Annotated in this window: 105 protein-coding genes and 3 tRNA genes (2 of these 108 running past the window's edge); 47 read left to right on the top strand and 61 right to left on the bottom strand. The window is 70.7% G+C overall.

Annotated features, from left to right (window positions below):
• The 4 genes from nucS to ACIPKM_RS07730 all read left to right on the top strand — a co-directional run.
• Positions 1-405 carry the 3' portion of an endonuclease NucS gene (gene nucS / locus ACIPKM_RS07745; protein WP_070417381.1) on the top strand. 291 nt of this gene lie to the left of the window's left edge, so the window shows 405 of its 696 coding nt (coding positions 292-696); its start codon lies off the left edge, out of view; it ends in the stop codon at positions 403-405.
• A gap of 91 nt (positions 406-496) precedes the next feature.
• Positions 497-1,159 carry an HAD hydrolase-like protein gene (locus tag ACIPKM_RS07740; protein ID WP_070417382.1) on the top strand — a complete coding sequence of 221 codons (663 nt, stop codon included), beginning with the start codon at positions 497-499 and terminating at the stop codon, positions 1,157-1,159.
• Entirely contained in the window at positions 1,156-2,421 is a 1,266-nt protein-coding gene (locus ACIPKM_RS07735; RefSeq protein ID WP_402736505.1) for a CynX/NimT family MFS transporter, read from the top strand. Before ACIPKM_RS07740 ends, ACIPKM_RS07735 begins: the two co-directional genes overlap by 4 nt.
• 195 nt (positions 2,422-2,616) lie before the next feature.
• Positions 2,617-4,851 (top strand): ArnT family glycosyltransferase, encoded by a 2,235-nt coding sequence (locus ACIPKM_RS07730; protein ID WP_402736504.1) that lies wholly within the window; start codon positions 2,617-2,619, stop codon positions 4,849-4,851.
• On the opposite strand, the gene ACIPKM_RS07725 is transcribed toward ACIPKM_RS07730, so the two are convergent.
• Together ACIPKM_RS07725 and ACIPKM_RS07720 are read right to left on the bottom strand one after the other, a co-directional pair.
• Positions 4,802-5,635 (bottom strand): SDR family oxidoreductase, encoded by an 834-nt coding sequence (locus ACIPKM_RS07725; protein ID WP_402736503.1) that lies wholly within the window; start codon positions 5,633-5,635, stop codon positions 4,802-4,804. The genes ACIPKM_RS07730 and ACIPKM_RS07725 overlap by 50 nt on opposite strands.
• A 37-nt stretch (positions 5,636-5,672) precedes the next feature.
• Positions 5,673-6,299 (bottom strand): nucleoside/nucleotide kinase family protein, encoded by a 627-nt coding sequence (locus tag ACIPKM_RS07720; protein ID WP_309780397.1) that lies wholly within the window; start codon positions 6,297-6,299, stop codon positions 5,673-5,675.
• 69 nt (positions 6,300-6,368) lie between these two features.
• Here ACIPKM_RS07720 and ACIPKM_RS07715 point away from each other — a divergent pair, with 69 nt between their 5' ends.
• Together ACIPKM_RS07715 and ACIPKM_RS07710 are read left to right on the top strand one after the other, a co-directional pair.
• Positions 6,369-6,737, top strand: a complete 369-nt coding sequence (locus ACIPKM_RS07715; RefSeq protein WP_071294305.1) for a VOC family protein — start codon at positions 6,369-6,371, stop codon at positions 6,735-6,737.
• Between the two features lie 90 nt (positions 6,738-6,827).
• Positions 6,828-7,025, top strand: coding sequence for a hypothetical protein (locus tag ACIPKM_RS07710; protein ID WP_402736502.1), 198 nt, complete (start codon positions 6,828-6,830; stop codon positions 7,023-7,025).
• A gap of 42 nt (positions 7,026-7,067) precedes the next feature.
• Here ACIPKM_RS07710 and ACIPKM_RS07705 read toward each other — a convergent pair whose 3' ends face one another.
• On the bottom strand, positions 7,068-7,508 hold the full coding sequence (locus ACIPKM_RS07705) for an NUDIX hydrolase (protein ID WP_070417388.1): 441 nt from the start codon (positions 7,506-7,508) through the stop codon (positions 7,068-7,070).
• 116 nt (positions 7,509-7,624) lie between these two features.
• On the opposite strand from ACIPKM_RS07705, the gene ACIPKM_RS07700 reads away from it, so the two are divergent.
• Positions 7,625-8,245, top strand: coding sequence for a GNAT family N-acetyltransferase (locus tag ACIPKM_RS07700; RefSeq protein WP_402736501.1), 621 nt, complete (start codon positions 7,625-7,627; stop codon positions 8,243-8,245).
• A 19-nt stretch (positions 8,246-8,264) separates the two neighbouring features.
• Here ACIPKM_RS07700 and ACIPKM_RS07695 read toward each other — a convergent pair whose 3' ends face one another.
• Entirely contained in the window at positions 8,265-8,855 is a 591-nt protein-coding gene (locus ACIPKM_RS07695) for a TetR/AcrR family transcriptional regulator (protein ID WP_070417389.1), read from the bottom strand.
• A gap of 281 nt (positions 8,856-9,136) precedes the next feature.
• Here ACIPKM_RS07695 and ACIPKM_RS07690 point away from each other — a divergent pair, with 281 nt between their 5' ends.
• Together ACIPKM_RS07690 and ACIPKM_RS07685 are read left to right on the top strand one after the other, a co-directional pair.
• Positions 9,137-10,057 carry a hypothetical protein gene (locus ACIPKM_RS07690; protein ID WP_402736500.1) on the top strand — a complete coding sequence of 307 codons (921 nt, stop codon included), beginning with the start codon at positions 9,137-9,139 and terminating at the stop codon, positions 10,055-10,057.
• Between the two features lie 821 nt (positions 10,058-10,878).
• Positions 10,879-11,649 carry a hypothetical protein gene (locus tag ACIPKM_RS07685; protein WP_402736499.1) on the top strand — a complete coding sequence of 257 codons (771 nt, stop codon included), beginning with the start codon at positions 10,879-10,881 and terminating at the stop codon, positions 11,647-11,649.
• Positions 11,650-12,158: 509 nt separating this feature from the next.
• Here ACIPKM_RS07685 and ACIPKM_RS07680 read toward each other — a convergent pair.
• Together ACIPKM_RS07680 and ACIPKM_RS07675 are read right to left on the bottom strand one after the other, a co-directional pair.
• Positions 12,159-13,412: a helix-turn-helix domain-containing protein gene (locus tag ACIPKM_RS07680; protein ID WP_402736498.1), complete on the bottom strand. Its 1,254-nt coding sequence runs from the start codon at positions 13,410-13,412 to the stop codon at positions 12,159-12,161.
• A 231-nt stretch (positions 13,413-13,643) separates the two neighbouring features.
• Positions 13,644-14,348: a hypothetical protein gene (locus ACIPKM_RS07675; protein ID WP_402736497.1), complete on the bottom strand. Its 705-nt coding sequence runs from the start codon at positions 14,346-14,348 to the stop codon at positions 13,644-13,646.
• 110 nt (positions 14,349-14,458) lie between these two features.
• Here ACIPKM_RS07675 and ACIPKM_RS07670 point away from each other — a divergent pair, with 110 nt between their 5' ends.
• The gene (locus tag ACIPKM_RS07670; protein ID WP_402736496.1) at positions 14,459-15,034 is read left to right on the top strand and encodes a hypothetical protein; all 576 of its coding nucleotides are present in this window, start codon (positions 14,459-14,461) and stop codon (positions 15,032-15,034) included.
• 965 nt (positions 15,035-15,999) lie between these two features.
• Here the strand turns inward: ACIPKM_RS07670 and ACIPKM_RS07665 are convergent.
• Complete coding sequence (locus tag ACIPKM_RS07665) at positions 16,000-16,752, bottom strand: YfbU family protein (RefSeq protein WP_402736495.1); 753 nt, start codon at positions 16,750-16,752, stop codon at positions 16,000-16,002.
• 69 nt (positions 16,753-16,821) lie between these two features.
• Between ACIPKM_RS07665 and ACIPKM_RS07660 the strand changes: the two genes are divergently transcribed.
• Positions 16,822-17,889: a hypothetical protein gene (locus ACIPKM_RS07660; protein ID WP_402736494.1), complete on the top strand. Its 1,068-nt coding sequence runs from the start codon at positions 16,822-16,824 to the stop codon at positions 17,887-17,889.
• A gap of 606 nt (positions 17,890-18,495) precedes the next feature.
• Here the strand turns inward: ACIPKM_RS07660 and ACIPKM_RS07655 are convergent.
• From ACIPKM_RS07655 to ACIPKM_RS07645, 3 genes are all read right to left on the bottom strand, one after another.
• Positions 18,496-19,818, bottom strand: a complete 1,323-nt coding sequence (locus ACIPKM_RS07655) for a carboxylesterase family protein (RefSeq protein WP_402736493.1) — start codon at positions 19,816-19,818, stop codon at positions 18,496-18,498.
• 86 nt (positions 19,819-19,904) lie between these two features.
• Entirely contained in the window at positions 19,905-21,113 is a 1,209-nt protein-coding gene (locus ACIPKM_RS07650; protein WP_092385701.1) for an MFS transporter, read from the bottom strand.
• 4 nt (positions 21,114-21,117) lie between these two features.
• A complete protein-coding gene (locus ACIPKM_RS07645; RefSeq protein ID WP_071294300.1) occupies positions 21,118-22,413 on the bottom strand; it encodes an MFS transporter in 1,296 nt (431 codons plus the stop codon).
• 257 nt (positions 22,414-22,670) lie between these two features.
• Between ACIPKM_RS07645 and ACIPKM_RS07640 the strand changes: the two genes are divergently transcribed.
• Both ACIPKM_RS07640 and ACIPKM_RS07635 read left to right on the top strand, forming a co-directional pair.
• The gene (locus ACIPKM_RS07640) at positions 22,671-23,471 is read left to right on the top strand and encodes a sugar phosphate isomerase/epimerase family protein (protein ID WP_402736492.1); all 801 of its coding nucleotides are present in this window, start codon (positions 22,671-22,673) and stop codon (positions 23,469-23,471) included.
• A complete protein-coding gene (locus ACIPKM_RS07635) occupies positions 23,468-24,571 on the top strand; it encodes a Gfo/Idh/MocA family protein (RefSeq protein ID WP_402736491.1) in 1,104 nt (367 codons plus the stop codon). The genes ACIPKM_RS07640 and ACIPKM_RS07635 overlap by 4 nt, the downstream gene beginning before the upstream one ends.
• A 125-nt stretch (positions 24,572-24,696) precedes the next feature.
• Here the strand turns inward: ACIPKM_RS07635 and ACIPKM_RS07630 are convergent, their stop codons facing one another.
• From ACIPKM_RS07630 to ACIPKM_RS07600, 7 genes are all read right to left on the bottom strand, one after another.
• Complete coding sequence (locus tag ACIPKM_RS07630; protein WP_336696804.1) at positions 24,697-24,897, bottom strand: hypothetical protein; 201 nt, start codon at positions 24,895-24,897, stop codon at positions 24,697-24,699.
• Positions 24,898-25,381: 484 nt separating this feature from the next.
• Complete coding sequence (locus tag ACIPKM_RS07625) at positions 25,382-26,227, bottom strand: RHS repeat-associated core domain-containing protein (RefSeq protein ID WP_402736490.1); 846 nt, start codon at positions 26,225-26,227, stop codon at positions 25,382-25,384.
• A 63-nt stretch (positions 26,228-26,290) separates the two neighbouring features.
• Positions 26,291-26,518: a hypothetical protein gene (locus tag ACIPKM_RS07620; RefSeq protein WP_402736537.1), complete on the bottom strand. Its 228-nt coding sequence runs from the start codon at positions 26,516-26,518 to the stop codon at positions 26,291-26,293.
• Between the two features lie 389 nt (positions 26,519-26,907).
• A complete protein-coding gene (locus ACIPKM_RS07615; protein WP_261645816.1) occupies positions 26,908-27,240 on the bottom strand; it encodes a hypothetical protein in 333 nt (110 codons plus the stop codon).
• 200 nt (positions 27,241-27,440) lie between these two features.
• Positions 27,441-31,940: an RHS repeat-associated core domain-containing protein gene (locus ACIPKM_RS07610; RefSeq protein ID WP_261645817.1), complete on the bottom strand. Its 4,500-nt coding sequence runs from the start codon at positions 31,938-31,940 to the stop codon at positions 27,441-27,443.
• Between the two features lie 192 nt (positions 31,941-32,132).
• Positions 32,133-33,416: an SGNH/GDSL hydrolase family protein gene (locus ACIPKM_RS07605; RefSeq protein ID WP_261645818.1), complete on the bottom strand. Its 1,284-nt coding sequence runs from the start codon at positions 33,414-33,416 to the stop codon at positions 32,133-32,135.
• 182 nt (positions 33,417-33,598) lie between these two features.
• Positions 33,599-34,342 (bottom strand): hypothetical protein, encoded by a 744-nt coding sequence (locus ACIPKM_RS07600; RefSeq protein WP_402736489.1) that lies wholly within the window; start codon positions 34,340-34,342, stop codon positions 33,599-33,601.
• A gap of 64 nt (positions 34,343-34,406) precedes the next feature.
• On the opposite strand from ACIPKM_RS07600, the gene ACIPKM_RS07595 reads away from it, so the two are divergent.
• Positions 34,407-34,961 carry a TetR/AcrR family transcriptional regulator gene (locus ACIPKM_RS07595; protein ID WP_402736488.1) on the top strand — a complete coding sequence of 185 codons (555 nt, stop codon included), beginning with the start codon at positions 34,407-34,409 and terminating at the stop codon, positions 34,959-34,961.
• Between the two features lie 68 nt (positions 34,962-35,029).
• Complete coding sequence (locus ACIPKM_RS07590) at positions 35,030-35,503, top strand: hypothetical protein (RefSeq protein ID WP_402736487.1); 474 nt, start codon at positions 35,030-35,032, stop codon at positions 35,501-35,503.
• Between the two features lie 29 nt (positions 35,504-35,532).
• Here ACIPKM_RS07590 and ACIPKM_RS07585 read toward each other — a convergent pair whose 3' ends face one another.
• The 4 genes from ACIPKM_RS07585 to ACIPKM_RS07570 form a co-directional block, all read right to left on the bottom strand.
• Complete coding sequence (locus ACIPKM_RS07585) at positions 35,533-35,844, bottom strand: YciI-like protein (RefSeq protein ID WP_071302241.1); 312 nt, start codon at positions 35,842-35,844, stop codon at positions 35,533-35,535.
• A gap of 75 nt (positions 35,845-35,919) precedes the next feature.
• Entirely contained in the window at positions 35,920-36,528 is a 609-nt protein-coding gene (locus tag ACIPKM_RS07580; protein ID WP_071294276.1) for a TetR/AcrR family transcriptional regulator, read from the bottom strand.
• Between the two features lie 68 nt (positions 36,529-36,596).
• Positions 36,597-37,154 (bottom strand): MarR family winged helix-turn-helix transcriptional regulator, encoded by a 558-nt coding sequence (locus ACIPKM_RS07575; RefSeq protein ID WP_071302243.1) that lies wholly within the window; start codon positions 37,152-37,154, stop codon positions 36,597-36,599.
• A 45-nt stretch (positions 37,155-37,199) separates the two neighbouring features.
• Positions 37,200-37,382 (bottom strand): hypothetical protein, encoded by a 183-nt coding sequence (locus tag ACIPKM_RS07570; RefSeq protein ID WP_070417401.1) that lies wholly within the window; start codon positions 37,380-37,382, stop codon positions 37,200-37,202.
• A gap of 277 nt (positions 37,383-37,659) precedes the next feature.
• On the opposite strand from ACIPKM_RS07570, the gene ACIPKM_RS07565 reads away from it, so the two are divergent.
• The 5 genes from ACIPKM_RS07565 to ACIPKM_RS07545 all read left to right on the top strand — a co-directional run bounded on the left by ACIPKM_RS07565 (position 37,660) and on the right by ACIPKM_RS07545 (position 41,453).
• Positions 37,660-38,091: an Hsp20/alpha crystallin family protein gene (locus ACIPKM_RS07565; RefSeq protein WP_402736486.1), complete on the top strand. Its 432-nt coding sequence runs from the start codon at positions 37,660-37,662 to the stop codon at positions 38,089-38,091.
• Between the two features lie 11 nt (positions 38,092-38,102).
• Entirely contained in the window at positions 38,103-38,423 is a 321-nt protein-coding gene (locus ACIPKM_RS07560; protein WP_402736485.1) for a hypothetical protein, read from the top strand.
• A gap of 74 nt (positions 38,424-38,497) precedes the next feature.
• Positions 38,498-39,184 carry an SDR family NAD(P)-dependent oxidoreductase gene (locus ACIPKM_RS07555; protein ID WP_071302247.1) on the top strand — a complete coding sequence of 229 codons (687 nt, stop codon included), beginning with the start codon at positions 38,498-38,500 and terminating at the stop codon, positions 39,182-39,184.
• A 320-nt stretch (positions 39,185-39,504) separates the two neighbouring features.
• Entirely contained in the window at positions 39,505-40,785 is a 1,281-nt protein-coding gene (locus ACIPKM_RS07550) for a sensor histidine kinase (protein ID WP_402736484.1), read from the top strand.
• Entirely contained in the window at positions 40,782-41,453 is a 672-nt protein-coding gene (locus ACIPKM_RS07545; protein ID WP_071302248.1) for a response regulator transcription factor, read from the top strand. Before ACIPKM_RS07550 ends, ACIPKM_RS07545 begins: the two co-directional genes overlap by 4 nt.
• Positions 41,454-41,466: 13 nt before the next feature.
• Here ACIPKM_RS07545 and ACIPKM_RS07540 read toward each other — a convergent pair whose 3' ends face one another.
• The 12 genes from ACIPKM_RS07540 to ACIPKM_RS07485 form a co-directional block, all read right to left on the bottom strand.
• Complete coding sequence (locus tag ACIPKM_RS07540) at positions 41,467-42,237, bottom strand: triose-phosphate isomerase family protein (protein ID WP_402736483.1); 771 nt, start codon at positions 42,235-42,237, stop codon at positions 41,467-41,469.
• A complete protein-coding gene (locus ACIPKM_RS07535; protein ID WP_402736482.1) occupies positions 42,234-43,940 on the bottom strand; it encodes a dihydroxyacetone kinase family protein in 1,707 nt (568 codons plus the stop codon). Before ACIPKM_RS07535 ends, ACIPKM_RS07540 begins: the two co-directional genes overlap by 4 nt.
• Entirely contained in the window at positions 43,937-45,319 is a 1,383-nt protein-coding gene (locus ACIPKM_RS07530; RefSeq protein ID WP_071294269.1) for an MFS transporter, read from the bottom strand. Before ACIPKM_RS07530 ends, ACIPKM_RS07535 begins: the two co-directional genes overlap by 4 nt.
• 78 nt (positions 45,320-45,397) lie before the next feature.
• Complete coding sequence (locus tag ACIPKM_RS07525; protein ID WP_402736481.1) at positions 45,398-46,165, bottom strand: SDR family NAD(P)-dependent oxidoreductase; 768 nt, start codon at positions 46,163-46,165, stop codon at positions 45,398-45,400.
• 11 nt (positions 46,166-46,176) lie between these two features.
• Positions 46,177-47,130: a 3-hydroxyacyl-CoA dehydrogenase family protein gene (locus tag ACIPKM_RS07520; protein WP_071294267.1), complete on the bottom strand. Its 954-nt coding sequence runs from the start codon at positions 47,128-47,130 to the stop codon at positions 46,177-46,179.
• The gene (locus ACIPKM_RS07515) at positions 47,127-48,125 is read right to left on the bottom strand and encodes a sugar phosphate isomerase/epimerase (RefSeq protein WP_071294266.1); all 999 of its coding nucleotides are present in this window, start codon (positions 48,123-48,125) and stop codon (positions 47,127-47,129) included. Before ACIPKM_RS07515 ends, ACIPKM_RS07520 begins: the two co-directional genes overlap by 4 nt.
• Positions 48,126-48,317: 192 nt before the next feature.
• Entirely contained in the window at positions 48,318-49,034 is a 717-nt protein-coding gene (locus tag ACIPKM_RS07510; RefSeq protein WP_402736480.1) for a GntR family transcriptional regulator, read from the bottom strand.
• Positions 49,035-49,084: 50 nt separating this feature from the next.
• Positions 49,085-50,086 (bottom strand): matrixin family metalloprotease, encoded by a 1,002-nt coding sequence (locus ACIPKM_RS07505; protein ID WP_402736479.1) that lies wholly within the window; start codon positions 50,084-50,086, stop codon positions 49,085-49,087.
• A gap of 127 nt (positions 50,087-50,213) precedes the next feature.
• Positions 50,214-51,128 carry a GNAT family N-acetyltransferase gene (locus ACIPKM_RS07500; RefSeq protein ID WP_402736478.1) on the bottom strand — a complete coding sequence of 305 codons (915 nt, stop codon included), beginning with the start codon at positions 51,126-51,128 and terminating at the stop codon, positions 50,214-50,216.
• 103 nt (positions 51,129-51,231) lie between these two features.
• Positions 51,232-53,163 (bottom strand): prolyl oligopeptidase family serine peptidase, encoded by a 1,932-nt coding sequence (locus ACIPKM_RS07495; protein WP_309777718.1) that lies wholly within the window; start codon positions 53,161-53,163, stop codon positions 51,232-51,234.
• Positions 53,160-54,944, bottom strand: coding sequence for an N-acetylglutaminylglutamine amidotransferase (locus ACIPKM_RS07490; protein WP_402736477.1), 1,785 nt, complete (start codon positions 54,942-54,944; stop codon positions 53,160-53,162). Before ACIPKM_RS07490 ends, ACIPKM_RS07495 begins: the two co-directional genes overlap by 4 nt.
• Entirely contained in the window at positions 54,944-57,493 is a 2,550-nt protein-coding gene (locus ACIPKM_RS07485) for a carboxylate--amine ligase/circularly permuted type 2 ATP-grasp protein (RefSeq protein WP_071294263.1), read from the bottom strand. The genes ACIPKM_RS07490 and ACIPKM_RS07485 overlap by 1 nt, the downstream gene beginning before the upstream one ends.
• 127 nt (positions 57,494-57,620) lie before the next feature.
• Here ACIPKM_RS07485 and ACIPKM_RS07480 point away from each other — a divergent pair, with 127 nt between their 5' ends.
• Together ACIPKM_RS07480 and ACIPKM_RS07475 are read left to right on the top strand one after the other, a co-directional pair.
• Positions 57,621-58,970, top strand: coding sequence for an alpha/beta fold hydrolase (locus tag ACIPKM_RS07480; protein ID WP_402736476.1), 1,350 nt, complete (start codon positions 57,621-57,623; stop codon positions 58,968-58,970).
• Positions 58,967-60,556: a GMC family oxidoreductase gene (locus ACIPKM_RS07475; RefSeq protein WP_309887268.1), complete on the top strand. Its 1,590-nt coding sequence runs from the start codon at positions 58,967-58,969 to the stop codon at positions 60,554-60,556. Before ACIPKM_RS07480 ends, ACIPKM_RS07475 begins: the two co-directional genes overlap by 4 nt.
• A 69-nt stretch (positions 60,557-60,625) precedes the next feature.
• On the opposite strand, the gene ACIPKM_RS07470 is transcribed toward ACIPKM_RS07475, so the two are convergent.
• The 6 genes from ACIPKM_RS07470 to ACIPKM_RS07445 all read right to left on the bottom strand — a co-directional run bounded on the left by ACIPKM_RS07470 (position 60,626) and on the right by ACIPKM_RS07445 (position 67,105).
• Positions 60,626-60,994, bottom strand: coding sequence for a hypothetical protein (locus ACIPKM_RS07470; protein WP_402736475.1), 369 nt, complete (start codon positions 60,992-60,994; stop codon positions 60,626-60,628).
• Between the two features lie 429 nt (positions 60,995-61,423).
• Positions 61,424-62,299: an ABC transporter permease gene (locus ACIPKM_RS07465; protein ID WP_071302258.1), complete on the bottom strand. Its 876-nt coding sequence runs from the start codon at positions 62,297-62,299 to the stop codon at positions 61,424-61,426.
• Entirely contained in the window at positions 62,296-63,228 is a 933-nt protein-coding gene (locus tag ACIPKM_RS07460) for an ABC transporter permease (RefSeq protein ID WP_217637333.1), read from the bottom strand. The genes ACIPKM_RS07465 and ACIPKM_RS07460 overlap by 4 nt, the downstream gene beginning before the upstream one ends.
• Positions 63,225-64,436: a PotD/PotF family extracellular solute-binding protein gene (locus ACIPKM_RS07455; RefSeq protein WP_071302259.1), complete on the bottom strand. Its 1,212-nt coding sequence runs from the start codon at positions 64,434-64,436 to the stop codon at positions 63,225-63,227. Before ACIPKM_RS07455 ends, ACIPKM_RS07460 begins: the two co-directional genes overlap by 4 nt.
• A complete protein-coding gene (locus tag ACIPKM_RS07450) occupies positions 64,433-65,620 on the bottom strand; it encodes an ABC transporter ATP-binding protein (RefSeq protein WP_139199240.1) in 1,188 nt (395 codons plus the stop codon). Before ACIPKM_RS07450 ends, ACIPKM_RS07455 begins: the two co-directional genes overlap by 4 nt.
• Before the next feature lie 42 nt (positions 65,621-65,662).
• The gene (locus ACIPKM_RS07445) at positions 65,663-67,105 is read right to left on the bottom strand and encodes an aminobutyraldehyde dehydrogenase (RefSeq protein WP_402736474.1); all 1,443 of its coding nucleotides are present in this window, start codon (positions 67,103-67,105) and stop codon (positions 65,663-65,665) included.
• A 113-nt stretch (positions 67,106-67,218) separates the two neighbouring features.
• Between ACIPKM_RS07445 and ACIPKM_RS07440 the strand changes: the two genes are divergently transcribed.
• The 4 genes from ACIPKM_RS07440 to ACIPKM_RS07425 are packed head-to-tail and all read left to right on the top strand — an operon-like array spanning position 67,219 to position 71,835.
• Positions 67,219-67,701, top strand: coding sequence for an Lrp/AsnC family transcriptional regulator (locus ACIPKM_RS07440; protein ID WP_070417426.1), 483 nt, complete (start codon positions 67,219-67,221; stop codon positions 67,699-67,701).
• Entirely contained in the window at positions 67,698-69,131 is a 1,434-nt protein-coding gene (locus ACIPKM_RS07435) for an aspartate aminotransferase family protein (RefSeq protein ID WP_071302262.1), read from the top strand. The genes ACIPKM_RS07440 and ACIPKM_RS07435 overlap by 4 nt, the downstream gene beginning before the upstream one ends.
• A gap of 2 nt (positions 69,132-69,133) precedes the next feature.
• A complete protein-coding gene (locus ACIPKM_RS07430) occupies positions 69,134-70,498 on the top strand; it encodes an FAD-binding oxidoreductase (protein WP_071302263.1) in 1,365 nt (454 codons plus the stop codon).
• Complete coding sequence (locus ACIPKM_RS07425) at positions 70,498-71,835, top strand: flavin monoamine oxidase family protein (protein ID WP_402736473.1); 1,338 nt, start codon at positions 70,498-70,500, stop codon at positions 71,833-71,835. The genes ACIPKM_RS07430 and ACIPKM_RS07425 overlap by 1 nt, the downstream gene beginning before the upstream one ends.
• A 16-nt stretch (positions 71,836-71,851) precedes the next feature.
• On the opposite strand, the gene ACIPKM_RS07420 is transcribed toward ACIPKM_RS07425, so the two are convergent.
• A complete protein-coding gene (locus tag ACIPKM_RS07420) occupies positions 71,852-72,298 on the bottom strand; it encodes a hypothetical protein (protein ID WP_402736472.1) in 447 nt (148 codons plus the stop codon).
• A 136-nt stretch (positions 72,299-72,434) separates the two neighbouring features.
• Here ACIPKM_RS07420 and ACIPKM_RS07415 point away from each other — a divergent pair, with 136 nt between their 5' ends.
• Together ACIPKM_RS07415 and ACIPKM_RS07410 are read left to right on the top strand one after the other, a co-directional pair.
• On the top strand, positions 72,435-73,517 hold the full coding sequence (locus ACIPKM_RS07415) for a VanZ family protein (protein WP_402736471.1): 1,083 nt from the start codon (positions 72,435-72,437) through the stop codon (positions 73,515-73,517).
• Between the two features lie 498 nt (positions 73,518-74,015).
• Entirely contained in the window at positions 74,016-74,663 is a 648-nt protein-coding gene (locus tag ACIPKM_RS07410) for a hypothetical protein (protein ID WP_402736536.1), read from the top strand.
• Here the strand turns inward: ACIPKM_RS07410 and ACIPKM_RS07405 are convergent.
• Positions 74,656-75,588, bottom strand: coding sequence for an SDR family oxidoreductase (locus ACIPKM_RS07405; protein ID WP_402736470.1), 933 nt, complete (start codon positions 75,586-75,588; stop codon positions 74,656-74,658). The genes ACIPKM_RS07410 and ACIPKM_RS07405 overlap by 8 nt on opposite strands.
• Positions 75,589-75,715: 127 nt before the next feature.
• Here ACIPKM_RS07405 and ACIPKM_RS07400 point away from each other — a divergent pair, with 127 nt between their 5' ends.
• Positions 75,716-76,558 (top strand): helix-turn-helix transcriptional regulator, encoded by an 843-nt coding sequence (locus tag ACIPKM_RS07400; protein WP_071302268.1) that lies wholly within the window; start codon positions 75,716-75,718, stop codon positions 76,556-76,558.
• A gap of 12 nt (positions 76,559-76,570) precedes the next feature.
• Here ACIPKM_RS07400 and ACIPKM_RS07395 read toward each other — a convergent pair whose 3' ends face one another.
• Positions 76,571-77,389: an SDR family oxidoreductase gene (locus ACIPKM_RS07395; protein WP_402736469.1), complete on the bottom strand. Its 819-nt coding sequence runs from the start codon at positions 77,387-77,389 to the stop codon at positions 76,571-76,573.
• Positions 77,390-77,497: 108 nt separating this feature from the next.
• Positions 77,498-77,938, bottom strand: coding sequence for a VOC family protein (locus tag ACIPKM_RS07390; protein WP_092385634.1), 441 nt, complete (start codon positions 77,936-77,938; stop codon positions 77,498-77,500).
• Between the two features lie 60 nt (positions 77,939-77,998).
• Between ACIPKM_RS07390 and ACIPKM_RS07385 the strand changes: the two genes are divergently transcribed.
• Positions 77,999-79,033, top strand: coding sequence for a nitrilase-related carbon-nitrogen hydrolase (locus ACIPKM_RS07385; protein ID WP_402736468.1), 1,035 nt, complete (start codon positions 77,999-78,001; stop codon positions 79,031-79,033).
• Positions 79,030-80,049, top strand: a complete 1,020-nt coding sequence (locus tag ACIPKM_RS07380; protein WP_402736467.1) for an agmatine/peptidylarginine deiminase — start codon at positions 79,030-79,032, stop codon at positions 80,047-80,049. The genes ACIPKM_RS07385 and ACIPKM_RS07380 overlap by 4 nt, the downstream gene beginning before the upstream one ends.
• A 3-nt stretch (positions 80,050-80,052) precedes the next feature.
• Here the strand turns inward: ACIPKM_RS07380 and ACIPKM_RS07375 are convergent, their stop codons facing one another.
• A complete protein-coding gene (locus ACIPKM_RS07375; RefSeq protein WP_402736466.1) occupies positions 80,053-81,177 on the bottom strand; it encodes an alpha/beta hydrolase in 1,125 nt (374 codons plus the stop codon).
• 303 nt (positions 81,178-81,480) lie between these two features.
• On the opposite strand from ACIPKM_RS07375, the gene ACIPKM_RS07370 reads away from it, so the two are divergent.
• A complete protein-coding gene (locus ACIPKM_RS07370) occupies positions 81,481-82,893 on the top strand; it encodes an APC family permease (RefSeq protein WP_402736465.1) in 1,413 nt (470 codons plus the stop codon).
• A gap of 17 nt (positions 82,894-82,910) precedes the next feature.
• On the top strand, positions 82,911-84,296 hold the full coding sequence (locus tag ACIPKM_RS07365) for an NAD-dependent succinate-semialdehyde dehydrogenase (protein WP_071294249.1): 1,386 nt from the start codon (positions 82,911-82,913) through the stop codon (positions 84,294-84,296).
• A gap of 75 nt (positions 84,297-84,371) precedes the next feature.
• On the opposite strand, the gene glgX is transcribed toward ACIPKM_RS07365, so the two are convergent.
• The gene (glgX, locus tag ACIPKM_RS07360; RefSeq protein WP_071294248.1) at positions 84,372-86,390 is read right to left on the bottom strand and encodes a glycogen debranching protein GlgX; all 2,019 of its coding nucleotides are present in this window, start codon (positions 86,388-86,390) and stop codon (positions 84,372-84,374) included.
• Positions 86,391-86,488: 98 nt separating this feature from the next.
• Here glgX and ACIPKM_RS07355 point away from each other — a divergent pair, with 98 nt between their 5' ends.
• A complete protein-coding gene (locus ACIPKM_RS07355; protein ID WP_071294247.1) occupies positions 86,489-86,941 on the top strand; it encodes a hypothetical protein in 453 nt (150 codons plus the stop codon).
• A 119-nt stretch (positions 86,942-87,060) separates the two neighbouring features.
• Here ACIPKM_RS07355 and ACIPKM_RS07350 read toward each other — a convergent pair whose 3' ends face one another.
• On the bottom strand, positions 87,061-87,795 hold the full coding sequence (locus ACIPKM_RS07350; protein ID WP_071294246.1) for an SDR family NAD(P)-dependent oxidoreductase: 735 nt from the start codon (positions 87,793-87,795) through the stop codon (positions 87,061-87,063).
• Positions 87,796-87,872: 77 nt separating this feature from the next.
• Here ACIPKM_RS07350 and ACIPKM_RS07345 point away from each other — a divergent pair, with 77 nt between their 5' ends.
• Entirely contained in the window at positions 87,873-88,451 is a 579-nt protein-coding gene (locus ACIPKM_RS07345; protein ID WP_071294245.1) for a TetR/AcrR family transcriptional regulator, read from the top strand.
• 31 nt (positions 88,452-88,482) lie between these two features.
• Here ACIPKM_RS07345 and ACIPKM_RS07340 read toward each other — a convergent pair whose 3' ends face one another.
• The 6 genes from ACIPKM_RS07340 to gabT form a co-directional block, all read right to left on the bottom strand.
• Complete coding sequence (locus ACIPKM_RS07340) at positions 88,483-89,337, bottom strand: hypothetical protein (RefSeq protein WP_071294244.1); 855 nt, start codon at positions 89,335-89,337, stop codon at positions 88,483-88,485.
• Between the two features lie 51 nt (positions 89,338-89,388).
• The gene (locus ACIPKM_RS07335; protein ID WP_175475652.1) at positions 89,389-89,541 is read right to left on the bottom strand and encodes a hypothetical protein; all 153 of its coding nucleotides are present in this window, start codon (positions 89,539-89,541) and stop codon (positions 89,389-89,391) included.
• A 52-nt stretch (positions 89,542-89,593) separates the two neighbouring features.
• Positions 89,594-90,088: a GNAT family N-acetyltransferase gene (locus ACIPKM_RS07330; RefSeq protein ID WP_071294243.1), complete on the bottom strand. Its 495-nt coding sequence runs from the start codon at positions 90,086-90,088 to the stop codon at positions 89,594-89,596.
• A gap of 91 nt (positions 90,089-90,179) precedes the next feature.
• Positions 90,180-91,550, bottom strand: coding sequence for an NAD(P)/FAD-dependent oxidoreductase (locus ACIPKM_RS07325; RefSeq protein ID WP_261645859.1), 1,371 nt, complete (start codon positions 91,548-91,550; stop codon positions 90,180-90,182).
• Positions 91,547-93,076 (bottom strand): NAD-dependent succinate-semialdehyde dehydrogenase, encoded by a 1,530-nt coding sequence (locus ACIPKM_RS07320; protein ID WP_261645860.1) that lies wholly within the window; start codon positions 93,074-93,076, stop codon positions 91,547-91,549. The genes ACIPKM_RS07325 and ACIPKM_RS07320 overlap by 4 nt, the downstream gene beginning before the upstream one ends.
• Complete coding sequence (gene gabT / locus ACIPKM_RS07315; protein WP_261645861.1) at positions 93,073-94,437, bottom strand: 4-aminobutyrate--2-oxoglutarate transaminase; 1,365 nt, start codon at positions 94,435-94,437, stop codon at positions 93,073-93,075. The genes ACIPKM_RS07320 and gabT overlap by 4 nt, the downstream gene beginning before the upstream one ends.
• A gap of 92 nt (positions 94,438-94,529) precedes the next feature.
• Here gabT and ACIPKM_RS07310 point away from each other — a divergent pair, with 92 nt between their 5' ends.
• Together ACIPKM_RS07310 and ACIPKM_RS07305 are read left to right on the top strand one after the other, a co-directional pair.
• On the top strand, positions 94,530-96,062 hold the full coding sequence (locus tag ACIPKM_RS07310; RefSeq protein WP_261645862.1) for a PucR family transcriptional regulator: 1,533 nt from the start codon (positions 94,530-94,532) through the stop codon (positions 96,060-96,062).
• 20 nt (positions 96,063-96,082) lie between these two features.
• The gene (locus tag ACIPKM_RS07305) at positions 96,083-96,724 is read left to right on the top strand and encodes a TetR family transcriptional regulator C-terminal domain-containing protein (protein ID WP_261645863.1); all 642 of its coding nucleotides are present in this window, start codon (positions 96,083-96,085) and stop codon (positions 96,722-96,724) included.
• On the opposite strand, the gene ACIPKM_RS07300 is transcribed toward ACIPKM_RS07305, so the two are convergent.
• Positions 96,690-97,358, bottom strand: a complete 669-nt coding sequence (locus ACIPKM_RS07300; protein ID WP_402736464.1) for an NUDIX domain-containing protein — start codon at positions 97,356-97,358, stop codon at positions 96,690-96,692. The two genes, ACIPKM_RS07305 and ACIPKM_RS07300, sit on opposite strands and share 35 nt — an antisense overlap.
• A gap of 86 nt (positions 97,359-97,444) precedes the next feature.
• Between ACIPKM_RS07300 and ACIPKM_RS07295 the strand changes: the two genes are divergently transcribed.
• Positions 97,445-97,885: a hypothetical protein gene (locus tag ACIPKM_RS07295; RefSeq protein ID WP_071294237.1), complete on the top strand. Its 441-nt coding sequence runs from the start codon at positions 97,445-97,447 to the stop codon at positions 97,883-97,885.
• 57 nt (positions 97,886-97,942) lie between these two features.
• Here the strand turns inward: ACIPKM_RS07295 and ACIPKM_RS07290 are convergent.
• A tRNA-Leu gene (locus tag ACIPKM_RS07290) sits at positions 97,943-98,029 on the bottom strand.
• An 86-nt stretch (positions 98,030-98,115) separates the two neighbouring features.
• Here ACIPKM_RS07290 and ACIPKM_RS07285 point away from each other — a divergent pair.
• The 7 genes from ACIPKM_RS07285 to pknB all read left to right on the top strand — a co-directional run bounded on the left by ACIPKM_RS07285 (position 98,116) and on the right by pknB (position 107,256).
• Positions 98,116-98,796: a DUF3662 and FHA domain-containing protein gene (locus tag ACIPKM_RS07285; RefSeq protein WP_070417451.1), complete on the top strand. Its 681-nt coding sequence runs from the start codon at positions 98,116-98,118 to the stop codon at positions 98,794-98,796.
• A complete protein-coding gene (locus ACIPKM_RS07280) occupies positions 98,793-99,344 on the top strand; it encodes an FHA domain-containing protein (protein WP_070417452.1) in 552 nt (183 codons plus the stop codon). The genes ACIPKM_RS07285 and ACIPKM_RS07280 overlap by 4 nt, the downstream gene beginning before the upstream one ends.
• A 6-nt stretch (positions 99,345-99,350) precedes the next feature.
• Positions 99,351-100,703, top strand: coding sequence for a Stp1/IreP family PP2C-type Ser/Thr phosphatase (locus tag ACIPKM_RS07275; protein ID WP_071294236.1), 1,353 nt, complete (start codon positions 99,351-99,353; stop codon positions 100,701-100,703).
• Positions 100,700-102,136: an FtsW/RodA/SpoVE family cell cycle protein gene (locus ACIPKM_RS07270; RefSeq protein ID WP_070417454.1), complete on the top strand. Its 1,437-nt coding sequence runs from the start codon at positions 100,700-100,702 to the stop codon at positions 102,134-102,136. The genes ACIPKM_RS07275 and ACIPKM_RS07270 overlap by 4 nt, the downstream gene beginning before the upstream one ends.
• Entirely contained in the window at positions 102,133-103,590 is a 1,458-nt protein-coding gene (locus ACIPKM_RS07265) for a penicillin-binding protein 2 (protein ID WP_071294235.1), read from the top strand. Before ACIPKM_RS07270 ends, ACIPKM_RS07265 begins: the two co-directional genes overlap by 4 nt.
• Positions 103,587-105,338 carry a protein kinase domain-containing protein gene (locus tag ACIPKM_RS07260; protein WP_071294234.1) on the top strand — a complete coding sequence of 584 codons (1,752 nt, stop codon included), beginning with the start codon at positions 103,587-103,589 and terminating at the stop codon, positions 105,336-105,338. The genes ACIPKM_RS07265 and ACIPKM_RS07260 overlap by 4 nt, the downstream gene beginning before the upstream one ends.
• A 121-nt stretch (positions 105,339-105,459) precedes the next feature.
• On the top strand, positions 105,460-107,256 hold the full coding sequence (gene pknB, locus ACIPKM_RS07255; RefSeq protein ID WP_402736463.1) for a Stk1 family PASTA domain-containing Ser/Thr kinase: 1,797 nt from the start codon (positions 105,460-105,462) through the stop codon (positions 107,254-107,256).
• Positions 107,257-107,404: 148 nt separating this feature from the next.
• Here the strand turns inward: pknB and ACIPKM_RS07250 are convergent, their stop codons facing one another.
• Positions 107,405-108,049 carry an aminodeoxychorismate/anthranilate synthase component II gene (locus ACIPKM_RS07250; protein WP_070417458.1) on the bottom strand — a complete coding sequence of 215 codons (645 nt, stop codon included), beginning with the start codon at positions 108,047-108,049 and terminating at the stop codon, positions 107,405-107,407.
• Between the two features lie 82 nt (positions 108,050-108,131).
• Between ACIPKM_RS07250 and ACIPKM_RS07245 the strand changes: the two genes are divergently transcribed.
• The gene (locus ACIPKM_RS07245; RefSeq protein ID WP_070417459.1) at positions 108,132-108,386 is read left to right on the top strand and encodes a cell division protein CrgA; all 255 of its coding nucleotides are present in this window, start codon (positions 108,132-108,134) and stop codon (positions 108,384-108,386) included.
• Between the two features lie 348 nt (positions 108,387-108,734).
• On the opposite strand, the gene ACIPKM_RS07240 is transcribed toward ACIPKM_RS07245, so the two are convergent.
• The gene (locus tag ACIPKM_RS07240) at positions 108,735-109,589 is read right to left on the bottom strand and encodes a rhomboid family intramembrane serine protease (protein ID WP_071294232.1); all 855 of its coding nucleotides are present in this window, start codon (positions 109,587-109,589) and stop codon (positions 108,735-108,737) included.
• An 8-nt stretch (positions 109,590-109,597) separates the two neighbouring features.
• Positions 109,598-110,137, bottom strand: a complete 540-nt coding sequence (locus ACIPKM_RS07235; protein WP_070417461.1) for a peptidylprolyl isomerase — start codon at positions 110,135-110,137, stop codon at positions 109,598-109,600.
• Between the two features lie 116 nt (positions 110,138-110,253).
• Between ACIPKM_RS07235 and ACIPKM_RS07230 the strand changes: the two genes are divergently transcribed.
• On the top strand, positions 110,254-110,826 hold the full coding sequence (locus tag ACIPKM_RS07230) for a hypothetical protein (protein ID WP_083403102.1): 573 nt from the start codon (positions 110,254-110,256) through the stop codon (positions 110,824-110,826).
• Positions 110,827-111,382: 556 nt separating this feature from the next.
• Here the strand turns inward: ACIPKM_RS07230 and ACIPKM_RS07225 are convergent.
• From ACIPKM_RS07225 to gyrA, 4 genes are all read right to left on the bottom strand, one after another.
• Positions 111,383-111,455: transfer RNA gene (locus ACIPKM_RS07225), tRNA-Ala, on the bottom strand.
• 32 nt (positions 111,456-111,487) lie between these two features.
• Positions 111,488-111,564: transfer RNA gene (locus ACIPKM_RS07220), tRNA-Ile, on the bottom strand.
• Positions 111,565-111,640: 76 nt separating this feature from the next.
• The gene (locus ACIPKM_RS07215) at positions 111,641-112,048 is read right to left on the bottom strand and encodes a DUF3566 domain-containing protein (protein ID WP_070417462.1); all 408 of its coding nucleotides are present in this window, start codon (positions 112,046-112,048) and stop codon (positions 111,641-111,643) included.
• Positions 112,041-112,367 carry the 3' portion of a DNA gyrase subunit A gene (gene gyrA / locus ACIPKM_RS07210; protein ID WP_070417463.1) on the bottom strand. The gene runs 2,322 nt beyond the window's last position, so the window shows 327 of its 2,649 coding nt (coding positions 2,323-2,649); the start codon falls outside the window, past its right edge — the gene reads right to left on this strand; its stop codon occupies positions 112,041-112,043. The genes ACIPKM_RS07215 and gyrA overlap by 8 nt, the downstream gene beginning before the upstream one ends.

The raw sequence follows: 112,367 nt of genomic DNA, 5'->3' as shown, positions 1-112,367 counted from the left end.
CACGACCTCGGCGTCGACCCGGGCCTCGTGAAGGACGGTGTCGAGGCGCACCTGCAGCAGCTCCTCGCGGAGCAGATCGAGCTGCTCGGCGACGGCCACACGCTGGTCCGCCGCGAGTACATGACCGCCATCGGCCCGGTGGACATCCTCGCCCGCGACGAGGCGGGGGCGAGCGTCGCCGTCGAGATGAAGCGGAACGCCAACATCGACGCGGTCGAGCAGCTCACCCGGTACCTCGAGCTCATGAACCGCGATCCGCTGCTCCGTCCGGTGCAGGGTGTGCTCGCCGCGCAGACGGTGGCGCCGCAGGCACGCACCCTCGCCGAGGACCGCGGGATCCGCGTCCTCGTGCTCGACTACGACGCGATGCGGGGCATCGAGGGCGGCCACACCCGCCTCTTCTGAGCGGTCGGACTGGAGGCGCGGCTCGCGTCCGCCGGTGCCGTCGCGCCCGCCGGGCGGTCGTGACCAGGGCCCCGGCTAGGCTGAGTGGGACATGACCAGCCCGTTCTCCGCCATCCTCTTCGACCTCGACGGCACCATCAGCGATTCCGCGCCGGGCATCCTCGAGAGCCTCACCCACACGTTCCGGAAGGTCGGGGTCCCCGTGCCGGACCACGCGACGCTGCTGTCGTTCGTGGGCCCGCCGATCATGGACACCTTCACGACGGCGATGGGCATGGACGCCGAACAGGCCGAGCACACGCTGTCCGTGTACCGCGAGCACTACTTCTCGCACGGTGCCCTCGACTCGGCGATGTTCCCCGGGATCGACGTCGTCCTGCGCACCCTGCACGACGCCGGGCTGCCGATCTCGACCGCGACGAGCAAGCCCGAGACGCCGGCGACCTACATCCTCGAGCACTACGGCCTCACCGGCGACATCGACATCATCACGGGTGCCAGCGACGACGAGGTCCGCTCGTCGAAGGCCGACGTGGTCGAGGAAGCCCTGCGCCGCCTCGACGCCCGCGGGTTCGACACGAGCCGCCCGGTGCTGATCGGGGACCGCCTGCACGACGTCCAGGGGGCGGCCGTGCACGGTGTCCCGACGATCTTCGCCGAGTGGGGCTACGGCTCCCCCGCCGAGGCCGAGGGCACCATCGCGCAGGCTGCGACCCCGCTCGACCTGCTCCCGATCCTGCTGCCGTCCTCGTGACGACCGGGGCGGGCGGCCGGACCGCGGCGGGACTGCGCGGTGCCGCCTGGCTGCTGCCGGCCGCCATCGTCCTCATCGCGCTGAACTTCCGCGGGCCGATCGTCGCGACTGCCCCGGTCATCGGCGACGTCCGTGTGGACCTCGGCCTGACCGCGACGGTCGCCGGGCTGCTGACGACGATCCCGGTCCTCTGCTTCGCGCTCGCGACGCCGTTCGCCAGCTGGGTCATCGCGAAGGCCGACCCCGAGCGCGCGGTGTCGCTCTCCCTCGTCATCGTGCTCGTCGGCACCGTCGTCCGCTCGATGCCCTCGTCCGCGGCGCTGCTCGTCGGCACCGCCGTGATCGGCATCGGCATCACGATCGGCAACGTCGTGATCCCCGTCGTGATCCGGCGGGACACCTCGCCCGAGCGGGTCGGCCTGGTCACCGGCGTGTACACGTCCGCGCTCAACGTCGGGTCGATGATCACCTCGCTCGGCACCGCGCCGATCGCCGCGAGCTGGGGCTGGCCGGTCGCGATCGCGGTCTGGGCGGTGTTCGCCGTGGTGGCCGGTCTCGCCTGGACCTACGCGGTCGGTGCCCGGGCCGCGTGGCGCCGTCCGACGGCGTCCGAGCCCGTCGTCGAGACGGGGCCGATCGACCAGGTGCTCGGCACGGGTGCGGTCCGGACGGTCGACGGCGGTGCGGGGTCCGCGCAGGTGCGCCCCGCTCGTCGGCTCATCACCTGGGGGCTGACCCTCGCGTTCGGCGGCCAGGCGTTCTCGTACTACGCCCTCACGGCGTGGATCCCGACGCTGCTGCACGACGAGATCGGCTTCTCGAAGGCGTCCTCCGGGGCGAGCTCGTCGGTGTTCCAGATCCTCGCGGTCGTCGGGGCGCTCGGTGTCCCGGTGCTCGCGGCGAAGTGGCGTCCGCGCGCGATCATCGCCCTCGTCGCGTTCCTCTGGCTCGCGATGCCGCTCGGGCTGCTGTTCGCGCCGCAGCTCTGGCTGCTCTGGTCCGTCCTCGGCGGCGCGGCACAGGGCGGCGGCATCACGGTGATCTTCATCGTGATCGTCCGGATCGTGTCGAGCGACGCCGACGCGCGGCGGATGTCCGCGTTCGTGCAGGGTGGCGGGTACCTGCTCGGTTCCGCGGGGCCGCTCGTCGCCGGTTCGTTGCACGGGATCACCGGCGACTGGACGGCACCGTTGCTCGTCGTGCTCGTCGCCGTGCTGACGCTCGGGATCGTGGGGACGTTCGCGGCCCGACGGGTGGCCTGAGTCCACCGGGCCGCTGCCGTCCGGCACGCTGCCGTCGGGTCCGCTGCTGCCTGAGACCCCGTTCCGGCTCGACCGGGGATCCGCTGGTGCCGCCCGGTCGCACCCGCACGTCGTCTCAGCGCCGCGCGTGACTTCGGGGCGAGCTGGCGGCACCGTCCCGGTCCACCGTCATCCCGGGCGGCCAGGGTCCGGAGGGTGGACACTCGACGACCCGCACGGTGGCGGGACCAGCCGCTCGCGGCACGCTGCGCCCTGCTCCTGATCGCGGCCGGCATGACCGTGCTGCTCGGGTGGAACCTGGCCCGCGGCGGTGACTCCGGGTTCTACGAGGCGTCCGCCCGGTCGATGTCCGAGTCGTGGCCGGCGCTCTTCTCCGGCGCGTTCGACCCCTCGGCGACGGTGACCCTCGACAAGCTCAGCGGGTTCGCCGTTCCCCAGGCGCTGAGCATCCGGCTGTTCGGCGACTCCACCGCCGCACTCGCGCTCCCCCAGGTCGTCGAGGGTCTGGTCACGCTGTGGGCCTGCTCGCTCGTCGGACTCCGGTGGGCCGGGGTCGGGACGGGGCTCGTCGCCGCGGGTGCAGCGGCGACGACGCCGATCTTCGTGTCGATGTTCGCCCACCCGATGGAGGACGGCATGGTCACGGCGGCCCTGGCGGTCGCCCTGCTCTGCTGGCAGCGGGCGGCGATCACGGGCCGGTGGTGGCCGCTCGTCGCCGCCGGGCTCGCGGTCGGCGTCGGCTTCCAGGCGAAGATGCTGCAGTCGTGGTTCGTGCTGCCCGCGCTGGTGCTCGGGACGCTCGTCGCCACGGCCGGCCGAGACGGCACCCGACTCGGCACCGGCGCCCGCATCGGTCGCGCGGTGGTCCTCGGTGCGGTGTCGGTCGCGGCGTCGCTCGCGTGGGTGGTCGGGCTGGCCCTCACCCCGGCGGGCGCCCGACCGTGGATCGACGGCTCGACCGACGACAGCCCGTTCGCCATGGTGTTCGGCTACAACGGCATCGACCGGTTCCTGCCGGGAGCGGTGCCCGGCTCCGTCAGCACGACCGAGGGTCCCGCCGCCCGGCCGGCACGCCTCGGCGGCCCCGGCGGTGTGACGAAGCTCATCGAGCCGCACCTGGCGTCGCAGGTGGCCTGGCTCCTCCCCGCAGCCGTGTTCGCGGTCACGCTCGCCGTCGTCCTGCTCCTCGTCCGCCGGACCGGCACCCGGGTCGGCAGCGTCTTCGGTCGGGCGTTCGACACCCGTGCCGGTTCGGCCACGCTGCTCGTGGTCACCGTCTGGCTCGTGACCGCGGCCGTCGTGCTCTCGGTGGCGAAGGTGCCGCACACCGCGTACGTCGCTGCGGTCGGTGTGCAGCTCGCCGTCCTCGCAGCCCTGGGGTGGCGCGGCGCCGTCGGCCTGGTGCGGGCGCAGTCGGCGTGGCTCCGGGTGGTGCCGGTGCTCCTGGCGGCCGCGCAGCTCGCGTGGTGGGCGTTCCTGGCCCGAGGTGCCGCGACGCCGGCGGTGCTCGCGACGCCGGCCCTCGTCGTCGGGGTCGCGGCCGTGCTCGCGACGGTGGTCGCGTTCCTGTGGCGACCACGCTGGGAGGGGACGCGCGGGCCGGGCCGGCACCGCGCCTCCCGGGCCGCGATCGCCCTCGCAGCCGGACTCGCACTCGTCGCCGGCCCCGCGGCCTTCTCGCTGCAGGCGCTCGACGCCGCACGCGACGGGAGCGGGAGCGACGCCTCGGTCGGATCGTGGGTCCCGCGCTGGCGGGTTCCGGACGGTCGGGCCGAGGCCTTCCGGGTCTCCCGGCCGGACTGGTGGGGCGGGTCCTCGGCGCCGTACCCGGTCGTGTTCCGGCACCTCGTCCGGACGGCGCGGCGCCTCGACGGGTACCGCGACAGCGTGCCGCTCTTCCTGACCGACACGTGGCGCATCTCGTCGCCCGTGATCGACGCGACCGGGCTGCCGGTGCTGACCGACGGCGGGTTCTCGGGGACGGTGCCGGTGTTCACGGCACGGCAGGTGCGGCAGCGGATCGCCGGCGGGCTCCGGGTCCTCGTGGTGCAGGCCGGGGCGCCACGGACCGATCCGGTGCTGCGGGCGGCGCTGGCGGGAGGATGTCGGGCGGTCGCCGACGTCGACCCGGGGGCGCGGGTGCCGGCTCACCCGTGGGCGGTGACGGGTATCGGGTGGACGGTGTGGCGGTGCGGGCTGCCGGGCCGGTCGGTGGACCGGCTGGGCGGGCCGGCGGCGCCGCGGTCGCGGCCGGGGACGCGCTCGGCGAGGTCGCGGGCGGGGTCGAACCACGAATCCGACATCGAACCGCGCCGATCACGTGGTTCGGTGTCGGGATCGTGGTTCGACACCCGACCCGCCGCCGCCGGCGCGGGCCGCGTCAGCCGGCGAGCAGCACCTCGCGCAACGACATCGGCCGGCGCCCGGTGACCCGCTCGACGTCGCCCGACACCCGCGCGAGCGCCCCCTCGGCGATCGCCGTGTAGGTGCTCACCCACGCGTCCGCCTGCCATGGCTCCGGGTTCCACTGCGCGCGCGAGGCGTACGCCTCCTCGAGCGTCTCCGGGTGGTAGGTGACCTCGCGCCCACGGACCTCGGACACGGTGGCAGCCGCCTCGTGCAGGGTGATCGCCGCGGGCCCCGTCAGTTCGTACGTCCGATCGAGGTGCGCCGCCGGGTTCCGCAGGACCTCGGTCGCGACCCGGGCGACGTCGGCTCGCGCGACCGCTGCCATGGCCCCGTCGCCCGCCGGTCCCCGGATCACGCCGTCCTCGCCGACGAGGTCCTCGACGAAGTCCAGGTAGAAGGAGTCCCGGAGGAACGTGTACGCCATCGAGGTCGCCCGGATCGCCTCCTCGGTCGCCCAGTGGTCGCGACCGAGCGTGAAGGTCGCGTCCGCCGCCGCGCCCACGAACGACGTGTAGACCACGTGCCGGACGCCGGCCGTCGCGGCAGCGGAGACGAACGAGCGGTGCTGGGCGAGACGGTCCACCGCCTCCGCGCCGGAGACCATGAGCAGCAGGTCGACTCCCTCGAGCGCCGCGCGGCTCGCCTCGGCATCGCCGAACGACGCGACCGCGACCTCGGCTCCGGGGAGTTCCGGCGCCCGGGAGGCGTCCCGCACGATCATCCGGAACGGCACACCGCCGTCCGCCAGGGCGCGCGCCACGGCGCCGCCGATCTTGCCGGTCGCGCCGGTGAGTGCGATGGTCATGGTCGCTCCTGTCGTGGTCGTCGCTGGGGTCTCGTGGTCACGTCCGCACGGTCCTGGAGGCGCGGATCACCGTGGGTGCGACCCGCACCGCGTTCACGCCGTCGACCTCGACCGCCCAGGTGCGGGCCGCCTCGTGGTCGCGGCCGTGCCGCATGTGCCGGCCCACCAGACGATCGACGCGCACGGTGTCGTCCACAGCGCAGAACCACGTCTCGGTGAAGAGGTCGGCGAGCGCTGCCCAGGGACCGCTGTCGTCGAGCAGGTAATTCCCCTCGGACACCACGAGCCGGGTGCGCTGCGGGACGGCGATGCTGCCCGCGACGGGTTCGTCGACGCGCCGGTCGAAGTCGGGTGCCCACACCACGGCCTCGTCGCCTGCGACCAGCCGACGGACGAGCGCGACGTAGCCGTCACCGTCGAAGGTGTCGATCGCGCCCTTGCGGTCGTGGCGGCCGAGGGCGTCCAGCGCCGTGTTCGCCAGGTGGAACCCGTCCATCGGGACCTGCACGGCGGTGCCGGCACCGAGCGCTGCGTCCACCCCCGCGACGATCCGGCGTGCCAGCGTCGACTTGCCGGCACCGGGAGCGCCGGCGATGCCGAGCACGGTGCGCTGCCCGTCCGTGGCGAGCCGGATCGCGCGGTCGACCGCGTCGTCGACGGACATCTCGGGCGGGAGCACGGCTTCATCCTGGCAGAGCGCGCCGACACCGGTCCCGGGTGGTTCACTTGCCGCATGGTCGATGCGACGAAGGCGTTCAGCGGGTTCTCGGTGCGTGACGTGCCCGAGGCGAAGGCGTTCTACGAGGACGTCCTGGGGGTCGAGGTCACCGAGGACCACGGCATGCTCTTCCTGCAGCTCGGCGACGGGCACGGTGTACTCGTCTACCCCAAGGGTCCCGCGCACGAGCCGGCGTCCTTCACGGTGCTGAACTTCCCGGTGCCGTCGGTCGACGATGCGGTGGACGAGCTCGCGGCGAAGGGTGTGCCCTTCCTGCACTACGAGGGGATGACCGACGAGAAGGGCGTGAACCGCAAGGGCGGCCCGCTCATCGCGTGGTTCACCGACCCCTCGGGCAACGTGCTGAGCGTCCTCGAGCAGTAGCGGGAGTCGCGCGACATTCTGTATGCAGAAAGCTGGCGCGCTCGTGCGCGGCCGTCCTACGCTCGCTCTCCCGACGAAGGAGAGACCGCAATGCTGATACGGATCGCCGATCACGACGAGCTGCGTGCTGAGCGCGCCGAGTTGTACCGCAAGTGGAACCTGGACGAACGTGAGTTCGCCCCCATCGAGGCGTGGCGAGACCTCGACCACGACGAGTACTGCGCCCGCGAGACGCTGGACAACATCTCGTTCCTGCTGGGCGACCGCAGTCGGCCACGGCCCTGCTGAAACGCACCGGCCCGCATCCGGGCGGGTCAGCGGGGCAGCGGGTCAGCGGGGCAGGACGCCGGCCCAGCCGAGGGCGATCGGCACGACGAGCCCGTGCCGACGGTGCGGCAGATCCGCGATCGGGATCCACGCGGCCTCGTCGGTCGAGCCGTCCTCCTCGGAACGCAGCGCCCCGCCAGTGATCGACGCCCGGAAGACCACCTGCACGGCCTTCATCGCCCGGCCGTTCGCGTGGATGCGACGCTCGGCCGGCACGATGTGGTGCCGCACACCGAGCAGTTCCCCGACGGACGCCTCGTACCCGGTCTCCTCCCGGATCTCGCGGACGACGGCCTGCTCGACGCTCTCGTCGAACTCGACCCCGCCGCCGGGGAGCGTCCACGTCCCCGCCTCGGGGATCCGGAGCTTGGCGAGGAGCACCCGGTCACCGTCGGTGATCACGCCGTAGGCGGCGAGCCGCGTGTCGTAGTCCGTGTACTCCATCAGCCGACCATGCCAGGTGCGTGCGCCGACGTCGGCGAGCCGCGCCGCGCCTCCAGGACCGACGCGTCGGGACCGGACTACCGTGCCCCGTACCGACGCTCTCCCGGACGGTGACGATGACGACCTCGACCCCGACGCCCCTCGGCGCGATCACCTGCCTGCCCGCGAACGAGGCGGCGTGGACGGACCTCGAACTGGTCTTCGGCGAGCGCGGCGATCCGGCGCACTGCTGGTGTCGGTGGTTCAAGGCCTCGGCAGCGGAGTTCCGGGCGATGCCGAACGACGAACGCCGCGAGCGCTTCCACCGGGAGACCGGCTGTGACGACCCCGCGGCACGCACGTCGACCGGTGTGGTCGCCTACCGTGACGGCGAGCCGGTGGGGTGGGTGGCGGTCGAACCCCGGCCCGGGCTGGTGCGGCTGCGCGGCGCGAAGGTGCCGTGGAGCGGGCGTGACGAGGACCCCGACGACCCGGCGGTCTGGGTGGTCTCGTGCTTCGTCGTCCGGCGGGGCTTCCGTCGGCAGGGCGTCAGCCACGCACTGCTCGGCGGGGCGGTGGACCACGCGCGTCGATCGGGTGCGGCGGCGGTCGAGGGGTACCCGACGGAACCGGCTCCGGGCGCGACGGACGGCGGCGGCGCGATGTTCGTCGGGCCGCGGTCGGTGTTCGAGTCGGCGGGCTTCACCGAGGTGTCGCATCCGACGCCGCGTCGCTGGGTCTACCGGAAGGACTGCTGACGACCAGGCCCGTGTCCGCTCAGACGGTCGCGGCGGCAGACGCCCAGCCGACCCGCATCCGTGCGACCGCGCGGTCGAACCCGGCGAGGGGATCGGCGTCGTCGCGCAGGAGCGACTGCAGCTGCAGCCCCTCGTAGAGGGCGACGAGCTGCTCGGCGGCGTGCCGGGGCGAGGTGCCGCGCGGCTCCCGTCCGGCGACGACGTCCCGCACGAGGGCGAGCGTCACGTCCTCGAACGAGCGGGTGTACTGCCCGCGGAACCAGCCGGCCGCGGGGTGGTCGGGGCTCGAGGCGGCGCTGAGCAACGCGACCCGGAGCCGGACCAGTGCGGGGTCGTCCCGGCCGACCTCGAGTCGCGCGCGGAGGTACGCGACCGCGCCCGAGCGCTCGGCGACGACCCACAGCGCACGACGGCTGCCGTTGTTCCAGCGGTCCATGACGGCGACGACGAGGAGCTCCCACAGCGGGTAGACGCGTCGGACCTCGGCTTCGGGGACCTCGGCGTGGGCGGCGACCTCGGCGGGACCGACGGTGTGGAAGTCCGACGCGCGGTACGCCTCGATGGCGCCCGTGACGATGCGGGCGCGCAGGTCGGCGTCGGACTCGGGCATGCCGTCGATTCTCCGGGGGACCCGGCGGCCCCGCGAGTCGCCAGTTCAGGGGTGGTGTACCGCGCCGAGCAGCAGATGCTCATGTCCTGGACCGACCCACCCGCCTGGGGCCCGGAGACAGGCATGGGGGCCGACCCGCCTTGCCGCGGCAAGTTCCTGATCAAGGTCGGTGGCCGCCCAGGCATCCCGGTCACCGTGGAGCTCACCCCGGCGGAGAAGGCTCCGAGCAACACGAACCGGCTGTGGGAGACCGTTTCACGCATCGAGGAACGGAGCATGGCATGCGCCGCGAAGCGAATGTCGCGCAGCAGCCCGGCGGCGGGATGCAGGGCGCGGGCATGTTCTTCCTGGCGCTCGGGATCTTCGCCGTCGTCGGCACGTTCTGGGTCGCCATGACGCTCGGCTCGAAGCTCGCGGGCGTGAACACGAACCTGCCCCTCGACCCGTTCGCGGTCGTCGGCGGCACCATCAAGGGTCGCTACACCTGGACCATGGCGTCGACGTGGGTCGCGATCGGCATCGGAGCCGTCGTGCTCGCCCTCGTCTTCCTGTACCTGGTGCAGGGCGCCCGGGCCCGCGCGAAGCGGACCCCGGTCGACTGGGCGGCCCGGTACATGGGCCGTGGCCACACCCTCGACGCGCTCTCGGAGAAGGGGGCGTCCGCGACCGCGCAGCGGCTCGGCGTCACCGGCTGGATCGACTCACCGATCGGCACGACCGTGCTGGGTCTCCGGAAGCTCTACGCCCTCCGTGGAGGACATGCTGGTGATGATCGCCGGCCCCCGCGTCGGCAAGTCGACCAGCATCGTCATCCCCGCGATCGTCGGAGCGCGCGGGGCGGTCATGACGACCTCGAACAAGCGCGACGTGCTCGACGCGACCCGCGACGACCACCACATGCCCACTCTGATGAGCCAGGACGGGCCGTTCGCCACGGCGACGTCCTCGGCGGCCGCCGGCGAGATGCTGCGCTGCGATCCGCCGCCGCCATGGATGTTCCCGGACCAGCGACTCCGTTAGTGGCCCGCGCTTCAACAACATCCGGCAGAGGTCGACCAGATTCATCGCCGTGGTGCTTCGTGGATCTTGCACGCGAGGTCGATTGTGGCGTCGCGATGGCGCGGTGCGACCCCTCCTCGACTCTGTACGAAGCCGAGGAGGGGTGGCCGCTAGCCGCGGACGCTTTGGACCAAGAGGATTAACTCGCCCCCGTGACCAGTCGCGACCAGCACAGTGAGGGCGACGACGACGGCCAGGATGACGACAAGCGCGAGCCCGACCACCTTCAACACCCGTCGAAGGGCGTCCGACGTCAGCTTCGCTAGGTAGGCGAAGAGCTTCGCGGGAGCGGAGAGCCCTTCCTTCCAGCGCATATGGGCATACGGCTCACGCTGCCCGGGACGCCCGTTAACGATGACGATGGGCGCCCCTCCCTCGTTCGGGCGAGCTTGCGAGGCAGGACTCGGGACGTCGTCCGGGTCATCCGATTGCGGGATTTCGGGTGGTCGGCTATCATTAGACACGTTCGTTCTTTCTTCTTGGGAGGAAGCCAGGCGATACGAGGTTGGGGAACCTTGGTCGTATCGTTGGCACGGACAATCTGACGGGCCCCGGCTGCTACCGGGGTCTTCGTCATTTTCGGGTATAACCCGAACTGATATATTCTACACTGGATGCTTCTCCATGTCAAGACTTCGGTTGCTTCTGCGTTGTCCTAGGTCAGCCACCGACGGTCGGCGGTCCGGTTGAGGAACGATGCATCCTCTCCACTCAGGATCCACGGCAGCGTGAGGACAGGCAAGGACACGGCCCCCCGCCCAGGTACCGGAGGAAGCCCCCCTTGTCTATCGGAGGTAGACCGCGATCGGGTCGGGTGAAGGGGTACGTTTCCGCCTGGTGAACCCCACTGTTGGCAGCGTGTATCTTAGAGAAGAAGCTCTGAGCATCGCGTAGCACCCCAGTGCACCCCCGAGCACTCCTAGTTCCCCCGCCGATGACGTCAGCGACTTCAGAGGGGAACAGCGTGGTTGTCATCCCACCGCCAGGCGGCGTGGTGTCGGAACTCGAAGAGGCTGTCCGCATCTCGCAGCGAAAGACCACGGTGCGGCTGCCGCAAGCGTTCGCGCGTGACATGGTCGGCACGCCTCCTGCGCCACCCCTTTCAGCGGTCATGCAGGGCCGTGGCGAGATGCGGCTGAAGGTCCTGCTCACCACACTCATGATGGCGACGGCGCCGCCGCACAACATCAAGGTGCGGCCCGCGGAGCTCGCCAGCATGCTCGGACTCCGTGAACCCGGTACAGCGGGTGTGCGCCGGGTGAACGAGGCATTCAAGTCCCTCGAGGCACTGGGCCTCGTCCGCCGAGATCGCCAGCCGGGCTACGTTCCCAACACTGCGATCCTCAACCCCGATGGGTCGCGAGGGGAGTGGGACGACACCAAGCTCGAGGCCGGCTACATCACGCTGCCGATCGGACTCTGGAAGCGTGGCTGGATCGTTCCGCTGTCTGGTCGCGCGATCGCGCTCCTCGTCCTCCTCCGCGAAGCAACCGGCGGACGGAAGGACAACACGGGGTGGATTCCTGGTCCCCGAAAGCGTCAGTACGGCCTCTCCGAAGACTTCTGGGCTGATGCCACCACCGATCTCATCGCGGCCGGACTGCTCGATGTTGAAGCGAAGACCTATAAGGCGCAGGGGGAGCCGCGCCGCCGCAACCTGTATCGCCTTCACCACCATCGGCTCGACCAGTTCGACCCCGGCAGTGCACCAACGGGCGTCTACAATGGCATCTGAGCTGCGGGGCATCAGGCGTTACTAGTGCCGCATCGGACGACGTAGATGACGCACATGATCGGTCATGCAGCATCACGGCAGGACCATCACACGGCGAGCGGGCGCGCATCGTGTCCCGGTGCACGGCCATAGGTATGGATACTCCACACCCATCCGGTCCTACGCGTCGCCCACGCCGCGCTTCCAGTCAAGCAGCGGCCATTCCCCGCTCAGCGCTCACCTCCGCTGCTCGACCGCAATCCGTTGCCGCACGGCACAGCCCCCGACCCTCGACAGGCTGGCCCACCGACGCGAACCATCTCCGCAGGCATACGGTCCCGCGGACCAGGGAGTGGGCCCGGAACTCAGCAGCTAAATCGCAGAGGTTGCGGCGGCTGGGGCTGATGGCCACCCCGGACATGAGGCGGCCGGCGCACTCAGCCGCACCTCCGCCGCACATTGCGTTGCTTCGTACTGTCTTGACGAGAAGGAACGGTTCACCATCAAGCCGGACCTACGCGGTGAATCGCCTACGTGCCCTCCCGAGGTGGCATCGCGCCGAGCTCGGGGACGTGTTCCTCGAAGACCTTCCAGCTTCCAACGGCGCGCAGGAGCGGCCGTGTGAGACGCCGCACGGCTGGAGCCGGGCGCTCGAGTTCGCGCCAATCGACTCGCGTGAACTGCTCATGCTCGGGCTGATCGAATGCGGGGTTCGGGCCACGGTGCCGCCTCGGGGCGTCGAGCACAGATGATTGTCTTCCCTGCAGGTGAGTCGCTCGAAGCGCGATGTCCCAACTTCCCGTGTATCCAACATGCTGCGCGACGCTTCGCGCCACGCCGAGAAGCTTCCACGCTCCGCCGACCAGTGTTCCGTCCTGGATGACGCCTGGCTGTTCGCCGTCCGCGGCGTCGCTGAAGCCGGTGTAGATCAGCCCGATCGTTCCGTCCGCTTCGATTCGCAGCTCCATCCCGTACTGCTCCATGAACCGGTCGTTGCCGAGGTCCTCACGGAAGTTGGTGAGAGAGATCGCGGTGGAACGTTGCACAAGCTGACTGTTCGTCGCCAGGTGCGATGCCCAGTTCCTGAGCAGATCATTGAGGGCGGCGTCGGAAGCCTGGTCGAAGGCGCGGAGCTTCTCCTGCGACTCCCATAAGAGGTCATCTGCGAGGCCGGGGATGCGTCGGTGAGGTGTGGCAACGAGGTACAGGTGTCCATGCTCGGCGACAGGCTCAGCATGCGGGTCAGCACCCGGTCGTGCTGAGAGATAGCGGTCCTGGTTGTGCAAGGCGTCGAGGGCGGCGCGGCTGAGCTCGAGTTCGGACCCTCGAGCGCGGTGGAGACGGATGACTTCGGCGTCGCCTAGTTTCCGGTTGGTGCGCTCACCGCGCCCGTAGTACCGCTTGTCGACCATGTGCGGCGCATCAGGGCTCTCGGGAATGTCGACCCAGACGTATCCGAATCCGTCCTTCTCCGAGGGGATCTCGCGCGGGTGTACCGGCAGCGACGGCTCGACCAGGGTCGCGGCGATCAGCTCGATCCGCTCGACGACGTCGTTCAGATCGATCGGTTCCGCGGTGAACTTCCGGTTCGCCTTGTCTTCACGAACACCGATCAAGAGTGCACCGCCATCGATTGCGAAGCTCGCCAGGTCTTTCGCTGTCCCCCGGCGCTCACCATCGCTGCTGCCAACCAGGAGCTTGACATCGAGCTGGCTGGACTCAACGACGTCACCGCGCTCGAGTGCCGCCAGCACATCTGCCTCGGTCTGCGGCGGCCAGTTCATGCGGCAATCCCAACATGGTGCTCGAACAGTGGACTACCGCCGGCATAGCTCGCAGCGACGCGTGATGTGTTCAACCTTTCGCCCTCCGATGTGGAGGCTAGCGGACGGCAACGACGGTCACCGGCGTCGCCAATGCACCGGTGTCCGAATCCTACAAACCAACGCCGGGTCGCGGCGCTCAGCAAGGCCTGAGTGGCTGCCCGGCGAGATCCACATAAAAGCCTGGAGTGCTCAGGGCGCGTCAGCCGATCGTCGTTCGATGGGGTTGGCCACGAACCTCACGAACTCGCTACCGAGGGGAGTTATGCGGTGCCGTGTCGGCTGACTTGTACTCGGACGACCACCACGGCGCTGCTGCCGAATCGACTGGGCGAGCTGGCTAAGCTCACCCGGGGTGTAATTTTCCACCAGCCCAAGAACAATCAGTTTCTGGAGCCGCTCAGGCGTTCGCTGTTTGCTGATTGCCAACTCATCATTTAAGGCGTCTTGATCGACGTGCATGACGCGGGCTTCGAATCGATTGGCAAGGTAGCCAAGGAGAGGCATGTCGGCTGGCTGCACGCGCTCCAGCGCGTCGTCGAACCGAGCTGGCTCCTCGGTCCCAATGACGCGGTTGAGCAGCGCGTTACGCAACAGAGCGCGCTTCTCATTAGATTCAGCTTCGAGGAGCTGACGGATCGTGCGGTGGGTTGCCGCCTGTAGAGTTTCGCGCTCGTCAGCAGAAGGGTCACGCTTGACAAGCGCGGACGCTTCCAAACGAGCAAGGTCGTCGCGCAGCTCGCTCAGGATTCTCACCGTGCGCCGCTCAAACGCAGACCCCATCGACCGACTTGCCAGCACCGCCAGCGGGCCGCCAATTCCCGGGATGAGGGAGATGAGCGCTTCTACGCTCGCTGCTGCCGCGTCCTCAATCCGGTCACGTGATTCCTCGCGCACGCGCCGATCCTACGGCGCACCGCCGTGCAGCCTCACCTCGAGCGACGATGCTGTCGAGATACCCCATCTGTCCGCGCTCGACCGGAGACGCGGGCACTAGCGTGAGAGTCGTGTACACCTTGTCCGACACCGTGACCGACGACGACCGCACGGAATACGGCGGTCTCGCCATCAAGATTCTCGACCTGCTTACGCTTTGGGATCGTCTGCTCGACAACCTCTACTGGGTAGCCGCGGAATGGGTGACCGAGGACAGATCACGTGAGAAGTATCTGCACGAGGGGAAGCTGCGCCTTCGTCGTGATGACGATGCCGCCCGTGACTTTCTTTCTCTCTCACGCGAATCGGAGGCGTCCGGCGACAGGTCTCTGTTCTTGAACGTGTTTCGCCGTGTGCAACAGACCCGCCATCACATCGCCCACGCGAGTGCCATGAACGCCATGAGACAGGACGGCGTCGCTGCAATCGGCATTCCTTACTATGCCGACAACAAGCGGGTCCGTAGCCTCGATGGTGGAAGGAGTACGGTCACGATGGCGCTCGTCCGAAAGCGTTTGCGCGACCTGGAGTGGCTCCTCCACCATGTGGACTGGGTACGGGGCGAGCTCCACCAGCTGGGCGGCCCACTCGCCACCGATCGTGCTCCAGATGATCTTCCGCCGCGCCAACCCGCCAATCTTCGGTAGCCGATCGCCGGCATCGCCGAGCAGCCGACCCAGAGCACTGTAGGAGCCAGGTCCCGGAACTCGCCGTTGCACGGCCGACCCGATCGGACGGCGACAACCAACGCAGCCGCCGACGCCGGTTGGGCGGCGTGGTCGCTGGGTGATGTCAGACTGCTCGCGTGAGGATGTTGGGGCGGATCCTGCTGCGGACCGGGCGTGCAGTTCGGAGCTGGTGGCGCAGAGCGTTCCCGAAGAAGCCCGAGCACGTCCACTCGGACCTGCGGAACTTCGAGCAACGGCTCACGGCCTATCGGAATGCGAGCGATGCGGCCCGCGCCGTCCTGCGGAACCGGTCCGCTGCAGCCGGCAGCGCCCTTCCCGGGACCGTCCTCGGCGCGGGGCCTACCGCAATCGTGGCGCTCACCGACCTCATCGGCACCTACACGATCTTCCTCATGCAGTCCGGCTTGGGCTGCCGCAAGAGATGCACAGGTGCGTTCGGACGCTCTTCACGACGCCGGCAAGCTCGAGGAAGCGAAAACATCCCTCAGCGGGGCCCTCGAAGGCATGGACAGTCTGTTGCGCAGCGGCGGTGAACTACTCATCACCATTGGAGCGGTTGTTCTGGGCTCGATCTTCCTCGCCTGGGTGATCGCCCGAGACCGCGCAGCGCTACACGCCATCGCAACCGCGTGGCTTGAGGCGTACTCGGAAGTTGAGGACACAGCCGCGAAGGACGACACCTTGGTACCCCGAGTCCGCTGGCGGTAACGGCGATAATACACATTAGGTCAGGTAACAAAATCAGTGGCAGCGCCTGAGTTCTCAGACGTCGAACAGGCCGGTCGGCGGGACTCGGGCGACGACGGCGGAGCCATGCAGGGAACATCCGGCAGACCCTGCCGATCGGGGCCCGCTGCGAGCGGGGCACCCATTCTTCTTCCCGCATCTTCGGATACGACGCCGCTCTACGCGACAGCGCTGCGTCAGCGTCGACGATCGACGGACGCGATACGTTGGATCTCGTCCGCGGTGAGGTCGAACGAGCGTGACCGGACGCGCTCGCGCCAGATCGGGGTGTAGACCTCGAGCATGCGGCGGTAGTGCGGGACCATCTGCCCGTGGGAGTTCCCGCCGTCGTGCGGGAACTCGTCCGCGAGGTGATAAGCGAGATCGGACCACTTCCCGATGCTGATGAGGTACTCCGCGTACGTCAGCAGCGCGCCCTCGTAGTCGTCGTTGGCATCGAACCCAGCGAACCGGACGCGACCCGCCATGCCTTCGCTCATGGCGTCACGCTGCTCCGGGCTGAGGCGGTCGAAGGAGGACTCCAAGACGCGGAACATGTCGAGGATGTCCATGACCAGGCCGCTGTCGCGGCGCGGGAGCTCGCTGATCATGCCGGCGAAGACGTTCGGGTACTCTCCCACCCACCCCTCTTCGAGGATGCGAGCACGGCGCAGCTGGTAGTCCCGATCGCCATCCTCGAGCTTGCCGTCGACGAGCCGGGCGAGGATACGGTGCAGCGTCGCGAGGGTGTGTCGCTCGACCGTCGTAAGCCGCTCGGGGACCGTTGCCTGCGACGACGGCGACGGCTCTTCCAACGCCCGGGACCGATCAAGGCTCGCGAGGAGCACCTCGCGGGTGTGCTCGCCGATCTTCAGGCCGTGTTCGATGGCGATGGATTCCAGGCGGTCGTAGGCATCGTCGGGGACACGTGTGGTGATGACCTTGCTCATGCGCTACATCGTAGCGCATACGCGTATACGTAGACAGTCCGGGTTCGGCGCTCAACTAGCTTGTTGAACATGAACGACGCCGAAGACGAGAACCCGAACGAGGTCGGCGTGCCCGACGATGAGGCAACGGAACGACCGGAGCCCGAAGATCCGCTCCCGCAAGAGGAGCGGGGTCGCGTCCACATCGATCCCGTACTGCGCGCAAACACGAACTGGGCGGCCGTAGCCCGTACGGTCGAGCGAGCAGCAAGATTTGACACTTTGAACTTTGCCCGAGGTCTTGGGGCACAGCAGTTCGTGTGGAAGAGCAGCACATCCCATGCTGTGCAGCAGTTGCTCGACAGCGTCTCACGTCAGGCACGATTCGCTGCTCAGACCTCAACGCTGATAGCCACGCAGCTCCGGATCCAGCGCATGCTGGCTTCTCAGAACTGGAGCCTCGTCAGCAACCTGAGCAACAGCCTTGCGGAGTACTCCCGGCAGTTCACTCGGTTCCTTCCGACGCAGGAGCAGCTACGGCGGCTAACGCTTCCGCCGAACCTTCGCCCAGAAGATGTTTTCTACGACCCGGACGTCTACGAGACGTGGATTCTGGAAGGGCTCCCCTTGGCCTACGTATTCGACGGGCCAATCGTGAACGCGCTGGCCGCCGCTGAAACGGCACAAGAGCGCCGCAGGGTCCTCAGCCGTCGGCGCGAGCAGATCGTGGACGACTGCGAGGCGTTGCTTGCTGATCTGACCGCCGCAGAGATCCTGCCGTTCGCCGAGAACGCCCGGATGGCCGTATCTGGGTACCGCGACGGTCATCACCAGATGGCGCAGACCTGGGCCGCGGTGAACCTCGAGTCCTTGGTGAAGAAGTTCCACAAGACGATGTGGTCCGCCATCGTGGATACGCACCAGCCAAGTCCGAAGCTCTTCCGGTCCTTCTTCTTTGTCGGACAGCTGCGGACCGTCATGCAGTCGATCGGCGACGGGCCCGTGCCCACAAGCTTCAATCGGCACGGCAGTGTGCACTTCCCCACCACGCGCCGTCACTTCTCGAAGCTCAATGCGATGCTTGCGATCGCGCACCTAGTGAGCGCGATCTGCAACTACGACGCCGCGGCAAAGCAGGCCAGCGCGCGGAGAAGTTGAAGCCGAACAGCGCCCTGCGAAAGCGGGCCGTAGACGCGGCGCTGCTCGGGCTCGATTCGCGGCCGTTCGTCTCGGTCCGACGAACCGGCTTGTGCTGGTCGCTCCGCAGGCGGTGGTCGAGGACGCCGGCGTCGATGCGGGCCCTGACGGTCCGGCACGACTTCGAAAGCTGTACCTGCTGCCCAGATGGACAACCCCGCGGCGATCGCCCACAGCCACCAGGCGCTGTGGAGCCACCAGGTCATGCCGAGCCCTTGACGACGAACGGACACGTGCGTCGGCCACGTCGTCCACAAGAAGTAGTCGTTCGCGGCGGTGTCGAACCCGACGAGCCCGGCGACGACTTAGGCGACGCTCTCGGCTTCGGTTTGCACGAGGCCGCGGTGCTCGGCGTACTCGGTCAGGTCGTCGGTGTGTCCGAGGATCACGAGCGCGAGTTCGTGGATCAAGGTCTTGGCGGCGTGCTCCGGGACAGGTGCGCGGCGATCACGACGCGGCGGGCCTCGGGGTCAGTGAAGCCGTTGCGGCCCTGGCCGGTGTCGGCGGGGCCGGCGCACAACCGCACCGCCCGGCGACACCGGTCCGACACCCGGCTCCAGGTGCCTGTCAGCCCCGGTCGAACGTCAGCGTCTCGTCGTCCGCCGCGGTGACCCGACCGGTCCGCGCGAACTCCGCCCAGATCGCCCGGAAGGCCCGCCCGCGCCGCTCGACCTCGGGCCAGTCCCGCTGCGGCACGAAGCGCGAGCCGGCCCAGGCCTCGCGACCGCCGAGCAGCAGCGGCAGGTCGCTCATGTGCACGGCCCCGGTCGGCTGCACGGTCGCGCCGCGGTGCAGCCGGTACGAGGTCGCCCGACCACCGGCGGCCCGGTGCCGCGCCGCGAACCGACGGACGTCCCGCCCGTAGATGACCTCGGACAGCGGGCGCACGAGCAGCCAGCGCAGCAGCGGTCGCACGGCTCGCACCCGGGCGAGTGATCGCAGCCCGGGGATCAGCGGCACGTACATCGCGGTCTCGTCCGCACCGGAGCCGATCAGGACGTCGACGTCCGGAGCCGCGTCGCGCCAGGCCTGCCCGGTGTCACGCTCGGCGGGGAGCGGCGCGAACCCGTACTGGGTGCCGTAGGGCATGCCTCCGGGCAACCCGAAGGGCGCGGCGGCGCGGCTGCCGAGGGCCTGGCGATCGAGCACCTCGTCGAGCGGGGTGTCCGGGAGCACGGCCCCGACGGCCCGGACCATCGCCCGGTTCATCCGCGCCCGACCCCGCGACAGCCCGAGCGGTGCACTCTGGACGATCACCCGCCGGAAGAGGCCGGCTGCTCCGTCGCTGATCATGAGGTGGGCCGCGGCGTCGCCGCCGGCGGACTGCCCAGCCACGGTGACGAGGTCCGGGTCGCCGCCGAAGGCCGCGATGTTCGCCTGCACCCAGCGCAGCGCCTCGACGAGGTCGAGCAGCCCGAGGTTCGCCGGGACGGTCTCCCCGTCGCCGAGGAACCCGAGCACACCGAGCCGGAACGTCACCGAGACGAACACGACCCGCTGCTCCGTGACGAGGTCGCGCGCGTCGTAGATCGGCAGGTCACCGCCGCCGATGACGTAGGAGCCGCCGTGGATCCAGACGATGACGGGCAGCCGCTCGTCCGGCCGGGCGTCGGCGGGCACCGTGATCGACAGCCGCTGGCAGTGCTCGTCGACGACGAGTCCCTCCACCGGGTGGAGCAGCTGGTCGACGAAGGTCGCCTGCGACTGCGCCGCCACGGGCGACGGGGTGGTCGCCGGGAACGGCTCGGCGAACGCGGGGACCGGCTCCGGGACGGCGAAGCGCTCGGCACGGGCGTAGGGGATGCCGAGGGCCCGGACGACACTCCCGTCCGCGACGCCGGTGATGCGTCCGGCAGGTGGGTCCCAGGTCAGCGAGGCGGCGTCGAGCATCCGTCCACGCTAGCCAGCGTGACCAGTGGACGGCCTGGAGGGACGGTGCGGGCCCGCACCGCGCCTCCCGTCCCGCAGTCCCTCCGTCAGTCGCGGCGCACGACGGGCCGCAACGAGCCGGACGCGGCGAACGCCGCGACGAACAGCACCGCCACCAGCCAGAGCGCGCTCAGCGCGCCGACGTGCTCCGCGATCGCACCGATCACGGGCGGCCCCGCGAAGTTCGCGAAGTACCCGATCGAGGCGACGACGCTGACACGGGCCGCCGGGTTCGGGCCGCTCTGCGCCGCCGCCGACATCCCGAGCGGGAAGCCCATCGAGACGCCGACAGCCCAGAGCACGACGCCCACGAGGGTGAGCCACCAGCTCCCGCCGACGATGAAGAGCACGGCGCCGACGATGCCGAGCGCGGTCGTCCACCGCACGGTCCGCACTCGACCGAGCCGGTCCACGACGGGTCCGGCGAAGACACGGGTGGCCGCCTCGGAGACGGCGAACACCGTGAAGAACAGCGCACCGACGGCCGCGGTCTGCCCGTGCCCGTCGGTGGTGGCGAGGGCGAGCCAGTTGTTCGCCGAGCCCTCACCGAGTTCGACGCCGAGCATGACCACCCCGATGAGGAGCAGTCGGACGTCCGCCCACCCTCGTGCCCACTGCCGGAGTCGCTGCCGGGGTGTGAGCGTCGTGTCGTGTTCCTCGGCACGGGTGCCGTCCGGGATGCCCCGCATCGCGAGCACACCGACCACGAGGATGACGACGGCCTCACCGAGGAGCTGCGCCGACGGGGTGATGCCGAGCCACGCGCAGAGGGCGGCGATCCCGGCGCCGAGGGCCGCGCCTCCCGACCAGGCCGCGTGCATCAGCGGGAGCAGCGTGCGCCCCGCGAGCGCCTCGATCGCCGTGCCCTCGACGTTCGCCATCACGTCCAGCGAGCCGATGCCCGCGCCGGCGACCACGAACCCGACCGCTGCCAGCGGGACGGAGTGGAGCGCGGCTGCCGTCCCGATGACGGCGATCGCGACCGGGACCAGCACGACCACCGCGGTGAGCGCCCGGCGCCCGCCGAGTCGGCGCAGCAGCGGGGCCGCGCTGAGCAGGCCGCCGATGGACCCGATCGTGACGCCGCCGAGCATGAGTCCGATGGTCCCGACGTCCACACCGAGCTCGAGCCGGAGCTCGGGCAGCCGCGGACCCCACGCAGCGAGGCTCACCCCACCGATCGCGAATGCGATGACGATGGCGTTCCGCCACCCGGCGAGCTGTCTGCGGTCCTCGTCGACCCCGAGCTGGTGCATCCGGCTATCGAACCCGCTTGATGGGGATCACCACAAGGGCGCCGAGGAGTGCGACGACACCCGCGGCCCAGCACATGAGGACGTAGTTGTCGGCGTGCGAGCTGCCGATCGACAGGAAGAAGAGCGAGATCGCCGGCGCGAGTGACTGGGGCAGCGCGTTCGCGATGTTGATGACGCCGAGGTCCTTGCCCGGACGGTCGGCGTTCGGGAGCACGTCGACGACGAGTGCGGTGTCGATCGCGGAGTAGATCCCGTAGGCGAAGCCCATGATGACCTCGGCGACGTAGAAGCCGTTCACGGTCTCGGCGTGCGCGAGGACGACGAGGCCCACCGCGAAGAGGGCCGTCGAGCCGCCGACGAACACCTTGCGGCGACCCAGCTTGTCGGACGCCCACCCCGAGAGCGCCGCGCTGACCAGGAGCGCGATCGTGTAGAGCAGCACGCCGAACGCGACGGCCTCGGTGGCCTGCTTCGCGTCCTCGATGCCGATGTGCTCCTGCATGTAGAGCAGCCGGTAGGTCGTGAACATGAACGTCGCGAGGATGATCAGGAAGCGCGACCACCACGCGAACGCGAAGTCCGGGTTCTTGATCGGGTTCGTCCAGAACGACGAGATGAGGTTGAGGAACGTGAACTTCTTGAGCGTGTACGTCGGCAGCTCGTCCCGCGCGACGACCGCGTAGACGGCGACGAGGATGATCGCCAGGATGCCGGGCGCGATGAACAGCACGGGCAGGTTCGCGACGAAGAACACCGACAGGTAGGTGCCGGCGAGCACGGCGAGGTTCTGCGCGAGCGCGATGATGCTCGACGACCGGCCGCGCTGGAGCTGCGGGACGTTGTCGGCGAAGCTCGCCAACAGGGTGGCGAGGGTCGCGTTGGCGGCGAGCTGGGCGAGCAGCCACGCGAGCGTCAGGTTGAGCACGTCGGGTGCGTAGGCGATCCAGGCGAGTGCGATCGCGAAGACGACGACACCGCTCATGAGCCACGGACGACGCCGGCCCCAGCGGGTGCGGGTGCGGTCGGACAGCGCGCCGGCCAGGGGGTTCATGATGAGCGCGCCGAACGCACCGATCGGCAGGACGGAGCCGATGACGTTCGCGGCGTCGTCCCCGACGAGGGCCTGCGCCTTGAGCTGCATGCTCACGTAGACCGGTGCCATGAGCGCGACGAAGAGGCCGAACTGTCCGAGGAACAGCGCGATCTGGTAGCCGATGCCCACCCGCATCGTGCTGACCGGCTGCGTGATGCCCTCTTCGGGGTTCAGCAGTGCCGGGCTGCCGGGTTCGGGTGTGCTCATGACGCCTCCTTGAGTCGATGCTTCGCCGTCCAAAACCGTCTTGCACACGGTTTTGACTGGCTGAGCTTACATCGACAGGTGTCGTTCATGCAGCGGCGTGCGTCGCGGAGCGCAGCAAAAACTACACACCGGGTGGTTTTTGGGGTAGCGTCGTCATCGATCTCGCCGTGGAGCATCGCTCCTCGACGGACTGCGACACCCGGTGCTGCGACACCCGGTGCCGCGACACCCAGTCAGGACCGAAGGAGCCTCACGCAATGCCCACCACCTCTGTGCAGCTGTACTCGCTGCGCGACGCCATCGCGGAAGACCTCGACAAGGCGATCGCCCGTGTCGCCGAGATCGGGTACGAGAACGTCGAGCCCTACGCGTTCGTCGAGCGTGCCGCGGACCTCGAGCGCGCCTTCGCCGCCACCGGCCTCACGGCCCCGTCCGGCCACGTCGCCGTGATCGACGCCGAGGACACCGCCCCGATCTGGGACGCGGCCGAGCGCCTCGGCATCCAGACCGTCATCGACCCGTTCATCCCGACCGACCGCTGGCAGACCGCCGACGACGTCGCGAAGATCGCCGAGCGCGTCAACGTCCTCACCGCCGAGGCAGCCTCGCGCGGCCTCAAGTTCGGCTACCACAACCACCAGTGGGAGTTCACGAACAAGGTCGACGGCCGCACGGTCTACGACCACTTCGTCTCGCAGATCAGCCCGGAGACGGTGCTCGAGCTCGACACCTTCTGGGCGACCGTCGGTGGCGCCGACGCCCCCGCCGTCCTGAAGTCGCTCGGCGGCCGCGTCGTCGCGATCCACGTCAAGGACGGCAAGGTCGACGGCGACATCCTCACCGCGCTGCCGTCGTCCGAGAGCGCACTCGTCGTTCCGGAGGCGCTGCAGCGTGCCTTCGAGAACCAGACCCCCGCCGGTCAGGGCGACGTCGACGTCCCGGCCATCCTCGCCGCGGCGCCGCAGGCCATCCGCGTCGTCGAGTTCGACGCGTACTCCGGCGACGTCTTCGAGGGCATCACCGAGTCCCTCGCCTGGCTGAAGGACAACGACAAGTGACCCGTGTCGGGATCGGCATCATCGGTGCCGGCAACATCTCCACGCAGTACCTGGAGAACCTGACCAAGTTCGCCGACGTCGAGGTCCGGTTCGTCGCCGACGTGCTGCTCGACCGCGCAGCGGCCCAGGCAGCCGAGTACGGGGTCGGCGCGTCCGGCTCGGTCGAGGAGCTCCTCGCCCGCGACGACATCAGCATCGTGATCAACCTGACGATCCCGGCGGCCCACGCCGAGGTCGACCAGCAGATCATCGACGCCGGCAAGCACGTGTGGAGCGAGAAGCCGATCGCGACCGACCACGATTCGGCCGCCGCGGTGCTCGCCTCCGCTGCGTCGAAGGGACTCCGGGTCGCGACCGCGCCGGACACCGTGCTCGGCGCGGGCATCCAGACAGCGCTCCGTGCCATCGCCCGCGGTGACATCGGCGAGCCGCTGACCGCGACGACGCTGTTCCACGTGCCCGGACCCGAGGCGTGGCACCCGAACCCGGACTTCCTGTTCGCCGAGGGCGCCGGTCCCCTGTTCGACATGGGCCCGTACTACGTGACGACCCTCGTGCACGCGTTCGGCACCGCCAGCCGCGTGCAGGCCGTGTCCTCGAAGTCGCTCGACCGTCGCACGATCGCGTCCGGCCCCCGCGCCGGTGAGACGTTCCCGGTCGAGGTCCCCACGCACCACGCCGCGCTGATCGAGTTCGCCGGCGGGCAGTCCGCCCAGTCGACGTTCTCGTTCCAGCACGCGCTGCCGCGCATGGGCTTCGTCGAGATCAACGGCACGCTCGGCACGATCTCGCTGCCGGACCCGAACACGTTCGAGGGCTCGTCGCAGCTCTGGCGCTACGGCCAGGAGGAGCCCGAGACCCTCGAGGCGATCGGCTCCACCTGGGGCCGTGGCACCGGGGTCGTCGAGCTCGCGCGCGCCATCGCCGAGGACCGTCCCGAGCGTGCCTCGGGTGCGGTCGCGCTGCACGTCCTCGACGTGCTGCTCGGCATCCGCGACGCGGCTGCGTCGGGTTCCGCGGTCGACATCACGTCGACGGTGGACCGTGTCCCGCCGCTGCCGGAGGACTTCGATCCGTCGGCTGCGGTGCTCACCGCGTAGGTTCCCGCTCCGCAGGACGGCCGGCTCCGACAGGGGCCGGCCGTTCTGCGTGTTGGGGGCCAGGAGGCGCGGCGCGGCTCCGGTGCGTCGGCTACGACCTGCGGTCGCGAGCCGCTCGCGGAACGCTACGCAAGGCCAGGTCCGCTCGTCGCCATCCCCGTGAGTACAGCGGCGGCGGCGAGCAAGAACCCGATGACCATCACAACCATCGGCCACTTCCGCGGCGGGAACTCGCGCCCAGGACGGAAGTTGATACCGCAGTAGACGACGCCTGCTGCGAACGGCACTGCGCCCACGACGAACATCGCGATCAGCAGGATCTTCATGCCACAGCCCGATCTGTGTCGCAACAGATGTTCATCTGCGGCGGCCTCGGAAGATCGCGAGAGCCCCACCGACCGCAACCAGCGCTACCACGATGACGATCCAGACTTCGAAGGGCATCCCTCCACCCGGGTTCATCCGTCGACCCTACCGGATCACGAGGTCGTCGAGCCGAGCGCGAGTGTCGGTGATCCGGACACCGCTCCTCGTGGCGGACCCGGCTGGTGTCGCCGGTACCCGTGATCTCCGCTGCAGCGTTCCCGATGCCGTCAATGACCCGCATGCTTTATAGCCGCCGTCTGTCCGCATCCTGACTTGATCGTCGCCACACCGTTACCGAAGCGACCCCAAAGGAAACTGCCGCCAGGGCCATCACGAGAAAGATTGGGACGTCAGAACTCCCAATTGAAATCAGGAGCCCAATCAGAATTGCAATTGCTATGGCGGCCAGTACAGCGCTGAAGGCACGCAGGGCGATTTTCTTGGTCATGCGTACTTCACTCCACCGTAAAGCGCGCCTCCGATACCGGGTACCAATGCACTCACCAACCCGGTCTTGATCCCTGTAAAGAAGGCGGATTGCGTGTCTTCGCCGTTTACGTAGGCAGTCTGCGCAGAGCCAATTCCAGACCCGAGGACGCCCCCGACATAAGCTCCCGCGGCACAACCAATTGGGCCCGGAGTGCAGCCAACTGCCCCAACAAAGAGTGTCGTAAGCCCTCCCAAGATTGCTCCCTGCGTGTCAGCGCTGAATCGGCCAACCGGATCGGCCCCGTTGATGGGGTCATCGCCGGCGTATGCGTATCGGTTGGCGTTGGTGGGACTGAGGGGTGCGTCGAGGGTGTCGCGTTGGAGCCAGCCGCCGGTGAGGTTGGACTGCCACCGGTACCCGAACTTCGTCAGCCCGTTATCGGAGCTGGACGAGCGGAGCCCGACCTTGAACCCGTACGGGTTCTGCAGCCACTGCGCGCTGGTGCCGCCCCGAACCGTTTCCGCGCCGTAGGGGTCGTAGCTGACGGTGTAGGCGGTGTTTCCGGTGTCCGCGATCGCTGCTGCGGGGTTCCCGATCCCGTCGATGACCCACATGCTCGTGACAGTGTCGGTGGTTTGCATGTCCATCGGCTGTCCGGTGGTCGGGTCGCTGATCACGGACGCCGTCCCGGTGCCGGCGATGGTGCGGCTGGTGATCACGGGGACGCCGTGCTGGTCGGTGGTGCCATACGTGTAGTCGTACTCCGCGCCCCCGTCCGTGGACTGCTTGAGGAGCTTGTTCATGTCGGCGCCGGCGTACTCGTACCGGGTCGTGACGCCGGTCTTCGTCGACGCCGTCAACTGCTGCGCGTCGTTGTACGTGAACGTCGCACCCGGTGCCGCGGTGAGGTTCCCGACCCCGTCTTACGCGTACCCGGCCGAGGTGATCTGCCCGACCGCGTTGTACGTCAACGTCTGCGAGCTCGTGCTGTCACCGGTCTGCTTCGCGGTGAGCCGGTTCCCCGCCGCGTCGTACGTGTACGCCCACGTCGTGTTCGTCGCGCCTCCGGCCTGCGCAGCCTTGGTGAGGCGGCTGTTCGAGTCGTACGTGTACGACGTCGTCTTCTGCCCGGCGCCGGGCGCCTCAAGCAGCTTGCTCCGGCTGTGCTCGCCCGCCGTCCAGAGCGACCTCCCTCCTCTGTCCGCCTCGACAGAGTCGCAACGCGGGCAGCCAACCCCATCGAAACGGAAGCAGGGACACGATGTCCCTCAAGCATCAGTCCACGACGGGCACGAAGAAAGTAACGGGGGTCGATGCTAACCCTGCCGAGGTGGTTGATGGTGAAGAATAACAGCAGTCACGATTAGCCCGATCACGATCATCTCGAACAGGAAAAACCAGTTCTTGAATTCGGGGCTAGAAATAACGCCACTATCGCACCAATGCCCACAATGGTAGCGCTCGCGAGCAAGAAAGTCGAGGCCCTCACGGGACAAAGCTGCCTACGACACTGTCGAAAACGGAGGACGCGGGGCCGAACCTATGCGGGGCGACTTGACGCGCCACGCTTCCAGTCGTCAAACGTTGAGATTATCTCTCGCTTCATCCGACCGTCCGGGGTTCTGTCGTCTGGGGTGGAGTAGCCTAGCGCGAGCGCTATTATCGCCTTTTTCCGACGACCCGCCTGAAGGTAGATTAGTTTTGCGCCATCCTCAATGCCGACGGCATTGCGATAGTTTACCCGCTTCTGAGAAAAGAAGCCTGTGATGATCATCTCTGTCGGGAAGAAGGTCACTTTGAGTGACAATATTCGCCACCAAAGAGCAGCAGATACGCCTACGAGCAACATCGCTCGGATGTCGAAGAAGCTCACGACGGCAGCGAACAGTAATAAGGAACCGAAAATTATCGAAATGGCAATTCGCACTTTCAGCGAGAAGCCAATTTTTACCGGATTCACTTGTTTTTTCGACTAGATGCCGCTGCGTACACGATCGCTGCAACGATAATAGGGACCATGACCCATGGTAGCCATGGCAACACTGATGCGCCCATCGATTACTCTTCCCTTTGTTAGCTAACTGCGGCGCTTTGCGCCATCTCAATCCCGCCGTAAATACCTGAGGCTACGGTGCTCGCTGTCCTCCCGACGTTGAGCACAGCCGGGCTTGCGACAACACCGAACCCCAGCGATGCCGTACCGAGGACGGCTGCCCCAGCTACCTCGCTTGCCGACCCACCGTTCTCCGCAATTGACCAGGTATTCGCGACCGAACTCAAGCCGCCGAGGATGAGACCAGCCGGACCCCCGACCCCGGTGGCGGTTGCCGCAAGACCGCCAATCGCGAGTGCCGTACTTGCGATGCCCAGCGCGTTCCCGAACGTGCTTCGACCGGTTGGGTCGCTGCTGTTGATAGGGTCGTCGCCGGCATACGCGTATCGGTTGGCGTTGGTGGGGCTGAGGGGTGCGTCGAGGGTGTCGCGCTGGATCCATCCGCCGGTCGCGGTGGTCTGCCACCGGTACCCGAACTTCGTAAGCCCGTTGTCGGTGCTGGACGAGCGGAGCCCGGCCTTGAACCCGTACGGGTTCTGCTGCCACTGAGCGCTCGAGCCGCCGTTGACGGTCTCCGCCCCGTAAGGGTCGTAGGAAACCGTGTAAGCAGTGTTGCCGGTGTCGGCGATCGCTGCCGCCGGGTTCCCGATGCCGTCGATGACCCACATGCTCGTGACACCGTCGGTGGTTTGCAGGTCCATCGGCTGCCCTGTCGTCGGGTCGCTGATCACCGACGCCGTGCCTGTGCCGGCGACGGTGCGGGATGTGATGCCCTTGCCATATGTGTAGTCGTACTCCGCTCCCCCGTCCGTGGACTGCTTGAGGAGCTTGGTCATGTCGGCACCGGCGTACTCGTACCGGGTCGTGACACCGTTCTTCGTCGATGCGGTCAGCTGCTGCGCATCGTTGTACGTGAAGGTCTCACCCGGTGCTGCGGTGAGGTTCCCGACCCCGTCGTACGCGTACCCGGCCGAGGTGATCTGCCCGACCGCGTTGTACGTCAACGTCTGCGAGCTCGTGCTGTCACCGGTCTGCTTCGCGGTGAGCCGGTTCCCCGCCGCGTCGTACGTGTACGCCCACGTCGTGTTCGTCGCGCCTCCGGCCTGCGCAGCCTTGGTGAGGCGGCTGTTCGAGTCGTACGTGTACGACGTCGTCTTCTGCCCGCTGCCGGGCAGGTCGTTGCGGGACCACTGCAGCTTGTCGCGGTCGTTGGCCTTGTCCGCTGCGCAGTCGCTGCTGGTGGCGGCGCCAGCGATGTAGCAGTAGAGGGTGTTCACGACCGGGGTGGCGTCGTTGTCGCCGGCCCAGGCGCGGACACGGGTGACCGTGCCGGAGGAGTCGTAGTCGATGTGCTGATGGCCCTGCCACGACGCCGGCTTCACACCAGGCGTTGCGGCGCTCGATGCGCCGAGCCAGGTGTCGGTGCGGCGGCCGTGGTCATCGGTGAGGTAGATCTGCTTCGCCGTTCCGGCATCGGTCGGGTACGTGGTCGCGGTGAGCACGTTCGACGGGTCGTAGCTGTGCGTGACGTCACCGTGCTGGTCGGTGACGCGGACCGTGTTTCCCGCGAGGTCGTACCCGTAGGACACGGTTCCGCCGCCGGCGGTGTTGACCGTGGAGATGAGCCGGTTGCGTTGGTCGAACGTGTTCGTGATGGTCCCGGTCGCGGACTGCTGGGTGAGCTGGTTGCCGTTGCCGTCGTACGTGTTCGTCACCGTCAGAGCACTGTCGGCGAACGTGGTCGTCAGGAGCCGGTCGTCGTTGTCGTACGTGTACGACGTGGCACCGCCGCCACCGTCGGTGTGGGACGAGACGCGGCCGAACGCGTCGTAGGCGTACTTCTGCTGCCCGACCGTGTTCGCCGGCGCGTCGATTGTGAACAGCTGGTTGTACTGGTCGTAGCCGTACGTCGTCTTGACCGTGTTGCCCGGAGCGGTAGCGGACTTCACCGCACCCCAGGCGTACTTGTCGACGTCCTTCTTGTTGTACTCGAGCTTCGCCTCGGCAGCTTCCGGACCCGTGCCGGTGCCGGTCGAGGTCTGGTTCCCCGGACCGTCGTAGGTGAACGAGGTGGTGTTGCTCGAGGAGTCCGTGGTGGAGGACGGGAGGTACTTCGCCGACGCGCCGGATGCGTCGTACGCGGCATTCGACTTCGAGCCGGAGCTGCTCGAGGTCTGTGTGAGCGACTGGCTCTGGTTCTTGCCGTACTCGTTCGACGACGTCGATGCCGGCAGCTCGCCCGACCCATCAGCCTTCCCGACGGTCGAGGTGGCTGTGCCGTTGTTCGCCGAGTTGTACGTCTTGGACCGTTCACGCCCCGCCGCGTCGACAGCCTTCGTAACGAGGTCCCCGGCGTTCAGCGTGTACGTGGTGTGGTCCGCGGTCGCGACGGGCTGCGACTGGTTCGAGCGGGGGTCGGCGACCTGGGTAGTGTCACCGTCCGTGTACGCGAAGCGGGTCACCGCGGTCCCCGGGGACCCGGCGGTGGTGTTCGCCTGCGACACCTTCGTGACCCGCTTGGTGGAGTCGTACGTGAACGAGGTCACCCCGCCGGTCGGTGCGGTGATCGAGGTGAGGTCCCCGCTCGTGTACCCGAACGTGGTCGTCGCACCGGTCGCGTCCGTGTACGTCGTGATGTCACCCGCGGCGTTCTTCGTCCACGAAACGCTCCGCGACGACGAGCCGGACGTCTGCGTGAACGTCGTCTTCCCGTTCGCGTACGACACGTTCGCCGTCTTCGCGCCATCGGTGCCGGCAGTGGAGACCAGGGTGCCGAGCGAGAACTTGTCCGCCGCCACGTTGAAGCTGACCTGGTTGCCGTTGCGGTCGTTGACCGACTTGGGCTGGCCGCCGAGGGTGAAGTGGATGACCTGGTTCGTCGTCCACGACGTCAGCGTGTACTCCCGCGTGTCCGCGTTCGCGACCCGCGCCAACGTCATCTGCAGGCCTGGCGGGGACGTGAACGCACCAGCGGTCCCGGTGGGCTTGAACTGCCACGCCGTCCCGACCGCGTCCGTGTAGACCACACCCGCAGCGTTCGCCGACAGGTCCCCGGCACCAGCGAGGGCGTACTGCCACCGGTTCGCTTCCATCGTGTTGCTGTTCGCCGTCGTCGTCGACCGCGAGTTGTACGCAGCACCGATCGTCGTGCTCTGCGTCACACCCGGCAGGGTCAGCGCACTCGTGGTGACGAGCAGGTTGCCCGTGCCGACGTCGACGCTCGCGTTGGTCTGGTCCGAGATCGGGAACGGCAACGTCGTCGCGGACGTCCGCTGCCCGGTGACGTTCGTCGACACGGGTCCGCCCGGCAGCCAGTTGTAGGTGCCCTGCAGGTCGAGCACGAAGTCCGTGGTCCCCGAGGAAACGTTCTGGATCCGCACCTTCCCGTTCGACCCCACGGGCAGGATCGCCGTCGTCGTCCGGATCGACGACGTCGGCGCGTACCCGATGACCGCCCCGGTGGGCTCGGAGGAACCGTCCGCCCATGCCTTCGCGTACCCGCCGGTCGTGCCCGAGTGGATCGCCGTGACCGTCACCGCGACCGCCGACAGGCCACCCTCGACCGTCCCGATGCCAGCAACTCCCGCGACCTGCACCGCGACCGACGCATTCGCCCCGACGCTCGAGGACGTGCGGGTGTCGACGATTCGGCCCGTTCCCGGAGTGAACCCGCCACCCGGATTGCTGGGGACGAAGTACCCCTGCACGTCGACCTGGATCTGCACCGTGCCACCGTCGGGAGCGTTGTCGATCGTGATCTTCCCATCGGAGCCGACAGCGACCTGCGCGCTCATCGCCGTGGTCAGCTTCGTCGACGGGTAGTTCAACGACCCCGTGCTCTTCGGCCCATCGGACGGCGACGGACGCACCCACCCGGCCCCACCGCCGGTGTTCTGCACCACGACACTGACCGCGACCGCGGCCGCGTTCGTCGGAACGCCACCCTTGCCGGTGACCTGGAACGTGATGCCGTCCCCACCCGACAGGGCACCCTGCCGCACGTTCGTGCCGTCCGCCGTGTTCGCGATCCGGGTCCCGGACAGCGGAACGAACCCGCCAGCGCCGACACCGTTCGCCGTGGACGTGTAGTAGCCGGTCACGTCCAGGATCACCCGCGACTGCGCAGTCGTCGTGTCGATCCGGATGGATCCGTCGTCCCCGACCGCGAGCAACGACGTGTTCGACGTGTTCCCCGCCACTCCGCTGCCGTAGATCATCAGCAGCGTCGGCCCGTCGCTCGACTCCGCTCGACCCTTCAGCTGCCCGGTGCCGTTCGCGTCCGCGACCGTCGCCAGCACACTGATCGCGCCGACACCGTCAGCGGGGATCCCCTTCACCCCGGCGACCGGCACCGTCGTCGACGACCCGGCAGGCGTGGCGCCGTCGAAGATCCTGGCGTTGGTCGGCAACGGCACGAACTGCCCACCCGTACCCGTCGCGACCGCCTGCGCCGGAGCAGGTGGCGAGACCACCGCCAACAACGACCCCAGCAGCGCCACCAACGTGACGACGGCCAGCACGACCCAACGAGAACGAACAGACAACGGCGACGTCGCGAACACGCGCAGAACCCCTCAACAGGTCACCACCAGCGAATCCGCCCCCATGACGGCACTGTGCAACCACACAGCACGCTACGGAGCATCCCTCACCACTGCTCCCCCGCTACAGGGGGTAGAAAGTTCCGCGCCCGAACCGATACGGCTCCGGTCCTACCGGATCACGAGGTCGTCAAGCCGAGCGCGAGTGTCGGTGATCCGGACACCGCTCCTCGTGGCGGACCCGTTGAAGCTGTCCGCGCTGGAGTACACGGCGGGACCGTCGACGTAGACCTTGATCTTCGCGCCGTCGGCCCTGACCCGCACGGTCGACCCCGGCTTGACCTCGCGGCTCAGTGCCTTACCGATCTGGATGAACCGCCCGTTGACCCGCTTGTAGACCTTCGCGTTGCCCTTGCCCGACCCGTGGACGTCGAGCACGAAGTAGTCCTTGGCGCTGCTCAGTCGCCACACCGGCCCCGCACCCTTCGAGGAGATCGCCGTCATGGTGAGGCTGATGTCGACCGCAGCCTTCTTCGTGTCGACGGTGGCCGCGGATTCACGAACGGCCCCGCTGCTGGCTCGGTAGGCACGGCCAGCAGAGATGCCGTACTTCACTCCGCCGACCGTGGAGTAGGACCGGCCGTGCAGGTCCTTGCCGAGTCCGGTGATCATGTCGGGCCGGTTGAACGAGTCGTAGCGAACCGCCGGTGCCGGCGTCAGGACGTTCTGCCCCTCACGGAGCCGCACCCCGCTCAGTGCTGAGGTGATCGTCTCCGTGATGTGCGCCTGCCCGACGTCGTTCGGGTGCTGCCCGTCGGGCCCGATCATCGTCGCCTTGTTCCATCCGGTGAAGGCATCGGCGATGATGACCGATCCGTCCTTCGGGTACGCCGCGACGACGCTGCGGAGGTAGCGGTTGTACCGGACGACGTCAGCGTCGGTCGGGGGTGACGGGTACCACGCGTAGCCCTTCGTCGTCGACGGGGTGTCGAGCACGATGACGATCGTGGGTGGGAACGGCCCGGTTCCCCGCACCCAGTCGATGAAGCCCCGGACGTTCGCCTTGAACGTGGCCTCGGGCACGTGGCGGCCGACGTCGTTCTGGTTCCCGAGGTACGAGACGACCCCGTAGTCGCCGCGGTTCCACGTCGAGCGCGCGCGGTCGAGGATCTGCGCCGTCGAGGCCCCGCTGATGGTCTCGTTCGACCAGAGCGTCGGATCCGCGCCGAGGCTCGTGCGGACCATGGACGGGTACATCCGGCTCGGCACCGAATCGGAACCGAGTTGCACCTGTCCGAACGAGTGACCGTACGCGGCGTACCGCACACCACGCAGCGCGTCGTTGCCGGGCGACGGAGCGGCCTGCACACCGCCCGGTAGGAGCGCACCGATGACCGCGAGGACGGCAGTGGCCGCCGTGATCACGGCAGAGCGGTGGCCACGGGTCGTGCGCATGTTCGTCCCCCTCCGGACGCCCCATGCGCCGCGACAGATACGGGCGCATCGATCGCACCCCCGCCTACGCTAGGGCAGAAACAAGCTCACCTTCTGCTCCCCGTTCGCGTGACAGGCAGAGGAACGGGGCAACGCATCGCCTAGAGATGACGACCGGACCGGACCGTTCGGTCGGGCGAGCGCTACCGGTCGCGAGCTGCGAGCCACTCATCGAACGTCGGGCCGACCACCTCGACGTCTCCCGCGGGCAGGAGCGCCCCGTCCCGGAACGCCCGGCCCGTCCGGCCCGGGATCGGCATCGGGACGGGCACCACGCCCGGATGCGGCAGCGCCGTCGTCATCGCCCACAGGGACGTCGTCTCGGGCCCGGCGACCTCCACGACCGGCGCGGACCGCCGGCCCGTCGCGACCTCGGCCACCACCGTCGCCACCGCTTCGAGCGACACCGGAGCGATGGTCATCCGCGGCACGAGCGCGATCGGCCCGACGCGCAACCGCTCGAGGTTCTGCGCGGCGAACTCGAACCACTGGGCCGAACGGACGATCGTGGCGCCCCGGCCCGCCGCCCCCGCTGCCCGCTCCTGTGCGGTCTTGCCGGCGAAGTACCCGTAGCCCTGCACCTCGGACCTGGTGCAGTTGAGGATGGACAGCAGCACGTGTCGCGCCCCGGACCGTTCGGCCGCCGCACCGACCACCGCCGTCGAGCGCGTGAAGAAGTCCGTCGCACGCCGCCGACTCGTCGTGAACCGTCCGGTCGCCTCGACGATGACCTGCGGCCGGACCGACGCCAGCCGATCGACCGCGTCGTCCGCGAGTACGTCGAACCCCGAGGACCGGGACAACCTCGTGACCGAGCAGCCGTGTGCCCCCAGCGCTGCCTCGATCGCGACTCCGGAGATCCCGCCTCCGACCACTGCAACCCGCATCCTGCCCCCTTCGGCTCTACATCCGTAGAGAACACTACGATGGTAGAGGCGAGAGGGGAAGAGCATGGGGCGACGCGAGGACCTGGCGGACGCGGGAGTACGGCTCACTGCTCGCGGTGGGGTCCGAGCCCTGACGCACCGGGCAGTCGACACCGAGGCCGGCGTGCCTGCCGGATCGACCTCGTACTACGCGTCGACGCGGCGCGAACTGACCGCGCTCGTCGTCGCGCGCATCACGGAGCAGCTGTCGACGGAGCTGGGCGCGTTGCGTCTCCCCGAGCCACTCGACGACGCGACGGTCGTCGAGGTCGCCGCCACGTTCCTCCAGGGCCTCGCAGGGCGGGCGGAGGCGCAAGCCGCTCGCCTGGCCCTCCTCCTGGAGCTCCGGGACGACGAAGCGCTCCGCGCACCCCTCACCGGCGCCGACCCGGTGCGCGCCGCGCTGCTCGCCACGGCGGAGGACCTGCTCGACCGCGTCGGCGTCGACGACCCTTGGCGATCCGCGGTCGACCTCGTCGGACTCGTCGATGCACTGCTCCTCTACCGCGTCGCGGGGGTCGCGCCCGTGGACGACCGAGCGGTGCTCGGCGCGTACGTCGCAGGGCTGCCGCGCAACTGAACGCGCCCTCACCCACTCGCAGCTGCACCGGGCGATCGGCGGGTCTACCCCCTGCCAGGATGAGCGCCGTGGGGAGACGTCGGCTCGTGCTCGGAGGGGTGGTCGCCGCCGTGCTCGTGGCGGCCGGCACGGCGACGGTGCTGTCGGTGACGCACGCGCAGACCGTGGCCGCGCGACTCCCGCCCGCGAGCGCGTCCTCCGAACAGGTCCTCCGCGTCTACCTCCGGGCCGCGAAGGCACACGACTGTGCTGTCACCGAGGCCCTCACCGACGACAGCGGCGGTCCGGACGCGGCCTGGTGCGGCGGACGCACCCCGTCCTCGTGGTTCGACGACCACCCCGACCTGCTCGGCTACCGGCACATCGGGGCGGTCTCGCGACTGAGCGCGAAGGAGACGGGCCGATCCGCGGAGGAGTGCATCCCGGTCGACGTCACCGAGACGAACATGACGGGCGCCGAACCCGGCGTGCTCCCCGGGTGGCAGTTCTGCTTCCGCCACACGCCGGCCGGCTGGCGGCTGACCGACGAGGGCTACGGCTGACCCGATACCGTCGCCGGTTCCCGAGAGCCTCAGTCGGGGCGGACCGGTCCCGCCGCGAGATCGCCCACCACGGTCGTCCACGGTCGCGCGGTCCACGACGTCACGAGTCCCCCGGTCACGTACGGGTCCGTCGCCGCGAACGCCCGCGCACGCCCGAGCGCGTCGTCGCCGACGAAGACGATCAGCGCGGTGAACGGTCCGGCGCCCTCGCCGACCGCACCGCCGAGGAGCAGCTCGCCGCGCTCCGCCGCAGCCCAGGCCGCCCGGAGGTGCTGCTGGCGGAACGCGTCTCGGCGCTCGAGGTAGTCGTCGACGTAGGTGTACTCGAGTACGGCGTGCATGGTCCTGCTCCGATCCGGTCGTGCGCGGGACCCACGGCCCCGCTGACACGAGTGTGGCAGGACCAGCGGGTCCGGTCAGCCCGCCGGCGGCACGATCTGCTCGAGCAACCGCAGCACCCGCTCGCCGTCGACCGCGTCGGGGTCGAGCAGCCACTGCACCTGCAGTCCGTCCGACGCCGCGATGCTCAGGGACGCCAGGTCGACGGGGTCCAGGTCGGCCCGGATCCGCCCGGACGCCTGGTCCGCCTCGATCAACTCCGCCAGGTCCGCCCGCAGCCGGGTGAACCGTTCCCGCATGAACTCCCGCGTGGCGGGGTGCCCCTCCTGCACGGCATCGGCCGCCAGGGTCGTGTACAGCTGCACCAGCCCCGGGACCGCGCGATTCCGCGAGGCGCTCTCCCGCATGTCCCCGATCGCGGACTTCATCCGGTCCGGCGCCCCCTGCTCGCGGACCTCGTGCTCGCGGTAGACCGCGAGCAGCAGTTCGTCGCGGCTCGGGAAGTAGTGCCGCAGCGCCGCGTGGGTGATCCCGAGGGCGTCGGCGACGGATCGCAGCGACGACGCGTCGACACCCTGCTCGGCGACCATGCGGATCGTCTCATCGAGGATCTGCGTCCGTCGTTCGGCACCCTTGCGGTAACCGCGTCGCGGCAGGGCCGCGTCGTCGTCGGCAGGGTGCGTCATGCGCCCAACTTACCGCTGGAAGGTTTTTTCCGGGAGGCGCGGCTCGGCGCCGTCACGGACCGCCCGGTTCAGGAGTCGTACGGCTCCGCCTCGCCGTCCGGGTCGACCGTGTACTCGTCGACGGGAGCTGGCGCGCCACCGACGAGGGCCTCGGTGATCTGGACGAGGCAGCGGGCGAGGACGTCGTTCTCCTCGGAGGACAGGTGGTCCATCACCTCGACCACGGCTTCGTGGAAGCGTGCGTAGGACGCGTCGATCTTCTTCGCCGCCTGCACCGTGGGCTCGAGCACCTGTGCCCGACGGTCGGTGGGGTGCGGGGCGCGGACGAGGTCGCCCTTCTCGACGAGCCCGTCGACGATCTTCGTCACCGACGCGTTCGAGACGTTGAGCATGACGGCGAGGTCCTTGGGCCCCATCGCCCGGCCGTCCCGGTGCGCCTGGAGCATGTACCGGACGGCGAGGAACTCGTTCTTGGTGAGACCGCTCTCCGACCGCGCCTGTTCGAGCTGCTGCTCCTCGGCGTGCTGCAGGCGGAGGAGCGCGTCCACGGCGCCCTTCGCGGCACGCGACCGGGGTTCCCGGGCGTAGAGGTGCATGTGCTCGCGGCGGACGACGGTCAACGGCATCTGGTCGGGTGTGCTCTCTGCCTGGTGCGGATCGGGGTGCGGGGCCTAGGCCGCCGGGACCGAGAAGAAGTCGGCGTAGGACGGTTCGGAGCGACCGGACAGGAGCGACGGGTCCTGGATGCGGCGCTCGACGTAGGCGTCGATGATCGCGGGGTCGGTCAGACCGACGCGCGTGTGGGTGCCGCCGAGCCGAGCCTGTCGCGGCATCCCGGTGTACGTGCTGTGCATTGCGATACCGCCCCTCGTCGTCGTTGCTGTCCCCATCGGACGCCCGAAGTCTTTCACAACGTGAACGATCAGCAAAACGAACAATTCGTGTTCTGTACGGTTCACGCACTGAACAGTCAGCCCAGCCGAACTACATCGCTGTCATTCACCGTCGCCGCGGATCCCCGGCTCCGAGCGGATTCCGAGCGTTCTTTTGGCACTCGCCAGGCTTGAGTGCTAAAACATGTCGCAGTTGAGTCGAGGGGACTCAACACCAGACACGAAGGAGTTGACACCGATGACGATGAACTTCGATCCGTTCCGCGAGCTGGACCGTCTCGCCGGCTCCCTCCTCGGCACCGCGGGCCCCCGCTCGATGCCGATGGACCTCTACCGCACGGGTGACCACTACGTCCTCGACGTCGACCTGCCCGGCATCGACCCGGGTTCCGTCGACATCGACGTGGACGGCTCGGTCCTGACCATCCGCGCCGAGCGCACCCTCGGCGCTCCCGAGGGCTCGCAGTGGCTCACCCGAGAGCGCCAGCCGGGCACGTACGTCCGTCAGCTGACGCTCGGCGACGGGCTCGACGCCGAGCGCATCACGGCCGGCTACGACAACGGCGTCCTGAGCGTCACGATCCCCGTGAAGGAGTCGGCGAAGCCCCGCAAGATCGCCGTCATCACGGGCGGTGGCCGCGAGCAGCTCGCCGTCGGCAGCGGGGAGTAGGAGCGGCAGCCGTGTTCGACCTCGTCAACGCCCTGGTCGCGATCGCCGCCGTGACGGTCGCGCTCGCGCTGTCCAGCCTCGACCGACGGACCGCGGTCCTGCTCGGGGCGACGGGCGGCCTCGCGGGGAACTTCCTGACGTGGTTGGCCGTCCCGTCGCTCTGGGACCGGTGGGCCGTGGTGCCGTGGGTCGCCGCCGTCGCCGGCACCGTCCTGCTCATCGCGGGCTGGAGCGCCGTCCGGGCGTACTCGGGCCTGTTCGAGCCGCCGCGTGCGGACGATCCGGACACCAGCGCGCTCCTGACGGTCGGCGGGAGCGGCCGCAGCAGCTGATCGAACCGACGACGCCTCGGGCTCGGTGCACGACGTGTGCCGAGCCCGAGGCGTTCCGGGCGTAGCGTGACGGCGTGGACCTCGAACTGCAGAACCGTGTCGCGCTCGTCGTCGGAGGGAAGGGGTACATCGGCGCCGCCGTCGCCGATCGACTCCGGGCCGAGGGGGCGACCGTCGTCGTGGCCTCCCGCAGCGCCGGCGACTCCCCCGACAGCGTCGCGATCGACACCGCCGACCAGGCCTCCGTCGACGCCGGCGTCGCGCGGGTGCTCGAGCAGCACGGCCGCATCGACGCGCTCGTCGTGACCGCGGCCCCGAGTGCCGGCACCCTCGACCCGGCGAAGAAGTCCGACCCCGAGCAGGTCCTCACCGCGATCGACGGTAAGGCACTCGGATTCCTCCGCGTCGCCAACGCGGTGCTGCCGGCCCAGCGTGAGGCCGGGTTCGGACGCGTCGTCGTGATCAGCGGACAGAACGCCTACCTGTCGGGCAACATCACCGCGTCGCTCCGCAACACCGCGGTGAGCGTCATCGCGAAGAACCTCGCCGACGAGGCCGCCGGCTCCGGCGTCACGGTGAACGTCGTCAACCCGGGGCTGGTGACGGACACCCCCAGCACCGAGGTCCGCCCCGGTGGCCCCGGCGACTCCAGCCCGCAGCAGATCGCCGACCTCGTCGCGTTCCTCGCGTCGCCGCTGTCGGTGGTGTCCGGTGAGTCGATCTCGATCGCCCACCGCGTGCTGGGCCAGATCACCATCTGACCGACGGGCGGGTCCGGCAGATCGGTACGACCTGCGGGCCAGGAGGCGCGGTGCGGGCCCGACCCGCGCCTCCTGGCCGCCACCCGGTCGCGTCGCGACGGACCAGACGCCTTCATCCGTGCGGATGAACGCGTTCACCCGTGCGCCCGATGCCCGGCGCGCCCCGCTCGGCGAGGCTCGGAGCATGGAGTCCTCGACGAAGCACACGATCGCCACCCTGCTGGTCTGCGCCGCGATCGTCACGGTCACGGCCACCGCCCTCATCGCGATGTCGCCGGTCCCGTGACCGGCGGACGACGCCCCCGTGCGATGATCGTGCCGTGACGGAACGGCGCACGTTCATCCGGCCGCTCGCCACCCGCTCGATCATCATCGACGTGGCCTGGGCGGTCTTCGCGGCGTTCGTCTTCCTGCTCCCGATCGACCTCGAGCTCGAACACGCGAGCTTCTTCGCGGTCCTCGCCGCGGCCGGGGCGATCGCGCTCCGACGGGTCTCGCCGTCCGCGGCGATGACCATGGTCGTCGTCCTCGGCATCGTCCAGGTCGGCGGCGGCGAGCGGCCGTCGCTCGTCGACATCGCCATCTTCGTGGTCATCGGCACGGCGGCGGTCGTCGGCACGCGCGGTGAGGTCATCGTGTCGGGCCTACTGGCGTTCGTGGCCGGCATCAGCGCGACGCTCTACCTCGCACTCACCGGTTTCCGGTTCCTCGTCCTCATCAACGGCCCGCGCGACCAGGCGTTCCTGGCGATGGCCGCTCCGGTGACGGCGCTCCTCGGGGTCTGGGCGGGCGGGGTCGCCGTCCGGGCCTTCCGTTCGCGGGACCGCGAGTCCGAACGCCGGGCGGACGCCGAGGCCGCTGCGTCCCGAGCCGAGGCCGTCGCCACCGAGGCCGAGGCCACCGCCACCCGGGCCATCGACGTCGCCGAGTCCGAGCGGATCCGTGCGGACATCGCCCGCGACGTGCACGACGTGGTCGGCCACTCCCTCGCCGTGATCATCGCGCAGGCCGACTCGGTGCCGTTCCTCGCCGACGAGGCCCGCATCCGCGAGGTGAGCGCCACGATCGCGAGCACTGCCCGGAGCTCCCTCGTCGAGGTCCGGCAGGTGCTCGGGCACATCGACGGCTCCGGCGCCTCGACCGACCCGGGGTCGCTCGAGGAGATCGTGCAGGGCATCCGCGAGGCCGGGGTCGACGTCGACCAGGCCGTCCGCGGGGTCCCGGTCGTGCTCGGGCCGGAGAGCGGGACCGCCGCCCGCCGGGTGCTGCAGGAGATGCTCACGAACGCGCTCCGACACGGTGCCCCCGGGATGCCGGTGACGGTGCGGGAGACGTGGCGGTCGGCCGACCTGGTGCTCGAGGTCGAGAACCTCGTCCCGACCGCCGGCGCCGTCGGAACGGCCACGCCCCGCGCCGGCACCGTCGGAACCGGCCCGGTCGCCGTCCCGCCGGTGAGCACCCGCGGGTCCGGCCGTGGCCTCGCCGGCATGCAGTCCCGGCTCACCGCACTCGGCGGGTCCTTCGACGCCGCCGTCCTCGACGACGTGTTCGCCGCACGTGCCCGCATCCCGTTCGACGTCCTTGGGGGGACCAACCGATGACCGATCCGATCCGCATCCTGCTCACCGACGACCAGGCACTGTTCCGAGCCGGCCTCCGCGTCGTGCTCGACGCCCAGGACGACATGGTCGTCGTCGGCGAGGCGTCCGACGGTGCCGAGGCCCTGGCGCGCATCCCCGAGCTGCGACCGGACGTGATGCTCCTCGACATGCGGATGTCGGGCATGGACGGGGTCGAGACCGTCCGGCAGCTGTTCTCCGGCGCGGTCGAGGGGCCGCTCCCCCGCGTGGTCGTGCTGACGACGTTCGGCCTCGACCCCGCTGCCGCCACCGCGATCCGCCTCGGTGCGAGCGGGTTCCTGCTGAAGGACACCACGCCGCCGTTCCTGTTCGCGGCCGTCCGGGCGGTGCACGAGGGGAGCTCGGTGATCGCGCCGAACGACCTCTCCCAGCTGTTCGGCGCCGACGTCGAGCACGCGCCGGCTCCGCAGCCCGAGGCGTTCCAGTCGCTGACGGACCGGGAGCGCATCGTGTTCGGCTGGGCCTCGCGCGGGTTGTCGAACGCGGAGATCGCGGCGAAGGAGTTCGTCACGGAGTCCACGGTGAAGACGCAGATCTCGAGCATCCTCGGGAAGCTCGCGCTGCGGGACCGGGTGCAGCTCGTGGTCTACGCGCACGACCACGGGCTGGCGGGCGCTCGCGACGCCTGAGCGGCAGGACGGCTCAGCGCCCGTCGAGCGCCGCCACCTCGTCGAGGATCGTGGCGATCGCCGCCGGGTCGTGCGCGAACCGCCCCAGGAACAGACCGCCGATCCGCCCCTGCCCGCGGGTGAGCAGCCCCGGCCCGGCACTGCCGCCGTAGATCACGACCGACCCGGCGAGTTCCGGCCGCATGGCCAGGTGCTCCTCGATCCCCGCGAGCACCCCCACGACGTGCTCGTCGGGCGCCGGTGCCGGGGCGCCGATGGCCCACACCGGCTCGTACGCCACGACGAGCGGCCCCGCCAGTCCGTCCGCGACCGCCGTCGAGACGGCCAGGTCGAGCTGCGCGGTCACCTCGGCGACGGTCTCCGCTCGGGAGGCGCGACTCGCCTCCCCGACGCAGACCAGCGGCCGCAGGTGGTTGCGGTACGCGGCGTGCACCTTCCCCGCGACCTCGCCGTCCGTCTCGTGGAACAGGGAGCGCCGTTCGGCGTGGCCGATCTCGACGAGGTCGACGCCGATCTCGCGCAGCTCCGCACCGGTGACCTCGCCGGTGTACGCCCCCGCGTCGGCCCACGACAGGTCCTGGGCGCCGAGCAGCACGGGAGCACCGGCGTCGGTCAGGATGCGGCGGACCGGGACGAGCGCCGGGAACGTCGGCACCACGAAGAGCGACGCAGCACCGGACGTCACCGCGGGGTGCCGCCGGGCGACGTCAGCGACCTCGGCCGCCCACGACAGCGTCCGGGCGTGCGAGAAGTACGTCTTGAGCGACACCCCGATGGTGATCACGGCGCGACGGCCTCCACGATCAGCGCGAAGGACACCGCTCCCGGGTCGACCGTCCCGACGGCGTGCTCGGCGTGGGTCCTCGCCCGGCCCTTCCTCGGCAGCAGCTCGGCGGTGCCCTGCGCAGCGTCCTGCGCGGCGGACACCGCCGTACGCCAGGCATCAGGGAGCGCGGCACCGTCGTCGACGCGCGAACGGAGGGCCTCGCGGAACGGGACGAGCGCGTCCACCATCGTCTTGTCCCCGGGCACCGCGCCGAAAGCGAGGACCGCCTCGGTCGCCGCGCCGACGGCCTCGACGACGTCCGCACCCGTCGGACGCGAGTCGTCCCCGAGGACGCGACCCAGTGCCTCCAGGGCCGCGCCCCAGATCGCACCGGACGTTCCACCGGCCTTGTCGGACCAGGCGTCGCCGGCGATCCGCAGCACACTGCCCGCACCGGCTCCACGCTCGACGGCGTCGGACGCGGCCTCGGCGGCGGCGTGCGATCCCCGCTGCATGCCGATGCCGTGGTCCCCGTCGCCGGCCACCGCGTCGATGCGGCCGAGTTCGTCGGCGTGCTCGTCGATGACCGAGCGGACCGCGGCGAAGCCGGCGGCGACCTGGACGGCGACGGCCCGGGAGTCCTCGCTGGCCGGGCCGACCTCGTCGGGTGCCGCGTCGTCCGCCACCACGGACGGTGCGACACGCTCCGCGGGGACGGCACCGCCCTTGCGGTACGCGGGGGTGTCGGCCGGGGCGGCCCAGAGCTCCTCGAGCTCCGCGTCGACCCAGAACAGCGTCAGCGAGACGCCGGCCATGTCGAAGCTCGTGACGAGCTCCCCGACCTCGGGCTCGACGATGACGACGCCCGCGTCGACGAGCCGGCGCTGCACCGAGCGGTAGACGACGAAGAGCTCCTCGTACTTCACGCTCCCGAGCCCGTTGAGGATCGGGACGACGCGGGAGCCGGCGGCGATGACCCCCGCCGGCAGTTCGTCGAGCAACCGGTCGACGAGCAGCGCGGCGAGTCCGTCGGCGGTCGGGACGTCGGCTTCGTCGATGCCGCGTTCACCGTGGATGCCCATGCCGATCGCCATGCGACCCTCGGGCACGATGAACAGGGGTTCCTCGGCGCCGGGGAGCGAGCAGCCGGAGAACGCGACACCGAACGATCGGGTGCGGTCGTTCGCCCGCTCCGCGATCGCCGTGACGGTGTCGAGGTCGTCGCCCCGCTCGGCGGCGGCTCCGGCGACCTTGAACACGCAGAGGTCCCCCGCGATCCCGCGCCGTTCGTGCGCGCGGTCGGCGGGCGCGCTCACCACGTCGTCGGTGACCCGCACCGTGCGGACGCTGATGCCGGAGGCCTCGAGCGCGCGTGCGGCCGCGTCGAAGTTGAGGACGTCGCCGGCGTAGTTGCCGTAGCTCAGGAGCACCCCGCCGCCGTGCTCGGAGGCCGTCGCGACCGCCGTGACCTGCTGCGCGCTCGGGCTGGCGAACAGGTTCCCCATCGCCGCACCGGCCGCGAGCCCGTGCCCGACGAGCCCGCCGAACGCCGGGTAGTGCCCGGACCCGCCGCCGATCACGAGCGCGACCGTGCCGTCCGGCGACGTGGTCGACCGGGCGACCCCGCCGTGGACCTTCCGGACCCACCGCTCGTTCGCGGCGACGAACCCGTCGGTCGACTCGTCGGCGAAGTCCGCCGGGTCGTTGAAGAGCCGGGTCATCGCTCGTCCCCCTGGGTGCGCACGTGCGTGGTGTCGAGCAGCTCGTCCGCCTTCGCACCACGGAAGTACTTCGTGCAGAAGATCATCACCGCCGCCACGAACGCCAGGACCCCGAGCGACACGATGCCGAACGCTCCGCTGTCCGTCGGCACCACGTCGTTGATCGCCGTGCGCATGATCGGTGCGACGAACCCGCCGAGGTTGCCGAGCGAGTTGATGAGCCCGATGCCCGCGGCCGCTGCGGCCCCGGTCAGGAAGGCCGTCGGGTACGCCCACGTGATCGGTCCCACCGCGAGGAAGCTCGCGACCGCCAGCGTGATGAACAGGATGCCGAGGATCGGCTGCCCGTTCGCGCCGGCCCAGGCGGACCCGAGGATCGACAGGCCGGTGGTGATGTAGAACCAGGTGCCCCAGCGTCGACGACGCCCGACGGTGTCCGCCCGCGAACCGACGAGGTAGCAGGCGACGAGCCCGACGAGCCACGGGATCGCCGCGACCAGTCCGACCTGCCAGCCGACGTCCTGGCCGAGCAGCGACGAGACCTGCTGCGGCAGGTAGAACGTCGTGCCGTACACGGCGACCTGCAGGCAGAAGTAGATGATCGTGAAGTACCAGACGCGACCGCTGGCCAACGCCTTCCAGATGCCCGTCGGGCCGTCCTCGCTGCGGGCGGTGTCCTCGCGGGCCATCGCCGCCGTGAGCGAGTCCTTCTCCCCCGGCTCGAGCCACTTCGCCTGCTGCGGACTGTTCGTCAGGAACACCAGGGCCGCGATGCCGGCCAGGACCGCGAGCAGTCCCTCACCCGCGAACATCACCTGCCAGCCGTGGAACGGGGTGGCCTGGTCGCCGAAGCTGATCAGTCCGCCCGACAGCGGTGCGCCGATCATCTGCGAGAACGGCTGCGCCAGGTAGAAGATCGCGAACATCCGCACGCGGACCTTGTTCGGGAACCACTCGGACAGGTACATGATCACGCCGGGGAAGAGTCCGGCCTCGGTCACGCCGAGGATGAACCGCAGGATGATGAACATCGTGTCGTTCGTCGTGAACGAGAACAGCGCGGCGACGATGCCCCACGTGATCGCGATGCGGGCGAGCCAGAAGCGTGCACCCAGGCGCTTGAGCAGCAGGTTGGACGGGATCTCGAAGATCGCGTAGCCGATGAAGAAGATGCCGGCACCGAGCGCGAAGGCGGCGTCGGAGATGCCGCGGTCGACGCTCAGGGCCTCCTCGGCGAACCCGACGTTGGTGCGGTCGAGGAACGCGACGAAGTACAGGATGACGAGCATCGGCATGAGGTGCTTCGTCGCCTTGCCGATCGCCGACTTCAAGGCCGGGTCGTGCGTGGACCCGAGCGCGGGGGCAGGGGGAAGTGACACGGGTTCGCTCCTTCGCGAGCACGGTGCGGTGGGTTGGGAGGGGACGGTGCGGTGGGTTGGGAGGGGACGGTGGACCCGTCAGTGCATGTACAGGCCGCCGTCGACGTTCAGCGTCTGGCCCGTGACGAACCCGGCGTCCTCGCTGATGAGGTAGGCGATCGCGGCGGCGATGTCCCTCGGGGTGCCGATCCGCGGCAGCACGCCGTCGGCGGCCATCGCGGTCTTGCGCTCCTCGGTCAGGGTGCCGCCCATGATGTCGGTGTCGATCGGCCCGGGGGCGATCGCGTTGACGGTGACGCCCTGCGGCCCGAGCTCGCGGGCGAGGCCGCGGGTCAGACCGATCACGCCGGCCTTCGCGACCGTGTACGGGGTCTTGCTGAAGGTGCCGCCGCCGCGCTGGGCGGAGACCGACGACAGGTTCACGATGCGGCCGTAGCCGTTCCGCACCATCGACTCCGCGGCCCGCAGGCTCGCGAAGTGCACGCCGTCGAGGTTGATCGACAGCACGCGGTGCCACTCCCCCTCCGGGAGGTCGAGGTAGGCGTGCGCCGAGGACACCCCGGCGAGGTTGACCAGGGCGACGATCGGGTCGAGCTCGGCCTCGATCGTGTCGAAGGCGGCCCGGACGGCGGTCTCGTCGGCGACGTTCGCGCCCACGCCGACGGCCCGGACGCCGTGCTGCTCGCGGATCTCGGTGGCGACCGCCGCGCTGGCGTCCTGGTCGAGGTCGATGATGCCGATGTCCCACCCGGCCTCGGCGAGGTGGTGGGCGGTGGCGCGGCCGATCCCCCGGGGCGATGCGGCCCCGGTCAGGACGGCGGTGCGGTGCTGCTGTTCGTTGTGCATGGTGTTCCGCCTCAGTGGATCGGGGCCGGGCCGAGCTCGTCGAGGAGCTTCTGCATCGCGACGTAGGCCTTGTTGCGGTAGGCGACGAGTTCCGGCGTGCGGTCGGCGGGCACCTCGAGGTACCCGGCGCCCGACTTCGTGCCGAGCTCGCCCGCGTCGACGTGCTGCTGCAGGGACGGCGGGGTCGCGAAGCGCTCGGGCCAGCGGGTCTGCAGCGACTCGAAGCAGAACGCGTACACGTCGAGTCCGGCCATGTCGGCGATCGCGAACGGGCCGAAGAACGGCAGGCGGAAGCCGAACGTGGTCCGCACGATGGTGTCGATGTCGTCGGGGGTCGCGATGCCCTCGTCGGCGATCTTCGTGGCTTCCTCGAACAGTGCGTACTGCAGGCGGTTCAGCACGAACCCGGTCGAGTCCTTCACCCGCGCGGACTGCTTGCCCGTGGCCGCGACGACGGCCTCGCCGACCGTGATCGCGTGCTCGTTCGTCGTCGGGTGCGGGATGAGCTCGACGCCGGGGATGAACGGCGCCGGGTTCGAGAAGTGCACGCCGAGGAACCGCTCCGGACCCACGACGGCCTCGGCCAGCGACTCGATGAGGATCGTCGACGTGTTCGAGCCGATGACGGCGTCCGGGCGGGCGGCCTCGCTGATGCGCCGGAGCGTCGCGTGCTTGATCTCGAGCTTCTCGGGGACGGCCTCCTCGATGAAGTCGGCCGAGGCGACCGCTTCCTCGATCGAGGCGGCGGCGCTGAGGTGGGCCTCCACCCGCGACACGGCATCAGCGGGGAACAGCCCGTCCGCGACGAACTGCTCCGTCTCGGTGATGAGCCGGGCGCGGTTGGACGCGGCGATCTCCGCCGAGACGTCGGCGATCCGGACGGTGTGACCGGCGAGGGCGAGGACCTGGGCGATCCCGCCGCCCATGTAGCCGGATCCGACGACGGCGATGTCGAGGGTGCTCATCGGGTGACTCCTTGCTTCGTCGCCCCGACCACCGAGGTGGCGAGGACGGAACGGATGTACTGCTGGTTGGTGGCGCAGACGCCGAGGCTGTCCCCGCCGTACTGCTCGGTCATGACGATCCCGCGGAAGCCGTCGGCGACCGCGTCGCGCAGGACCTGGCGGTAGTTGATGAGTCCGGCCTCCATGGTGCTCGGCGCGCTCGTCGCCCAGCTGCCGTCGCCGGCCTCGTCCCGCGTGTAGTTCTTCACGTGGAGGTAGTTCGTGTACGGCAGGGTCTTCGCGAAGAGCTCCTTCCAGTCCTCGACCGGACGGTGCAGACGGATGAGGTTCGCGACGTCGGCGTTCAGCCCGACGTTGTCGAGGCCGATCTCCTCGACGAGTCGGACGGCGCTGTCCGCGGTCCCGAGGTACGTGTCCTCGTACAGCTCCAGCGCCATCGGGAGTCCGACGCTCGCGGCGTGCTCGCCGAGCTCACGCAGACGGGACACGGCAGCGGCACGGACCTCCGCGTCGTCCGGGTCCTTCGGGCCCTGCGCGGTCCAGAACCAGAGCGCCTTCCGCTGGGCCTCGTTGAACGGCTGGTGGAGCCCCGTCGAGAACACCTGCATGCCCCACTCGGCCGCCGCGTCGATCGTGCGGTGGGCGTAGGCGAGGTTGTCCTCCTCGTGCCCGGGCTGGACGACGCTCTTGCGCTGCAGGTGCACCGACGGGATGCCGACGCCGTGAGCCTTCGCGATCGCGAACAGCTCGTCGCGGCGGGACCGTTCGAGGTCGGCGGGCCGGATGTGGCTGTCGGCGAGTTCGGCGAGCGAGAACCCGACGGCCTCGATCTGGGCGAACACGTCGTCCCACACGGCCGGGTCCGCGTCGTGGAAGGCGACGCCGTCCCGCGTCACCTGCGGGAACCCGTGCAGACACGTCGCGATCGGCCAGGTGTCGGCCGTCCAGCTGCTGGAGTCCCAGTCTTGGTCGACCCAGTCCTGCGGTGTGCTCACGGGATGCTCCTTCGCATGTCGGGGTTCGTCGTCGAACCTCTTTCCTATAGGAAAGATACTCCGTCGTCGGAGATTCGCAACCGACCGGACCAAACCCCTCGTCCGGGGGGCTCCGAAGGAGGGCGGGCACGGAGGATCAGGACGCCCGTCCCGTTGACCCGAACCTCGGGACGGGCGTCCGCCCGGGCCGGATCAGGCGGTGTGCGACGCGTCCGCTCGCGACCGCAGCCGCACGGCGTCGATGTGGTGCCGCATCGCCGCGACCGCCGATGCGGGGTCCTCGGCCAGTGCGTCGAGCACGGCGCGGTGCTCCTGCACGGCACGGTCGGTGTCGTCGCCACCACCCTCGACGATCTGCCGCATCCGGTGGACGCGGGTCGTGATGATCTCGGACATCTCTTCGAGGAACGGGTTGCGCGTCGCGTCGAAGACGACCTGGTGGAACTGCCAGTCGGCCCGGAAGAACCGCGCCATCAGCTCCTCGGACGCCGCACCCGCACCGATCGCGGCGATCTCCTCGGCCACGGCCGCCTGCTCGTCGAGCGCCGTCGCCAACCGTGACCGCAGGGCGGGGACGTCGCCGCGCGCAGCCAGCTCGACGGCCCCCGACTCCACGATGAGCCGGGCGTCGAAGAGGGCCTCGAGCTGGTCGCCGGCGAGCGGCGGGGACACCCGGTACCCCTTGTTGGCCTCACGCGTGACGAGCCCGGTGCGTTCGAGCTGCACGAGCGCCTCGCGCACCGGGGTCGGCGAGACGCCGAGGGAGCGGGCCAGTCCGTCGATCGACAGGCGCATGCCCGGTTCGACGTCGTGCCCCATCAGGACCTCGAGCACCCGGTCGTAGACGCGGTCGCGCAGCCCGAGCTGGGTGATGCGCTCGGTCCCGAAGCCCGGCATCGTGGTCGACATGCATCGATCCTAGAGAATCCAGGATCACGGGCGCCTCGCCCCGGTCCGGATCAGTAGAGCGCGTCGATGCCGATCAGGTCGCCGAGGCCGAGGGTCCGCTGGCCGGTCTCGCACGTCGTCGACGCGGGCTTCATCACGAGGCCGCTCGTCGCCGCGGTGTGGCCGAGGCCGTACGCGTGCCCCCATTCGTGCGTGGCGACCCCGCGCAGGTCGAAGCGCTTCCCCGAGCAGGTCGACGCGGCGGACCAGTCGACCGACGTCGAGTACCGCTGGTCGGCTTCGACCGCGACGCCCGAGCGCGACCAGACGCAGGTCACCGCGAGGGTCCCGGCGCGCAGCGATCCCCACCCGACCAAGTTCGAGCCGTCGGACGCGCCGCAGCCACCGGTGGCGGTGACGCCCATCGCGCGCTTCCGGCTGCCGAGGGGCGTGTCGTCCGCCGTCGACTTCACCGTCCGGCCGCACGCCGACGTGGTCCCGGTCCAGGCGTCGGCACCGGCGCCGATGGCTGCTGCGCCGGACACCTTCTGGTTGTTCGGGTTGTAACTCCACTCGACGGTGTCTGCCCAGCGGAACCCGAGCTTCGTGTACGCCGTCGCGGAGCAGCTGGACGACTTGCCCGTGGCCGCCGTCGACGATGCCGCTCCGCCCGTGGCCCGGAGTCCGGAACCGCCCGGGAGCGTCCGGTGCGCGAGGGCGGCACGCTCATGGCGGATGGCTGCCGGCGCCCCGGACCACTGGTCGTGCACGAGGACCGCGACTCCCGAGCGGCCGGTGTTCGTCACCGACACGTCCCCGTCGTCGGCACTGCCCGCTGCGCCGACCGGCATCGCGGAGACCGTCGTCCCGACCGGCGGCACCCGGAACTGCCGACCGTCCGGCAGCACGACCGTGCCGGACGACACGGCACACCCCGACGACAGCGCGGCGACGGTGATCCGGTCCCCGCGGCAGGACGGTGCGGCATCGGCGTGCGGGACGCCGACCGACGTGGTGACGACCGCGGCGAGCGCGATCCCGAGCACGACCGCCCCTGCGGTCACGGTGGACATCCGCACGTTGTCGACCCTCCTGGTCCCCTGTACCGGCAGCCCCCTGCCGGGCGCAGTCAGTGTGCGGACCCCCGGACGGCGCGGTCAACCCCCCCGAACTGGCCGTGCACACGCGCCGAGACTGTGCTCAGGGCACCTGCACGAACCGCGGCGCACCCCGCTCCCGCAACCGGAACCCGAGGTGCTGGTACAGCCCGATCGCCCCGGTGTTGCCGGCGGCGGCGTGCATGAGCGGCGTCTCGCCCCGCGCCCGGATGCCGTGCGCGACGTCGAGCACGAGGCGCCGTCCGAGCCCCTGCCCGCGGAAGTCGGCGTCCGTGCACACCGCGCTGATCTCGGTCCACCCCGGCGGGTGCAGGCGCTCCCCGGCCATGGCGATGAGGCGGCCCTCGCGCCGGACGCCGACGTACCGGCCGAGCTCGATCGTGCGGGGCAGGAACGGCCCGGGCTTCGTGCGGGCGATGAGCTCGAGGATCTCGGGGACGTCGTCGGGGGTGAGCTCGACGGCCTCGGGGTCCGGAGCGCCCTCGATGTCCTCGCCGGTGAGCTGCACGCCCCCGGAACCCTCGACGGCGTGCCAGCCCTCGGGGAGGACGGCGGACGCACCGACGCCGAACACCGCACCGGGTCCGAGCAGCGCGCGCACGTCGTCCCAGTCCGCGGCCGTCGGTCGCTCCGGGATCCCGGTCCAGACCGACACGTCGGGCAGGTACCGCGCGATGTCGCCGCGACGCTCGGCGAACCGGGCGTGCTCGCCGTTCAGGGACGCGAGCGCGGGGTTGTCGAGCAGCCGGGTCGGGCTGCCGTCGTCGGCGATCGTGAGGTCGAGCGTCCGCACCGCCGCGCCGCGGGGGTCGCCGCCGCGGAAGCCCAGGTCCTCGAGGCGGCGCCGGTCCCCGTCCTCCCAGCCGGCCGTGTCCGCGACGACGGCGGCGGCGTAGGTGTTGCGGGCGTGGTCGACGACGGCCTCGACGTCCGTCGCGGTGGTCAGGACGACCGCTCCGGGTCGGGTCAGGTCGGTCGTCGGGGCATCGGTCGTCATGGGTCCATCCTGCGACGCCGCGGACACCGACCGCACATCGTTGCACCGCGTGACACAGCACCCGGGGGGCCGGCGGCCAGCGGCAGGCGGCCAGCGGCAGGCGCTACGCCAGCCGCGCCGCCACGAACGCCACCATCCGCCGCACGAGCTCCGCGCGCGACGTGGCCCGGCGGTACTCGTGCCCCTCGCCCGCGAGCTCGAGGTACTCCACGTCGTGCGACCTCGCCGTGAGCGCCTCGACCACCTGGTGCGCCTCACCGATCGGCACGTTGGTGTCGAGCTCGCCGTGCACGACGAGCAGCGGCGCGGTGACGTCGTCGATCGCCCGCATCGGCGACAGCGAGTCGAGCAGCGCGGCGTCGTCCACGGGGTGCCCGTACTTCGTCGCGGCCGCGGAGGCGATCCACGGCTCGGTGTCCCGGTAGAAGGTCGCGAAGTCGCTCATCCCGCAGACGGCGACCCCGGCCGCGAAGACGTCGGGGGTGAAGGCCAGGGAAGCGAGCGTGGCGTACCCGCCGTACGAGCGGCCCTCGACGGCGACCCGGGAGCGATCCGCGTACCCGTTCGACACGAGGAACCGCGCGCAGTCCACGACGTCGGCGAGCGCGTTCCAGCGCAGCCCGAGGTCGTCCGCGTGCACGAAGTCGCGTCCGTACCCGCTGGACCCGCGGATGTTCGGTGCGAACACGGTGATGCCGGCGGCGGCGAGCGCCTGGTGCTGCGGTGAGAAGGTGGGTCGCTCCTGCGACTCCGGCCCGCCGTGCAGGTGGACGAGCGCTGCGCGCGGCTCGGGAGGCACGGCACCGACCTCGGGACCACCACCGGTCGACGACGTGGCCGGCTCCACCGCCCGGTACAGCCAGCCGGTGATCTCCAGTCCGTCGCGCGCCGCGAAGCGCTCGAGGGTCGGCTCGACCAGCGGCACCTCCGGCAGCCCGGGGACGCCGGTGACCCGGCTCCAGGTCAACGCGTTCGTGTCGAGGCGCCAGAGCTCCCGGGGCCGCAGGGGTCCCTCGACGGCGAGGAGCACGCTGCGCCCGTCGCGGCTGAGGACCGGGTCGGTGACGACGTACCCGGGCAGGTCCGGCACGGGCGTCCGCGAGGCGTCGTGCGTGTTGATGAGGTCGAGCTCGCTCCGGCCGTCGACGTTCCAGACGAGCAGCAGGGTCCGGCCGGCGTCGTCGGCGTCGAGGTACTCCAGTTCGGCGTCGTCGCGCTCGGTGATCCGCCGGGGTGCACCGCGCCAGCCGTGCGGGCCGACCGGCTGGGCGACGAGCCCGCGGCGGGGCAGTCCGGCCTCGGTGGCGACGTAGGCGACGAGCGGACTGGTCTCGCTGGCGGGTGCCGGTCGGAGGAAGGCGATCTCCGCCGAGCCGTCCGGCGAGTCGGCGAGCAGCGCGTGGCTCTCGTCGGTGAGCCGGTCGACGACCACGACGAACTCGTGGCCGCGTTGCCCGTCCCGGAGCACGACGAGGCGCTCCTCGACGCTGAGGTCGAGGATGTGGATGAGCTCCCCCACCGCGAGGTCGTCGCGGTCGCCGGAGACGGGGTCGACGAGGTAGGAGCGGGCGGGCTGGTCGGCCTCGGTGGACGGCAGGGTGATGACGACCCGGTGGCCGCTGCGGCTCCACGGCCCGAGTTCGGCGTGCTGGTACCGCGACCCGGCGATCTGCGCGGCGTCGGTGCCGTCGGGTCGGACCACCCAGACCTGCTGCTTCACGCCGCCGTCGGTCGCGATGGCCACGGCGAGCCACTCCCCGTCGGAGGACCACGTCACCCGGATCACGGGGTCGTCGGACAGCCGGATCCGTACGGGCTCGGGTGCTTCGTCGCCGACGACGACGTCCTGCACGAAGACCTCGGGGGTGCCGTGCCGGTCGCTGACGAACGCGACGCGGCGGGCGTTCCGCGTCATGGTGGGCCCCCACGATCCCCAGGCCGCGACGAGGCGCTCGCCCAGGTCGGCCGCCTGCCGGGCGCGTGCCGACGGCTCGAGGTGGGTCGCGCCTCCTGGCCGCACGGCGGGCCCGCTCACCGCACCCCCTGCTGCTGCAGCCACATCTCGATCAGGCCGAGCTGCCAGAGCGCGTTCGCGCCGATCTCGGTCCGCGTGCTGTTCGGGTCCTGGAGCATCCGCTCGACCGTACCCGGATCGAAGAGCCCGCGCTCCCGCGCCTCCGGGGCGTGGAGCGCCTGCCGGACGCGCTCGAGGTACGGGCCCTCGAGCTGCCGGATCGCCGGCACCGGGAAGTACCCCTTCGTCCGGTCGATGACGGCGTCGGGGACGATGCCGCGGGCCGCGCGCTTCATGACGCCCTTGCCGCCGTCCGCGAGCTTGAGCTCGGGTGGGATCGCGCCGGCGAACTCGACGAACTCGTGGTCGAGGAACGGCACGCGGGCCTCGAGTCCCCACGCCATCGTCATGTTGTCGACGCGCTTCACCGGGTCGTCGACGAGCATCGTCATCGTGTCGCTGCGGAGCGCGGCGTCGACGCTGGTCTCGGCGCCCGGCACGGCGAACGCGGCGTCCACGAACGCCGAGGGCGTGTCGTCGTCGCTCCGCCAGCGTTCCCCGAGCAGGGGTTGGAGTGCCGGCCACCGGCGGTCCATGAACACCGAGCGGTAGACCTCGGCAGCCTGGTCCCGCGGGACGGAGGCGAGCGGCGGGTACCAGCTGTAACCGCCGAGCACCTCGTCCGCACCCTGCCCGGACTGCACGACCTTGACGTGCTGCGACACCTCTTCCGAGAGCAGGTAGAAGGCGACGCAGTCGTGGCTGACCATCGGCTCGCTCATCGCGCCGATCGCGCCGTCGATGCCGTCGAGCAGGCGCGACGAGGGGATGCGGATGCGGTGGTGGTCGGTGCCGAAGTGGCGCGCGACCTCGTCGGAGTACTCGAACTCGTCACCGGACTCGCCACCGGCCGACTCGAAGCCGATGCTGAAGGTGGCGAGGTCCTGCTGCCCGGCCTCGGCGAGCAGTGCCACGACGAGCGAGGAGTCGATCCCGCCGGAGAGCAGGACGCCGACCGGCACGTCGGCGACCATGCGGCGCTCGACCGCGGTGCGGAGCTTCGCGGTGAAGGCCTCCTGCCAGTCCTGGTCGGTCCAGTCGGCCTTGTCCGGGTCGCGCTCGAAGCGGGGCGCCCAGTACGTCTCGTCACGGGAGGTCCCGTCGCGCTCGATGACCCGGACGGTCGCGGGCGGCAGCTTGCCGACGCCGGACAGGATCGTGCGGGGCGCCGGGACGATCGAGTGGAAGGTCATGTACGACGCGAAGGCGACCGGGTCGATGCTCGTGTCGACGCCACCACCGGCCAGGACAGCGGGCAGTGAGCTCGCGAACCGCACCCCGCCGGGGACCTCGGCGACGTAGAGCGGCTTGATGCCGAGCCGATCGCGGGCGAGGACGAGCCGGCCGCTGGCGTGCTCCCAGATGGCGATCGCGAACATCCCGACCAGGTGGTCGACGAACCGGGTGCCCCACTCGGCGTAGGCGGCGAGGATGACCTCGGTGTCCGAGGTCGAGAAGAACTCGTGGCCCCGGCCGCGCAGCTCGTCGCGGAGCTGTCGGTAGTTGTAGACCATGCCGTTGTAGGCGATGGTCAGTCCGGCACGGGGGTGCACCATCGGCTGCGCGCCCGCGGTGGACAGGTCGACGATCGACAGCCGTCGGTGCCCGAGCGCGACCGGTCCGCGTGCCCACAGCCCGTCGCCGTCGGGGCCGCGGTGCACGAGGCAGCCCGTCATCCGCGCCACGGCCGCGACGTCCGGCGCCGTCCCGTCGAACCGGAGTTCTCCCGCGAGTCCGCACATCAGCTGTCCCCTGCCGTTCCGGTGATCCAGGTGTCCTTGGCGCCGCCGCCGCGCGAGGAGTTCACGACCATGCTCCCCTCCGGCGCCACCCGCGTGAGCGCGACGTCGGCGAGGTGGGTGTCGTCCGGCCCCGTGCCCGTGACGTAGACGAAGGCGCGCAGGTCGACGTGCCGGGGGTCGAGGCCGGCCGGGCCGATGGTCGGGTGCGACGACAGCTGCACGACCTCCTGCCCGACCCAGCGGTCGGGGTCCGCGGCGATCGCCCGGCGCCGCTCGGCGACCTCGGGAGCGCTCGCGCTCGGACCGATCAGGACGTCCCGACCGCCCTCGCCGTCGACGGGCTTCGTCACGAGCTCGCCGACGCGGTCGAGCACGGAGAGCCGCTCGCCCTCGATGCTGGTCCGGTACGTCGGGACCGAGTCGAGCAGCGGCTTCTCGTCGAGGTAGTACCAGATGAGGTCCGGCACGGTGACGTACATCGCCTTGTCGTCGACGAGCGCGTTGCCCGGCGCGTTGGCCAGGTGCACACCGCCGGCCTCGGCGACGTCGAGGATGCGCGCACCGAGGTCCGGTGCGTGCTCCGCCGCGAGCGCGCTGACGTCGCGGTCGATGCGCAGGTACAGCCCGTGCAGCACGTCACCCGTCCGCGCCTCGACGACGTGTCCGTCGCGGACGTCCAGGTCCGAGCCGGCCAGGAGGCGCAACCCGGCCCCGTCGGCCAGTCTGCGGTGCTCGAACCACGCGCCGGCGGCGGGGCCGTCGCTGATCAGCGCGATCACCGGGTCCGGTTCACCGGTCACGGCGGTCGCGTTCGTGCGGAGCGTGTCGCGGAGGCGGTCGACCACTCCGTGCGGGTCGAGCAGGTGCTCCGGCCGCGGGGCGTCCGGCACCACCTCGTCCATCAGCTCGCGGAGCGCGATGCCGTACGCGACGCCGGAGGGCGACCGGACGTTGTCCTCGAGCACGCGCCACCCGCCGAACTCGTTCCGGACCAGGTCGAACCCCATCACGGGCGCACGCACGGCGTCCTGCGGCAGCCGGGCGGCCGCCGGGTCCCACCCGTTGGCCCCGACGAACTGGCGCTCGTCCATCGCGCCGTCCGCCACTATCCGCCGGGGCCCGTAGGCGTCGCGGAGGAACAGCTCGATCGCGCGGGCGCGCTGCCCGAGGCCGGCGGCGAGCTGGCTCCACTCGTAGGCGCTGACGGTCCGCGGGACGAGGTCGCAGCCGAACGCCTGGACGCCGCCGTCGACCACGAAGCCGACCTCGTGCTCGCGGGTCCAGGTGTCGCGGGCGGCGCAGCGTTCGATGGTGGTCTCGGCGTCCCACCCGCGGAAGAACACCGCGAGGTCGCGGAACGCGGGGCGGGGCCGGGCTCCCGGTCCGACGGCCTCGTCACCGGCGCGGACGCGGTACGACGGCAGCGTCACGGTCGGGTGCTCGGTGCGGCCGGAGGGCGTCCCGGCGGTGTCCTCGACGACCGAGGCCACGACGTCGTCGAGCTCGCCGCGCTCGGCGTACGCGGTGCGCTGCCGGTCCGTGGAGTTCCCGCGGGCGAGGGTGTCCTCGACGAGCTCCGCCACCGTGCCCCAGTCGCCGAGCTCCTCGAGCTCCGGACGGAGCCGTGAGACGAGCTGGCGGACGGCGGTCTCGGCGGGCAGCCGCTCCGGGTGCTGCCCGAGCCCGAGCAGTTCGCCGGTCAGGCCACCACGGGCGGCCTGCCACATCGCCGCCCGGTGCAGGGGCTCGCTGCGCGGTCGCCACTCGGCTCCGGACTCGACCGCCTTCTCCGCCTTGCGGACGGCGGCGCGGAACAACCCGGCGATGAGCACGGCGTCGTCCACGATCGGCGTCGCGTCGCACACCCGGAGCTCGAGCGTCGGGGCGTGCGAGGACGGCCGCACGTCGAAGTAGGCCATCTTCTTGTCGGCGATCACCCCGGACGCGATGAGGTCGTCGAGCATCGCGTCGTACTCGGCGGCGTCCTTGACACGCCCGAAGCTGCCCGCCGAGGGCCAGCGCTGCCAGATGATGCTGCGGAACGACGAGTAGCCGGTGTCCTGCCCGTTCCAGAACGGACTCGACGCGCTGAGCGCCAGCAGCACCGGCAGCACCGGGGCCACCCGCTGGGCGATCTGCACCGCCAGGTCGCGGTCGCTCACACCGACGTGCACCTGCAGGCCGCAGATGAGCTGTTCGTCGACGAGCATCCGGTACTGCTCCTGCATGCGGCCGTACCGTCCACCGGAGGTCAGCTCGAAGTCGGCGTACTCCGACCGCGGCGCGGTGCCGGCGGCGGCGATCGTGACCCCGGCGGGGGCGATCGCGGCGCTCAGCTCGCTGCGCAGGTCGACGATCACCCGTCTCAGGTCGTCGAGGGTGCGCACCACGGGGGTGTTCGTCTCGATGGTCGTGCGCTGGAGTTCAGCGCCGAACCGGTCGGCGGGCAGTTTGGGCAGAAGGCGCGGGGCCTTCGCGGAAAGTCGTCCGGAATCGAGGTCGATGAGGTGCAGTTCTTCCTCGGCGCCGAGCGTCAGCTCTGCACTCATGGGCCGAACCTATCGCCGCACCTTGTGGAAGGCCCCGCCCGACGGCAGATCGTCGCATGCTCGAAACAATGCCGCACGGGGTACACCCCGCTGGGAGCGCCGGCGCCGCGGCACGTAGGAACGAAGGATGCCCACCACCGTGTTCTGCCTGCACGCCCTCGGATCGAGTTCCGAGGAGTTCGTCGGGCTGCGGTCCCGCCTCGCCGGGACGCTCGACCTGGTCGGGATCGACCTGCCCGGGTTCGGCACCAGCACGGCGGCGACCGGCACCACCGTCGAGGAGATGGTCGTGCTCGTCGAACGTGCGATCGGCCGGAGCGGTGCCACCGACTGGGCGCTGATCGGGCACTCGATGGGCGGGAAGGTGGCGTCCGTCGTCGCCTCGCGCACCGTCGACGGCAGCAACGGCCTGTTCGGCCTGCGCGCCGTGGTGCTGCTCGCCGCATCGCCGCTCTCCCCCGAGCCGATGGACGAGGAGCGCCGGCAGACCATGCTCGACTGGGCGTCGGACGGCGAGATCGGCCCCGACGAGGCCGATGCGTTCGTCGACGCCAACACCGCGTCCCGCCTCGACCCGGAGCCGCACGCGATCGCGGTGCACGACGTCGAACGCGCGGTCCCGCAGGCCTGGACCGACTGGCTCGTCCGCGGCAGCCGCGAGGACTGGTCGACCGTCTTCCCGCCGAACCCGGTCCCCGCCCTGGTGCTGGCCGGCGCCGAGGACGGCGACCTCGGCCCCGAGGCCCAGCGGACGCTGAACCTGCCGCACTGGACCGCGGGCGAGTTCGACGCGGTGCCGGACGCCGCGCACCTGCTGCCGTGGGAGCAGCCCGACGCCGTCGCCGACCGCATCCGCGACTTCTGGCACCGTCGGGTCGACCACGGTCCGCTCGTCCCCGCCGAGACCGCCCGCGTCATCGCCTCACCCCGCGTGAGCGCACGGACCCGCGGCATCCTCACCGTCCGAGCGCTCCCCGACGCCCCGGACCGCGAACCGCGTGCCCTCACCCGCGAGCAGCTCGACACGTTGCGCGCCGTGGCCCGCGTCGTCGTCCCGCAGCCGGGCGACCGCCACCTCGACCTCGCACTCCGCGTCGACGACCAGCTCGCCGACGAACTCGGCGACGGCTGGCGACCGGACGGCCTGCCCGCCGACGTCGAGGCCTACCGTGCCGGACTCGACGCACTCCGCAGCGAAGCCGCGCAGGGCGACGAGCACCTCGCCGGGGTGCTCGACGCGGTCGCCGCGGGCGAGTACACACCGACGACGGGTCCGCTCGACGGTTCGCAGCTGCGAGCGTGGCTCGAGGACGCCAGCGTCGACCTCGCCAAGCAGTGGATGGCGCACCCCGCGACGATGGCCGCGATCGACTACGACGGCTTCGCCAACGGCGGCGACGGGCTGCGCAAACAGGGCTTCCTGCTCCTCGGAGCCGGCGAGCGCGAAGCATGGGAACCGACGGGAGCCGGACGATGAGACTCGACCACCAGCGCCACCACAGCGAGGACGAGGTCGTCGACGTCGTCGTCGTCGGGACCGGCGCGGGCGGCGCACCGCTGCTCGCGACCCTCGCCCGCCGAGGCCTCAGCGTCGTCGCGCTCGAGGCCGGCCCGAACACCGACCCGGAGCAGTACACCCCCGACGAGGTCGAGGCGCCCGGGGACATCAACTGGATGGACGAGCGGATCAGCGGCGGCAGCGCCCCGACCGCCTTCGGCCCGAACAACAGCGGCACCGGCGTCGGCGGCTCGACCCTGCACTGGGGCGCGTTCACACCGCGGCCGAACCAGCACGACATCCGGCTCCGCACCGACTCCGGGCAGGGCGAGGACTGGCCGATCGACCACGCCGAGCTCACCCGCTGGATCGAGCAGGCCGAGCACGACGTCGGCGTCGCCGGACCCGCGCACTACCCGTGGGACCCGGAGCGCCGCTACCGCATGGGCCCGCCGCCGCGGAACGCCTCGTCGGACATGATGATCCGGGGTGCGGCCGCCGTGGGCATCACCGCCACGGACGCCCCCGTCGGCCTCACCACCGAGGACCGGCACCAGGAGCACCACGGGCTCCGCCAGGCCTGCGTGTCCTGCGGTTCCTGCCACCAGGGCTGTCGGAACGGCGCGAAGGTGTCGATGGACACCACCTACCTGCCCGCGGCCGTCGCGTTCGGTGCGGAGATCCGCGCCGAGGCGTTCGTGCACGGCATCGAGCTCGACGCCCGGGGCCGGGTCGAGGCCGTCGTCTACCGCCAGGACGGCCGCGACCACCGGCAGCGCTGCCGCACGCTCGTCCTCGCCGCGGGTGGCATCGAGACCCCGCGCCTGCTGCTGCACACCGGGATCGCGAACAGCAGCGGCCAGGTCGGCCGGAACTTCACCGCGCACGGGGCCACCCAGGTCTGGGCGACCTTCGACGAGTCGATGCGGTCCTACCGCGGGTACCCGTCGTCGATCATCACCGAGGACTTCGTCCGCCCCGCCGACGCGGACTTCGCGGGCGGCTACCTGATCCAGAGCCTCGGCGTGCAGCCGCTGACGCTCGCCACCTCGCTCGTGCGGGGCGGTGGGCTCCGCGGTGCCGCGCTCGTCCGGGCGCTGCAGGACTACCCGCGCATGGCCGGCGTCGGCATCAACGCCGAGTGCCTGCCGTACGACGACAACCGGCTCGTCCTCGCGGACGAGGTCGACGCGAACGGGGTGCCGAAGGCCCGCGTCACGTTCTCGCCCGGGTCGAACGAGGAAGCGATCACCCGCCACGCGGTCCGCACGATGACCGCGATCGTCGAGGCAGCGGGCGGCACGGACGTCCGGGTCCTCGACCGCACGGCGCACACCGTCGGCACAGCGCGGATGGGCACCGACGCGGGGAACTCGGTCGTGGACGCCGCCGGCCGGTCGTGGGACGTGCCGAACCTGTGGGTCGTGGACAACTCGGTGTTCCCGAGCTCCCTCATCGCGAACCCGGCGCTGACGATCATGGCGCTGTCGCTGCGCACCGCCGACCGGCTGCTCCGCGACGACGCCTCCGCCGACCGCGAGCAGGCCGCGACCGCCGTCGCCTGACGCGCGAGCCGAGGGGCGGGAGGCGCGGTGCGGGCTCGCACCGCGCCTCCCGTCCGTCATCGGTGACGGTCAGTCGTCGGCGGGTGCCCGGTCCTCGATCGGCACCACGACCGGATCCGCCCGGCGCGCACGCATGCGCGCACGGCGGTCGACGTCGAGGTCGTCCTCCGGAGGGTCGTTCGCGTCCGAGCCCACGAGCCAGGTGAGCCCACGCAACCCGCGCCGGTCGTCGGAGACGAGTGCGATCGACCAGAGCGCGCCATCGTGCTCGGCGGCGCGGCGCTGGGCCCAGTCGACGGCCTGCAGGACGTCGGCCTCGAGCAGGTCGGTCGTCTCCGTCGCGAACACGTCGCCGTCGGGGCGCTGGACGTACACGCGGAAGCGCGGGCGCGGGTCCTCCCACGTGCTGTCGCGCTCGTCGACCTCGATGACGTCCATCCCCCGACCCTCCTGGCTGATACTGGAATACCACGTAGGATCGGTGCGGGGGTGTCGCACAGCCGGACTGCACCCCTGGGGCAAGCGTGAAGCCCACCACCGCGCCAACGGTGATGGGCTTCTGGGTGCTCTCCGAGTGGAAAGCCGGGACGGGCACAAGCCGTTCCCGAGTCTGAACGCTCGGGATCAGTGTAGCGGGACCGGGGTCCCACTGCACGCCCGTCCCGGCCCGCTCCTCGTGTCCGCCGGCGCCGACACCCGGAGGTGGGATCGATGTCGCACGACGACGGATCCAAGCCCAGGCGTCAGGTTCCCTGGCTGGGGATCGCGAGCTTGCTCGTGACCGTGGCCAGGCTCCTGCACGACCTGTGGCGGAAGGGCTGAGACAGGGCGTCCCGCAGCGGTGCAGACCGGTGCGGGACGCTCCACTCAACCGCGGGTGCGCGCCAACCGCCGGTTCAGCGCCCCGTTCAGCAGCGCCACGAGCAGCCCCACCGCGAACACGAGCGTGCCGAAGCACAGCACCTGCGGCGGCATCCCGGCCTTGGCGGCGCCGTACACGAACAGCGGGAACGTGACCGAGGGCCCGGCGACGAACGAGGTGATCACGTAGTCGTCGATCGACATCGCCAGCGCGAGCAACCCCGCGGCCAGCATGCCCGGCGCGAGCAACGGCAGGGTCACGAGCCGGAACGCCTGCAGCGGCGTCGCGCCGAGGTCCCCCGCGGCCTCCTCGAGCGCCCGTGACGTCCCCGCGATCCGCGCCCGGAGCACCACGACGACGTAGGCGACGTCGAACGCCACGTGCGTGAGCAGGATCGTCAGGAACCCGGTGCCGAGACCGACCGACAGGAAGAACGACAGCGACGCGGACCCGACGACGATCGACGGCGCCGCGATGTCCGCGAACACGACGGCGTTCACGGCACCGCGCCCGGGGAACCGGTAGCGCTCGAGCGCCAGGGCCAGCGGCAGGCCGATCGCGACCGAGATGATCGCGGCGAGGAAAGCGATGACGACCGAGGTGACGAACGCCTGTCCGAGGCCGGAGACGTTCACGAGGTTCGCGTACCAGTAGGTCGTGAACCCGTTCCACGCGAACGACAGCCGGTTCGTCGGGGCGTCGTTGAACGAGTACACGATCATGTAGACGATCGGCACGAGGGTGATCGCGATGGTGACCCAGTACACGATCGCGAGCCACGGCCCGCGGCGGCTCACCCCGTGCCGGCCGGGTCGGCGCGCGGCCGTCCCGGTGGCGGGTGCGGCGGGTGCGGTGGCGCGGGGCGGTGCGACGGCGGTCATACGAGGTCCTCGAGGTCGTCGGTGCCGGAGACGCGGGCGTAGATGAACAGGATGATGCCGAGCACGACCATGAGCACGGTCGAGAGCGCCGCGGCGACGTTGTACTGCTGGTTGCCGGAGTAGGCGTCCTGGATCGCCTGCCCGATCGTGTACGTGTTCGTGCCGCCCAGGAGCGCCGAGTTCACCGGGTCGCCCACGCTGTCGATGAAGACGAGCAGGACACCGGCGAAGATGCCCGAGCGGGACAGCGGCAGCGTGGTGTGCCAGAACGCCCGGACCTTGCCGGCGTAGAGGTCGTTCGCCGCCTCGCCGAGTCGGGGGTCGATGCGTTCGAGCGCGGCGTAGATCGGCAGCACCATGAACGCCAGGTCGTTGTAGGCGTCGCCGAAGATCACCGCGCCACCGGTCCCGAGGATGTGGAAGTCCTTGCCGGCCAGGCCGATCGCCTGCAGCGCCGTGACGACCGGCCCCTGCGAGGCGAGCACGAACGCCCACATGTCGGTGCGGATGACGAACGACACGAGGAAGCTCACGAACACGAGCATGAGGAGCGGGTTCTTCCACCGTGGCGACACCCGGAACGCGATGAAGTACGCCACCGGGTACCCGACGATGATCGTCACGACGGTCGCGGCCGCGCCGTACCAGAGCGACCGGCCGAGGAACGTCAGGTACGGCACCTGCGGGTCGATGAACAGGGAGCCGTAGATCCCCCAGTTCCACGTGAACGTGTAGCCGTCGTCCGGGTTGCCCGACATGAGCGAGACGATGAGTCCCGACACGAGCGGGATGACGAAGAACACGGCCAGGTACGCGGTGCCGACGACGGCGAGCAGGAACGGCACCCGCAGGCGACGACCGTGCCGCACGGGCGCGGGTCCCGGTCCGGCCCCGAGACCGGCGGTCCCGGCCGTCCCGACGGCGCTCACGACTGCACCACCGCGTTGAAGATGCCGTTCCACTCGGAGTACTCGTCGTAGTTCTCGAACACCCGGAACTCGTGCGACTTGTCGAGCACCTCGGACGACGGGAACACCAGCGGGCTGTCCGCCACGGTGGGGTCGTCCAGCTCGTCCCGGACGTAGTCCTCCGCGGCGGGCACGGGGCAGACGTAGTTGACGTAGTCCTCGACGATGCCGGCGATCTTCGGCGTGTAGTAGAAGTCCATCCACTCCAGGGCCGACACCGGGTTCGCCGCCTGCCGGGGGATCATGAGGTTGTCGTGCCACATCATCTGGCCTTCCTCGGGCGTGACGAACCGCAGGTGCTCGAACCCGGACTGCTGCGCCTGGAACACGTCGCCGGACCACGCCTGGGTGATCCAGGTGTCACCGTTCTCGAGCTTGTTGATGTAGCTCTGGTCGTAGAACCCGGTGACGCTCGGGCGGAGCTTCCGCAGCCAGTCCTGGGCCGTCCGCCAGTCCGCGGGGGTCGAGGTCTCCGGGGCGATGCCGTTCGCGAGCAGCCCGAGGGACCCGAGCTCGGTGTTGTCGCTCATCAGCCCGACGCGGCCCCGGAACGCCGGGTCGAGCAGGTCCTGGAACGACGTGATCTCGCGGTCGATGTACTTCGGGTTGTAGGCGATCCCGGTGAACCCGGTCTGCCACACGACCGAGTGCTTGTTCCCGGGGTCGTAGGTCGGGTCCTTCACGGAGTCGCCCGCGTTCGCCGCGAAGTTCGGCAGCCGCGAGTGGTCGAGCTCGCACACGAACCCGTTCTTGATCATCTGCGTCAGCTCGAAGCCGTTCGTCATCACGACGAGGTCGTAGCCGGTGGCCCCCTGCGCGCGGAGGATCGGGGACACCGTCGCGTAGAACGTGGCGTTGTCCTGGATCACGGCCTGGTAGTCGACCGAGATCCCGGTGGCCCGCTCGAACAGCTGGATGGATTCGGACTTGCCGTGGTCGGAGTCGATGTAGAGCGGCCAGTTCGCGAAGTTGAGCTGCTTCGTCGCCTTCTGGTCCGCCCAGAACCGCTCCCAGTCCACCGGGTGTTCGGCGAGCGACGCCGCCGACCCCTTGATGCTGCAGCCGGCGAGCAGGGCGGCGACCGCGGCGGCCCCGCCGCCCGCGAGGAACCCGCGACGGCTGACGCGTGCGGACGTCAGTCCGCGCACCAGGTCCGGTCGCGGACTCACGCGACGACCCCCGCGGTGGCGGGCGCGGACTGGAGGCACGGGTCGGCTCCGGCGGTGACGGTCGCGTCGGACGCGGGGTGCGCCTCCAGGCCGAAACCGTGGTCGACGCCCCACGTGAGCCAGACCTCGGTACCGGTGGCGATGCGCGGTCCGCCCTTGGAGTTCTGCGCGAAGACGGAGACGCGGCCCGCGCCCGGCACGTCGACGAGGTACTGGGTGCTGACGCCGGAGAACGACACGTCGACCACACGGCCGGGGCCGAGGATGTTGCGACCGGCCTCGGGTGCCGGCTCGGCGGTGCGGATCTTGAGCTTCTCGGGACGGACGCCGACCACCACGTGTCCGGTCGTCGCGACGGCCCGGTCGGTCGGGACGGCGATCGTGCCGGCCGCGGTGGCGACGACGAGGAGTCCGCCGTCGGTGCCGCGGACCTCGCCCTCGAGCAGGTTCGACTGCCCGAGGAAGTTCGCGACGAACGCCGTGCGGGGCAGCTCGTACAGGTCCTGCGGGCTGCCCATCTGCTCGATGCGGCCGCCGTTCATGACGGCGACCGTGTCGGCCATCGTCATCGCCTCCTCCTGGTCGTGCGTGACGTGCAGGAAGGTGAGACCGACCTCGGCCTGGATCGTCTTCAGCTCGAGCTGCATCTGGTGCCGCAGCTTGAGGTCGAGGGCGCCGAGGGGCTCGTCGAGCAGGAGCAGGGCCGGGCGGTTCACGATCGCGCGGGCGAGGGCGACGCGCTGCTGCATGCCGCCGGACAGCTGCGCCGGACGCTTCGACGCCGAACCCTCGAGCTCGACGAGCCGCAACGCCTCGGTCGCCTTCGTCATCGGGTCCGGGATGCGCCGGCGCTTCAACCCGAACGCCACGTTCTCGAGCACGCTCATGTGCGGGAACAGCGCGTAGTTCTGGAACACCGTGTTGACCGGCCGCTGGTACGGCTTCGTGTCGGTGACGTCCCGTCCGCCGATCGTGATCGTGCCGCTCGTGGGCTCCTCGAGGCCGGCGACGAGCCGGAGCGTCGTCGTCTTGCCGCAGCCGGACGGCCCGAGCAGCGCGAAGAACGAGCCGGCCGGGACGGTGAGGTCGAGGGCGTCGACCGCGGTGTGGCCGGGGAAGGACTTGGTGATCCGGTCGAGCCGGAGATCGGCTCCCGATTCGGCGAAGGTGCCGGTCATTGCCATGGTGCCTCCTGCTGCTCGTGCTGCTCGGGGTCGGGTTCGGGCTCAGCCGATGTAGGACATGACGTGCTTGATGCGGGTGTAGTCGTCGAACCCGTACTGGGACAGGTCCTTGCCGTAGCCGGAGTGCTTGAAGCCGCCGTGCGGCATCTCGGCGACGATCGGGATGTGGGTGTTGATCCACACGCACCCGAAGTCGAGGTCGCGGGCGAAGCGCATCGCCCGCGCGTGGTCCGTCGTCCACACCGAGCTCGCCAGGCCGTACTCGACGCCGTTCGCCCACGCGAGGGCCTGCTGCTCGGTCGAGAAACGCTGGACGGTCTGCACCGGGCCGAAGATCTCCTGCTGCACCGCGCGGTCGTCCTGCCGGAGCCCGGAGACGATCGTCGCCTCGTGGTGGAAGCCGCGGTCGCCCAGGCGGTGGCCGCCGAGCTCGATCGACGCGTGGTCGGGGAGGGTGTCGATGAACGACCGGACCTGGGCGAGCTGGGCCGCGTTGTTCACCGGGCCGAAGTACGGGGTCGGCGCGTCCGGGCCGGTCTGCGCGTCGATCCGCGCCGCCTCGGCGAGCGCCGCCACGAACTCGTCGTGGATGCCGTCCTGCACGAGCAGGCGGGTGGCGGCGGTGCAGTCCTGCCCGGCGTTGAAGAAGCCGGCGGCGACGATGCCGGCCACGGCGGCGGGGACGTCGGCGTCGTCGAACACGATCACCGGTGCCTTGCCACCGAGTTCGAGGTGGGTCCGCTTGAGGTCACCGGCGGCGGCGCGGGCGACCTCGATGCCGGCGCGGACGGAGCCGGTGATCGACACGAGCTGTGGTGTGGGGTGGTCGATCATCGCGGCACCGGTCGTCCGGTCCCCCACGACGACGTTGAGCACGCCCGGCGGCAGGAACTCGGCGGCGACCTCGGCCAGCAGCAGGGTCGACAGCGGGGTGGTGTCGCTCGGCTTGAGCACGGTCGTGTTCCCCGCGGCGAGCGCCGGCGCGAACTTCCACACCGCCATGTTGAGCGGGTAGTTCCACGGGGTGACCTGGGCGACGACACCGATCGGCTCGCGCCGGACGAACGACGTGTGGTCGGTCATGTACTCGCCGGCGCTCCGCCCCTCGAGGTTCCGGGCGGCGCCGGCGAAGAAGCGGATCTGGTCGACGGAGAGCAGGATCTCGTCCTCGACGAGGGTGGCGCGGGGCTTCCCGGTGTCGAGCGACTCGAGGTCGGCGAACTCCTCCGCCCGCTGCTCCATCGCGTCGGCGATCCGGAAGAGCGCGAGCTGTCGTTCCGCCGGTGTGGTGCGGCCCCACGTCCCGAACGCGGTGCTCGCCGCACGGAAGGCCGCGTCGACGTCGGCGGCACTGGACACCGGCGACGTGCCGTAGACGTGCTCGTCGGTCGGGTCGATCAGGTTGAAGGCCGCGTCGGCACGGACCTCGACGGACGCGCCCCCGATGAAGTTCCGGACCTCGCTCGTCTTCGTGGTCTCCCGCATGGCGGCGATACTGGCACGGAAAAAGCCGGTTCGGAAGACTTGTAACAACGGAAATCGTCGTGAAACACGGTGTTCACAACGGATTCCCTTGCTTTCTGGGCGATGGCGCTGCAATGCTGTCCGGCATGGCGGCAGCACCACGACGTCCGGGACCGATCGACGACACCTCGAAGCGGATCATCGAACAACTCCAGGCGGACGGGCGCCGTCCGTACGGCGAGATCGGCAAGGCGGTCGGTCTCAGCGAAGCGGCGGTCCGGCAGCGCGTCCAGAAGCTGACCGAGACCGGCGTCATGCAGATCGTCGCGGTGACGGACCCCCTGCAACTCGGGTTCCACCGCCAGGCGATGATCGGCATCCGGGTCAGCGGCGACACCCGAACCGTCGCCGACGAACTCGAACGGCTCCCGGCGGTCGACTACCTCGTCATGACCGCCGGGAGCTTCGACCTCATGGTCGAGGTCGTCTGCGAGGACGACGACGACCTGATCGAACTCCTGAACGGCACGATCCGGGCGATCCCGGGCGTCGCCGGCACCGAGACCTTCGTCTACCTGCAACTCCGCAAACAGCTCTACGACTGGGGAACGCGATGACCATCTCCGAACGACCCACCACCCGTCTCGGCTCGTACGAACCGTTCGCACCGGTGGACGACGCCGCGCTGCAGCAGAAGTCGCGCGACCACCTGTGGATGCACTTCGCCCGGCACGGCGCGAACCAGGCCGGTGCCGACGTGCCGATCATGGTCCGCGGCGAGGGGCACCACGTCTACGACAGCCACGGCAAGGAGTACATCGACGGGCTCTCCGGCCTGTTCGTCGTCGCCGCGGGCCACGGCCGGAAGCGCCTGGCCGAGATGGCCGCCAAGCAGGCCGAGACGCTGTCGTTCTTCCCGATCTGGTCGTACGCGCACCCCGCGGCGATCGAGCTCGCGGACCGGTTGGCCGACCACGCCCCCGGCGACCTCAACAAGGTGTTCTTCTCGACCGGCGGCGGCGAGGCCGTCGAGACCGCGTTCAAGCTCGCGAAGTACTACTGGAAGCTCCGCGGCAAGCCGATGAAGCACAAGGTGATCTCCCGCGCGGTCGCGTACCACGGCACCCCGCAGGGAGCACTCGCCATCACGGGCATCCCGGCGATGAAGCAGATGTTCGAGCCGCTCGCGCCGGGTGGCTTCCGCGTGCCGAACACCAACTACTACCGCGCCGCCGAGATGGGCTTCGCCGGCGAGAGCGAGGAGGAGTTCGGCTTCTGGGCGGCCGAGCGCATCCGCGAGATGATCGAGTTCGAGGGCCCGGACACCGTCGCCGCGGTCTTCCTCGAGCCGGTGCAGAACTCCGGCGGCTGCTTCACCCCGCCGCCCGGGTACTTCCAGCGGGTCCGCGAGATCTGCGACGAGTACGACGTGCTGCTGGTCTCCGACGAGGTGATCTGCGCGTTCGGCCGGATCGGCACCATGTTCGCGTGCGACACCTACGGCTTCGTGCCGGACATGATCACGTGCGCGAAGGCGATGACCTCGGGCTACTCCCCCATCGGCGCGACGATCATCAGCGACAAGCTCTTCGAGCCGTTCTCCACGGGCGACACGACCTTCTACCACGGCTACACGTTCGGCGGGCACCCGGTCTCCGCCGCCGTCGCGATGGAGAACCTCGACATCTTCGAGGAAGAGGGGCTCCTGCAGAACGTCCAGCAGAACGCCCCGCTCTTCAAGGCCGAGCTCGACACGCTGCGCGACCTGCCCATCGTCGGGGACGTCCGTGGTGACGGGTACTTCTACGGCATCGAGCTCGTGAAGGACAAGGCCACCAAGACGACCTTCGACGACGCCGAGTCAGAGCGCCTGCTCCGCGGGTTCCTGTCGAAGGCGCTGTTCGACGCCGGGCTGTACTGCCGTGCCGACGACCGCGGCGACCCCGTCGTGCAGCTCGCGCCGCCGCTCACCATCGGGCAGCCGGAGTTCCGCGAGATGACCTCGATCCTGCGGAGCGTCCTGTCCGAGGCCTGGACGAAGATCTGACCGTGACCGGCTACCGGGGCGTCTCGTTCTGGCTCGACGCGCTCGTCACGAGCGGCCGCGACGACCTGACGCCCCGCCCGCCGCTCGACGGCGACACCACCGCGGACGTCTGCATCGTCGGCGGTGGACTGACGGGTCTCTGGACCGCGTGGTACCTGCACCAGGCCGACCCGCGCCTCCAGGTCGTCGTCGTGGAACGCGAGATCGCGGGCTTCGGCGCGTCCGGACGCAACGGCGGCTGGTGCTCCGCACTGTTCCCGCGGTCCGCCGAGGCGATCGCCCGCGAGCACGGCCGCGACGCGGCCCTCGCCCTGCGTCGGGCGATGCGCGACACCGTCGACGAGGTCGGGCGCGCAGCGTCCGAGGCCGGAGTCGATTGCGACTACGTCAAGGGCGGCACCGTCCTCTACGCGCGCTCCGCCGTGCAGGAACGCGCGGCCCGCGACGAGGTCGCCGCCTCGGCCGCGTGGGGCGACGACATGACGTACCGCGACGCACGCCCCGGCGATGCCGCCGGATCGGCCGGTGTCGCGTGGACGCCGGACTGCGCGCGGGTCCAGCCCGCAGCGCTGGTGCGCGGCCTGGCGGCGGCCCTGGAGGCGCGGGGCGTCCGGATCGCGGAGCACACGCCCGCCTCGTCCTGGGATCGCGGGCGCGTGGTCACGTCGCGTGGGACCGTCACGGCCGGTGCCGTGGTCATCGCGGTCGAGGGCTACGGCGCGCAGCTCGAGCAGACGAAGCGGCGCATCCTGCCGCTGTACTCGCTCATGATCGCGACGGCACCGTTGCCCGCGGCGGTGTGGGACCGCGTCGGGCTCGAGCACGGGCAGACGTTCTCCGACTACCGGCACCTGCTCGTGTACGGGCAGCGCACGGCAGACGACCGACTGGCGTTCGGCGGACGCGGAGCCCGCTACCACTGGGGGTCCGCGATCACCCCCGGCTACGACCGGGTACCGCGCGTGTTCGAGCACCTGCGGCGGTCCCTGGTCGAGCTGTTCCCCGCCGTCGCCGACGCCCCGGTCACCCACACGTGGGGCGGACCCCTCGGGGTGCCCCGTGACTGGTGCGCCTCGGTCACCTGGGACGGCCACGTCGGGACCGCCGGCGGCTACGTCGGCGACGGCCTGTCCACGACGAACCTCGCCGGACGGACGCTCGCCGACCTCGTGCGGGGTGTGTCCTCGCCGCTGACCGCGCTGCCGTGGGTGAACCACCGGTCGCCGGACTGGGAGCCGGAGCCGCTGCGGTTCCTCGGGGCGAACGCCGGGCTCGTGGCCACCGACCTGGCCGACCGCGAGGAAGCACTGACCGGGCGGCCGAGCCTCGCCGCCCGCCTGATGACACCGCTGACCGGAGGACACTGATGGCTGCACTCGATGCCGACGTCGTCGTCGTGGGGGCCGGGGTCGCCGGGCTCGCCGCAGCTCGAGCGCTCGTGCAGGGCGGGCAGCGCGTCGTCGTGCTCGAGGCCCGCGACCGCATCGGTGGCCGCACCTGGACCGACGACGAGATCGGGGTGCCGGTCGACCTCGGCGCCTCGTGGATCCACGGCATCGAAGGCAACCCGCTCTGGTCCCTGGCGTCCGCGTTCGGGATCGAGACCGTCGAGTTCACCGTCGGCAGCTTCCAGTTCGACGGGCGGCCGATCGGCTGGCACGCCCCGTCCGGACGGCGGTTGACCGCGCCCGAGGCCGCGTCGTTCGTCGCGGACCTGCACACCGTCGACGCGGCCCTCGCCGCGGTGGTCGCCGACGCCCCGCCGCCGGCGACCTACGCGTCCGCCGTCGACACCGCGCTGCGGTCCCTGCAGTGGCAGGGCGACCGGGCCGCGCGGATCCGCGAGTACACGGCGCACCGCTCCGAGGACCTCTGCGGCGCCCCGGTCACCGTGCTCGACGCGCACGGGCTCGACGAGGAGCACGTCGCCGGCGACGAGGTGGTGTTCCCCGGCGGCTACGCCCAGTACGCGCACGCCCTGGCGGCCGGGCTCGACGTCCGCCTGTCCTCCGTCGTCGCCGCCGTGCGCTCGTCGTCCTCGGGCGTCGTCGTCGGGCTCGCCGACGGGACGACCGTGTCCGCTGCGGAGGTCGTCGTCACGGCGCCCCTCGGCGTGCTGCAGGCCGGCGCGATCACGTTCGAGCCACCGCTCGAGCCCGCGGTGCTCGACGCGATGGGCCGACTCGGGATGGGCGTCTACGACAAGGTGTTCCTGCGGTTCCCGTCCCGGTTCTGGGGCGAGTCGTGGGTGGTCCGCCAGCAGGGGCCGGCCGGAGTCGACTGGCACTCCTGGTACGACATGTCCCGGGTGACCGGCGAACCGGTGCTCGCGGCGCTCGTGGGCGGTGCCGGCGCGCGGCGGATCGAGTCGCTACCCGATGCCCTGGTCGTCGACGAGGCGGTCGAGGCGCTGCGCCGGATGTTCGGGCCCACGGTCCCGGAGCCGGACGGCGTGCGGATCACCCGGTGGGCGGCGGACCCCTTCGCGCGCGGGTCGTACTCGTACCTGCACGTGGGGGCGTCACCGGACGACCACGACCTGCTCGGCACCCCGTCGGGGCGGGTGCAGCTCGCCGGTGAGGCCACGTGGGGCGACGACCCCGCGACCGTGCACGGGGCGCTGCTCTCCGGGCTGCGGGCGGCGGGGCGGTTGCTCGGGCACGAGGTGTCGGCCGGGTCGTTGGCGGGGCCGCTGCCCGGCTGACGGGCGTGACGCTCCGTCAGTCGAAGGCCGGGGTGTCCGCCGAGCACCGCACCGCGTCGCCCGGCTGCGCCGACGTCTCGCTCGCGATCTCGCGCTTCCCGTCGAGCAGGATCCGGCACGTCGCCGTGGCCCCGGCGCCCGGCGTCGCCCGCACCGACGCCCGCTGCTCGGCGAGGACGATCGCGTCGTGCTCCCAGCGCGACCCCTCGCCGTCCGAGGACCCGGTCTCCTGCGCGTCGAGCCGGTGCACCGCGGGCGTTTCGCCGCGCCGCTCGGCACCCTCGACCCGCACGTCGGTGAGGGCGGCCCCGCTCGGCTGGTCGACGCGGACCTCGTAGGTCACGGACCAGGCATCGCCCGTCTGCTGCTGGACGAAGCTGCACCCGGTCGCGAGCACCGCGACGGAGCCGGCGACCACGGCGGCGGCGAGGAGACGGACGGTGGGACGGTTGCGTTCGGACATGCCACCAGCCTGCGCACCGACCGCCCGCGGATCGTCCTCCGGGCGACGCGACCCCGTGCGACGACGGATCGATCCCGGGTCCTCCGAGCGGTTGACATCGGCTCCGTCCGCCCGCGCGGTCAGTACCGTCGACCGCATGGGAACCGTGCTGCCAGGCGTGATCGCGTTCGTCGTCGGGGTCGTCCTCGCCGTCGGGGCGCTCGTGCCGTGGACGGCGTGGGAGTACCGCCGTCACGGGCAGCTCGGCTTCCGACGCTCGCTCGTCGCGTTCGGCACGCTCGTCTACGCCCTCGCGCTCGTCACCTACACGCTGCTGCCGCTGCCCGACGACGTCGCGACGATGTGCCGGAACACGGCCTCGCCGCAGCTGACGCCGTTCGCGTTCCTCGGGGACGTCGCGAAGGAGGGCGGGATCTCCGGACCCCGGTCGCTGCTGTCCAACCCCGCGTCGGCGCAGGTCCTGTTCAACGTGCTGCTCTTCGTGCCCCTCGGCGCACTCGCCCGGCACGCGGTCGCCCGGAGGCGTGTGTTCGCCGGCCTGCTCGTCGGGCTCGGCGCCGGGTTCGTGGTGTCCCTGCTCATCGAGACGACGCAGCTCACCGGCGACTGGTTCCTCTACCCGTGCTCGTACCGCCTCTTCGACGTCGACGACCTGCTCGCGAACACGACCGGCGCCGTGGTCGGCACGCTCCTCGCCCCGCTCGTGGGACTGCTCGCGGGGTCCGGGCGGACCACCGACGCGGACGCCCCACGCCCGGTCACCGCGGCACGACGGTTCTCCGGCATGCTCGCGGACGTGCTGGCGATCTGGCTCCTGTCCGGCACGCTGAGCGTCGGGACCGCCCTGGCGTGGGCGATCGCCGGGCGGGACGACCAGGACCCGGTGCTCGGCACGCTCATCACCGCCGGTGCCCTGGTCGCCCCGTTCGCACAGCTCGTGGTCGTGCTCGCGACGGGCCGGACCCTCGGTGAGCACGTCGTCCGGCTCCGTCCGGCCCCGACACCGGGGACCGGGAGGCGCGTGGTGCGCTGGGCGCTCGGCTCCGGCGGGTGGGCGGCACTGCTCGCCGTGGACGTCCCGTTCTCCGCGTTCCTCGCGTTCGTGCTCGCGGTGACGTCGGTCATCGCGGTGTGGGCGACCCGCGGCCGGCGCGGGTTCGCGCTCGCGGTGATCCGGGCGGAGGTCGAGGACGACCGGGTGCCGGCGCGCGTCGGGTGAGCGGGTCCGACGGGTGCCCCGCGCCGGCGAGAGCGCGGGACACCCTGGGCTCAACCCTTGCGCCACACGTCGTGCAGGAACCGGGCCAGGGTCACGAGCAACGTCGCGATCCCCAACCACGGCACCTGACGGCGTCGACGCGGTTCGTCGTCGGAGGACATCCGAACCACCTTCCGTGTCAGCGCCGGCGGACACGAAGAGCAGGGGCCGAGGGACGTGCGACCCGACGGTGATCGGGCTACACTGGTTCCGAGTTCAGGCTCGGGACGCATCGTGTCCCTCGTTCTCCACTCGGAGAGCAAATCGAAGCCCATCGCTGTTTCCCCAGCGGTGGGCTTCATCCTTGCTCGGGCCACGCTCCGGCGGTGACGCGGCCCGCCACCAGCCTACTGATGTTCCATGTTCCGGTGAGAGCGACACGGGGGTCGTACTGACCGGACCCTCACGGGTCGCACGGGCCCGGAACGGTGTTCGAGTGCCACACTCGGAGCCGTGACGATGACGCGGACCACACCCCGGCACGAGCACCGCGGGCCGGTCGCCGTCGCCGTGCTGGTGAACCTCGCGCTGAGCCTGTTCCTGCCCGACGAGGTCCTGTTCTTCCCGTCCTGGGTGGTCCCGCTCCTCGGGGTGCTGCTCCTCACCCCGCTCATCGTGTTCAACCCTCGGCGGCTGACCCGTGAGACCACCTGGTCGCGGTGGCTGTCCACGGGCCTCGCGGTCCTGCTGACGGTCGCGAACCAGCTGACCGTCGTCCGTACGATCGACGAGCTGCTGCACGGGCACCCCGACGGCGGCGCGGTGCTCCTGATCGCCCTGCAGGTCTGGGTGAGCAGCATCATCGCGTTCGGGCTCGTGTACTGGGAGCTCGACCGGGGCGGCCCCGTCGCCCGACGGCAGCCAGGGCTGTGGGTGACCGACCGCGCCGACTTCCAGTTCCCGCAGGAGACCGACCCGAAGACAGCGGCCTGGCGGCCGGTGTACCTCGACTACCTCTACGTCGCGCTGACGAACATGATGGCGTTCAGCCCGACGGACACGATGCCGATGACCATCCGGGCGAAGATGATCATGGCCTACCAGTCGATCGGCGGGTTCATCCTGCTGGCGCTCGTGATCTCGCGCGCGGTGAACATCATCAGCTGACCGAACTCCCGACGAGCGACTCCGACACGTCCCAGAACCGAGCGGCGTCGTCGTCACGGAGCAACGGCGCCCACGGCTTCCGACGGCCGGCCGGTCCGCCGAGCTGCCCGGGTCCGGTCGGACCGACGAAGCCTCCGTCGAGGTCCGCGTCGGTCGCCGCGAGCAGGGCCGGCTCCGCCGCCGAGGCCGGTGTCCCGACGAGGAGCCCGCGCGCCGACAGCCAGCGGATCAGCCGGACGGCCACGGTGTCGCCCGAGCGTCCGATCTCCGGGCGTGCGGCGAGCAGGCTCGTGGGTGCGACACCGGGGTGGCTGACCGCACTCGTGATCCCCCACCCACCGGCCCGGCTCCTCCGACCGAGCTCGAGGGCGAAGAGCGCGCACGCGAGCTTCGACTGCCCGTACGCCCGCGCGACGTCGTAGTCCCGCTCGGACTGCAGGTCGTCCCACCGGATCGATGCACGCTGCGCCGCCACGCTCGACTGCATCACGACCCGACCGTTCGCGGCACGGAGCAGGGGGAGCAGGGCGCCGACGAGTGCGACGTGCCCGAGGTGGTTCGTGCCGAACTGCAGCTCGAAGCCGTCCCGGGTCGTCTGCCGCTCCGGCGGGTTCATCACGCCGGCGTTCCCCACGAAGACGTCGATCGGCGTGCCCTCGGACCGCATCCGCTCCCCGAGCGTCGACACGGACTCCAGCGAGGAGAGGTCCAGGTCCTCGAGCAGCACGGATGCATCCGGGTGCTGCGCGGTGATCCGGGCGACGGCCGCCGCTCCCTTGTCGCGGTTGCGCACCGGCACGACCACCTCCGCCCCGGCGCCGGCGAAGCGCGCGGCGATCTCCAGTCCGATGCCGTCGCTCGCTCCGGTCACCAAGACCCGGCGTCCGCCGAGGTCCGGGAGGGTGAGTCGTTCGTTCCGTGCCATGGTCCGCCTCTTCCGTCGTGGTGAGCACCCGATCCGGCACCCGAGACGATCGTCGCCGCGTCGTGCACACGCAACCACGGCCTGACGATCCGTGGCTGCGGTCGACGCCCCGGGAGAGGATGGGCGCATGATCGACCGAGCGTCCCTCGCGGACTTCCTCCGCAGCCGTCGGACGGCCCTGCAGCCCGAGGACGTCGGCCTGCCCCGGGGCCAGCGCCGTCGAACGAGCGGGCTGCGGCGCGAGGAGGCGGCGCTGCTGAGCAACATGTCCGTCGACTACTACGCGCGGCTGGAACGGGAGCGCGGACCGCAGCCGTCCGACCAGATGCTCGCGTCGATCGCGCAGGGCCTGCGCCTCACGATCGCGGAGCGCGACCACCTCTTCCGACTCGCCGGACACGAGCCCCCGACCGCGGCGTCCGGCGGCGACCACGTCAGCCCCGGCATGATGCGCATCTTCGACCGGCTCGCCGACAGCCCGGCCGAGATCGTCACCGAGCTGGGCGAGACGCTGCAGCAGACGTCCCTCGCCGCCGAGCTCACCGGTGACGCCAGCGGCCGACGCGGCGACGACCGGAGCATCGGGTACCGGTGGTTCGCCGACCCGGCGTCCCGGGACGTCCACCCGGTCGAGGACCACCCCTTCCTGTCCCGGATGTACGCCTCGGGTCTCCGCACCGTCATCGCTCGCCGCGGACCCGACTCCCGGGCCGCACACCTGGCCGAACGGCTGCTCGCGACGAGCGAGGAGTTCCGCGAGGTCTGGGCGCGCCACGAGGTCGGCATCCGCCCGCGTGACGTGAAGACCTACCGCCACCCGGAGGTCGGGCTGCTCACCCTGCAGTGCCAGGTGCTGCAGGACCCCGACAGCTCGCAGAACCTGCTCGTGTACACTGCCGAACCCGGCAGCGAGACCGCCGAGCGACTCCGGCTGCTCGCCGTGGTCGGCTCGGCGGTCGGTCGCGCCTGACCTCGGAGGTCGTCAGGCGCCGTGCGCCTCCTCGGCCACCGGCTGCCACTCGCGCCAGGTCGCCAACCGCGACTCGTAGTCACGCTCCGCGATGCCGAGCGGCGCCTTCCCGAAGAACACCCGCAGCGGCGGCTGGTCCGCGTCGACGACCTTCAGGATCGCGGACCGGGTCGCCTCCGGCTTGCCGGGATCGGCAGCGGACGGGCGCTTGGACGCGGCCTCGCGCACGTCGGCGTAGGCGGCGATCTCCTCGCTGTGCTTCGAGGACGGACCGGACCAGTCCGTCGAGAACCCGCCGGGCTCGACGAGGGTGACGTGGATGCCGAAGCCCGCGACCTCCTGGGCCAGCGACTGCGAGATCCCTTCGAGCGCCCACTTCGACGCGTGGTATGCCCCGACCGTCGGGAACGCACTGATCCCGCCGATGCTCGACACCTGGATGATGTGTCCGGACCCCTGCTCGCGCATGATCGGCAGCGCCGCCTGGGTGACCCAGAGCGCCCCGAACAGGTTCGTCTCGAGCTGCGCGCGCACCTCGTCCTCGGTGAGCTCCTCGACCATGCCGAAGTGGCCGTAGCCGGCGTTGTTGACGACGACGTCGAGGGAGCCGAAGTGCTCGGCGGCACGCTGGACCGCGGCGATGTCGGCTGCACGGTCGGTGACGTCGAGCTGCAGTGCGAGGAACGTGTCCGGGTACTGGTCGACGAGGTCGTGCACGTCGTCGGGGTTGCGGGCGGTCCCGGCGACGGAGTCCCCGCGCTCGAGTGCCGCTTCCGTCCACTCGCGACCGAAGCCCTTGGACGCGCCGGTGATGAACCAGGTCTTGCTCATGTGTCCTCCTGTTGTCTGACCGGATCAGCCAACGCCCGGGGCACGGGTGTCACCTCGACGCCCGGGGGACGCGCGCGCCGACCGGACAGCCCCTCGGGCGACACCGACTCACGCCCGGGGCGCCGCGAACTCCAGGTTGACGTCGTCCGGGTCCTGCACGGACAGGATCACGAGCCCGAACGGCGGCAGGTCGGTCACCTCGCCGTGCTCGATCCCCGCCGCGTCGAGCCGGCCCACCGCGGCGTGCAGCTCGTCGACCGAGGCGACCCGGAACGACACGTGGTCGAGGCCGACCCGGTCGGCGTCGAACCGGTCCCCCGCCGGCGCGACCGGCCGCAGGCCCAGCGTCTGCCCGCCGAACGTGAAGGAGCACCCGCCGTAGGTCCGCCACGGGTCGTCGTGGATCGTCGGGTCGTCGATCTGGTCGCTGAAGTCGCTCCCCGGTGGCATCCCGAACAACCGCTCGTAGAAGGCCTTGCTGCGTCGGATGTCGGTGACCGTCAACCGGACGTGCGAGAAGCCGAGCGGCGTGACGATGGGTTCGCTCATGCGTCCACACAACACCTCGAGGGGGTTGCGCTCGTTGATCGTGCGATCAACAATGGCGTCATGGACGTCATCACCGGCACACCGCAGCGGTCTCCCCTGCACGAGGACACCGGGCGACCCCGACGCCGCGTGCGCATCGGCCTCGTGCAGTCCCGGTGGCTCGAGGATCCCGCGGCCCACCGTGCACAGCTCGCGGACGGCATCGCGACGGCAGCGGCGAACGGCGCCACCGCGGTGTTCCTCCCCGAGCTGACGCTCTCGCGCTACCCGGGCGACACCCCCGCGACCGGCGCACCGAAGGAGTCGGCCGAGTCGCTCGAGGACGGCCCGACGGTCGCGTTCGCTCGCGCCCAGGCGGCGGAGCACGGGGTGTTCGTGCACGCCTCGCTGTACGAGCGTCCGGCCGCCGACGACCGGCCCGAGGACCCGCGCGGCTACAACACGGCCGTCCTCGTCGCGCCGGACGGCACGCTGGTCGGTCGGACGCGCAAGACGCACATCCCGATCAGCGCCGGCTACTACGAGGACACGTACTTCCGCCCGGGTTCCGACGCCGACGCCTTCCCGGTGTACGAGCCGGCCGGACTCGGCGCCCGCGTGGGCCTGCCGACCTGCTGGGACGAGTGGTTCCCCGAGGTCGCGCGGTCGTACGGTCTCGCCGGCAGCGAGGTCCTCGCGTACCCGACGGCGATCGGGTCCGAGCCGTCCTTCCCCGCGTTCGACACCGCCCCGATCTGGCGGCAGGTCATCGTGGCGAACGGCATCACCTCGGGGCAGTTCATGGTGGTCCCGAACCGCTGGGGCGACGAGGGCGACATCACCTTCTACGGCTCGTCGTTCATCTCCGACCCGTTCGGCCGCGTCCTCGTCGAGGCACCGCGGGACGCGAGTGTCGTGCTCGTCGCGGACCTCGACCTCGACGCCCGCACGGAGTGGCTCCGGCTCTTCCCCTTCTACGTCACGCGCCGTCCGGACCTGTACGACACGCTCGTCGCCCCCGTCGACGAGGAACGCCACGCGTACGGCGCACGCGACGCGATCGACGCGGCCATCGCCGTGGCGGCGACCCCCACCGGACGCGAGGTTCGCGCATGACGTGGGTCATGCCTCCCGAGACCGCCCCGCAGGAACGCACCTGGATGGCGTTCCCGCGGCCCGGGCTGACGCTCGGCGACGACCCGGCGAGCGCCGAGGCGGCGCGTGCCGTCTGGGCGGCGACCGCGAACGCGATCAGCGAGTACCAGGCCGTCACCGTGGTCGTCGACCCGGTCGCCCGCGACGACGCCCGACGCCTCCTGTCCGGCGCCGTGGACGTGCTCGAGGCGCCCCTCGACGACTTCTGGATGCGCGACATCGGTCCGACGTTCGTGGTCGACGACGTGACCGGGGCCCGTGGCGCGGTGGACTGGGTCTTCAACGGCTGGGGCGCGAACCCGTGGTCGACGTGGACGCGCGACGCCGAGGTCGCCGCCACCGTCGCCGCGGCCGCCGGCGTGGAACGGATCCCGTCACTGCTCGTGAACGAGGGCGGGGCGATCCACGTCGACGGGACCGGACGCGTCCTCGTCACCGAGACGGTCCAGCTCGATCCCCGCCGGAACCCCTACGCCGACCGCGCGCGGGTGGAGCAGGAGCTGGCGCGGACGATCGGCGCGACCGACGTGGTCTGGCTGCCCCGTGGCCTGACCCGCGACTACGACGGCTTCGGCACCCGGGGGCACGTCGACATGGTGGCGACCTTCGCCGGCGCCGCGATGGACACCGTGCTGCTGCACGCCCAGCCGGACCCCGGCCACCCGGACCACCTCGTGATGCCGGTCGTCCGACGGGCGATCGAGGAGGCGACGGACGCCACCATCGTCGAGCTGCCCGCACCCGCGACGCTCGCCGACGCCGACGGACCCGTCGACTGGAACTACGTGAACCACGTGGTGGTGAACGGCGCGGTGATCGCGTGCGGGTTCGGGGAGCCGGCGGCGGACGAGCGGGCGCGGGGGATCCTCGCGGACGTGTACCCGGGGCGGGAGGTGCGGACGATCGATGCGCGCGAGGTGTTCGCGCGGGGCGGTGGGCTGCACTGCATCACGCAGCAGGAGCCCGCGGCTCGGTAGACGTCAGGCCGCCGGCGCCCCGAGCCCCACCCGCGGCTGCAACCAGTCGAGCCCCGCGGCGAGCGCCGCCCGCGCCGTCACCCAGCTGTGCCGCCCACCCGGCACCACCCACGTGGCGACGTGCATCCCCGCTGCCCGCGCCCGCCCGGCCATCACGGGCATCACGGGCCCGTAGGTGGTGTCGAGGGCCCCGGCCGCGAAGAACGCGTTCGAGTCCCGGAACGGCGCACCGGCGCGCAGCAGCGCCGCGGGCTGCGCAGCCGCCCACGCCGCCCGGTTCCCGGCGAACCCCTCGTCGACGGTCTTCCTCTCGCTGCCGAGCGTGGGCCCGTCCTCGCCGGAGACGTCGATGAGGTTGCCGAACCGCGAGGGGTCTCCCGCCCCGAGCTGGATCGCGCACGTCCCACCCTGCGAGAACCCGCCGATGGTCCACGCGGAGGCCGCCGTCTGCACCCGCAGGTGGCTCGTCACCCACGCCGGAACGTCCTCGGTGAGGTAGGTCCGGCTGTTGCCGAGCGCCCCGTCGACGCACATCGGGTTCGCCGACCGCGGGCCGAGCTGGTCGGGCACGACGACGATCGGTGCGAGGCCGCGGTCGACGGTCGCGAGCGCGTCCATCGTCTGCTCGATCGCCCCGCCGGTCTGCACGTCCTCGGGACCGGCTCCGCGGGACTGGCCGGACAGGAGCACGTCGACGGGCAGCGCCGGTGGGTCGGCGGTGAGCGCGGCCGGGGGCAGGTACAGCAGGGCCTGGCGTGCGACGAAGTGCGATCGCGTGGCCGGGATGGTCACCCGGAGCAGCCGTCCCTGCGTCGGCAGGTCGGCCGGTGCGGTCCACGTCCTCGCCAGGTCGACGCTCGCCGGCGCGGGAGTGGACCCGGGTGCCTCGGCAGCGGGGATCCCGCCGGCCGCGGTCGCGATCGGGGCGTGCGCGGAGGGGGGTGCGCTCGGCACGGTCGTCGCGCGGGCCGTGGAGGCGCGGCTCGGCTCCGCAGCGACGGCCCGCCCGGCAGCGGCGGAGCCCGTCCCACCCGCACCGGTCGCGTGGGCGATGCCCCACCCACCGGCCGCGCCGAGCGCGAGGCCGACCACCAGCCCGGCGGCGATCAACCCTCGTGTCCGTGTCATCGGTCGTCCTCGTCCGTCGGCGTCCGGCCCGGTGCCGGTCGTGCCGAGCCGATCGTAGGGAGCCGTGCCGGGAGTGCGCCCGCGGTTCCGGCACCGTGGCTGAGCATCTTCCCGGCCGGTCCCAGGCTCCGGTCGGCAAGCGACACCGCGTACATCCCTGCCTCGCATCGTGTACTCCGTGGCGGGTCCGACGCTGCCCACGGCGTCGGTATCGTCAGCGGATCGGTCCACCCGATCAGGTCCGCGCACCGCCGCGCGGACCCCGGCCCCCGCAGCTCCGGCTGCGAGCAGGAGGAACTCCCCATGGCGTCATCGACCATCGTCACCGCCCCGCCCGGCACCGCGCGTGGTGGGTCCCTGAAGCGGAGTCTCGGGCTGTGGGCGATCGTCGGACTCGGCCTCGGGTACATGACGCCGACCGTGGTGTTCGACACCTTCGGCATCGTCTCCGGTGAGACGAACGGCGCCGTGCCGAGTGCGTACCTCATCGCCCTCGTGATCATGCTCCTGACGGCGATCAGCTACGGGAAGATGGTCCGCGTCTACCCGGCCGCGGGTTCGGCCTACACGTACGTGCGGGAGTCGATCCACCCGAACGCCGGCTTCATGGTCGGTTGGGCGTCCCTGCTCGACTACCTGCTGCTGCCGATGGTGAACGCGCTCATCATCCGTCTGTACCTCGAGCAGGTCTTCCCGGCACTGCCCGCGTGGGTGACGGTGGTCGTCTACACGCTGTTCGTCACGACGGTGATCTGCCTGTCGATGCGCGGGACGTCGAACCTCAACATGGTCCTGCTCATCGGGGCGATCCTCGCGATGATCGCGTTCGTCGTCTTCGCCGTGATCGAACTCGTCGAGGGTGCCGGTGCCGGCACGGTGGTCAGCGCCGAGCCCTTCGTGCACGACGGCGTGACGATGTCGGCGCTCCTCACCGGGGCGACCGTCGTGTGCTTCTCGTTCATCGGGTTCGACGCGGTGACGATGTACACGGAGGAGGCGAAGAGCATCCGCATCATGCCGAAGGCGATCCTGCTGACCGTCCTCATCGGTGGGCTCATCTTCCTCGTCTCGGCGTACTTCGCCCAGCTCCGTTTCCCGACCAACGCCCCGTTTGGCGAGTTCACCGACGACCCGCTGCCCCAGATCGGGCTGCTCGTCGGCGGCAGGGTGTTCCAGGCGATCCTCGTCGCCGCCGGGTTCGTCGCCGCGCTCGCCTCGGGCCTGGCCTCGCACGCCAGCGTCGCCCGCATGCTGCTCGTGATGGGCCGCAACAACGTCCTGTCGAAGAAGGTCTTCGGCTACGTGAGCCCGAGGACCCGCACGCCCATCCCGAACGTCGTCATCGTCGGGGCGGTCACGCTCCTCGCGATGACGTTCTCGCTCGACACCATCTCGGCGTACATCAACTTCGGCGCCCTCATCGCGTTCACGTTCGTCAACCTGACGGTCATCGTGCACTTCGCCTGGCGCGAGGGCCGCCGGCACACCGCACGCGACCGGTTCGCCTTCATCGTCCTCCCCGGGGTCGCGATGCTGCTGACCGGTGTTCTCTGGTCTCAGCTGCACGCCGACGCCCTCATCGCCGGCGGCGTCTGGGCCGCGATCGGCTTCGTGTACCTGCTGGTGATCACGAAGGGGTTCCGGATCCAGCCGAAGGGCTTCGACGAGAACCAGCCCGTCACCGGCGTCAACAAGCAGCTGACCGACCAGGTCTGAACCACACAGGAGACACGATGAACGACACGGCCACCGTCTACGCGGTCACCGACCCGGCCACCGGCCAGACCCTCGCCACGTTCCCGACGATCACCGACGACGAGCTCCGCGCGGCGATCGACACCGCCGACCGCACGCACGCCCAGTGGTCGCGCACGAGCACCGTCGCCGACCGCGCCGCGCTGCTGCACCGCGTCGCCGAGCTGTACCGGGAGCGTCGGGACGACCTCGCCGCGACGATCGTCCGCGAGATGGCGAAGCCGATCGACCAGGCCGTGGGCGAGGTCGACTTCTGCGCCGACATCTACGACTACTACGCGGACCACGCCGAGGAGTTCCTCGCCGACCAGCCGATCACCCTGGCGGACGGCAGCGAGGGCAGCGCGTTCATCCGGAAGTCCTCGATCGGCGTCCTGCTCGGCATCATGCCGTGGAACTTCCCCGCGTACCAGATCGCCCGGTTCGCCGGTCCGAACCTCGTCATCGGCAACACCGTCCTGCTCAAGCACGCCCCGCAGTGCCCGGAGTCCGCACTCGCGATCGAGCAGGTCTTCCACGACGCGGGCTTCCCCGAGGGCGCGTACACGAACGTCTTCGCCACGAACGACCAGGCAGCCGACGTCATCGCCGACCCGCGCGTCCAGGGCGTCTCCCTCACCGGCTCCGCACGCGCCGGTGCCGCCGTCGCGGAGATCGCCGGCCGCAACCTCACGAAGGTCGTCCTCGAGCTCGGCGGCTCGGACCCGTTCGTCCTGCTGTCGACCGACGACCTCGACGCCGTGGTCGGATCAGCCGTCGCCACCCGCCTCGAGGGCAACGGCCAGGTCTGCAACGCCGCGAAGCGCTTCCTCGTCGCCGACCACCTGTATGACGACTTCCTGGCCAAGTTCACCGACGCGATGGCCGCGGTCTCACCCACCGACCCGACCACGCCCGGTGCCGAACTCGGTCCGCTGTCCTCCCCCGCCGCTGCCGACCGGCTGCAGGAGCAGCTCGCGGCCGCGACCGCCCAGGGCGCCACCGTCGTCACCGGCGGCCAGCGTCAGGGGAACGCCTTCACCCCGACGGTCCTGACCGGCGTCACGCCCGACAACGACGCGTACCGCGAGGAGTTCTTCGGCCCCGTCGCCGCCGTCTACCGGGTCGAGGACGAGGATGCCGCGATCACGATCGCGAACGACACCCCGTACGGCCTCGGCTCGTACCTCTTCACGACCGACGCCGAGCAGGCGCTGCGCGTCGCCGACCGCATCGAGGCCGGGATGGTCTACGTGAACATCGTCGGCGCGGACAGCCCGGAGCTCCCCTTCGGCGGCGTCAAGGCGAGCGGCTTCGGCCGCGAGCTCGGCCCGCTCGGGGCCGACGAGTTCGTCAACAAGAAGCTGATCCGCATCGGCGGCTGACGCCCGCGACCCGGCCCACGGGCGGACGGGAGGCGCGGTGCCGGCTGGCACCGCGCCTCCCGTCCGTCAGATGGTCTAGACCAGCGCCGTGAACGACGCGTCGCGCACCAGCACGGTCGACGCGTCGTCGCCGACGGCCTGGTCCGGGTCGCTCGACAGCCCGAGGGACCAGCGCCCGCCACCCGGCTTCTCCGGCAGGGTGAACTCGACGGTGGTCTCCGACGCGTTGAGCAGCACCGCCACCGTGTCGTCGCCCTGCTGCAGGACGAGCATGACCGCCCGGTTGCCGCCGTCCGCCCAGTCGGCGTCGTCGAACCCCTTCGCGTCGGCACGGAGCACGTCCACCGTGGACGCCGAGTCGCCCGGGGCCGTTCGGTACCACTCGGGACGCAGGGACACGTGGTCGCGGCGGAATGCGATCGCCTCGGTCGTGAAGGCCAGCAGGTCCCGGTCGGCCGCGGCCCAGTCGAACCACGAGATCTCGTCGTCCTGGCAGTAGGCGTTGTTGTTGCCGCCCTGCGACCGGGCGATCTCGTCGCCGCCGAGGATCATCGGCACGCCCGCCGACAGCAGCAGCGTGCCGAGGAAGTTGCGGCGCTGCCGGTTCCGGTAGTCGTTCACCACGCCGTCCTCGGTCGGACCCTCGACGCCGCCGTTGAACGAGGTGTTGTCGCTCTCGCCGTCATTGTTGTCCTCGCCGTTCGCCTCGTTGTGCTTCTCGGCGTACATCGTCAGGTCCGCCAGGGTGAAACCGTCGTGGGCGGTGACGAAGTCGACCGAGCACAGCGGCGAGCGCCGTGACCCCTCGTAGACGTCCGGGCTGCCGAGCACCCGCTGCACGGCGTCACCGAGGGTGCCCGCATCGCCGCGCCAGAACGCGCGCAGGTCGTCGCGGTACTTGCCGTTCCACTCCGACCAGTCCGCCGGGAAGCCGCCGACCTGGTAGCCGGCGGTGTCCCACGGCTCGGCGATCATCTTCACCTCGCGGAGCACCGGGTCCTGGTGGATGATGTCGAGGAACGCCGAGTGCTTCTCCGCCTCGCCGCCCTGACGGGTCAGCGTCGTCGCGAGATCGAAGCGGAAGCCGTCGACGTGCATCTCCTCGACCCAGTACCGGAGCGAGTCCATGACGAGGCCGAGCGCCGCGGGGTGCGACACGTTGAGGCTGTTGCCCGTGCCGGTCGTGTCGAAGTAGTTCGCCTCGTCGCCCTCGACCAGGCGGTAGTACGACTCGTTGTCGATGCCCTTGAACGAGAGCGTCGGGCCCATGTGGTTGCCCTCGGCCGTGTGGTTGTAGACGACGTCCATGATGACCTCGAGGCCGGCGGCGTGCAGGGCCTGCACCATCGCCTTGAACTCGGCGACCTGCTGGCCGGCGGTGCCGGACGAGGAGTACTCGTCGTGGGGGGCGAAGAACCCGATGCTGTTGTAGCCCCAGTAGTTGCGGAGGCCCTTGTCGGCGAGGGTCGAGTCCTGCACGAACTGGTGCGTCGGCAGGAGCTCGACGGCGGTCACCCCGAGGTCGGTGAGGTGCTTGATCGCCGCCGGGTGCGCGAGTCCGGCGTACGTGCCGCGGATCTCCTCGGGCACGTCCGGGTGCTGCTTCGTGAAGCCCTTGACGTGGACCTCGTACACGACCGTGTCGGCGAGGGCCGTGCGGGGTCGCGCGTCGTCGCCCCAGTCGAAGTCGCGGTCGGCGACGACGGACTTCGGCATCGCAGCGGCCGAGTCGGTCTCGTCGATCCGCTCAGGGTCCTGCATGTCGTGGCCGAACAGTGCCTGGCCCCACTGGTACGTGCCGTCGACGGCAGTGGCGTACGGGTCGAGCAGCAGCTTCGCCGGGTTGTGGCGGAGGCCCTTCGCCGGGTCCCATGCGCCGTGGACGCGGAAGCCGTAGCGGGTCCCCACGGTCACGTCCGGGACGACGTCGTGGAAGGTGTAGCCGGTGCGGTTCGTGAGCTCGGTGCGGTGTTCGGTGCCGTCCTCGTCGAACCGGCAGAACTCGACGCGCTCGGCGGTGCTGGAGAAGAGAGCGACGTTCGCGCCGCCGTCGACGAGTGTCACGCCGAGCGGGGTGCGGGAAGAAGTGGTCATGTCGTCGTTCTACCGGTCGGCGACTGTGTCCCCGGCTCGCCGACGTACCCCGTCGCCGAGCGTGGTGCGCAGCGCAACTCCGGTCCTAGGATCGCCACGTGACCACCGGTGTCCCGCGCTCCCGCCCCGTCCTCGTGACCGCTGCCGTCGTGCTGTGGCTCGTGCTGTTCGCGTGCGACCTGGTCACACGACTCGTGGACCTGCCCGGAACGGTGTCGTCCGGTGGCCCCTGGGCCCTCGTGCCGGTCGCCATCGGCCTGGCGATCCTCGGCTGGTTCGTGTTCGGTGCACTGCGCGTCGGCCGCGGCTCCGGACGCGCGCGGTTCTGGATGGCGGTGCTCGGTGTGGTCGGAGCCATCGGCGCCCTCCTGCCGCCGTACGGACTCACCACCGCGAACGGCGTACTGGGTGCCGTCGCCGCGTTCCTGCCGTACCTGCCCGCTGCTCGCGGGTACTTCCCGCCACGCCAGCGCCCTGCTGCCCGGGTCGCGCAGCCGCGGGTGGTCGGTTGGGACCCGGACACCGGCGAGCCCATCCGCGCCGCCGACTGACGAGGGCGCGGACCGACGCTGTCCTGCTCCCGGTCCTTCGTGGCAACTGGACGAAGCGCAGGAGGACTGGAGGCGCGGTGCGAGCTGACACCGCGCCTCCTGTCCGTCAGCGGGTCGCGTCAGACCGCGATCCGACCACCGTCCACCGGCACGACCGCGCCGTGCACGAACGAGGCCGAGTCGGTGGCGAGGAAGACGATCGCCTCGGCGATCTCCCTGGCCGTGCCCGGCCGGCCGGCCGGACCGGCAGCGGCGAGCTGGTCGAGGCTCTCCCCCATGGCCGCGGTGCCCTCGGTGCGGGTCGGGCCGGGGCTCACGGCGTTGACGCGGACCCCGGCGGGGCCGAACTCCGCCGCCCACGACTTCGTCAGCAGGACGAGCGCCGCCTTCGTCGAGCCGTACAGCCCCATGCCGGCCGCACCGAACTCGGCGACCATCGTCGTGACGTTCACGATCGCGCCCGCACCGCGCTCCGCCATGCCCGGAGCGAGAGCAGCGACCAGGAAGTACGGCGCCTTCACGTTGACGTCGTAGACTTCGTCGAAACCCTCCGAGGTGGTGTCAGCCGTCGCGCCGAAGGGGAAGATGCCCGCGCTGTTGACGAGCACGTCGACCTGGCCGCCTCCGATCGCGAGTGCCGCCTCGGCGAGCTCCTTCGCGCTGGCGGCGTCACGCAAGTCCGCCCGGACGAAGTCGGCCGTGCCCCCGGCCGCACGGATCCCCCGTACGACCTCATCACCCCGCTCGGCGTTCCGGCCGGAGACGACGACGTGCATCCCCTCCGCGGCGAGGCGTTCGGCGGTGGCGCGGCCGATGCCGCTGGTGGATCCGGTGACGAGGGCGGTGGTGGTCATGGTCGATGTCCTAACTGAACAGATCGGTTTGGTTGAACTGCTGGTAACTGTACAGATCAGTGCAGTAAAGTCAAACCATGTCCGACACGTCGACCCCCCGAACCCGCCGCCGACCCGCGTACGAGCGCGCGGTCGCCACGGCCGACCGGCTCTTCTACGAGCAGGGGATCCACGCGGTCGGGGTGGACCAGGTCGCTGCCGAGGCGGACATCTCGAAGGCGAGCCTCTACACGCACTTCCGGACGAAGGACGACCTCGTGCTCGGCTACCTGCAGGGACGGAGCCGGTCGTGGCAGGAGCACGTCGCCGCCGAGCTCCCCGGGCGCGGGAGCACGCCACGCGACCGCGTCCTGGCGGTGTTCGACCTGCTCGGGGAGTGGTTCGCGGCTCCGGGCTACCGGGGCTGCCCGTTCATCAACGTCGAGGCGGAGTACGGCGCCGGGCACCCCACGCACGAGGTGACGCTCGAGCACCGCACGTGGGTCCGGGGACTCTTCACGTCACTGCTCGCGGAGGCCGACGCGGCCGATCCGGACGGCACGGCGCTGCAGCTCTGCCTGCTCTACGACGGTGCGATGGCGAGCGCGCAGGCTGATCCGTCGCGGCCCTGGGCGGCGGCGGCGCGGGCGGCCGCCGAACGGCTCGTCGGCGCCTGACCGGGCGGGATCCGCTGGACAGCACCCGGGGTCAGAGTCGACCCGGCACGAGACGCAGCCGCGGCGGCCGGAGCTGTGCCAGCGTGCTGTCGGCAGCGCACCGGTACCGGATGACGTCGTCGTCGATGGGGGCGGAAGCAGACTCGGCCGGAGCCCACAGCAGCTCGTCCCGGTCGTCCCGACCGCACGGCCGGACCGCTGGGCGCTCGAGGATCGCCGTCCAGACTTCGGAGACCCGCTCGGCGGCCCGACTGTCCAACACCACGCGGAAGCCTCCGGACTGCAGCGAATCCGTCCGCCCACGACGCCGGAGCCCGATCGGCACGTCGAAGGCCGGCCACCGGTCCGAGGCCGCGAGGTGCCGCAGCCAATCGTCCACCGGGAGCCGGTCGATCCACCGGAAGGCGATGGTCGAGTTCGCAGCGACCACGGCCTGGTGGCGGTCGACGCCGTCCACCAGGAACACCCCCTGGTTCCGCAACGGGAACCGCACCCGCCGACGACGAAGTGCGTGTGCGGTCGCCAGCACCTCACGCGATGAGTGGTTGACGAGGCGTCCCGATACCACCACCTCGACGTGCAGGCGCTCGTCACGTGCTCGTCGCGGCGAGACGCCCTCGCCCGGAACGAGGCCGGGGTCCGTCTGGGCGCCGGGCTCCCAGACCTCCGTGTCGGTCGCCCACCGGTACGTGACCGCGTCGAGCACCATGTCGACGGTCGGTTGCCAGGAGCCGACCCACGCGGCGTGCCCGAGCTGGTTCTGCTGATCCGCCGCGCGCTCGGCCGCCCGACCCGCCCGCCATGCGACGACGGCGGACGCGACCGCCACCGGGACACTCACCGTCGCGGCCACCGCACTGATCGCCGCAGCGGTCATCTCGTCCATGCCACGATCATCGCAGGGGCCGCCGACGCCGCGCGGGACGACCAGGGCGGACTACTGCGGGTCGGCCGGCTCGCCGCCCGAGTCGTGGTCGCTGTCCTGCTCCGGGTCCTTCGTGGCGTCGCCCGAGGGCGAGCCGTCCGGCAGGTCCTCGGTGTACTGCCGCTCGGCGTCGGTGGGGTCGCTGGTTCCGCTGGTGTCGCTCATGTCCCGGACCGTACGCGCGCTGCGTCCAGTGTCCGTCCAGGACGGGCGTCGGTCAGCGGACGAGCCGCACGGTGGAGCCGATCGGGCCGAAGCTCGACGTTGCGCCGTCCGGCACGAATCCGTTCCGTCGGTAGAAGGCGTGCGCACGCGGGTTGTCCTCGGCGACCCACAGCGATGCCGGACGGTCACCGAGGACCGCGTCGAGGAGCGCTTGACCGCTGCCGTCGCCGTGGGCGCGCCCGAGCACGTACAGCATCGTGAGTTCCTCGGGTCGGACGGCGTCGGGCTCGGTCGACGCCTCCACCGCGGCGAAGCCGACGATCCCGTCAGCGCCGTCGGCCACCACGGCCGCGAACGTCCCCTGGGCGAGGTTCGCGCGCCACATGTCGAGTCGCCGGCCGAGGTCGAACCACGGGTCGGTGTCCGGGTCGTCCACGAACCGGCCGTAGGTCTCGCGCCACGATGTGGTGTGCACCCTGGCGATGCCCTCGGCGTCGGCGGTCGTCGCCGGGCGGATCACCACGGCCTCGTCGTGCGGGTCTCCCATGGGACGACCGTACCGGCCGAACCCACACCGATGACGGACGGGAGGCGCGGTGCCAGCCCGCACCGCGCCTCCCGTCCGTCTCGGCGTCGGTCTACTGCACCGCCGGCTGCGGCAACGAGGCGAGGATCTCGGCCGCCGCTTCGCGGCCCATCCGCACCGCCCCGTCCACGTGCTGGTACCCGTGCCCGGCGAGGTCGCTCGACGCGAACCGGATCGGGCCGACGGCAGCGCGCTGGTCGGCGCCGTACCGGACGAGCCCGCCCAGGTCGAAGCTCGCCGCGTAGGCGCCACGGGTCCACTCCTCGGTGCCCCAGTCGCTCTCGTAGTAGACGACCGGTCGGCGCGCCTCGTCGCCGTAGTAGTGCGCGAGCGAGTCGAGCACGCGGGCCTTGCGCTCCTCGGCGGAGAGGGCGAAGACGTCGTCGGCGTGCTGGTCGGACACGAACCCGACGAGCGTGCCCTGCTCCTGCCCGTACGAGGTGTTGTCGTACGCCTCGTGCACGAGCTCGTACGGGCTGAACGCGGTGCCGGACAGCCCGGCGCCGCGCCAGAACGGCCGGTCGTAGACGGCGTGCACCTTGATGACGAACCCCATCGACAGGTGCTGGTGCAGCTGGTGCTGGCGACGCGGCAGCGGCGGCTCGTACGAGATGCGGGAGTACAGGGGCGGCGGGACGGCCACGAGTGCCTGGCGGGCACGGACCTCGATGCCGCCGTCGGCGAGCGCTGTGACGCCCTCGTCGTCCCAGCGCAGGGTGCGCACCGGGGCGTTCAGGTGGACGTCCGCACCGAGCCGGGCGGCGAGCCGCTCGGACACCTGCTGCATGCCGCCGACGACGCGCTTGTCGAGGATGAAGTCGGCGTCGACGAGGTTCGAGAAGCTCCCGGCCGAGGCGGCCATGAGCAGGGCCTGCAACGCCGAGAAGGCGTGCGCGGGCTTGGTCAGCATGGCGCCGGCGATGAAGAGCTCGACGTTGTCGGTCGCGACCCGGTCGTCGCTCAGCGTGTGCAGCCAGGCGCGGAACGAGGTCTCGTCGAGCGCGGCGGCGTGGGGCGCTTCCCAGGGGCGCGCCGGGTCGACCGTCGCCACGTACTCGTCGACGACGGCGACGAGCCGCTCGATCTCGGCGGCGGTGGCCTCCGGCAGCGGGAAGATGTCGCCGGTGTACTCGGTGCGGGTGCCGTGCTCGTCGATGTAGACGCTGGAGCCCTCGCGGTAGCGGTCGTACGTCTCGAGTCCGAGTTCGTCGAGGGTCTCGAGCAGGGCGGTCTGGTCCGGGGAGACCCACTGGCCGCCGATCTCGAGGGTGACGCCCTCGATGTCGTTCGTCCACGTGCGGCCACCGACGCGGTCGCGGGCCTCGAGCACGGCCACGCGCTTCCCCTCGGCGACGAGGCGGGTCGCGGCGATGAGGCCGGTGACCCCGGCGCCGATGACGACGACGTCCTTCTCGATGGTCATCGCTGCGCTCCCTTCGGGCGCCCGAACGGGTCGGGCGTCAACGTGTACATGGTCTCGAGGTACTCGGCGATGCCCTCGCCGCCGCCCTCGCGTCCGAGGCCGGACTGCTTGACCCCGCCGAACGGTGCCGAGGCGTTCGAGACGACACCGGTGTTGAGCCCCAGCATGCCCGTCTCGAGCCGTTCCGTGAGGCGCTGTCCGCGCGCGGGGTCCTCGGTGAACGCGTAGCCGACGAGCCCGTACTCGGTGTCGTTCGCCGCCGCGACGGCCTCGTCCTCGGTCGAGAACGTCCGGATCGCCAGGACGGGTCCGAAGATCTCGTCGCGGAGCAGGTCGCTGCCGGGCTGCACGTCGGTGATGACGGTGGGCGCGTAGAACGTGCCGGGGCCGTCGACGGGGTGGCCGCCGGTCCGGAGGGTCGCACCGCGCTCGAGGGCGTCGGTGACGAGCCGGTGCGCCTTGTCGACGGCGCGCTGGTCGATGAGCGGGCCGATGGCGACGCCGTCCTCGGTCCCACGGCCGACGGACATGGCCGCGACGCGGTCGGTGAGCCGGCCGGCGAACTCCTCGGCGACGTCCTCGTGCACGAGGAACCGGTTGGCCGCGGTGCACGCCTGCCCGGTGTTCCGGAACTTCGCGGCGAGCGCTCCCTCGACCGCGAGGTCGAGGTCCGCGTCGGCGAACACGAGGAACGGGGCGTTGCCGCCGAGCTCCATGCTCGTCCGCAGCACGTTCTGCGCCGCCTGGGCGAGGAGCGTCCGGCCGACCGGCGTCGATCCCGTGAACGACAGCTTCCGGAGTCGCGGGTCGGCGATGATCGGCTCGGAAAGCGCACCGGCGCGCGTGGTCGGCACGACGTTGACGACCCCGGCCGGCACGCCCGCCTCGACCAGCAGGTCGGCGAACAGCAGGGTGGTGAGCGGGGTGAGCTCGGCGGGCTTCACGACGACCGTGCACCCGGCGGCGAGCGCGGGGGCGATCTTGCGGGTGGCCATCGCGAGGGGGAAGTTCCACGGGGTGATGAGGAACGCCGGGCCGACGGGCTTGTGGCTGACGATCGCACGGCCGGTGCCCTCGGGGTTGGTGCCGTAGGACCCGCCGATGCGGACGGCCTCCTCGGAGAACCAGCGGAGGAACTCACCGCCGTAGGTGACCTCGCCGTTCGCCTCGGCGAGCGGCTTCCCCATCTCGAGCGTCATGAGGAGGGCGAAGTCGGCGCGGCGCTCCTGGAGCAGGTCGAAGGCGCGGCGCAGCACCTCGGCTCGCTCGCGCGGCGGGGTCGTCGCCCAGCCGTGCTTCGCCGCTTCGGCGGCGTCGAGTGCCGCGACACCGTCTTCGGGGGTTGCGTCGGCGATCTCGAGGAGCGTCTCACCGGTGGCGGGGTCGACGACGCCGAACGTGCCGCCGTCGGCTGCCGGTCGCCAGGTGCCGTCGACCAGGAGGCCCGTGGGGACCTTCGCGAGCAGCTCGCGTTCGGCGTCGGTGCGCTGGGTGGCCTGCTGGCTGGTCTGCTGGGTGTCGGTCATGCTGCTGCGAGTCCTTCCAGGACGATGTCGAGCCCCTCGTGGAGCAGGTCGTCGTCGATCGCGAGCGGGGGGAGGAAGCGGAGGACGTTGCCGTACGTCCCCGCGGTGAGGGCGATCACGCCGTGCTCGTACGCGTACCGTACGACCCGTCCGGTGAGCGCGGCGTCGGGTTCCCCGGTCGCCGGGTCGACGAGTTCGATCGCGATCATGGCGCCGCGGCCGCGGACGTCGCCGATGCGGGGGTCGGTCGCCTGCGCGGCGCGGAGTCGTCCGAGCAGCACGTCGCCGATCTCGGCAGCGCGTTCGACCAGGCCCTCGTGCTCGAAGGCGTGGATCGCGGCGAGTGCTGCGGCGCAGGCGACGGGGTTGCCGCCGTACGTGCCGCCGAGTCCGCCGACGTGGGCGGAGTCCATGATCTCGGCGCGCCCGGTGACGGCGGAGAGCGGCATCCCGCCGGCCATGCCCTTGGCGGTGGTGACGATGTCGGGGACGATGCCCTCGTGCTCGCTCGCGAACATGGCGCCGGTGCGGGCGAACCCGGTCTGCACCTCGTCGGCGATGAACACGACGTCGTTCGCGGTGGTCCACTCCGACAGCGCGGCGAGGAACCCGGGTGCCGGGACGACGAAGCCGCCCTCGCCCTGGATCGGCTCGACGAGCACCGCGGCGGTGTTCTCCGCGCCGACCTGCTTCTCGATCTGGCTGATCGCGCGCTTCGCCGCCTCGGCACCGGACAGTCCGCCGTCGCGGAACGGGTACGACATCGGGACGCGGTAGACCTCGGGCGCGAAGGGACCGAAGCCGTTCTTGTACGGCTGGTTCTTCGCGGTGAGCGCCATCGTGAGGTTCGTCCGCCCGTGGTAGGCGTGGTCGAACACCACGATCGCCTGCCGACCGGTGTGCTTGCGGGCGATCTTCACCGCGTTCTCGACCGCCTCGGCACCGGAGTTGAAGAGCGCGCTCCGCTTCTCGTGGTCGCCGGGGGTGAGCCGGTTGAGCGCCTCGGCGACCTCGACGTACCCGTCGTAGGCGGCGATGGTGAAGCAGGTGTGCGTGAACGCCTGGACCTGCTGCTGCACGGCGTCGACCACGCCCGGGTGGGCGTTGCCGACGCTCGTCACGGCGATCCCGGAGCCCAGGTCGACGAACGAGTTGCCGTCCGCGTCGACGACCACGCCCCCGCCGGCCGCGACGACGGCGATCGGCACCGCGACCCCGACGCCGGACGCCACGGCGGCGGCCTTGCGTTCGAAGAGCGCTCGGGAGCGGGGGCCCGGCACCTCCGTGACGAGCCGCCGTTCCTGGGGCAGCGAGGGGCCGCCCGCGGCGGCGCTGGTCGAGGGTGCGACGGTGGAGGACATGCCGCGATCGTAGGAGCCACTCCCCTGCGGTGCCGCTGTCCACCGCGTACACCGGCGGCCACCTCGATCGACGCAGCGGATAGGGTGCACCCATGCCCGCGACCCTGCGCTCCCTGCTCCACCGCGCCGACCTGCGGCTCCGGCTCCTGACGGCCACCGACGCAGCCCTCGATGCGCCGCTGTCCTGGTTGCACAGCTCCGACCTCGAGGACCCGACGCCGTTCCTCGCTGACGGGCAGGGGCTGCTCACCACCGGCACGCAGTTCGGCGACGACACCGAGGTCACGGCGGCGGTCGCGGACGCCTACGTCGCCCGACTGCTGCGCCGGGGCGTCGTCGCGCTCGGCTTCGGGGACGAGGTCGTGCGCACCGGCACCCCGCCGCAGCTCGTCGACGCCTGCACCCAGCAGGGACTCGCACTCTTCGAGGTCCCGTACGAGACCTCCTTCATCGCCGTCGCGCAGGCGAACGCGGACGCCGTCGCCCGTGACGCCAACGCCCGCAACGCCTGGGCCCTCGCCGCGCAGCGGGCCATCTCGCTCGCGGCCATGCGCCCCGACGGCCTCGGGGCGACCATCGCCGAGCTGTCCCGGCAGCTCGACGGGTGGGTCGGCCTCTTCGACGTCTCCGGACGGCTCGACCGCGGTCACCCGGCCGACGGTGTCCCCGTTGAGGACCTCGAGGTGCTCCGGACCGAGGCGCTCCGGCTCCTCCGAGCCGGCCAGCGGGCGAGCCTGCCCGTGACGACCGAGCACCGCACCGGGTTCTCGCTGCAGACCCTCGGCAGCGGCGGCCACCTCAGCGGCGTGCTCGCCATCGCGAACGGCGGCGCGCTCGACCGGGCCGGCCGCGAGGTCGTCACCGCCGTGATCGCCCTGGCCGGACTCGCACTGCAGCAGAACCGCGAACTCGCCCGTGCGCGCGGGCTCCTCCGCACCGGGCTCCTCACCATGCTGTCGGTGGGCGACCCCGCCGTCGTGGACACGACCTCGCGCGAGGTGTGGGGACCGCTGCCGGCCGAACCCGTCCGGATCGCCGCCGTCGACGTCCCCGACCAGGACCTCGACACCGTGGTCGACTGGCTCGAGCTGTGGGTGCAGGACCGCCCCGGCCGGCTCTTCTTCGCGGCGGACGACGAACTGTTCCTCTGCGTCGGCGCGGAGGACACCGCGATCGTCGAGGAACTCGTGGACCGCTTCGACCTGCACGCCGGGCTCTCCGACGGCGCCTCGTACCGGTACTTCGGCCGTGCGCGGACCGAGGCGGTGCAGGCACTCGACCGCCGTCGCGAGGGGCGACCCGGCACCACCGAGTTCGGCGACCTCGCCCGCGAGGGGGTGCTCGCCCACCTCGCCCACGTGGACGTCGACGCCGGTGCCGTCGCCCGCGCGTTCCTCGCACCCCTGCTCGACCACGACCGGACGGCCGGCACCGAGCTGACCCGCACAGTTCGGACCTGGCTCGAGCAGAACTGCGAGTACGACCGCACCGCCCAGGCACTCGGCATCCACCGGCACACCGCCCGCGCGCGGGTCGAGCACGCCGGACGGCTGCTCGAACGGGACCTGTCGGTGTTCGCCACCCGCGCCGACCTCTGGGCGGCGTTCGTCGTCGAGGGCGCGTGAGGCGCGCCTAGGCTGGCGTCGTGCCGACCACTCCGACCCGCCGGCGCCTCAGCCCGGTCGAGCGGGAGGCCCAGATCGCCGACGCGGCCGTCGCCGTCGCCCGCGCCGAGGGCCTCGCCGCCGTGACCCTGCGCGGTGTGGCCGCTGCGATCGGCGTGGCGCCCTCGCTCGTGGCGCACTACCGCCCGGTGATGGAGGACCTCGTCGGCGACACCTTCCGCACCGTCGCGAGCGCCGAGGTGGCCGAGGTCCGCCGGATCGTGCACGAACGGTCCGACCCGACCGCACGCCTGGGGACCCTGCTGGCCTGCATCGCCGACCCCACCCGGGACGACGTCGCCGCGCTCTGGGCCGACGCGTGGAGCCTCGGCCGGACCAACGGTGCGCTCGCCACCGCCGCGCGTGACGCCATGGACGACTGGCAGGCGCTCGCGACCGGGGTGGTCCGCGACGGCGTCCGCGACGGGGTCATGCACACCGACGAGCCGGACGCGGTCGGCCGGCTGCTGTTCGCGCTCGTGGACGCCACGAACGGGTACGCCCTCGTGGACTACCTCGACCGGCCGACGCGCGAGGGCCTCGTCCGCACGACGATCGCGCACGCCGTCGGGCTGGACGCCGCTGCCCTCAGCGCTGCAGGGCCACCCACTGCAGGAGCATGATCGTCTTGCCGTCGGCGATGCGCCCGTCCGCGACCATCGCCAGGGCCTCGTCCGACGGGAGCTCGAGCACCTCGATGTCCTCGCCCTCGTCCTCCAGCCCGCCGCCGGCGTGCACGAGGTCGGCGGGCGTGTAGGCACCGACGTACCCGTGCACGCGCTCGGTCACGGACCCGGGGCTCATGAACGCGTCGAACACCTTCGTGACGGTGCCGAGCCGGATGCCGAGCTCCTCCGCCGCCTCGCGCCGCACGGCCGTCTCCGGGTCGTCCTCGTCGAGGAGCCCCGCCGCCGCCTCGACGAGCATCCCGTCCGGGTGGCCGTTGACGTAGGCGGGCCAGCGGAACTGCCGGGTGAGCAGCACGGTGTCGCGCTCGGGGTCGTGGGGCAGCACGGCAGCACCGTTGCCACGGTCGTAGGTCTCGCGCTGCTGCCGGTCCCAACGACCGTCACGGCGCCGGACGTCGAGGGTCGTCCGGCGGAGCACGTGCCAGCCGTCCGAGACGACCTCGACGTCACGGACGACCACGTCCGGGTTGCGGTCGAGGTCGCGGCCGACGGCGTCGAGCCCGGTGCGACCACGGGCGTCCGGGACGGTGGTACCGGGTCGGGGGTCGGTCGTGCGCGCGTCGTCCACGTCGTCACGCTAGCGTCCCGCCGGCGCGGGCAGGCCGCCGGTACGATCGTCACGCCGCACCAGGGAGCGGCGGGGACGGGGAGCACATGACGACGACGGACGATCTGCGACGTTCCCGACCGACCCCGCCTCCGGTCGTCCGGACGGCGGTCGTCCTCTGGGCCGTCTGGCTGGTCGTCGGCGTCGTCTCCACCGTCGTCGTCTCGGTGTCCGGATCGGGACTGACCGGGGTCGGCGGCGTCCTCGCACTCGTGCTGTCGTTCGTCGTCTGGGCCGCCGTCGCCGCTGCGACGATCCTGGTGCTCCGCGGGTCCGCGGTGGCCCGGATCGTGCTCGTGGCGATCGCAGCGCTCCGTGCCGTCCTGAGCATCACCGACGGTGGCCTGTCCACCGTCCTGATCCTGGTCTCGGTCGTCGCCGCGGTGCTGCTCTTCCTGCCCAGCGCACGCCCGTTCTTCCGGCGCGCCGACGGTGTCGAGCCGAGCCGCGCCTCCAGGCCGACGGATCCCGACCACCCTCGGAACTGACGCCGCTGCGGAATGCGAAGAGGCCCCCGGATCTCTCCGGGGGCCTCTTGCGTTGCCTGGTGCGCGAGGGGGGACTTGAACCCCCACGCCGTTTCCAGCACACGGACCTGAACCGTGCGCGTCTACCAATTCCGCCACTCGCGCCAGCCCGAGAACACTACCACGCACAGACGCTGCCAGACGCCAACCACTACCATGCAGAGGTCGACGACCGAGAACACTGGAGACCCATGGGCCTGTTGGACAGCTTCGAGCGAGGGCTGGAGCGCGCCGTGAACGGCGCGTTCGCGAAGACCTTCCGCTCCGGCGTGCAGCCCGTCGAGATCTCGAGCGCCCTCCGCCGCGAGCTCGACACCAAGGCAGCCGTCGTCTCCCGCGAACGCATCCTCGTGCCGAACGAGTTCACGGTGCGACTCGCGCCGCCGGACTACACGCGCATGAACGACATCGGTCGGCCGCTCGTCGACGAGCTCTCGCAGATGGTGCAGCAGCACGCGGTCGCGCAGAACTACTCCTTCTCCGGACCGGTCACGATCCGCCTGCAGCAGGACGGCACCCTCTCCACCGGGATCCTGCAGATCGACTCGACGACGGTGCAGCGCGACGTCGCCTGGGTCGCGGTGCTCGACATCGGTTCGCAGCGGCACAAGCTGCAGCGTGGTCGCACCGTGATCGGTCGCGGGACGGACGCCGACATCACCGTCGCCGACACCGGCACGAGCCGCAAGCACGTCGAGGTCATCTGGGACGGCAAGCACGCCCAGGCCAACGACCTCGGGTCGACGAACGGCTCGAAACTGAACGGTGAGCGCTTCCAGCAGGCCATCGTGGAGCCGGATTCCACGATCGAGATCGGTCGTACCCGTATGGTGTTCCGGGTGATACCCGAGAACGACGGAGGTACCAGGTGACCACAGGGCTGACCCTGCTCGTCCTGCGCTTCGCGTTCCTCGCGGTGCTCTGGCTGTTCGTGTTCGTGATCGTCTTCGCCCTGCGGAGCGATCTGTTCGGCCAACGCGTGCGCACGATCCCCACCGATCCGAAGGCCGGTGCGTCGGGTCCGACGACCCCCGCGGTGCCGGCAGCAGCGGCCCCGGCCGCCGCGTCGGCCGGTGCCTTCACGGACCTCATCGGTCAAGCGACGGGGGCGCAGCAGTCCGCCACGCCGGCTGCGACCCGCCTCGTGATCACCGAGGGCTCGCGCGAGGGCATGGAGATGCCGCTCGGTGGCGGCCCGATCACGATCGGCCGGTCGAGCGAGTCCAACGTCGTCATCCGCGACGACTACACGTCCACCAACCACGCCCGCCTCGACCTCCGGGCCGACGGCTGGCTCCTCACCGACCTCGAGTCCACGAACGGCACGTTCGTCAACGGTCAGAAGGTGACCGTTCCCGTGATCATCGCGGAGCGGACGCCGATCACGATCGGGACGACGACGTTCGAGCTGCGGCGGTAACCCGGGATGACCGCTCGCACGCTGAGCGCCGCTGTGTCCCACGTCGGACGCATCCGCGCGAACAACCAGGACTCCGGCTACGCCGGACAGCACCTGTTCGCGGTGGCCGACGGCATGGGCGGACACGCGGGCGGTGACGTCGCCTCGGCGATCGCGATCCGCCGCATCCGGGAGGTCGACCGCGAGTTCCCGTCGGCGCACGACGCCGAGTTCGCACTGCAGTCGGCGCTGATCGCGGCGAACCAGCTCATCACCGAGACGGTGTTCGAGCACCAGGAGCTCACCGGCATGGGCACCACGGTGTCCGCGATGATCCGGGTCGGCGAACAGATCGCCATCGCGCACATCGGCGACTCGCGCATCTACCGGCACCGCGACGGCGAGCTCCAGCAGATCACGTCCGACCACACCTTCGTGCAGCGGCTCGTGGACAGCGGCCGGATCACGCCTGAAGAGGCCGCGGTGCACCCGCGACGCTCCGTCCTCATGCGGGTGCTCGGCGACGTCGACGCCGCGCCGGAGGTCGACACCGCCATCATGGACATCCAGCCGGGCGACCGCTGGCTGCTCTGCTCCGACGGACTCTCGTCGTACCTGGCCGAAGAGCGCATCCGGCACGCGCTCGCGTCGAACATGGACGCGAACCAGGTCACGCAGCGCCTCGTGAAGGAGACGCTCGACCACGGCGCTCCCGACAACGTGACGGTCGTCGTGATGGACGTCACCGACACCGAGCCCGATGACGACGACGATGCGGCCACCACGGTCGGCTCCGCGGCGGCACCGCTCACGTTCGAGGCGTCGACCGGCCGCAAGCCGATCCGCCTCCCCACGATCCTGCTCCACCCGCTCAAGGTCACGACCGCCCCCGAGGACTCGCACTTCGAGCCCGAGTCCGACCAGTTCTTCGCCGAGCTCATCGCCGAGGACCGCCGTCGCCGGATCCGCCGTCGTGTCTCGTGGACCATCGCGCTCATCGTGGCCGTCGCTGCACTCGTCGGCGCCGTCTTCCTCGGCTGGCGGATCATCCAGGACCACTACTACGTGGGGACCGACCGCGGCACCGTCGCGATCTACAAGGGCGTGCAGCAGTCGATCGGGCCGATCGCGCTGTCCGACGTCTACGAGGACACCGACATCTCGGTGTCCGGGTTGCCGGAGTACACCCGCGAGAACGTCCGCTCGACGATCAACGCGCAGTCGCTCGACGACGCCCGTGACATCGTCGACCGGCTGCGGAAGGCCGCCGAGACCGGGCAGGACCAGGCGGGCACCGGCGGAGACGGCGGATCGCCGTCCCCGACGCCCTCCTCGTCCCCGACGAAGTCGCCGTCACCGTCACCAGGGGCGAAGCGATGAGCAGCGCCACCGCCCAGTCCTTCACGCAGGCGATCACGATCAAGCTGCGAGAACCCGCCCGCGCCCGCAACCTCGAGCTCGTGCTGCTCGTCATCGCGTGCGGCATCTGCGCCGGCGCGATGGTCCTCGTGCAGCTCGGCACGAAGGGCAAGCTGTTCGACACCTCGGTGCTCTGGGTCGGCGCCGGCATCCTCGGGCTCGCGCTCGTGATGCACGTCGTGCTGCGCATCGTCGCGAAGAACGCCGACCCGTTCATCCTGCCGGTCGCACTCGTGCTGAACGGCATCGGGATCGCCGAGATCTACCGCATCGACGTCCACAACGGCCTGACCGGCTGGGGCGCGATCGGCGTGAAGCAGATCGTCTGGACGATGCTCGCGATGGTCCTGGCGATCATCACGGTCTCCGTCGTCCGGAACCACCGGTTCCTGCAGCGGTACCGCTACATCTTCATGTTCCTGACGATCGCGCTGCTGCTGCTGCCGATGCTGCCGGGCATCGGACTCAACGTGAACGGCGCGCGGGTCTGGATCAAGCTCGGCTCGTTCACCTTCCAGCCGGGCGAGCTCGCCAAGATCACGATGGCGCTGTTCTTCGCCGGCTACCTCGTCACCGCACGGGACTCGCTGTCGATCGTCGGCCGGAAGTTCCTCGGCATGACGTTCCCGCGGGCGCGCGACCTCGGGCCGATCCTCGTGATGTGGGCCGCGGCCATGGGCGTCCTGGTCTTCCAGCGCGACCTCGGCACCGCACTGCTCTACTTCGGCCTGTTCCTCGTGATGATCTACGTCGCGACGGCGCGGCTGAGCTGGGTCCTCATCGGGCTGGTGCTGTTCGTCGGCGGCGCGCTCGTCGCGCAGTCCGTGCTCGTCTACGTGCACGGCCGGTTCGAGCAGTGGCTCGACCCGTTCAACCAGGAGATCTTCACCAGGCAGACCCAGGGCAGCTACCAGCTCGTGCAGGGCCTGTTCGGCTTCGCGAACGGCGGGATCACGGGCACCGGTCTCGGCCAGGGGCGTCCGTACATCACCCCGGTCGCCAACGCGGACTACATCATCGCCTCCCTGGGTGAGGAACTCGGCCTGATCGGCGTCTTCGCGATCCTCGCCCTGTTCATCATCCTGGCGTCCCGAGGCCTCCGCGTCGGGTTCATGGCGCAGGACGACTTCGGCAAGCTGCTCGGAGTGGGCTTCGGCTTCATCATCGCGCTGCAGGTGTTCGTCGTCGTCGGCGGCATCACCCGGGTCATCCCGGTCACCGGCCTCACGACGCCGTTCATGGCGGCCGGTGGTTCGTCCCTCGTCGCCAACTGGATCATCGCCGCGATGCTGCTGCGCCTGACCGATGCAATCCCCGCCGAACAGCGCGTGCAGCAGGGTGCGATCCCGGCTGCTCGTGGTCGCGGGACGACCAGGAAGGAGCGCAGCCGGTGAACCGACAGCTCCGCGGTGTCTCGACCGTCATCGTGCTCATGTTCGTCGCACTCTTCGTGTCGACGACCTCCATCCAGTTCTTCTCGGCCGACTCCCTCCGCGCGGACTCGCGGAACTCCCGGACGATCCTCGCCAGCTACTCCACGAAGCGCGGCGCGATCCTCGTCAACGGCAGTCCCATCGCCGAGTCGACCCCGGTGGACGACCAGTACCAGTACCAGCGGAAGTACACGAACGGCGACCTGTACTCGGCCGTCACCGGGTACTTCACGATCGGCCAGGGCAACTCCGGCATCGAGGGCGCCGAGAACACCGTGCTCTCCGGCAACTCCGACGCCTCGTTCTTCCAGAACCTCAACGCGATCCTGACCGGCCAGGACGTCCAGGGCGACAACGTCAACCTGACGATCGACCCCGACGTCCAGAAGGCCGCGTACGACGCACTGGGCGACAACACCGGCGCCGTCGTCGCGATCCAGCCGAAGACCGGCAAGATCCTCGCGATGGTGTCGAAGCAGAGCTACGACCCGAACACGCTGACGTCGCACGACACGCAGAACGTCATCGACCAGTACAAGGCGCTCGAGTCGAACGCCGCGAAGCCCCTGCAGAACCGGGCCATCGGCGGCGACCTGTACACGCCCGGCTCGGTCTTCAAGCTCGTCGTGGCGTCCGCGGCGCTCGAGGGCGGCAAGTACAACCTCGACTCCGAGTTCCCGAACCCGTCGCGGCTGCAGCTGCCCGGGACGAGCACGTACATCAACAACGCCGAGGGCGGCTCGTGCGGCGGCGGCGACAAGGTCAAGCTGCGCACCGCGATCCAGTACTCGTGCAACATCCCCTTCGCGGAGCTCGGCCAGAAGCTCGGCTACGACGCGATCAAGAGCATGGCCGACAAGTACGGCTTCGGCGACGCGATCGAGGTCCCGATGCGCGCCACCGCCAGCCAGTACCCCGACGTCAGCGACGACACCGCGCAGCTCATGCTGAGCTCGTTCGGCCAGGCCAGCGTCCGCGTGTCCCCGCTGCAGATGGCCATGGTCTCCGCCGGCATCGCGAACGGCGGCAAGGTCATGCAGCCCTCGCTCGTCGACTCGATCACGACGAGCGACCTGAAGACCGTCGAGTCCTTCTCCCCGAAGCAGTACAGCGACCCGCTCTCGGCCTCCGAATCGAGTGACCTCACCGAGGCCATGCAGAGCGTCGTCAGCTCGGGGACCGGCACCAATGCCAAGATCGACGGTGTCGACGTCGCAGGGAAGACGGGCACGGCCGAAGGTGGCACGGGCGATCCCTACACACTCTGGTTCACGGGCTTCGCCCCGGCGAAGGACCCGGAGGTGGCCGTCGCGGTCGTCGTCGGGAACGGCGGCGGACTCGGGCAGTCCGGAGTCGGCAACACGGTCGCGGCCCCGGTCGCGAAGAAAGTCATGGAGGCGGTGCTGAACAAATGAGACCCACCAGCGGACTCACCTTCGGTGGGCGGTACCAACTCTCGTCCCGCGTCGCCATCGGCGGCATGGGAGAGGTGTGGCAGGCCACCGACCTCGTCATCGGCCGGACCGTCGCACTCAAGATCCTCAAGGACGAGTACCTCGGCGACCCGGGCTTCCTCGAGCGCTTCCGCGCCGAGGCCCGTCACGCTGCGCTCGTCAACCACGAGGGCATCGCCAACGTGTTCGACTACGGCGAGGAGGACGGCAGCGCCTACCTCGTGATGGAGCTCGTCCCCGGCGAGGCGCTCTCGACCATGATCGAGCGGGAGCACACGCTGCCGGTCGACAAGGTCCTCGACATCGTCGCGCAGACCGCGAACGCCCTGCAGGCCGCGCACGCCGTCGGGCTCGTGCACCGCGACATCAAGCCGGGCAACCTGCTCATCACGCCGGACGGCCGCGTCAAGATCACCGACTTCGGCATCGCGCGCATCGCCGACCAGGTGCCGCTCACCGCGACCGGACAGGTCATGGGCACCGTCCAGTACCTCTCGCCGGAGCAGGCGAGTGGGCACCCGGCGTCGCCGTCGACCGACATCTACTCGCTCGGCATCGTCGCGTACGAGTGCCTGGCGGGCCGTCGCCCGTTCACGGGCGAGTCGCAGGTCGCGATCGCCATGGCGCACATCAACGAGCAGCCGCCGGCGCTCCCCGGGGACATCCCGGAGCCGGTGTCCGCCCTCGTGATGTCGTGCATCGCCAAGAAGCCGGCCGACCGTCCGGCGACGGCGGCGAACCTGGCCCGTGCGGCGCAGGCGCTCCGCCGTGGGGACGTCGCGGCCGCCACCGTCGCCGTCCCGGCCATCGCCGCCGGCGGCACGGTGGCGTTCAACCCGCCGCAGACGCCGGGGAACGACGCCGCGACGGCGCTCATCGGCACCCAGGCCGGTGCGGTCGCGGGCGGTCCGGGCACCCCGGGCTCGCCGGTCGACGGCGAGGACGAGGAACCGAAGAAGAAGCGCGCCTGGATCTGGTGGGTCGTGGGCATCGTCGCGGTGCTCATCATCGCCGGTGTCGTCGGCGCGTTCGCCCTGAACAGCAACGGTCAGCCGGAGCCGACCAAGTCCGCGACGACGCGCAGCGCGACGCCGAAGCCGTCCAACACCCCGACGCCGTCTCCGACCGAGACGCGCGTGACCGTGAACTCGGCGGACTTCGTCGGGCTGTCGGTCGCCGACGCGCAGGCCAAGCTCGAGGCGCTGAACCTCACCTCCCGCGTCGAGGACGGCGACCCCGCCCCGAAGCCCGAGCAGGCGAACACCGTCCAGTCGATCAGCCCCACCGGCAGCCTGGCGCCCGGCTCGCTCGTCGTGCTGCAGCAGTACACGGCGCAGCCGACGGTCAACCAGCCGAACTCGGCGTCCCCGGGTGCGGTGTCCGCCGACGGCGTGGTGACCTTCAGCTGGGCGGCGGCGACGTGCCCGACCGGGTACACCGTGTCGTCGTACGCGTACACGATCACCGGCGGCAAGGACGCCTCGAGCCAGACCTCGGGCACCCTCGACGCCGACCACCGATCGGTCACCGTGCAGATCGACAAGATCGACACCTCGGCCTCGCTGAGCTACACCGTGACGTGCGGCAACCTCGCGGCGTCGGCTGCGTCCGAGGCCGCGTCGAGTGACGCCTGGCAGGCCACGGACGAGCCGACGACCGACCCGACCGACGGCAACAACCCGAGCGCTGGCCCGCAGGACGGCAACTGACCGACCCCCGGACGGGGGCTCGCGACACCGTTGCGTAACGGTTCGGTCGAGCCCCCCGTCACCAGCCTCTCACCAGCGAAGCCTGCCGTACACTTGCCCGGACGGACATTCGGAGGAGTACGTGCCAGAAGGTGTGACCGCGGGGATCACCCTCCTCGCCAACCGCTACGAGATCGGTGACGTCATCGGTCGGGGCGGCATGGCCACTGTGCATCTGGGCAACGACACCCGGCTCGGACGCAAGGTGGCAGTGAAGCTGCTGAAGCCCAGCCTCGCCAACGACCCGGCGTTCCGCACGCGCTTCCGCCAGGAAGCCCAGGCGGCCGCCCGCGTGGCCCACCCCACCATCGTCCGCGTCTACGACGCCGGCGAAGAGACCGTCACCGAGACCTCCGGTGCCGAGGTGCAGGTGCCCTTCATCGTCATGGAGTACGTCGAGGGCCGTCCGCTCTCCGACATCATCGGCGAGGGCCCGGTCGCCCCGGACGAAGCCGTGCGCATCACCGAGGGCATCCTCACCGCGCTCGAGTACTCCCACCGTGCCGGCGTCGTGCACCGCGACATCAAGCCCGCGAACGTCATGGTGACGCACTCCGGCCAGGTGAAGGTCATGGACTTCGGCATCGCCCGCGCCATCACCGACACCTCCGCGACGGTCGCCCAGACGACCTCGATCCTCGGTACCGCGTCGTACTTCTCCCCGGAACAGGCCCGCGGCGAGACCGTCGACGCCCGTACCGACGTCTACTCCACCGGTGTCGTGTTCTTCGAGCTGCTCACCGGCCGCCCGCCGTTCCTCGGCGACACCCCCGTCGCCGTCGCGTACCAGCACGTCAGCGAACAGCCCGTCGCGCCGTCGTCCCTCACGCCCGAGGTCTCGCCGGCGCTCGACGCGGTCACGCTGCACGCCCTGGTGAAGGACCGCACGCGCCGCTACCAGAACGCGGCGGAGTTCCGGACGGAACTGCAGCAGGCCGCGGCGGGCAAGGTCCCCGCGTCGACCCGCAAGCTGCAGCAGCAGGCCGCCCACGACGCCTCGACCGTGCTGTTCGGGGTGAACCCCCGGACGACCTCGAACCCCGCGGTGGCCTTCCGCGAGCTCGACGACGACACCGCCGAGCACCGCCCGCAGCGCACCCAGAACCGGCCGCCCGTCGCCTGGATCTGGGTCGGCATCATCCTGACCGCGGCGGTCATCGTGGCGGTCGTGTTCTTCGTCGCGAACCTCGGTCCGGGCAAGCCTCCCGTCACGTCCTCGGTCAGCGTGCCGAACGTCGTCGGTGCGACCTACGACTCCGCGGCCTCCGCGCTCGGCAAGAAGGACCTCGTCCCCGTCAAGGTCGAGGAGAACTCCGACGACGTCGACCGGGGATCGGTCATCCGCACCGAGCCCGGCTCCGGCACGAACGTCGCGCGCAAGCAGAACGTCCGCGTGATCGTCTCGCTCGGCCCCGAACAGGTCGCCGTCCCGGACCTCGCGGGGCAGGCGCAGGACGCAGCGCAGAAGACCCTCGAGCAGGCGGGCTTCGCCGTCGGTGCGATCAACTCCGACTACTCGCCCGACGTGCCCGAGGGGACGGTCATGAGCACCGATCCGGCCGCCTCGTCGCAGCACACCAAGGGCACGGTGGTGAACCTGACGGTGTCGAACGGCAAGGTCGAGTTGCCGAACGTCACCCAGCAGCCGTTCTCCACGGCGAACGCGACCCTCGCCCAGCTGGGGCTGAAGGTCACGCCGGCGCCGTCCTACTCGTGCATCGGCGGTACCGTGACGCAGCAGAGCGCCCCCGCCGGCGACATCGCGCAGGGCAGCACCGTGACGCTCACGTACTGCGCCGGCTCGGCGCAGCCCTCGCAGCCGCCAGCGACGGATGCACCCGCCGACGGTGGTAAAGACGGCGGCGACGACGGTCAGTGACTTGTCCGCGTCCTGACGGATGCTCCGCGGCGGGGGTGCGCCGCGCCTCCCGTCCGGCGTCGTGCCGGCCTGCCTTCCCGGAGGCGCGGCTCGACCCCGCCACGTCCCGACCGTCCCGCAGGGCGGTCGCGTCAGTGGCCCGCCGCTGTCAGGCCCGGTGAGCCGCGATGAGCGGGTTCAGGCCCGCAGCGCGTTCCGCTGCACCGGCGAGGCCGGTCGTCTCGAGCCAGTTGCCGACCATCCGGTAGCCGCCCTCGGTGAGGACCGACTCCGGGTGGAACTGCACGCCGTACACGGGGTGCTCGCGGTGCTGCACGCCCATGATGACGCCGCCACCGGTCCGGGCCGTCACGGTGAGCTCGTCGGGGACCGTGCCGTCGACGATCGCGAGCGAGTGGTACCGCGTCGCCGTGAAGGGATGCGGGACGCCCGCGAAGAGGGGGCTGTCGTCGTGGTCGACCTGCGAGGTCTTGCCGTGCATGAGTTCCTCGGCGTGGGTGACCGTCGCACCGAGCGCCTCGGCGATGGCCTGGTGGCCGAGGCACACACCGAGCAGGGGCTTGTCCGCGGCGATGGCGGCGTGCACGGTCTCGACGGAGACGCCGGCGTCCGCGGGCGTCCCGGGGCCGGGAGACAGGAGCACACCGTCGTACTCGGCGATGCGGTCGGCGATCTCGGACGCGGGGAAGGCGTCGTTCCGGACCACGTCGGTCTCCGCCCCGAGCTGCTGCACGTAGCCGTTCAGCGTGTAGACGAAGCTGTCGTAGTTGTCGACGACGAGGATCTTGGTCATGGTCGGTTCACCGTACTCGTGGGGGATGTGTGAGGCGGGCTGAGAGGCTTCCCACACCCGCGGTCACGGTAGGATACCGGCCATGGCCAAGGACAAGGACCGCACCAAGCCCGCCCGGACGACCCGAGCCGACTCGGTCGACACCGCGGGGGACCAGCCGAACCCCGTGTGGTTCAAGCCGGTCATGTTCGGTTTCATGCTCATCGGCCTCGCCTGGGTGATCGTCTTCTACATCTCGAACACGACCCTGCCGGTGCCGTCCCTCGGTTCGTGGAACATCCTCATCGGCTTCGGCATCATGTTCGTCGGCTTCCTGATGACCACGCGCTGGCGGTAGCACCCCGGCCACACACCTCTCGACGCCCGTCGCACCTGCTGGTGCGGCGGGCGTCGTCGTTCGTGCCGTTGTCCACAGTGAACTCGCCCCGCCGTGGCCCTTGTCCCCACCTCCGCGCGCGTTCTCCACAGTTCTCCACACTCTCCACACACCCATCCACACCCCCGTCCCGGAGTTATCCACAGCGGACTCCACAGTGGGGATAATCACATGCGTGTAACTCACCGCGTTCTCCACAGCTGTGGACAACTCAGTCGTGCACGTGTGGAAAAGCCCCCGGGGACGCACGAACGCCCCGCCGCTGAGCGACGGGGCGTCCGGTGGTGCTGCTGTGCGGCTGTGCGGCTGTCAGCCGATCGTCACCGCGTACCCGACGGCGGTCAAGGCGATGCCCACGACCGCGGCGGCCACGAGCAGTGCGATCTGCAGCGGACGCTGGCGGATGTTGCGGGTCCGTGCGAACACGAAACCGACCACGAAGCCGCCGATGATCCCGCCGACGTGCGCCTGCCACGAGATGTTCGTGCCCGGCAGGAACCCCACGACGAGGTTGAGTCCCATGATGACCAGCAGCTGCACGGCGTTGTTGCCGAGACTGCGCTGCAGGACGAAGAACGCCGCGAACAGCCCGAAGATCGCGCCGGACGCTCCGACCACCCACGTGCCGGGGGCCAGGAACGTCACGAGCATCGACCCGAAGATCCCGGTGATGAAGTAGAGCGCCAGGAACCGCCACGCCCCGAGCATGTTCTCGAGCATCCGGCCGAAGATCCACAGCGCCCACATGTTGAACAGGATGTGGAAGAGGCCCGAGTGCACGAAGAGCACCGTCACCGCTCGCCACGGCTGCGAGGGCAGGAGCAGCGAGTTGTAGGCGAACAGGTTCGTGAAGAACCCGCCCGAGACCTGGTCGAGCAACCAGATCGCGACCGAGACGGCGACGATCACGACCGTCGCCTTCTGGTCAAGCATGGCGAAGCGCCTCCGGGCGACCGTCAGCCCGCTGGGGCCTCCGGACGCCCGACGGTTCGCCTGGAACTGCGCACGCTGCTCGCGCACGCACTCAGGGCAGTGCACCCCGACCGCCGCCGGCGTCTGGCACTCCGGGCAGATCGTCCGCCCGCAGCGCTGGCAGAGCACGAAGCTCTGCCGGTCCGGATGCCGGTAGCAGGTGTTGTTCGGGTTGTACGCCTGATCGGTCACGTGGTGGCTCAGACGTCCTCGACGTCGATGCTCTGGATGACGACGTCCTCGAGCGGCTTGTCACGGCCGTCGGTCGCCACACCCTCGATCGCGTCGACGACCGCGCGGGACTCGTCGTCCGCGACCTCGCCGAAGATGGTGTGCTTGCCCTGCAGCCACGGCGTCGCCACCGTGGTGATGAAGAACTGCGAGCCGTTGGTGCCGCGGCCGCCCTGGATGCCGGCGTTCGCCATGGCGAAGATGTACGGGTTCTGGAAGGTGAGCTCCGGGTGGATCTCGTCGTCGAAGCGGTAGCCCGGTCCGCCGATGCCCTGACCGAGCGGGTCGCCGCCCTGGATCATGAAGTCCTTGATGATGCGGTGGAAGACGACACCGTCGTACAGCTTGTCGGTCGAGACCTTGCCGGTGCCGGGGTGGGTCCACTCCTGCTTGCCCGTCGCGAGGTCGACGAAGTTCTTGACGGTCTTCGGAGCGTGGTTGCCGAACAGGTTGACGCGGATGTCGCCCTTGTTCGTGTGGATCGTTGCGACAGCGGTGTGCAGAGACATGTTCCGATTCTCGCATGTACTGCTGACGGTCAGACGGATCACACAGGTGAGGCTCCGTGACCTGTCAGGCACTGCGGTGGCAGGATGGGGTCACGCCGTTCCGATGGAGGTACCAGATGACGACGATCGAGATCCCGCGCAAGCGCCGGAAGCAGATCAAGAAGCTCAAGGGCCAGACCGCCTCGCTCCTCGGCGAGCAGCGCAAGGTCCTCGAGCACGCGAACGCGATCCTTGCGGAGGCGCGGTCCCACGCCGTGGACACCGCTCGCAAGGACATCGCTCCGCGAGTGCAGAACGCGATCGACAACGGCATCCGTCCGGCTGTCGCCACGGGGGTGCACGCTGCCACGAGTGCAGCGCAGAATGCTTCGCACCGCTTCCAGTCCGAGGTCGTCCCCGGACTCGTCGCGACGGCGGGCTCGGTCCTCAGCGTGGGTGACCTCGCGAAGGACCCCCGCGTCAAGAAGATCGTGAAGAACGCCCAGAAGAAGGGCAAGAAGGCCAAGAAGGCTGCGGAGAAGTACGTGCCGCACCAGAAGAAGGGCATCGGCTTCGGCGGTGTCGCGCTGATCGTGGTCGGTGTCGTGGCCGTGGCGGGCGCCGCCTACGCCGCGTACCAGACGCTCCGCGCGGACGACGACCTGTGGGTCGCCGACGACGCTGACACGGCGGAGAAGCCTGCCGTCTGACCTCCCGGTTCGCACGAAGGGCCCCGGCACGCGCCGGGGCCCTTCGTCGTCCGTGGGCCAGCGGCTCGAGGGCTTGGCCGGAGCGGCGAGCGGGCAGAATACGTCCCGTTCACCGCGCCGAAGCGGCCGTTCGTGCCCGCTCGACGCCCGACGCACGGCATGTCGTGCCCACTCGCCGGCCCGGCGTCGGCCCGGCGATGGACGGGAGGCGCGGGTCGGCCCCGCCCCGCGCCTCCCGTCCGCCGTCGCGTTCGGCCCACCCCGCCACGCGGCGAGGTCGCACGACCCGCCACGCACGTCCACCGGGGTCCACCCGGAGCCGTGTCGCGGTCGCACGACGCGCCGCTCACGTCCACCGAGGTCCCGCAAACGGCCGCCAAGCCGGCGCGAGATGCCACAATCGGCACACCTCGAGCCCGAAACCGACCGGTCCCACGACGCGAGAACGTCGCGCAACGGAACCGATCGCGGAGCGGCGCGCCGAAGGCGCCGACGAACACGACGACCGAGCGAGGCGAAGCGAGGAACGAGCGGAGCATCGCTCACGCCGAGGGAGTGGAGCCTGGGAGAATCGAACTCCCGACATCCTGCTTGCAAAGCAGGCGCTCTACCAACTGAGCTAAGGCCCCGTGACACCCATCGTACGGAGTGTCGGAGGAAGTGGTGGGGCTACAAGGACTTGAACCTTGGACCTCTTCGTTATCAGCGAAGCGCTCTAACCGCCTGAGCTATAGCCCCTCAGACCGGATGAAAGCCTACCGTACGGATCTCGCAGAACGAAATCGAGGCGGTCGGCCCATCCGGCCCGGGAGTGTCAGTTGTTCGTGAAGCCGACGAGCAAGCCGCCGGTGATCCGCACACTGAGGTTGTAGAGGACACTCACGATGGCGCCGAGCACGGTGCCGACGACCACGTTGAGGATGCCCACGACGATGGAGAACCCGAGCACCTGGCCCAGCGAGAACTGGTCCATGATCGAGTAGTTGTTCTGCCCGGTGACGTCCTTCAGCAGGGCGTCGATCTGGGTGAAGACACCGGTCTGGTTCAGGATGACCCACACCAGCGCGGTGGCGACGACGATCACGATCGAGCCGGCCAGGGCGATGAGGAAGCTGAGCTTCACCATCGACCAGAAGTCGACGTACACGAGCCGCAGCCGCACCTGACGGGTGCCGACGGGCCGCTTCGCCTTCTTCTGGAGCTTCTCGGCGACACTACTCATTGCTTGACTGGTCCTCTCCGGCCACGGTGTCCGTGGGCACTGTGTCGGCGGGGTCGGCGGCCGCTTCGTCCGGGCTGACCGTCTCCACCGGGCCCGCAGGCTCGATCTCGGCGTCGTCCTGGTCGTCCAGGTTCCGCTCTGTGTTCCGGGCCACCGCGATGATCCGGTCGTTCTCCGCGAACCTCGCGAAGACCACACCCATCGTGTCGCGACCCTTGGCGGGCACCTCGGCCACGGCAGACCTTACCACCTTGCCCGATTGCAGCACGACGAGCACCTCGTCGTCCTCGCCCACGATGAGAGCACCCACAAGGTCGCC

It is taken from the genome of Curtobacterium sp. NPDC086286 (assembly GCF_044746255.1).
Taxonomy (GTDB): domain Bacteria; phylum Actinomycetota; class Actinomycetes; order Actinomycetales; family Microbacteriaceae; genus Curtobacterium.
This window is presented reverse-complemented; position numbering and strand designations above follow the sequence as displayed.

What these genes read in the sequence shown, in the direction of transcription:
- ACIPKM_RS07400 (WP_071302268.1), top strand. Translation starts at nt 75,716, where the DNA reads ATGATCGACCGAGCGTCCCTCGCGGACTTCCTCCGCAGCCGTCGGACG.
- ACIPKM_RS07595 (WP_402736488.1), top strand. Translation starts at nt 34,407, where the DNA reads ATGGGGCGACGCGAGGACCTGGCGGACGCGGGAGTACGGCTCACTGCT.
- ACIPKM_RS07385 (WP_402736468.1), top strand. Translation starts at nt 77,999, where the DNA reads ATGGACGTCATCACCGGCACACCGCAGCGGTCTCCCCTGCACGAGGAC.
- ACIPKM_RS07505 (WP_402736479.1), bottom strand. Translation starts at nt 50,086, where the DNA reads ATGTCCACCGTGACCGCAGGGGCGGTCGTGCTCGGGATCGCGCTCGCC.
- ACIPKM_RS07235 (WP_070417461.1), bottom strand. Translation starts at nt 110,137, where the DNA reads ATGTCTCTGCACACCGCTGTCGCAACGATCCACACGAACAAGGGCGAC.
- ACIPKM_RS07250 (WP_070417458.1), bottom strand. Translation starts at nt 108,049, where the DNA reads ATGACCAAGATCCTCGTCGTCGACAACTACGACAGCTTCGTCTACACG.
- gabT (WP_261645861.1), bottom strand. Translation starts at nt 94,437, where the DNA reads ATGTCCTCCACCGTCGCACCCTCGACCAGCGCCGCCGCGGGCGGCCCC.
- ACIPKM_RS07440 (WP_070417426.1), top strand. Translation starts at nt 67,219, where the DNA reads ATGCTGTCCGGCATGGCGGCAGCACCACGACGTCCGGGACCGATCGAC.
- ACIPKM_RS07715 (WP_071294305.1), top strand. Translation starts at nt 6,369, where the DNA reads ATGGTCGATGCGACGAAGGCGTTCAGCGGGTTCTCGGTGCGTGACGTG.
- ACIPKM_RS07585 (WP_071302241.1), bottom strand. Translation starts at nt 35,844, where the DNA reads ATGCACGCCGTACTCGAGTACACCTACGTCGACGACTACCTCGAGCGC.
- ACIPKM_RS07450 (WP_139199240.1), bottom strand. Translation starts at nt 65,620, where the DNA reads ATGGCAATGACCGGCACCTTCGCCGAATCGGGAGCCGATCTCCGGCTC.
- ACIPKM_RS07335 (WP_175475652.1), bottom strand. Translation starts at nt 89,541, where the DNA reads ATGAGCGACACCAGCGGAACCAGCGACCCCACCGACGCCGAGCGGCAG.
- ACIPKM_RS07490 (WP_402736477.1), bottom strand. Translation starts at nt 54,944, where the DNA reads ATGTGCGGACTCGCGGGAGAACTCCGGTTCGACGGGACGGCGCCGGAC.
- ACIPKM_RS07340 (WP_071294244.1), bottom strand. Translation starts at nt 89,337, where the DNA reads ATGGACGAGATGACCGCTGCGGCGATCAGTGCGGTGGCCGCGACGGTG.
- ACIPKM_RS07435 (WP_071302262.1), top strand. Translation starts at nt 67,698, where the DNA reads ATGACCATCTCCGAACGACCCACCACCCGTCTCGGCTCGTACGAACCG.
- ACIPKM_RS07650 (WP_092385701.1), bottom strand. Translation starts at nt 21,113, where the DNA reads ATGCACCAGCTCGGGGTCGACGAGGACCGCAGACAGCTCGCCGGGTGG.
- ACIPKM_RS07445 (WP_402736474.1), bottom strand. Translation starts at nt 67,105, where the DNA reads ATGCGGGAGACCACGAAGACGAGCGAGGTCCGGAACTTCATCGGGGGC.
- ACIPKM_RS07520 (WP_071294267.1), bottom strand. Translation starts at nt 47,130, where the DNA reads ATGAGCACCCTCGACATCGCCGTCGTCGGATCCGGCTACATGGGCGGC.
- ACIPKM_RS07310 (WP_261645862.1), top strand. Translation starts at nt 94,530, where the DNA reads ATGCCCGCGACCCTGCGCTCCCTGCTCCACCGCGCCGACCTGCGGCTC.
- ACIPKM_RS07645 (WP_071294300.1), bottom strand. Translation starts at nt 22,413, where the DNA reads ATGAGCACACCCGAACCCGGCAGCCCGGCACTGCTGAACCCCGAAGAG.
- ACIPKM_RS07350 (WP_071294246.1), bottom strand. Translation starts at nt 87,795, where the DNA reads ATGACCACCACCGCCCTCGTCACCGGATCCACCAGCGGCATCGGCCGC.
- ACIPKM_RS07690 (WP_402736500.1), top strand. Translation starts at nt 9,137, where the DNA reads ATGCGCCGCGAAGCGAATGTCGCGCAGCAGCCCGGCGGCGGGATGCAG.
- ACIPKM_RS07395 (WP_402736469.1), bottom strand. Translation starts at nt 77,389, where the DNA reads ATGAGCAAGACCTGGTTCATCACCGGCGCGTCCAAGGGCTTCGGTCGC.
- ACIPKM_RS07415 (WP_402736471.1), top strand. Translation starts at nt 72,435, where the DNA reads ATGGGAACCGTGCTGCCAGGCGTGATCGCGTTCGTCGTCGGGGTCGTC.
- ACIPKM_RS07655 (WP_402736493.1), bottom strand. Translation starts at nt 19,818, where the DNA reads ATGCTCGACGCCGCCTCGCTGACCTGGGACCCACCTGCCGGACGCATC.
- ACIPKM_RS07680 (WP_402736498.1), bottom strand. Translation starts at nt 13,412, where the DNA reads ATGAACTGGCCGCCGCAGACCGAGGCAGATGTGCTGGCGGCACTCGAG.
- ACIPKM_RS07285 (WP_070417451.1), top strand. Translation starts at nt 98,116, where the DNA reads ATGGGCCTGTTGGACAGCTTCGAGCGAGGGCTGGAGCGCGCCGTGAAC.
- ACIPKM_RS07365 (WP_071294249.1), top strand. Translation starts at nt 82,911, where the DNA reads ATGAACGACACGGCCACCGTCTACGCGGTCACCGACCCGGCCACCGGC.
- ACIPKM_RS07380 (WP_402736467.1), top strand. Translation starts at nt 79,030, where the DNA reads ATGACGTGGGTCATGCCTCCCGAGACCGCCCCGCAGGAACGCACCTGG.
- ACIPKM_RS07325 (WP_261645859.1), bottom strand. Translation starts at nt 91,550, where the DNA reads ATGACCATCGAGAAGGACGTCGTCGTCATCGGCGCCGGGGTCACCGGC.
- ACIPKM_RS07320 (WP_261645860.1), bottom strand. Translation starts at nt 93,076, where the DNA reads ATGACCGACACCCAGCAGACCAGCCAGCAGGCCACCCAGCGCACCGAC.
- ACIPKM_RS07410 (WP_402736536.1), top strand. Translation starts at nt 74,016, where the DNA reads ATGACGCGGACCACACCCCGGCACGAGCACCGCGGGCCGGTCGCCGTC.
- ACIPKM_RS07480 (WP_402736476.1), top strand. Translation starts at nt 57,621, where the DNA reads ATGCCCACCACCGTGTTCTGCCTGCACGCCCTCGGATCGAGTTCCGAG.
- ACIPKM_RS07700 (WP_402736501.1), top strand. Translation starts at nt 7,625, where the DNA reads ATGACGACCTCGACCCCGACGCCCCTCGGCGCGATCACCTGCCTGCCC.
- ACIPKM_RS07475 (WP_309887268.1), top strand. Translation starts at nt 58,967, where the DNA reads ATGAGACTCGACCACCAGCGCCACCACAGCGAGGACGAGGTCGTCGAC.
- ACIPKM_RS07580 (WP_071294276.1), bottom strand. Translation starts at nt 36,528, where the DNA reads ATGACGCACCCTGCCGACGACGACGCGGCCCTGCCGCGACGCGGTTAC.
- ACIPKM_RS07725 (WP_402736503.1), bottom strand. Translation starts at nt 5,635, where the DNA reads ATGACCATCGCACTCACCGGCGCGACCGGCAAGATCGGCGGCGCCGTG.
- ACIPKM_RS07465 (WP_071302258.1), bottom strand. Translation starts at nt 62,299, where the DNA reads ATGACCGCCGTCGCACCGCCCCGCGCCACCGCACCCGCCGCACCCGCC.
- ACIPKM_RS07405 (WP_402736470.1), bottom strand. Translation starts at nt 75,588, where the DNA reads ATGGCACGGAACGAACGACTCACCCTCCCGGACCTCGGCGGACGCCGG.
- ACIPKM_RS07720 (WP_309780397.1), bottom strand. Translation starts at nt 6,299, where the DNA reads ATGTCCGTCGACGACGCGGTCGACCGCGCGATCCGGCTCGCCACGGAC.
- ACIPKM_RS07275 (WP_071294236.1), top strand. Translation starts at nt 99,351, where the DNA reads ATGACCGCTCGCACGCTGAGCGCCGCTGTGTCCCACGTCGGACGCATC.
- ACIPKM_RS07695 (WP_070417389.1), bottom strand. Translation starts at nt 8,855, where the DNA reads ATGCCCGAGTCCGACGCCGACCTGCGCGCCCGCATCGTCACGGGCGCC.
- ACIPKM_RS07705 (WP_070417388.1), bottom strand. Translation starts at nt 7,508, where the DNA reads ATGGAGTACACGGACTACGACACGCGGCTCGCCGCCTACGGCGTGATC.
- ACIPKM_RS07575 (WP_071302243.1), bottom strand. Translation starts at nt 37,154, where the DNA reads ATGCCGTTGACCGTCGTCCGCCGCGAGCACATGCACCTCTACGCCCGG.
- ACIPKM_RS07295 (WP_071294237.1), top strand. Translation starts at nt 97,445, where the DNA reads ATGACGACGACGGACGATCTGCGACGTTCCCGACCGACCCCGCCTCCG.
- ACIPKM_RS07640 (WP_402736492.1), top strand. Translation starts at nt 22,671, where the DNA reads ATGCCCACCACCTCTGTGCAGCTGTACTCGCTGCGCGACGCCATCGCG.
- ACIPKM_RS07425 (WP_402736473.1), top strand. Translation starts at nt 70,498, where the DNA reads ATGGCTGCACTCGATGCCGACGTCGTCGTCGTGGGGGCCGGGGTCGCC.
- ACIPKM_RS07535 (WP_402736482.1), bottom strand. Translation starts at nt 43,940, where the DNA reads ATGACCCGGCTCTTCAACGACCCGGCGGACTTCGCCGACGAGTCGACC.
- ACIPKM_RS07570 (WP_070417401.1), bottom strand. Translation starts at nt 37,382, where the DNA reads ATGCACAGCACGTACACCGGGATGCCGCGACAGGCTCGGCTCGGCGGC.
- ACIPKM_RS07370 (WP_402736465.1), top strand. Translation starts at nt 81,481, where the DNA reads ATGGCGTCATCGACCATCGTCACCGCCCCGCCCGGCACCGCGCGTGGT.
- ACIPKM_RS07420 (WP_402736472.1), bottom strand. Translation starts at nt 72,298, where the DNA reads ATGTCCGAACGCAACCGTCCCACCGTCCGTCTCCTCGCCGCCGCCGTG.
- ACIPKM_RS07390 (WP_092385634.1), bottom strand. Translation starts at nt 77,938, where the DNA reads ATGAGCGAACCCATCGTCACGCCGCTCGGCTTCTCGCACGTCCGGTTG.
- ACIPKM_RS07630 (WP_336696804.1), bottom strand. Translation starts at nt 24,897, where the DNA reads ATGAAGATCCTGCTGATCGCGATGTTCGTCGTGGGCGCAGTGCCGTTC.
- ACIPKM_RS07485 (WP_071294263.1), bottom strand. Translation starts at nt 57,493, where the DNA reads ATGAGTGCAGAGCTGACGCTCGGCGCCGAGGAAGAACTGCACCTCATC.
- ACIPKM_RS07605 (WP_261645818.1), bottom strand. Translation starts at nt 33,416, where the DNA reads ATGCGCACGACCCGTGGCCACCGCTCTGCCGTGATCACGGCGGCCACT.
- ACIPKM_RS07740 (WP_070417382.1), top strand. Translation starts at nt 497, where the DNA reads ATGACCAGCCCGTTCTCCGCCATCCTCTTCGACCTCGACGGCACCATC.
- ACIPKM_RS07665 (WP_402736495.1), bottom strand. Translation starts at nt 16,752, where the DNA reads ATGAGCAAGGTCATCACCACACGTGTCCCCGACGATGCCTACGACCGC.
- ACIPKM_RS07600 (WP_402736489.1), bottom strand. Translation starts at nt 34,342, where the DNA reads ATGCGGGTTGCAGTGGTCGGAGGCGGGATCTCCGGAGTCGCGATCGAG.
- ACIPKM_RS07270 (WP_070417454.1), top strand. Translation starts at nt 100,700, where the DNA reads ATGAGCAGCGCCACCGCCCAGTCCTTCACGCAGGCGATCACGATCAAG.
- ACIPKM_RS07260 (WP_071294234.1), top strand. Translation starts at nt 103,587, where the DNA reads ATGAGACCCACCAGCGGACTCACCTTCGGTGGGCGGTACCAACTCTCG.
- ACIPKM_RS07710 (WP_402736502.1), top strand. Translation starts at nt 6,828, where the DNA reads ATGCTGATACGGATCGCCGATCACGACGAGCTGCGTGCTGAGCGCGCC.
- ACIPKM_RS07500 (WP_402736478.1), bottom strand. Translation starts at nt 51,128, where the DNA reads ATGACGACCGATGCCCCGACGACCGACCTGACCCGACCCGGAGCGGTC.
- ACIPKM_RS07470 (WP_402736475.1), bottom strand. Translation starts at nt 60,994, where the DNA reads ATGGACGTCATCGAGGTCGACGAGCGCGACAGCACGTGGGAGGACCCG.
- ACIPKM_RS07215 (WP_070417462.1), bottom strand. Translation starts at nt 112,048, where the DNA reads ATGAGTAGTGTCGCCGAGAAGCTCCAGAAGAAGGCGAAGCGGCCCGTC.
- ACIPKM_RS07245 (WP_070417459.1), top strand. Translation starts at nt 108,132, where the DNA reads ATGGCCAAGGACAAGGACCGCACCAAGCCCGCCCGGACGACCCGAGCC.
- ACIPKM_RS07510 (WP_402736480.1), bottom strand. Translation starts at nt 49,034, where the DNA reads ATGTCGACCACGATGCCGGGCTTCGGGACCGAGCGCATCACCCAGCTC.
- ACIPKM_RS07230 (WP_083403102.1), top strand. Translation starts at nt 110,254, where the DNA reads ATGACGACGATCGAGATCCCGCGCAAGCGCCGGAAGCAGATCAAGAAG.
- ACIPKM_RS07565 (WP_402736486.1), top strand. Translation starts at nt 37,660, where the DNA reads ATGACGATGAACTTCGATCCGTTCCGCGAGCTGGACCGTCTCGCCGGC.
- ACIPKM_RS07525 (WP_402736481.1), bottom strand. Translation starts at nt 46,165, where the DNA reads ATGCACAACGAACAGCAGCACCGCACCGCCGTCCTGACCGGGGCCGCA.
- ACIPKM_RS07660 (WP_402736494.1), top strand. Translation starts at nt 16,822, where the DNA reads ATGAACGACGCCGAAGACGAGAACCCGAACGAGGTCGGCGTGCCCGAC.
- ACIPKM_RS07345 (WP_071294245.1), top strand. Translation starts at nt 87,873, where the DNA reads ATGTCCGACACGTCGACCCCCCGAACCCGCCGCCGACCCGCGTACGAG.
- ACIPKM_RS07330 (WP_071294243.1), bottom strand. Translation starts at nt 90,088, where the DNA reads ATGGGAGACCCGCACGACGAGGCCGTGGTGATCCGCCCGGCGACGACC.
- glgX (WP_071294248.1), bottom strand. Translation starts at nt 86,390, where the DNA reads ATGACCACTTCTTCCCGCACCCCGCTCGGCGTGACACTCGTCGACGGC.
- ACIPKM_RS07375 (WP_402736466.1), bottom strand. Translation starts at nt 81,177, where the DNA reads ATGACACGGACACGAGGGTTGATCGCCGCCGGGCTGGTGGTCGGCCTC.
- ACIPKM_RS07545 (WP_071302248.1), top strand. Translation starts at nt 40,782, where the DNA reads ATGACCGATCCGATCCGCATCCTGCTCACCGACGACCAGGCACTGTTC.